Annotated in this window: 111 protein-coding genes and 9 pseudogenes (2 of these 120 cut by a window edge); 66 read left to right on the top strand and 54 right to left on the bottom strand. The window is 38.2% G+C overall.

The window, feature by feature from the left end; genetic code table 11:
• From WG932_RS17805 to WG932_RS17790, 4 genes are all read right to left on the bottom strand, one after another.
• Nucleotides 1-731: the 5' portion of a hypothetical protein gene (locus WG932_RS17805; protein ID WP_483084872.1), read on the bottom strand. The gene continues 94 nt to the left of window position 1, outside the view; 731 of the gene's 825 nt are visible here — the first part of the coding sequence; the start codon lies at nt 729-731; its stop codon lies beyond the left edge, outside the window.
• Nucleotides 732-871: 140 nt separating this feature from the next.
• Entirely contained in the window at nt 872-1,156 is a 285-nt protein-coding gene (locus WG932_RS17800; protein WP_483084871.1) for a PDZ domain-containing protein, read from the bottom strand.
• On the bottom strand, nt 1,153-1,518 hold the full coding sequence (locus WG932_RS17795; protein ID WP_483084870.1) for a hypothetical protein: 366 nt from the start codon (nt 1,516-1,518) through the stop codon (nt 1,153-1,155). Before WG932_RS17795 ends, WG932_RS17800 begins: the two co-directional genes overlap by 4 nt.
• A gap of 59 nt (nt 1,519-1,577) precedes the next feature.
• Nucleotides 1,578-2,129: a retropepsin-like aspartic protease gene (locus WG932_RS17790; RefSeq protein WP_483084869.1), complete on the bottom strand. Its 552-nt coding sequence runs from the start codon at nt 2,127-2,129 to the stop codon at nt 1,578-1,580.
• A gap of 360 nt (nt 2,130-2,489) precedes the next feature.
• On the opposite strand from WG932_RS17790, the gene WG932_RS17785 reads away from it, so the two are divergent.
• Nucleotides 2,490-2,960, top strand: a complete 471-nt coding sequence (locus WG932_RS17785; RefSeq protein WP_014019348.1) for a Fur family transcriptional regulator — start codon at nt 2,490-2,492, stop codon at nt 2,958-2,960.
• Between the two features lie 45 nt (nt 2,961-3,005).
• Here WG932_RS17785 and WG932_RS17780 read toward each other — a convergent pair.
• The 4 genes and pseudogenes from WG932_RS17780 to WG932_RS17765 all read right to left on the bottom strand — a co-directional run bounded on the left by WG932_RS17780 (nt 3,006) and on the right by WG932_RS17765 (nt 6,174).
• Nucleotides 3,006-3,447, bottom strand: a pseudogene (locus WG932_RS17780) (SRPBCC family protein).
• Between the two features lie 18 nt (nt 3,448-3,465).
• Nucleotides 3,466-4,404 carry a protease modulator HflC gene (hflC, locus tag WG932_RS17775; RefSeq protein ID WP_014019346.1) on the bottom strand — a complete coding sequence of 313 codons (939 nt, stop codon included), beginning with the start codon at nt 4,402-4,404 and terminating at the stop codon, nt 3,466-3,468.
• A 36-nt stretch (nt 4,405-4,440) separates the two neighbouring features.
• On the bottom strand, nt 4,441-5,418 hold the full coding sequence (gene hflK, locus WG932_RS17770; RefSeq protein WP_014019345.1) for an FtsH protease activity modulator HflK: 978 nt from the start codon (nt 5,416-5,418) through the stop codon (nt 4,441-4,443).
• Between the two features lie 477 nt (nt 5,419-5,895).
• Complete coding sequence (locus tag WG932_RS17765) at nt 5,896-6,174, bottom strand: hypothetical protein (protein WP_483084868.1); 279 nt, start codon at nt 6,172-6,174, stop codon at nt 5,896-5,898.
• 422 nt (nt 6,175-6,596) lie between these two features.
• On the opposite strand from WG932_RS17765, the pseudogene mfd reads away from it, so the two are divergent.
• The 3 genes and pseudogenes from mfd to WG932_RS17750 all read left to right on the top strand — a co-directional run bounded on the left by mfd (nt 6,597) and on the right by WG932_RS17750 (nt 14,440).
• Nucleotides 6,597-9,939: pseudogene (gene mfd, locus WG932_RS17760) on the top strand (transcription-repair coupling factor).
• Between the two features lie 260 nt (nt 9,940-10,199).
• Nucleotides 10,200-11,450 (top strand): gliding motility lipoprotein GldJ, encoded by a 1,251-nt coding sequence (gene gldJ / locus WG932_RS17755; protein WP_483084867.1) that lies wholly within the window; start codon nt 10,200-10,202, stop codon nt 11,448-11,450.
• Between the two features lie 200 nt (nt 11,451-11,650).
• Nucleotides 11,651-14,440, top strand: a complete 2,790-nt coding sequence (locus tag WG932_RS17750; RefSeq protein ID WP_483084866.1) for a YCF48-related protein — start codon at nt 11,651-11,653, stop codon at nt 14,438-14,440.
• Between the two features lie 125 nt (nt 14,441-14,565).
• On the opposite strand, the gene prfA is transcribed toward WG932_RS17750, so the two are convergent.
• A complete protein-coding gene (prfA, locus tag WG932_RS17745; RefSeq protein ID WP_483084865.1) occupies nt 14,566-15,642 on the bottom strand; it encodes a peptide chain release factor 1 in 1,077 nt (358 codons plus the stop codon).
• 324 nt (nt 15,643-15,966) lie between these two features.
• On the opposite strand from prfA, the gene WG932_RS17740 reads away from it, so the two are divergent.
• Nucleotides 15,967-16,539, top strand: a complete 573-nt coding sequence (locus WG932_RS17740; protein WP_483084864.1) for a Tll0287-like domain-containing protein — start codon at nt 15,967-15,969, stop codon at nt 16,537-16,539.
• A gap of 173 nt (nt 16,540-16,712) precedes the next feature.
• A complete protein-coding gene (locus WG932_RS17735) occupies nt 16,713-17,315 on the top strand; it encodes a DNA-3-methyladenine glycosylase I (protein WP_483084863.1) in 603 nt (200 codons plus the stop codon).
• 105 nt (nt 17,316-17,420) lie between these two features.
• Here WG932_RS17735 and WG932_RS17730 read toward each other — a convergent pair whose 3' ends face one another.
• Complete coding sequence (locus tag WG932_RS17730) at nt 17,421-19,589, bottom strand: TonB-dependent receptor domain-containing protein (protein WP_483084862.1); 2,169 nt, start codon at nt 19,587-19,589, stop codon at nt 17,421-17,423.
• A gap of 755 nt (nt 19,590-20,344) precedes the next feature.
• Here WG932_RS17730 and WG932_RS17725 point away from each other — a divergent pair.
• The 22 genes and pseudogenes from WG932_RS17725 (at nt 20,345) to WG932_RS17620 (ending at nt 41,140) form a co-directional block, all read left to right on the top strand.
• Nucleotides 20,345-23,413 carry a SusC/RagA family TonB-linked outer membrane protein gene (locus tag WG932_RS17725; protein WP_014019336.1) on the top strand — a complete coding sequence of 1,023 codons (3,069 nt, stop codon included), beginning with the start codon at nt 20,345-20,347 and terminating at the stop codon, nt 23,411-23,413.
• A 72-nt stretch (nt 23,414-23,485) separates the two neighbouring features.
• Nucleotides 23,486-23,716 (top strand): hypothetical protein, encoded by a 231-nt coding sequence (locus tag WG932_RS17720; RefSeq protein WP_483084861.1) that lies wholly within the window; start codon nt 23,486-23,488, stop codon nt 23,714-23,716.
• Complete coding sequence (locus tag WG932_RS17715) at nt 23,713-25,011, top strand: RagB/SusD family nutrient uptake outer membrane protein (protein ID WP_483084860.1); 1,299 nt, start codon at nt 23,713-23,715, stop codon at nt 25,009-25,011. The genes WG932_RS17720 and WG932_RS17715 overlap by 4 nt, the downstream gene beginning before the upstream one ends.
• A gap of 354 nt (nt 25,012-25,365) precedes the next feature.
• Nucleotides 25,366-26,187 carry a c-type cytochrome gene (locus WG932_RS17710; protein ID WP_483084859.1) on the top strand — a complete coding sequence of 274 codons (822 nt, stop codon included), beginning with the start codon at nt 25,366-25,368 and terminating at the stop codon, nt 26,185-26,187.
• Nucleotides 26,100-26,924 carry a PQQ-dependent sugar dehydrogenase gene (locus tag WG932_RS17705; protein ID WP_483084858.1) on the top strand — a complete coding sequence of 275 codons (825 nt, stop codon included), beginning with the start codon at nt 26,100-26,102 and terminating at the stop codon, nt 26,922-26,924. Before WG932_RS17710 ends, WG932_RS17705 begins: the two co-directional genes overlap by 88 nt.
• Nucleotide 26,925: 1 nt before the next feature.
• Nucleotides 26,926-27,357 carry a hypothetical protein gene (locus tag WG932_RS17700; protein WP_483084857.1) on the top strand — a complete coding sequence of 144 codons (432 nt, stop codon included), beginning with the start codon at nt 26,926-26,928 and terminating at the stop codon, nt 27,355-27,357.
• Nucleotides 27,358-27,383: 26 nt separating this feature from the next.
• Nucleotides 27,384-27,788: a sugar phosphate isomerase/epimerase family protein gene (locus WG932_RS17695; RefSeq protein ID WP_483084856.1), complete on the top strand. Its 405-nt coding sequence runs from the start codon at nt 27,384-27,386 to the stop codon at nt 27,786-27,788.
• A gap of 3 nt (nt 27,789-27,791) precedes the next feature.
• A complete protein-coding gene (locus tag WG932_RS17690) occupies nt 27,792-28,244 on the top strand; it encodes a PVC-type heme-binding CxxCH protein (RefSeq protein ID WP_483084855.1) in 453 nt (150 codons plus the stop codon).
• 53 nt (nt 28,245-28,297) lie between these two features.
• Nucleotides 28,298-29,059: pseudogene (locus tag WG932_RS17685) on the top strand (PVC-type heme-binding CxxCH protein); the annotation flags it as partial.
• A gap of 9 nt (nt 29,060-29,068) precedes the next feature.
• A complete protein-coding gene (locus tag WG932_RS17680) occupies nt 29,069-30,628 on the top strand; it encodes a hypothetical protein (protein ID WP_483088675.1) in 1,560 nt (519 codons plus the stop codon).
• Nucleotides 30,629-30,669: 41 nt separating this feature from the next.
• A complete protein-coding gene (locus WG932_RS17675; protein ID WP_483084854.1) occupies nt 30,670-32,136 on the top strand; it encodes a glycine--tRNA ligase in 1,467 nt (488 codons plus the stop codon).
• Between the two features lie 1,096 nt (nt 32,137-33,232).
• Nucleotides 33,233-33,580, top strand: coding sequence for a cupin domain-containing protein (locus WG932_RS17670; RefSeq protein WP_483084853.1), 348 nt, complete (start codon nt 33,233-33,235; stop codon nt 33,578-33,580).
• Between the two features lie 6 nt (nt 33,581-33,586).
• Nucleotides 33,587-33,985 (top strand): group III truncated hemoglobin, encoded by a 399-nt coding sequence (locus tag WG932_RS17665; protein WP_483084852.1) that lies wholly within the window; start codon nt 33,587-33,589, stop codon nt 33,983-33,985.
• A 437-nt stretch (nt 33,986-34,422) separates the two neighbouring features.
• A complete protein-coding gene (locus WG932_RS17660; RefSeq protein ID WP_483084851.1) occupies nt 34,423-34,728 on the top strand; it encodes a hypothetical protein in 306 nt (101 codons plus the stop codon).
• Nucleotides 34,707-35,579 carry a DUF4221 family protein gene (locus tag WG932_RS17655; RefSeq protein WP_483084850.1) on the top strand — a complete coding sequence of 291 codons (873 nt, stop codon included), beginning with the start codon at nt 34,707-34,709 and terminating at the stop codon, nt 35,577-35,579. The genes WG932_RS17660 and WG932_RS17655 overlap by 22 nt, the downstream gene beginning before the upstream one ends.
• Before the next feature lie 44 nt (nt 35,580-35,623).
• Nucleotides 35,624-36,784, top strand: a complete 1,161-nt coding sequence (locus WG932_RS17650; protein WP_483084849.1) for a DUF4221 family protein — start codon at nt 35,624-35,626, stop codon at nt 36,782-36,784.
• A 50-nt stretch (nt 36,785-36,834) separates the two neighbouring features.
• Entirely contained in the window at nt 36,835-38,001 is a 1,167-nt protein-coding gene (locus WG932_RS17645) for a DUF4221 family protein (RefSeq protein ID WP_483084848.1), read from the top strand.
• A 243-nt stretch (nt 38,002-38,244) separates the two neighbouring features.
• Nucleotides 38,245-38,436 (top strand): hypothetical protein, encoded by a 192-nt coding sequence (locus WG932_RS17640; RefSeq protein WP_483084847.1) that lies wholly within the window; start codon nt 38,245-38,247, stop codon nt 38,434-38,436.
• 72 nt (nt 38,437-38,508) lie between these two features.
• Entirely contained in the window at nt 38,509-39,276 is a 768-nt protein-coding gene (locus WG932_RS17635) for a DUF4221 family protein (RefSeq protein WP_483084846.1), read from the top strand.
• Between the two features lie 56 nt (nt 39,277-39,332).
• Complete coding sequence (locus tag WG932_RS17630; protein ID WP_483084845.1) at nt 39,333-39,668, top strand: hypothetical protein; 336 nt, start codon at nt 39,333-39,335, stop codon at nt 39,666-39,668.
• Between the two features lie 201 nt (nt 39,669-39,869).
• Entirely contained in the window at nt 39,870-40,880 is a 1,011-nt protein-coding gene (locus WG932_RS17625; RefSeq protein WP_483084844.1) for an FAD-binding protein, read from the top strand.
• Nucleotides 40,781-41,140 (top strand): D-arabinono-1,4-lactone oxidase, encoded by a 360-nt coding sequence (locus tag WG932_RS17620; RefSeq protein ID WP_483084843.1) that lies wholly within the window; start codon nt 40,781-40,783, stop codon nt 41,138-41,140. The genes WG932_RS17625 and WG932_RS17620 overlap by 100 nt, the downstream gene beginning before the upstream one ends.
• A gap of 664 nt (nt 41,141-41,804) precedes the next feature.
• On the opposite strand, the gene WG932_RS17615 is transcribed toward WG932_RS17620, so the two are convergent.
• From WG932_RS17615 to WG932_RS17590, 6 genes are all read right to left on the bottom strand, one after another.
• The gene (locus WG932_RS17615; RefSeq protein WP_483088674.1) at nt 41,805-43,079 is read right to left on the bottom strand and encodes a mercuric reductase; all 1,275 of its coding nucleotides are present in this window, start codon (nt 43,077-43,079) and stop codon (nt 41,805-41,807) included.
• A gap of 113 nt (nt 43,080-43,192) precedes the next feature.
• Nucleotides 43,193-43,474, bottom strand: a complete 282-nt coding sequence (locus WG932_RS17610) for a DUF427 domain-containing protein (protein WP_149392148.1) — start codon at nt 43,472-43,474, stop codon at nt 43,193-43,195.
• 59 nt (nt 43,475-43,533) lie between these two features.
• Complete coding sequence (locus WG932_RS17605; RefSeq protein WP_483084842.1) at nt 43,534-43,830, bottom strand: hypothetical protein; 297 nt, start codon at nt 43,828-43,830, stop codon at nt 43,534-43,536.
• 29 nt (nt 43,831-43,859) lie between these two features.
• On the bottom strand, nt 43,860-44,576 hold the full coding sequence (locus WG932_RS17600; RefSeq protein ID WP_483084841.1) for a pseudouridine synthase: 717 nt from the start codon (nt 44,574-44,576) through the stop codon (nt 43,860-43,862).
• A gap of 131 nt (nt 44,577-44,707) precedes the next feature.
• On the bottom strand, nt 44,708-45,268 hold the full coding sequence (scpB, locus tag WG932_RS17595) for an SMC-Scp complex subunit ScpB (protein ID WP_014019326.1): 561 nt from the start codon (nt 45,266-45,268) through the stop codon (nt 44,708-44,710).
• 2 nt (nt 45,269-45,270) lie between these two features.
• A complete protein-coding gene (locus WG932_RS17590) occupies nt 45,271-45,654 on the bottom strand; it encodes a TraR/DksA family transcriptional regulator (protein ID WP_014019325.1) in 384 nt (127 codons plus the stop codon).
• A 290-nt stretch (nt 45,655-45,944) separates the two neighbouring features.
• On the opposite strand from WG932_RS17590, the gene WG932_RS17585 reads away from it, so the two are divergent.
• From WG932_RS17585 to WG932_RS17420, 34 genes and pseudogenes are all read left to right on the top strand, one after another.
• Nucleotides 45,945-46,574, top strand: a complete 630-nt coding sequence (locus WG932_RS17585) for a 3-keto-disaccharide hydrolase (protein WP_014019324.1) — start codon at nt 45,945-45,947, stop codon at nt 46,572-46,574.
• Between the two features lie 168 nt (nt 46,575-46,742).
• Nucleotides 46,743-47,452 (top strand): annotated as a pseudogene (locus WG932_RS17580) (Ldh family oxidoreductase).
• Nucleotides 47,394-47,828, top strand: a complete 435-nt coding sequence (locus WG932_RS17575; RefSeq protein ID WP_483084840.1) for an Ldh family oxidoreductase — start codon at nt 47,394-47,396, stop codon at nt 47,826-47,828. The pseudogene WG932_RS17580 and the gene WG932_RS17575 overlap by 59 nt, the downstream one beginning before the upstream one ends.
• A 153-nt stretch (nt 47,829-47,981) precedes the next feature.
• On the top strand, nt 47,982-48,689 hold the full coding sequence (locus WG932_RS17570) for a ZIP family metal transporter (protein WP_483084839.1): 708 nt from the start codon (nt 47,982-47,984) through the stop codon (nt 48,687-48,689).
• A gap of 103 nt (nt 48,690-48,792) precedes the next feature.
• Nucleotides 48,793-49,689, top strand: coding sequence for a DUF6528 family protein (locus tag WG932_RS17565; protein ID WP_483084838.1), 897 nt, complete (start codon nt 48,793-48,795; stop codon nt 49,687-49,689).
• Between the two features lie 293 nt (nt 49,690-49,982).
• On the top strand, nt 49,983-50,717 hold the full coding sequence (locus WG932_RS17560) for a 2-hydroxyacid dehydrogenase (protein WP_483084837.1): 735 nt from the start codon (nt 49,983-49,985) through the stop codon (nt 50,715-50,717).
• 135 nt (nt 50,718-50,852) lie between these two features.
• The gene (locus WG932_RS17555; RefSeq protein WP_483084836.1) at nt 50,853-51,494 is read left to right on the top strand and encodes an RNA polymerase sigma factor; all 642 of its coding nucleotides are present in this window, start codon (nt 50,853-50,855) and stop codon (nt 51,492-51,494) included.
• Entirely contained in the window at nt 51,475-51,756 is a 282-nt protein-coding gene (locus WG932_RS17550; RefSeq protein WP_483084835.1) for a hypothetical protein, read from the top strand. The genes WG932_RS17555 and WG932_RS17550 overlap by 20 nt, the downstream gene beginning before the upstream one ends.
• Nucleotides 51,757-51,826: 70 nt before the next feature.
• Nucleotides 51,827-52,015 carry a hypothetical protein gene (locus WG932_RS17545; protein ID WP_483084834.1) on the top strand — a complete coding sequence of 63 codons (189 nt, stop codon included), beginning with the start codon at nt 51,827-51,829 and terminating at the stop codon, nt 52,013-52,015.
• The gene (locus tag WG932_RS17540; protein ID WP_483084833.1) at nt 52,012-52,233 is read left to right on the top strand and encodes a hypothetical protein; all 222 of its coding nucleotides are present in this window, start codon (nt 52,012-52,014) and stop codon (nt 52,231-52,233) included. The genes WG932_RS17545 and WG932_RS17540 overlap by 4 nt, the downstream gene beginning before the upstream one ends.
• Before the next feature lie 37 nt (nt 52,234-52,270).
• On the top strand, nt 52,271-53,086 hold the full coding sequence (locus WG932_RS17535) for a YHYH protein (protein ID WP_483084832.1): 816 nt from the start codon (nt 52,271-52,273) through the stop codon (nt 53,084-53,086).
• Nucleotides 53,073-53,675 (top strand): toxin-antitoxin system YwqK family antitoxin, encoded by a 603-nt coding sequence (locus WG932_RS17530; RefSeq protein ID WP_483084831.1) that lies wholly within the window; start codon nt 53,073-53,075, stop codon nt 53,673-53,675. The genes WG932_RS17535 and WG932_RS17530 overlap by 14 nt, the downstream gene beginning before the upstream one ends.
• Nucleotides 53,668-54,339, top strand: a complete 672-nt coding sequence (locus tag WG932_RS17525) for an SCO family protein (RefSeq protein WP_483084830.1) — start codon at nt 53,668-53,670, stop codon at nt 54,337-54,339. The genes WG932_RS17530 and WG932_RS17525 overlap by 8 nt, the downstream gene beginning before the upstream one ends.
• Nucleotides 54,340-54,454: 115 nt before the next feature.
• The gene (locus tag WG932_RS17520; protein ID WP_014019313.1) at nt 54,455-54,883 is read left to right on the top strand and encodes a DoxX family protein; all 429 of its coding nucleotides are present in this window, start codon (nt 54,455-54,457) and stop codon (nt 54,881-54,883) included.
• Nucleotides 54,880-55,344: a MarR family winged helix-turn-helix transcriptional regulator gene (locus WG932_RS17515; RefSeq protein ID WP_483084829.1), complete on the top strand. Its 465-nt coding sequence runs from the start codon at nt 54,880-54,882 to the stop codon at nt 55,342-55,344. The genes WG932_RS17520 and WG932_RS17515 overlap by 4 nt, the downstream gene beginning before the upstream one ends.
• 10 nt (nt 55,345-55,354) lie before the next feature.
• Nucleotides 55,355-55,987: a nitroreductase family protein gene (locus tag WG932_RS17510; protein WP_014019311.1), complete on the top strand. Its 633-nt coding sequence runs from the start codon at nt 55,355-55,357 to the stop codon at nt 55,985-55,987.
• 217 nt (nt 55,988-56,204) lie between these two features.
• Nucleotides 56,205-56,525 (top strand): hypothetical protein, encoded by a 321-nt coding sequence (locus WG932_RS17505; RefSeq protein WP_483084828.1) that lies wholly within the window; start codon nt 56,205-56,207, stop codon nt 56,523-56,525.
• Nucleotides 56,447-56,839, top strand: a complete 393-nt coding sequence (locus tag WG932_RS17500) for a GyrI-like domain-containing protein (RefSeq protein WP_483088673.1) — start codon at nt 56,447-56,449, stop codon at nt 56,837-56,839. Before WG932_RS17505 ends, WG932_RS17500 begins: the two co-directional genes overlap by 79 nt.
• Nucleotides 56,836-58,047: a hypothetical protein gene (locus WG932_RS17495; protein ID WP_483084827.1), complete on the top strand. Its 1,212-nt coding sequence runs from the start codon at nt 56,836-56,838 to the stop codon at nt 58,045-58,047. The genes WG932_RS17500 and WG932_RS17495 overlap by 4 nt, the downstream gene beginning before the upstream one ends.
• Entirely contained in the window at nt 58,041-58,439 is a 399-nt protein-coding gene (locus WG932_RS17490) for a hypothetical protein (protein ID WP_483084826.1), read from the top strand. The genes WG932_RS17495 and WG932_RS17490 overlap by 7 nt, the downstream gene beginning before the upstream one ends.
• A gap of 289 nt (nt 58,440-58,728) precedes the next feature.
• A pseudogene (locus WG932_RS17485) lies at nt 58,729-59,429 on the top strand (ferritin-like domain-containing protein).
• Nucleotides 59,430-59,453: 24 nt separating this feature from the next.
• Entirely contained in the window at nt 59,454-60,272 is an 819-nt protein-coding gene (locus WG932_RS17480) for a ferritin-like domain-containing protein (protein ID WP_483084825.1), read from the top strand.
• A 235-nt stretch (nt 60,273-60,507) separates the two neighbouring features.
• The gene (locus WG932_RS17475; protein ID WP_149392133.1) at nt 60,508-61,563 is read left to right on the top strand and encodes a prenyltransferase/squalene oxidase repeat-containing protein; all 1,056 of its coding nucleotides are present in this window, start codon (nt 60,508-60,510) and stop codon (nt 61,561-61,563) included.
• 320 nt (nt 61,564-61,883) lie between these two features.
• Nucleotides 61,884-62,480, top strand: a complete 597-nt coding sequence (locus WG932_RS17470; RefSeq protein WP_014019305.1) for an RNA polymerase sigma factor — start codon at nt 61,884-61,886, stop codon at nt 62,478-62,480.
• Between the two features lie 116 nt (nt 62,481-62,596).
• Nucleotides 62,597-62,908: a hypothetical protein gene (locus tag WG932_RS17465; RefSeq protein ID WP_483084824.1), complete on the top strand. Its 312-nt coding sequence runs from the start codon at nt 62,597-62,599 to the stop codon at nt 62,906-62,908.
• Nucleotides 62,909-62,922: 14 nt separating this feature from the next.
• Nucleotides 62,923-63,408: a FecR family protein gene (locus WG932_RS17460; protein WP_483084823.1), complete on the top strand. Its 486-nt coding sequence runs from the start codon at nt 62,923-62,925 to the stop codon at nt 63,406-63,408.
• A 29-nt stretch (nt 63,409-63,437) separates the two neighbouring features.
• A complete protein-coding gene (locus tag WG932_RS17455; RefSeq protein WP_483088672.1) occupies nt 63,438-63,584 on the top strand; it encodes a FecR domain-containing protein in 147 nt (48 codons plus the stop codon).
• Between the two features lie 200 nt (nt 63,585-63,784).
• Nucleotides 63,785-67,351, top strand: coding sequence for a TonB-dependent receptor (locus WG932_RS17450; protein WP_149392131.1), 3,567 nt, complete (start codon nt 63,785-63,787; stop codon nt 67,349-67,351).
• Nucleotides 67,352-67,377: 26 nt separating this feature from the next.
• Nucleotides 67,378-69,090, top strand: coding sequence for a RagB/SusD family nutrient uptake outer membrane protein (locus tag WG932_RS17445; protein ID WP_483084822.1), 1,713 nt, complete (start codon nt 67,378-67,380; stop codon nt 69,088-69,090).
• 160 nt (nt 69,091-69,250) lie between these two features.
• A complete protein-coding gene (locus tag WG932_RS17440) occupies nt 69,251-70,003 on the top strand; it encodes an SGNH/GDSL hydrolase family protein (protein ID WP_187770857.1) in 753 nt (250 codons plus the stop codon).
• A 12-nt stretch (nt 70,004-70,015) separates the two neighbouring features.
• Nucleotides 70,016-71,464, top strand: coding sequence for a hypothetical protein (locus WG932_RS17435; RefSeq protein ID WP_149392129.1), 1,449 nt, complete (start codon nt 70,016-70,018; stop codon nt 71,462-71,464).
• Between the two features lie 33 nt (nt 71,465-71,497).
• Nucleotides 71,498-71,701: a hypothetical protein gene (locus WG932_RS17430; RefSeq protein WP_483084821.1), complete on the top strand. Its 204-nt coding sequence runs from the start codon at nt 71,498-71,500 to the stop codon at nt 71,699-71,701.
• A 39-nt stretch (nt 71,702-71,740) separates the two neighbouring features.
• On the top strand, nt 71,741-73,798 hold the full coding sequence (locus WG932_RS17425; protein WP_483084820.1) for an alpha/beta hydrolase: 2,058 nt from the start codon (nt 71,741-71,743) through the stop codon (nt 73,796-73,798).
• A gap of 421 nt (nt 73,799-74,219) precedes the next feature.
• A complete protein-coding gene (locus tag WG932_RS17420) occupies nt 74,220-75,596 on the top strand; it encodes a sulfatase family protein (protein ID WP_149392127.1) in 1,377 nt (458 codons plus the stop codon).
• Between the two features lie 205 nt (nt 75,597-75,801).
• On the opposite strand, the gene WG932_RS17415 is transcribed toward WG932_RS17420, so the two are convergent.
• The 17 genes from WG932_RS17415 to WG932_RS17335 all read right to left on the bottom strand — a co-directional run bounded on the left by WG932_RS17415 (nt 75,802) and on the right by WG932_RS17335 (nt 89,068).
• The gene (locus tag WG932_RS17415) at nt 75,802-76,101 is read right to left on the bottom strand and encodes a hypothetical protein (protein ID WP_483084819.1); all 300 of its coding nucleotides are present in this window, start codon (nt 76,099-76,101) and stop codon (nt 75,802-75,804) included.
• Nucleotides 76,101-76,469 (bottom strand): hypothetical protein, encoded by a 369-nt coding sequence (locus WG932_RS17410; protein ID WP_483084818.1) that lies wholly within the window; start codon nt 76,467-76,469, stop codon nt 76,101-76,103. The genes WG932_RS17415 and WG932_RS17410 overlap by 1 nt, the downstream gene beginning before the upstream one ends.
• Before the next feature lie 149 nt (nt 76,470-76,618).
• Nucleotides 76,619-77,353, bottom strand: a complete 735-nt coding sequence (locus WG932_RS17405; protein WP_149392126.1) for an SDR family oxidoreductase — start codon at nt 77,351-77,353, stop codon at nt 76,619-76,621.
• 73 nt (nt 77,354-77,426) lie between these two features.
• Nucleotides 77,427-77,642 (bottom strand): hypothetical protein, encoded by a 216-nt coding sequence (locus WG932_RS17400; protein ID WP_483084817.1) that lies wholly within the window; start codon nt 77,640-77,642, stop codon nt 77,427-77,429.
• A complete protein-coding gene (locus WG932_RS17395; RefSeq protein WP_483084816.1) occupies nt 77,635-77,988 on the bottom strand; it encodes a TetR/AcrR family transcriptional regulator in 354 nt (117 codons plus the stop codon). The genes WG932_RS17400 and WG932_RS17395 overlap by 8 nt, the downstream gene beginning before the upstream one ends.
• A 410-nt stretch (nt 77,989-78,398) precedes the next feature.
• Nucleotides 78,399-79,151: a YoaK family protein gene (locus tag WG932_RS17390; RefSeq protein WP_149392125.1), complete on the bottom strand. Its 753-nt coding sequence runs from the start codon at nt 79,149-79,151 to the stop codon at nt 78,399-78,401.
• 297 nt (nt 79,152-79,448) lie between these two features.
• Nucleotides 79,449-80,450, bottom strand: a complete 1,002-nt coding sequence (locus WG932_RS17385) for an NADP-dependent oxidoreductase (RefSeq protein WP_149392124.1) — start codon at nt 80,448-80,450, stop codon at nt 79,449-79,451.
• Nucleotides 80,451-80,455: 5 nt separating this feature from the next.
• Nucleotides 80,456-81,028: a TetR/AcrR family transcriptional regulator gene (locus WG932_RS17380; protein ID WP_041934579.1), complete on the bottom strand. Its 573-nt coding sequence runs from the start codon at nt 81,026-81,028 to the stop codon at nt 80,456-80,458.
• Nucleotides 81,029-81,234: 206 nt separating this feature from the next.
• Nucleotides 81,235-81,438 carry a hypothetical protein gene (locus tag WG932_RS17375; RefSeq protein ID WP_483084815.1) on the bottom strand — a complete coding sequence of 68 codons (204 nt, stop codon included), beginning with the start codon at nt 81,436-81,438 and terminating at the stop codon, nt 81,235-81,237.
• 19 nt (nt 81,439-81,457) lie between these two features.
• Nucleotides 81,458-81,583, bottom strand: a complete 126-nt coding sequence (locus tag WG932_RS17370) for a hypothetical protein (RefSeq protein WP_483084814.1) — start codon at nt 81,581-81,583, stop codon at nt 81,458-81,460.
• Nucleotides 81,584-81,710: 127 nt separating this feature from the next.
• Nucleotides 81,711-82,796: an SGNH/GDSL hydrolase family protein gene (locus WG932_RS17365; protein WP_483084813.1), complete on the bottom strand. Its 1,086-nt coding sequence runs from the start codon at nt 82,794-82,796 to the stop codon at nt 81,711-81,713.
• A 70-nt stretch (nt 82,797-82,866) separates the two neighbouring features.
• The gene (locus tag WG932_RS17360) at nt 82,867-83,691 is read right to left on the bottom strand and encodes a DUF1919 domain-containing protein (RefSeq protein ID WP_149392122.1); all 825 of its coding nucleotides are present in this window, start codon (nt 83,689-83,691) and stop codon (nt 82,867-82,869) included.
• 626 nt (nt 83,692-84,317) lie between these two features.
• Complete coding sequence (locus WG932_RS17355; RefSeq protein ID WP_483084812.1) at nt 84,318-84,503, bottom strand: hypothetical protein; 186 nt, start codon at nt 84,501-84,503, stop codon at nt 84,318-84,320.
• 65 nt (nt 84,504-84,568) lie between these two features.
• Nucleotides 84,569-84,775, bottom strand: coding sequence for a hypothetical protein (locus WG932_RS17350; RefSeq protein ID WP_483084811.1), 207 nt, complete (start codon nt 84,773-84,775; stop codon nt 84,569-84,571).
• A 399-nt stretch (nt 84,776-85,174) separates the two neighbouring features.
• Nucleotides 85,175-86,116, bottom strand: coding sequence for a leucine-rich repeat domain-containing protein (locus tag WG932_RS17345; RefSeq protein WP_149392120.1), 942 nt, complete (start codon nt 86,114-86,116; stop codon nt 85,175-85,177).
• 31 nt (nt 86,117-86,147) lie between these two features.
• The gene (locus WG932_RS17340) at nt 86,148-87,131 is read right to left on the bottom strand and encodes an NAD(P)-dependent alcohol dehydrogenase (protein ID WP_149392119.1); all 984 of its coding nucleotides are present in this window, start codon (nt 87,129-87,131) and stop codon (nt 86,148-86,150) included.
• Between the two features lie 128 nt (nt 87,132-87,259).
• A complete protein-coding gene (locus WG932_RS17335) occupies nt 87,260-89,068 on the bottom strand; it encodes a helix-turn-helix domain-containing protein (protein WP_483084810.1) in 1,809 nt (602 codons plus the stop codon).
• A gap of 272 nt (nt 89,069-89,340) precedes the next feature.
• Here WG932_RS17335 and WG932_RS17330 point away from each other — a divergent pair, with 272 nt between their 5' ends.
• Nucleotides 89,341-90,798: a sulfatase family protein gene (locus WG932_RS17330; protein ID WP_149392117.1), complete on the top strand. Its 1,458-nt coding sequence runs from the start codon at nt 89,341-89,343 to the stop codon at nt 90,796-90,798.
• 14 nt (nt 90,799-90,812) lie between these two features.
• On the opposite strand, the gene WG932_RS17325 is transcribed toward WG932_RS17330, so the two are convergent.
• The 7 genes and pseudogenes from WG932_RS17325 to WG932_RS17295 all read right to left on the bottom strand — a co-directional run bounded on the left by WG932_RS17325 (nt 90,813) and on the right by WG932_RS17295 (nt 95,317).
• Nucleotides 90,813-91,259: a metallophosphoesterase family protein gene (locus WG932_RS17325; protein ID WP_483088671.1), complete on the bottom strand. Its 447-nt coding sequence runs from the start codon at nt 91,257-91,259 to the stop codon at nt 90,813-90,815.
• Between the two features lie 35 nt (nt 91,260-91,294).
• Nucleotides 91,295-91,540: a metallophosphoesterase family protein gene (locus WG932_RS17320; protein WP_483084809.1), complete on the bottom strand. Its 246-nt coding sequence runs from the start codon at nt 91,538-91,540 to the stop codon at nt 91,295-91,297.
• A pseudogene (gene arsB, locus WG932_RS17315) lies at nt 91,537-92,593 on the bottom strand (ACR3 family arsenite efflux transporter). The gene WG932_RS17320 and the pseudogene arsB overlap by 4 nt, the downstream one beginning before the upstream one ends.
• A gap of 142 nt (nt 92,594-92,735) precedes the next feature.
• Nucleotides 92,736-94,082: a protein-disulfide reductase DsbD family protein gene (locus WG932_RS17310; protein WP_149392114.1), complete on the bottom strand. Its 1,347-nt coding sequence runs from the start codon at nt 94,080-94,082 to the stop codon at nt 92,736-92,738.
• 5 nt (nt 94,083-94,087) lie between these two features.
• The gene (locus tag WG932_RS17305; RefSeq protein WP_483084808.1) at nt 94,088-94,270 is read right to left on the bottom strand and encodes a hypothetical protein; all 183 of its coding nucleotides are present in this window, start codon (nt 94,268-94,270) and stop codon (nt 94,088-94,090) included.
• Nucleotides 94,271-94,275: 5 nt separating this feature from the next.
• Nucleotides 94,276-94,833, bottom strand: a complete 558-nt coding sequence (locus WG932_RS17300) for an arsenate-mycothiol transferase ArsC (RefSeq protein ID WP_483084807.1) — start codon at nt 94,831-94,833, stop codon at nt 94,276-94,278.
• 152 nt (nt 94,834-94,985) lie between these two features.
• Nucleotides 94,986-95,317, bottom strand: a pseudogene (locus tag WG932_RS17295) (ArsR/SmtB family transcription factor).
• Nucleotides 95,318-95,918: 601 nt separating this feature from the next.
• Here WG932_RS17295 and WG932_RS17290 point away from each other — a divergent pair.
• Together WG932_RS17290 and WG932_RS17285 are read left to right on the top strand one after the other, a co-directional pair.
• Nucleotides 95,919-96,404, top strand: coding sequence for a hypothetical protein (locus tag WG932_RS17290; protein ID WP_483084806.1), 486 nt, complete (start codon nt 95,919-95,921; stop codon nt 96,402-96,404).
• Between the two features lies 1 nt (nt 96,405).
• Nucleotides 96,406-97,317 carry a helix-turn-helix domain-containing protein gene (locus tag WG932_RS17285; RefSeq protein ID WP_149392111.1) on the top strand — a complete coding sequence of 304 codons (912 nt, stop codon included), beginning with the start codon at nt 96,406-96,408 and terminating at the stop codon, nt 97,315-97,317.
• Between the two features lie 197 nt (nt 97,318-97,514).
• Here the strand turns inward: WG932_RS17285 and WG932_RS17280 are convergent, their stop codons facing one another.
• The 7 genes from WG932_RS17280 to WG932_RS17250 form a co-directional block, all read right to left on the bottom strand.
• The gene (locus WG932_RS17280; protein ID WP_483084805.1) at nt 97,515-99,215 is read right to left on the bottom strand and encodes a RagB/SusD family nutrient uptake outer membrane protein; all 1,701 of its coding nucleotides are present in this window, start codon (nt 99,213-99,215) and stop codon (nt 97,515-97,517) included.
• A gap of 14 nt (nt 99,216-99,229) precedes the next feature.
• On the bottom strand, nt 99,230-102,628 hold the full coding sequence (locus tag WG932_RS17275) for a SusC/RagA family TonB-linked outer membrane protein (protein WP_483084804.1): 3,399 nt from the start codon (nt 102,626-102,628) through the stop codon (nt 99,230-99,232).
• Nucleotides 102,629-102,716: 88 nt separating this feature from the next.
• On the bottom strand, nt 102,717-103,589 hold the full coding sequence (locus tag WG932_RS17270; protein ID WP_483084803.1) for a FecR family protein: 873 nt from the start codon (nt 103,587-103,589) through the stop codon (nt 102,717-102,719).
• Nucleotides 103,590-104,240: 651 nt separating this feature from the next.
• Complete coding sequence (locus WG932_RS17265) at nt 104,241-104,777, bottom strand: DUF4625 domain-containing protein (RefSeq protein ID WP_483084802.1); 537 nt, start codon at nt 104,775-104,777, stop codon at nt 104,241-104,243.
• A 16-nt stretch (nt 104,778-104,793) separates the two neighbouring features.
• On the bottom strand, nt 104,794-106,419 hold the full coding sequence (locus tag WG932_RS17260; protein WP_483084801.1) for a TonB-dependent receptor domain-containing protein: 1,626 nt from the start codon (nt 106,417-106,419) through the stop codon (nt 104,794-104,796).
• The gene (locus WG932_RS17255) at nt 106,308-107,207 is read right to left on the bottom strand and encodes a carboxypeptidase-like regulatory domain-containing protein (RefSeq protein WP_483084800.1); all 900 of its coding nucleotides are present in this window, start codon (nt 107,205-107,207) and stop codon (nt 106,308-106,310) included. Before WG932_RS17255 ends, WG932_RS17260 begins: the two co-directional genes overlap by 112 nt.
• 1 nt (nt 107,208) lies before the next feature.
• A complete protein-coding gene (locus WG932_RS17250; RefSeq protein WP_483084799.1) occupies nt 107,209-107,610 on the bottom strand; it encodes a Fur family transcriptional regulator in 402 nt (133 codons plus the stop codon).
• Between the two features lie 763 nt (nt 107,611-108,373).
• Between WG932_RS17250 and WG932_RS17245 the strand changes: the two genes are divergently transcribed.
• The gene (locus WG932_RS17245) at nt 108,374-109,129 is read left to right on the top strand and encodes an endonuclease/exonuclease/phosphatase family protein (RefSeq protein WP_483084798.1); all 756 of its coding nucleotides are present in this window, start codon (nt 108,374-108,376) and stop codon (nt 109,127-109,129) included.
• Nucleotides 109,130-109,174: 45 nt separating this feature from the next.
• Here the strand turns inward: WG932_RS17245 and WG932_RS17240 are convergent, their stop codons facing one another.
• From WG932_RS17240 to WG932_RS17210, 7 genes and pseudogenes are all read right to left on the bottom strand, one after another.
• Nucleotides 109,175-109,579 carry an ACT domain-containing protein gene (locus WG932_RS17240; RefSeq protein ID WP_483084797.1) on the bottom strand — a complete coding sequence of 135 codons (405 nt, stop codon included), beginning with the start codon at nt 109,577-109,579 and terminating at the stop codon, nt 109,175-109,177.
• A 30-nt stretch (nt 109,580-109,609) separates the two neighbouring features.
• A pseudogene (locus WG932_RS17235) lies at nt 109,610-109,936 on the bottom strand (DMT family transporter).
• 103 nt (nt 109,937-110,039) lie between these two features.
• Nucleotides 110,040-110,177: pseudogene (locus WG932_RS17230) on the bottom strand (PAS domain-containing sensor histidine kinase); the annotation flags it as partial.
• Nucleotides 110,178-110,232: 55 nt separating this feature from the next.
• Nucleotides 110,233-111,534, bottom strand: coding sequence for a PAS domain S-box protein (locus WG932_RS17225; protein WP_483084796.1), 1,302 nt, complete (start codon nt 111,532-111,534; stop codon nt 110,233-110,235).
• The gene (locus tag WG932_RS17220) at nt 111,504-112,688 is read right to left on the bottom strand and encodes a PAS domain S-box protein (RefSeq protein ID WP_483084795.1); all 1,185 of its coding nucleotides are present in this window, start codon (nt 112,686-112,688) and stop codon (nt 111,504-111,506) included. The genes WG932_RS17225 and WG932_RS17220 overlap by 31 nt, the downstream gene beginning before the upstream one ends.
• A 277-nt stretch (nt 112,689-112,965) precedes the next feature.
• Complete coding sequence (locus WG932_RS17215; protein WP_483084794.1) at nt 112,966-114,213, bottom strand: spondin domain-containing protein; 1,248 nt, start codon at nt 114,211-114,213, stop codon at nt 112,966-112,968.
• A 404-nt stretch (nt 114,214-114,617) separates the two neighbouring features.
• Nucleotides 114,618-115,343 carry the 3' portion of a sensor histidine kinase gene (locus WG932_RS17210; protein ID WP_483084793.1) on the bottom strand. Its footprint extends 747 nt past the window's final position, so 726 of the gene's 1,473 nt are visible here — the last part of the coding sequence; the start codon falls outside the window, past its right edge; the stop codon is at nt 114,618-114,620.

The following is a 115,343-nucleotide window of genomic DNA, read 5'->3' as shown; positions in this document are numbered from 1 at the left end:
TAGCCTAATAAATTGTGCAATGGTCCCGCCCATAAAACTTCCTTAGTTTTGCTTAGGTATTTGAAGTAGACCTTTTCATGGTATTCAAGATCATTAATCTTACGCTGCTTTTTTATTTTTTTTATAGAAGATTTTTGAACTTGAGCTTCCTTTAAGGTTACCAATTGAAAGTCCGAGCAAATGTTTTGAATTCTGATTTTTAGACCTTTATCGTTTAATACACCGTTTTTCAGTTTTGGGAAGGGCATTAGATCAAAAATCTCTACTTTAAGTAGTGGGTATTTTAACAATAAGTATTCATGAAGATCATCAAACTTGGAAAGTTGATGTTTGATTGGGTTTCCTAGCTCATTTATTATTTTTTGTTCTTCGGAATCGATTAACCATGAACTCCCTTCACCACTAGGAGTTTGATTGATCATGGCATTCACCAAAAATCCATTGTCTCCATGAGGAACAATACAGCCTTCAATTTTCAGCCAAAGAAAGGATTGACTGTTTAATAAAAGAGGAGTTTTAAAGTGATCACTTTTCCCTAATTGTTTGAATATACAATCTAATAAAGATACATGCTCAATGGAAAAAAAGTCATCCAGTATTTTTAAATTTAATGAATTGAGCTCAGGGCTTGCCCAAAAAATGGCCTCATTGGATTGGTGAAGAATCTCAAATCGACCATCATTTAATCTTTTAAAAGTCAGTAATTGTGATTTGAAATTATTATCAAACATCAGTTTGGTGGGGTGAAAGACTAAAAACTAGGTAAAAACTTCATTAAATTTATAAAAAAAATACGGGCTTAATACAAAAAAAATATCAAATTCATAATACTCTATATTAAATTCATTATTATACTTACATTTTAAATCGCTTACAATTGCTTCTCGAGTAAAAAGGTAACTTTATGAATTTTGTCTCTGAAATTGTCCTCAGGGTCCGCTCTTAACAGCTCCAAAGAAATTACTTTACCTTCTTCAGACCTTAGTAATTCGGTAATGTCTGAAAGTTCCCAAAACATAGCCGGTATTTTATTAATGGTAAGAATCTCATCCATTTCTCTGGCACCCTGGCGGTATGCCGGTGAATCTTCACGAACCTCGTGGATATAGTATCTTTTCTCCTCTAATGAACTTACCCGCACAATTAAGCCACTCATGTCATACTTGAAAGGGGTTTTGTACTTTCCGCTTTTTTATACAAAATTCGGTTTCTTGGATAATCAAAAATTATCTTCATATGGTTGAGTAGTTCTGACCCCAAACTTCCCATTCTTCCCGTATTTATCAGCACTTCAGAAAACTCATTTTTTTCAGGGTAGGAGGTAATGACACCTTTGAAGTTCAAACCATTGATGTTTAACTTTTTTACCCTCCCAACAAAACCTTCCAAATCGCCACCAAGAGATCTCCCTAAGCTACTCTCAAGATTGGGTTCAGGAAGAACGATGTCCTCACTGGTTTCTTGGTTGAGTAGCAAGCCATGGTTCGCTCCCGTGTCAATGAGAAGTTTGGCTTGCAAATCCGGTCCATTTGCCTGTTTTATATTTGTGGTAATATAAGGTTTGTTACCAATTAGTTCTATGGGAATTTCTCTATACCAAAATGGTTTCCATTTGAAGGCTTGACGTTTAAAAAGGTGATTAACCCATTGTCATAATCAACTTTAATGGGGTTGTTCTTAAAAAACTCATGCCCAATAACGCCATATATTGGTACACCAAGCACTTTCTCCAATTCCAGAAAATCCTCATCCAATACCAAAATTGCCTGAAAAATCCCCTCTATAGGTCCCATGTCAAAATGATTGTTTGGAGAAACGGAAGCACTTAAAACGGTTTGTCCATCTGCCCCCACCAAATTGAGCTTTCTGGTATAATGCATTTGCAATTCATCTGCTATCGATTTGCTAAAAAAGATATTTGATTTTACCCCGGTATCAAAAATGAAATTCACCGGTGGACCTCCATTAATGGATACAGGAAGGATTATGAGGCTGTTTGAATCTATAAAGGGTAACGTGATTTTCTTTTCCGCTCTTTTCATGTAAAAACCAGGGACTTGACTCTCTACAGGCAAGACCGGTAAAGACCAAATTATCAAAATGGTTAGCCACTGGATCCTATAATACATGATGGTTTATCGTTCCTTTAATATATAAAAATATTTTGATTTAAAATGATATTTTAACCTCTTAGTTATGTTTTTTGACTTTCTTGATAGTTCTTGGGAATTGAACAATAATTAAAGGGAAAGGTTTTTCTGACACTTTATTTATAAAGTTTTTTTCGGAAAAAATCTTCGCACATAAGATTAAAAAAGAAAAAGGGCTAATTCATCGAAATAGTCAGGTTCAAAAATGTAATGGAACTTAAACCTTTTTCAGTACTAATTTAGAACCATTGAAAATAACTGCTCTTTTATGGATTCAAAAGTTTTATGGTTTGAAAAATCTAAAAAATAGCTGATCTTTATCCTTTACAACAATAAATCATGGCCGAAAAGTCTATCATTGAGAAAGCGAAGAAAATTTTTGAAAATTACCTTGTTAGGCAAGGTAGCCGTAAAACCCCTGAGCGGTTTTCGGTAATCGATGAGTTATATGCTTTGCCACAGGATGAGCATATTGATGTTGAAGGTTTGTTTTTAAGAATGCGAAACAATGGTTATTCCATAAGCAGGGCAACCATTTACAATACGCTTGATTTGTTAGTGGAGTGTGGGTTGGCGGTAAAGCATCAGTTTAAAGACAAAGTGGCCTTGTATGAGCAAGCTCTTACCTACAAACATCACGACCACTATGTCTGCAATCAGTGCAGGAAAATATTGGAATTTTCTGACGAAAGGATCAACCTGATTAAAGAAGAAATGGGAAATGCTTTTTCCTCTCATATTACCAGCCATTCACTTGTACTGTATGGCGATTGTCAGATTCGAAATTGTGAAAACTTGCCGGTTCATTAACCATGCCCTGCAGAAGGTGGCTTTTTTCTAATCTTTTTGAGGAGCTTAATCTTTGGAAAAAACCTTTTTATAAATGGGTTTTCTCAATGAAAACTGAAAATACAAGACCGGATACATGAGAAAATCCAAAAGTCGGTTTGGAGTAGAAAACGTTATTTCATCAATAATTGTACTTTGGTCAACACCATTGGCAACTATCCGGTGTTTATGCCGCCATTTTTTGAGAAAGAAAGGAAGCTTTATCCCTTCATCAATGAAAAAATATTCTTTTTCATCCAAATGATCAGCTGTAATTTTACTGGTCCACACCTGCTTGAAAAAATAAAATTTAGCGCTAAGCTCACCAAGTCCCCCGGTGAAGATCCGTCAAACCGAAGCAACTTTACGGGGGAAAAGGAGGGTTTAATGCCTTAAACAAATCGGAATTAAACCCATCTTTTACTTTCAAGTAGTGCTGGCCTACCTTGGTGCTAAGGCAAATTTTCATCAATAGATATAGAGGTGATTAATTCATTTGTTTTAGGTATTTGAACAAGTCACTATCAGAAGAAATTACCAAGTTTGTTTCTTCATCTAGGGAGTTTTCAAGGGCTTCCATAGATCGAAGAAATTTGTACAGGTCGATTGATTGCCTGTTTTGATTATAGGCAGAAGCATAAATTTCAGTGGCTTCCGCGTCTGCACGACCTCTTATTTCCTCTGCTTGTCTTTGAGCTTCTGATTGAATTTGAGCCAAATCTCTTTCTTTGTCACCGAGAATTTTTCTGGCTTCTCCTTGTCCTTCTGACCTGAATTGGTCAGCAATTCTGTTTCTTTCACTTATCATTCTATCGTAAACCCTATCTCTTACTTCGTCTACGTAGTTCATTCTTTTAAAGCGGAAATCCAATATCCTTACCCCTAGATCAGAAGTTCTTTCATTGGCTTTCTGTAAGATAATGTCTTCTATTTTGTCTCTACCTACTTCTATTTCTTCAAGTATTTCAAGCTCCTCCATAAATTCCTCGGTTACTTCAGGTTCTCTGTTGGTAGACCGGACAATGTCAAGTAGGTTATGGTTGGCGATTGCATTTCTTGTTTCTCCGTCAAGAATATCATCAAGCCTTGACTGAGCCGACCTCTCATCCCTCAATCGGATGAAAAATTGAAGAGGATTGGTTATTTCCCAGCGGGCATAAGTGTCCACAAAAATATACTTTTTGTCTTTTGTGGGTACTTGATTTTTGTCGCCATCCCACTCAAGGTATCGTTTGTCAAAAAATTGTACTTTCTGAATAAACGGAACCACAATATTTACTCCCGGGCTGGTTCTTGGTTCACCTACAGGTTTGCCAAACTGAGTGACTATGGCTTGTTGGGTTTCGTCTAGTATAAAAACGCTTTGAGCGGATAAAATCACGGCGACTACAACCAATATTATATAGAATAAATTACTTTTTTTCATGCTTTGATGAGGTTAATTGTGAAAGGGGTACTTTACTTATGGTGTAGTTGCTGCAGCTTTATTAAGGTTCAGTAATGGCAGTACGTTACTTCCTTTTTCATCAGTGATGATTTTGTTGCCAATTTTTGGTAGTACTTTTTCAAGCGTCTCCAAATAAATCCTTTGTTTGGTCACTTCAGGAGATTTGATATAAGCATTGAAAATTGAGTTAAATCTCTCTGCTTCCCCTCGGGCTCCATTTACTCTTGTCAATGCATAGGCTTCAGCCAATTGTATGGTTTCTTCAGCTTCTCCTCTAGCTCTCGGAATAATCCGATTATAATCTGCTTCAGCTTGATTAATTAAGGTTTCCCTTTCCTGTTGGGCTTCATTTACTGCATTAAAGCTTGGTTTGACGGGTTCTGGAGGGTTAACATCTTGTAAAACGACTTGGTCTACCCTTATTCCATTTTCATATTCATCGCACATTTCTTGTAACAATACTTCTACGCTTGTGGCAATTTCTTGACGACCAACCGTTAGCACTTCGTTGACTGTTCGGTCTCCCACAATTTTTCTCATAGCAGACTCTGACATATCGTTCAAAGTCTTTTCTGCATTCCTTACCTTGAATAAATACTTGTAAGAATCTACTATTCGATATTGAACCACCCATTCCACATCTGTTAAATTCAGGTCTCCGGTTAGCATCATACTTTCGTCTATATAGCCGGATTTGACATATTGTGACTGTCCATTTGAACTTGAGGTCGATCGAAATCCAAATTCAAGCTTTAACTGCCTTTGAACAGGTATTTTATACATGGTTTCTACGAAGGGAATGATAAAATTTAATCCAGGTGAAACCGTACGATTGTACTCACCAAGTTGAATCACTACACCTTCTTCTTCCGGGCCTACTGTTTTAATAGCTGAAAACACCATGATAACTACTACCAATCCGAGAATGATTTTGGATAAGTATTTTTTTACCCAGTCCGGATCGATATTTATTTCAAATTGTTTTTCTGACATAAGATTACTTTTTTTGCAATTTACGATTAATTGACAGAAATACCTTCGGGAATATTTTTCATTTCTTCAATTAAATTATTTAAACGAATTTGTTGGGGAGATGTTGGAGCTCCTAAGCGATATAAAAGGAAAGAAGCCTGATTTCTGTATTTTAGGAGTTGTGTAACTATCTAGATGATAGGTGGTTAGTTTTGTGGTTAAAATTTACTATTGGATACTTCTGCTAAAATACCCAGAGGAAAAGCCCAAACAGTATTAACCATACAATGTCCATGAATTTCCAATAGATGCTAAACAATTCAAGTCTCATTTTTTCATATGGGTTTGTTAAAATTACCAGAGATTTCACTTGGTCTTTTTCGCTATTGTGCAATAATAGCAGTAAGATTAATCCGTAAATGATAGCCCCAGCAAGATGAAAAAGGTGGATGCCGCTAAGTAAATAGAGAAAACTACCCGAAGGAAGGCCGGTGAAATCTATGCCTGATGCCGCCAACTCTTGCCACCCCTTGAATTGAAAAAAGTAAAAAATATACCCAACAGTAGCGTATAACCAAGGTTGCGTTTGGTTTTTATTAGATTATTGGCCAAAAAGGAAGGAACTATATCCGCCGAAACAAAGGCACTTCCTATGATCATAAAACTACTGATAATAAATGATTTTGGAATTTGGTATTGCCCAAGAGAATTGGCTGCCGATTGAGAAAGTACAAATGCTGTTGCTAAGAATAAAAAGACTAACCCGCTGCTAATCATTGCCAAATAAATTAGCATACGGTAGGGGTGCAATTGCTCTATTTTTTTAAACCAATGGGTTTGTTCCCTTTCTTTGGATAGACCTCATGATAGGATAAACAAATGAAAAGGGGATAACGTTGGCACAAATAATTAAAAATTTAAACTTTTTTCAATGTTTATCATTTGTTAATCTATATATCCATTAAGCCCTAATGGGGTTTCAATGATATTTAATAAATTGCATCCACTTAATTTACAAATCTAAAATAGGTTAGTAGATGAAGTTAATTAATGAATGATTTAATGATAAGCTAGTTAATATAGGCATTGAGAAAAGCAGGAACGGAGATGAATATTTGCATTTTAATTGGCGTATCATTGGTTGTTTGAAGTGTGTTAATAATAATTGCCTTATGTTGAGGCATCATAAAATAGAATAGTTGGACAAGCAATCGTTTTTATCGCTTTACGAAGAGGATCCATTTGTAAGGAACCTTGCAATAGGTATTGAATCCGGAGGACAAAAGAAAATAAATGTGAAGGGGCTTTCTGGTAGCATGGACATGTTAATTGTCCATGCCATCAGTAAGCTCAATGGAGGATTTCACCTCGTCTTGGCCAATGACCGTGAAGAAGCAGCTTATTTGGCGAGTGATTGGCAGACCTTTAGCGGTGAACCAGGCTTTCATTATCCTGCCAGTTATAAAAGGCCCTATCATTATGAAGAAGTGGAGAATGCGAATGTATTGATGCGTTCAGAGATTCTCAACCGCCTTTCAGATGAAAGCTTATCCGGTAAAGTGCTAATTACTTCGCCGGAAGCGGTATATGAGAAGGTAATCAATAAAAAAAGCCTCAAGGAAAATACTTTTGCAGTAAAGGTTGGAGAAAAGGTGGACTTGGAGTTTATAGAAGAACTCTTGAGCACCTATGGTTTTGAGAAAGCTGATTTTGTTTATGAAGCCGGTCAATTTGCCGTTAGGGGTGGGATCATCGATATTTTTTCCTATGCCAGCGATATGCCATACCGCTTGGAGCTTTTCGGTAAAGAAATAGACAGCATCAGGACTTTTGACCCGGAGAGCCAATTGTCAACAGGAGCTGTGGATCAAATCAGTATATTGCCCAATATCCAGACCAAAATGGAGAAAGAAATTAGGCAATCTATCATGGATTTCTTCCCTGAAGGTACCTGTTTTTGGATCAAAGACTTCAAACATGTTACCAACACAATTAAACAACTATATGACAAAGCTTGTCAACATTACGGTGACTTAGGGGAAAATAGTTCTTTACTGATGGCGCCGGAAAAATTGTTTCTTGACGAAAGTACTTTTGAAGCACAATTAGAACCATTCACCTTGCTTTCCTTTGGTCATGTATTTGATTGGAAAGGTGTGCCGGAATATCAATTTAAGGGACAACCTCAGCCCTCGTTCAATAAGCAATTTGAACTTCTTGTACAAAACCTCAATGAAAATTCAGCCAAAGGTATTGCCAATATCATCTGTTCAGAAAGCGAGAAACAGGTAAGTCGTTTGACCAATATTTTCCATGAGTTGGACCCCGCTTTGTCGGTTCAAACATTGCCTATTAACCTGAAGGAAGGATTTGTTGATAATTCTTTGAAAATTGCCTGCTATACAGACCATCAAATCTTTGAAAGGTTTTACAGGTATAAAACCACCAAAAAAACTTCCAAGTCGAAGGCACTTACATTAAAAGAAATCAAAAGTTTGCACCCGGGAGATTTTATCGTCCATGTAGATTATGGAATTGGTCGCTTTGCCGGTTTAGAAAAGGTGGAGGTAAATGGTAAGTTGCAGGAGGCCATTCGATTGGTGTTTAGAGATGATGACTTGCTGTATGTAAATATCCATTCTTTGCACAAAATTTCTAAGTACAGCAGTCAGGAAGGCACCATGCCAATCATGTCTAAATTGGGTACACAAGAATGGGAAAATAAAAAGAAGCGAGTAAAGAGCAAAGTAAAGGATATTGCCAAAGATTTAATCAAGTTATACTCTAAAAGAAAGGCTGCTTCAGGTCATAAGTTTTCAACAGATAGTGTGCTTCAGGTGGAGTTGGAAAGCTCCTTTATTTACGAAGACACTCCCGACCAGGCTTCAGCTACTGCTGACGTAAAGCAAGACATGGAGAAGCCTTATCCTATGGATAGGCTTGTGTGTGGGGATGTAGGCTTTGGTAAAACGGAAGTAGCGGTAAGAGCAGTATTTAAAGCTGTGAATGATAGAAAGCAGGTAGCAGTATTGGTTCCCACTACTATTTTGGCCATGCAACATTACCAGACCTTTAAAGAAAGGCTGGAAAATTTCCCTGTCAACATTGATTATATCAATCGGTTCAGAACTGCCAAAGAAGTCAGAGAAATTATAGAAAAAGTGGGGAATGGTGAGATCGATATTCTAATCGGTACTCACAAAATTGTCAATAAGGCAATGAATTTTAAGGACCTTGGCTTGTTGGTCATTGATGAGGAACAAAAGTTTGGAGTCAAAGTCAAAGATCAGTTAAAACAGCTTCGAGTCAATGTGGATGTACTTACACTCACGGCTACTCCCATACCTCGGACCCTTCATTTTTCATTAATGGGTGCCAGAGATCTTTCCGTTATTGCCACACCTCCCCGAATAGGCAGCCGGTAACAACCGAAATCCATATATTTAGAGAGGATGTTATACGAGATGCGGTGGCCAATGAATTAGCCCGTGGAGGTCAAGTGTTTTTTGTACACAATAGGGTCATGGAGATTGACTCAATTGCGAATTTGATCTTGAGATTGGTGCCTGATGCAAGGGTTATAGGCGCCCATGGGCAGATGGATGGGAAAAAGCTTGAGAAGATCATGGTAGACTTTATAGAAGGAGCTTACGATGTATTGGTATCTACCAATATTATTGAGTCTGGGCTTGATATACCGAATGCAAATACCATCATTATCAATCGGGCGCATATGTTTGGGATGAGTGATTTGCATCAGATGAGAGGTAGAGTAGGAAGGAGTAATAAAAAAGCCTATTGTCTATTATTAACCCCTCCAACTTCCACCCTGACCCCAGAGACCAGAAAAAGGTTACAAGCCATGGAGGAATTTTCTGATCTTGGTGATGGATTTAAGGTAGCCATGAGGGATTTGGATATTCGTGGAGCCGGTAATTTATTAGGAGCAGAACAAAGTGGATTTATATCTGATTTGGGTTTTGAAATGTACCACAAAATACTTGATGATGCTGTTCAGGAACTCAAGCAAACGGAATTTGCATCAATTTTTGACCAAGACTTGAAAAAGGTGGTGGCACCATTGGTTCAAGATTGCGTTATAGAGACAGATATGGAGCTTCTGATTCCCGAAAGCTACGTAAGCAATATTTCAGAAAGATTGAGTTTGTACGCTAAATTGGATAATATCAAAGAGGAGGACTCCTTGAGAAGTTTAGAAAGGAGATCAAGGATAGGTTTGGTGCCATTCCTGATAGGGTTCAGGCATTGTTAGAAACAGTTGAACTCAGATGGATGGCTGTTAACCTTGGATTTGAAAAACTTTCATTGAAAAATGAACAAATGAAATGCTACTTCGTTTCTTCCAAAGAAGCCCCCTATTTTAGCTCTCCTGTATTCATGAATATTATTAAGTTTATTCAATCAAAAAGCAGGTTTTGCAAAATAAAGGAAACCAAAGATCGTTTAATCCTCATAGTAAAGGGAGTGGATACCATTGAGAAAGCCCAAAATTGGCTCTCTGAAATGACCGTAGATAAATAAATGCTAGCCATGGAGGGTGGATATATTTAATAAACAGTCAATTAGAATGGGTAATTATTAAATTTATCCTTCTTTTTTTAAATTTAGGAGGATATTTCGTGTGGAGAATAGTTGAGATTGTACAATTATTTTTGCTGTTTTTCACAGGAATTTGATATAATTGGTTTTTATCTTGTGTTTGGAGAGAAAAAGAATATTGTTATAATATATTATTGGTCATATATTAGCGTTTTATTAAGACAAAACTTAAAACTTGTCGCATGAAATTTGAGAATAAAAATTTTCATTTTAGTTTTTTTGTTGCAGTAGCTTTACTGGGGATATTGGTTTCTTCTTGTGGTCAACAAAGTTCAAGAAGAACCGCTAGTAACCCCGGAGGTGTAAGTGCATCAACAGGAGCTAAATATAGTTTTGATGAAGAAGATTCAGCATTTCAGGTATTTAGGCTTCCACGAGAGGTAATCGGACCAAGACTGGTTTTCATCCAAGGAGGAAGAGCTGTTTTGGGATCGCAGGAACAAGACATAATGGGTTTCCGTGATAATGTTGAAAGAACGGTAACAATTGCTTCCTTTTATATGGATGAAACGGAGGTTACCAATGTAGACTATAAAGAGTTTCTTTTTAATATAGCAGATAGCGTAAGTGCTGATTCTCTTAAGAAGTTAGAGCCAAACGAAAATGTATGGGCCAATGCAATGTCTTACAATGATGTTTACTCAACTTATTATTTCCGGTATCCCGGCTTTAATTTCTACCCTGTCGCAGGTGTAAGTTGGACGCAAGCCAATGCATACAGTGCTTGGAGAACCCAATATGTAAATGAGTTAGAACGAGAAAGGAATTTTGGAGGAAAGAATAAAAAGGGTGATGAAGAAGAAACTGCCGAGCTTTCTTTTGATCAATTAATAGAACGAGGCGTGGTTTTTCCAAATTATCGACTTCCTAATGAGGCAGAATGGGAATTTGCGGCTAAAGGGATGATCGGGACACAATACATGGATGAAAACCAAGAGAATGGTAGAATTTATCCTTGGGATGGAAGGGGACCAAGAAACCCATACAATATCAAAAGAAAATCAAGACAAGGTGATTTCTTGGCCAACTTTAAAAGGGGCCGAGGGGATTATGCCGGTCTGTCGGGAAGTGTCTCCAACGATGGAGAGATCATACCTACCAATGTTTATGATTTCCCTCCAAATGATTTTGGCTTGTACAATATGGCCGGTAATATGAATGAGTGGGTCCAGGATGTTTATAGGCCACTTTCATTTCAGGATTTTGATGACCTCAATCCTATAAGGAAAGATGGTACAAATGATGAAGAAGATACTTACAATACCACTTTGATTGACGATAATTTCAGGGTTTTTAAAGGTGGATCGTGGAGAGATGTCGCTTATTGGTTGGCCCCGGGTACCAGAAGATTTATGCATCAGGATTCTTCTTCCAATCATATTGGTTTTAGATGTGCCATGATTGCTGTAGGGGTAAAGACAGATAACATTTAAACTTATTTAAGTTTTAAGAAAAGGGCTTTATTGCCCTTTTTTTTATATCCCTATTTTTTGATTTTGTAATAGGAAAAAGGTCTTTCAGATAGAGGTAACATATTAAATTTCTTTTTTCTGTTATATGCTGAATTATATATTATTTTTGTAAGTATAATTTATTTAGACTTAGGCATTTATATGAAGCGGGGTTTACTTTTATGTTTTTTTACTTTTTACTTTTTCAAGTTGGATTTGGTCAAAGTTGGAGAAGAGTAGGAAGTTGGGGGAATGACTACAAATCTATTCAATGGGTTAACACCAATGTTGGTTATATAGGAGGAGAAAACATATTGTTGAAGTCTATAGATGGGGGGCTAAGCTGGATAGAGATGGAGCTCCTTGTGCGTATGGAAGTTATTGATGTCTCATTTTTTGATGATTTAAATGGGATTTTGCTTGGAGATGAAGGACTTATTTTCAGAACCACAGATGGTGGTCTTAGTTGGGCTAAACCCGATTATCCGGAAGGAGAGATGTTAAATAATGTTGTCCAGATTGATGAAAACATAATGCTCATTAGTGGTAATAACGGCACTATTTTACGCTCAACCAATGGTGGTGCTACCTGGGTTGCTGTTAATATTCCAACAGAAGCATCCGTCAATAAAATATCTTTTGTGGGCGATCTCCTCGGTTATGCGGTAACTGCTGATTCGGAAATTCTTAAAACAAATAACGCAGGCCTGACTTGGGAACTGTTTGATTCCGGGTTTGATGTGGCCTTAAACGCTGTGCATTTTACGGATGACACTACCGGATATGCTGTCGGTGATGAAGGTGCCATTATCAAAACAGAAGATGGCGCCCAAAATTGGCAATTTATTAACAGCGGTATTGATACAGACCTAAAGGATGTAATTTTTAATCCCTCTTATCCCCTGATAGGGGTAATTAGTGGCGATGGAGGAACAGTTTTGCGCACAGCCAATGGAGGGCTAACATTTATCGGTGCTATTTCAAGAACTGTAGAAAATATCGAGCGCTTATCTATTAGACCGGAAACCAATAATGTTTTGGCAGTAGCACCAAGTGGTGTTTTGATCTCTTCAAACAATACCGGCTCGAGTTGGAGTTTGAGGCTTTCCGGAACTCCTAGTGACTATAAAGGAGTAGAGTTTGTGACAGATCAAAAAGGGTATATAGTCGGAGAAAACGGTCTAATTATTACAACGACAAATGGAGGTGCTCGGTTGACAGATCGTTCCAGATCGATTTCTTTGCCGTTCAATGCGGTATACTTTGTTACCAGTACTGCCGGGTTTGTTTCTGGTAATAATGGGAATATTATTTCTACACGAAACTCCGGAGTAAACTGGACTACGCTCAATCCTGGTACAATAAAGAATGTAAATGGACTTTATTTTTTCGATTTTGATATTGGCTTTGTGGTTGGAGACAGAGGATTAATTTCAAGGACTGAAAACCAAGGGTTAAACTGGGAGGAGGTTTCTTCTGGTAATGATGATGTTAATCTTAAAGACATAGCTTTCTTTAACGAAAATGATGGATTGATCATTGGAGAAGGAGGGATGGTCTTAATTAGCTCTGATGGAGGATTCAATTGGCAAAAAGTAAGTATTGGAACCAATGTAGACTTAAACGCACTGTCAGTTTTGGATGAAAATTCTGCCATAGCCGTAAGTCAAAGTAGTGCTGTATTTAAAACTGTTGACAAAGGGTTGAATTGGGAGCAAATCCAAACAGGTTTCGATATGCCTTTGACTGATATCGAATTTCTCGATGAATCTGTAGGCTTTATTACCGGTGAAAACGGTTTGATCATACGGACCTTTGATGCGGGGGAAAATTGGGAACGATTAGAAACAGCTACTTTTCAAAATTTTACAGGTATTAGTTTTGGGGATTTGAACGTAGGGTATGCAGTTGGGGAAAATGGTTTGCTCTTCCAATATACTTGTCAGGTGCCAGACGTTATCCCTACCATTTTTGGCGAGGATAATATTTGTATAAGTCAACAAATCTATTCGGTTCAGGATTTCGGTTTAGAAGGTGTGGAATACGACTGGAGGGTTGATGGTGGAACTGTAATTCAAGGTCAAGGTACCACCAGAGTGGTGATAAGATGGGATACACCGGGTAGAAATGCCGTAATGGTTAGGGGAGCCAATAATTGTGGAAATGGAGAAACTACTGCATTGGAAGTAGTGGTTTCAGAAGAGCCTAAGGAAACCACTGTTATTCAAGGTGAGGGTGTGGTCTGTGTCAATACTTTGGAAGAATATAATGTAGATGATGTTCCGGGTACTGAATATTTTTGGGAAGCCACAGGAGGAGTAGTAAGGGAAGGACAAGGAACTTCAGTAGTTACCATTGAATGGACCAATTTAGACGAGCATATTGTTAAAGTTTCAAGCAGGAACCCTTGCGGCGAAGGGCCTACTACGGAAAAGATTGTACGCGTCATAACCGTTCCGAATCAGCCGTCTGAAATTCAAGGTGCTGTTAAGGTTGGTTTTCAAGAAGCAGATTATGAGGTGGTTGGAGAGCAGGATATTAACTATCAATGGTCAATCTCCGGAGGTGGTGAAATAATAAGTGGGCAAGGCACCTCTACCCTACGTGTCAATTGGACAAGCCCTGGGGACCATGTGGTCCAAGTGACGCCGGTAAATGCTTGCGAACAAGGGCCAAGTAGAGAACTTTCTGTTAATGTAAACCTTATCACGGCAATTGAAGAGGAATCAACCGATGTAAGGATTGAAGTGTTTCCAAGCCCTTCTTTCTCCGGCGATGTACATGTATCTTTAGAAGGTATTGCCGGATTAGATCATATTGCTGTTTACAATTCTATGGGGCTGAAAATAAAAGAGGTAGCCATCACTACCGGGCAATTTGTCTACTTTATCCCTGACCTGCCGAAGGGCTTGCATGTGTTACTTATTCGGACCAGAACCAAAGAGTATAAAAGAAAAATACTTGTACTTTAGGGATTTGATTTAGTGCAAAATAAAACCTTGACAGAAATACCTGTCAAGGTTTTGTGTTTAGAGTGCTTGAACTCAATTAAATTTTTCAATGAAGTTAAGAAAATCTCAATTTCTGGCCTAAGATCCTAATCTTCCATTCCTCCACCTTTCATTTTTTCAGCATTTTCAGCAAATCTTAAAGCACTTATAAAGTCTTCTATACTGCCTTCCATTACTTCCGGAAGGTTATAAACGGTTTTATTGATGCGGTGATCTGTCACCCTACTTTGTGGGTAATTATAGGTTCGGATTTTGTCAGACCTGTCGCCACTTCCAACCATAGACCTTCTTTGGGCTCCAACTTCCTCATTATGTTTAGCAAGTTCTATTTCATAAATCCTTGACCGCAAAACCTTAAGTGCTTTTTCAAAGTTTTTAATTTGTGATTTTTGGTCTTGACAGGTAACCACAATCCCTGAAGGTTCGTGGGTAAGCCGTACAGCTGAATAGGTGGTGTTTACAGATTGTCCGCCCGGTCCGGAGGAGCAGTAGGTGTCTTTCCTTACTTCATTCATGTCTATTTCCACATCCACTTCTTCCATTTCAGGCAAAACAGCCACTGTGGCCGCAGAAGTATGAACCCGTCCTTGGGTTTCCGTGGCAGGCACCCGCTGTACCCGATGAACACCGGATTCATATTTAAGCATTCCGTAAACATCTGCACCGGAAACCGAGCTTATGATCTCTTTATAACCTCCGGAAGTTCCGAAGGTCAAATCCAAAATGGTAAGGTTCCAGTTTTGCTTTTCGCTAAACCTTTGATACATTCTAAAAAGATCTCCTGCAAAAATGGCAGCTTCGTCTCCTCCTGTACCACTTCTAATCTCAAGAATGCAGTCTTTAGAATCATTGGGGTCTTTTGGGATTAACATTTTTCTGAGATCTTCCTCCATCTCATCTTTTTTGTTTTTCAATTCCTCCCATTCTATTTTGGCCATCTCACGGAATTCCGGATCTTTTTCCTTTTCCAAGATTGCCTTCGTGCTTTCTATATTTTCTAAGGTGAGTCTGTAACTGTCATATGCAGCAACAACTTTTTCCAAGTCTTTGTATTCCTTAGACAGCTTGGTGTAATTTCCCATGTCACTCATTACATCCGGTTGGATGATGAGTTGTGAAACTTCTTCAAATCTATCTTTTATTGCTTCAAGTTTGTCCAGCATGCTTGTTGTATTTGGAAGGCAAAATTAAGCAATAATGTTGATGATTACCCGACACAGATTTATTTTATATGTTTGTGGAACCAAAAAAGTCTCTTTATTAATTTAGATCAAGATTGAACATTGGTTTTAATGTGTATCCCACCTACTTTCAGCACTTCGGCAAAGGAGACTTGGGAGGTTGTCTTTTTTTGATTAGTCCGTATATTTAATAATAAAAAGCAATAGATAAATGATGGGCTTGAAATACAATTGGCAGATAATAGGACTTTCCCTGATAATTGGAATTAGCAGTTGCAATAATGGAAAAAAATTGACAGGTCACTCGTGGATGAGGTAAATAAAGCAAATGAGGTAAAAAAGCTAAGTGAAGCTGAAATTACAACGCATGCCATGGAGTGGGGGGAGGAGATCAGTATGGAAGCCCAAAAATCCCTAATGGGTACATTGCAGAAAGCTATACAGGAAAAAGGTCCTGAAGGAGCAGTAAGCTTTTGTAATGTAGAAGCCCTTGCCATTACCAAAGAAGTGGCAGATAAATTTAAAGTCACCATTAGAAGAGTTTCGGAAAAAAATCGAAACCCAAAGAATATTCCTAATGCAACAGAGAAAGAATTACTGGATGCTTATGCCTATAACAGTGAAAATAAAATAGAGAATCAAGCCAATATCCAAAAAATTGAGGATGGACAGGTTTTGTTATTTACCAAAGCGATCACGATACCAAATGGTCTATGCCTCAATTGTCACGGGCAACCGGGGAAAGATATCCAAGAAGGGACGGCTGAAAAGATAAAAAATCTATACCCTGATGACAAGGCGATAAATTATCAAGTAGGTGATTTAAGAGGAATGTGGAGTATTGCCTTGCCTAAGAAAGAAGTCGTAAAAGGCATTTAAATAAGTTGAAATATTTGTCAATGCTTATTTTAGTATATAATGCAATGGCTGAATATCCGGAGGTTCTAGTTTTTGATTTTTATTGATACAAATTCTTAATTGTGCGATTTCATTGGCTTGGATGCTGTGATGATCTTGGAATTGACTATATTTCTTAGAAATCCTGTAACAATATGAGCGATTACATGCACAATCAAACCCAAAAATTTCGTTGCCCTTGGTGTCTCGGGTTTGAAGATTATATCAGGTATCATGATGAAGAATGGGGAGTGCCGGTGTATAGTGATAGAACCCACTTTGAGTTTTTGGTGCTGGAAAGTGCTCAGGCCGGTTTAAGTTGGGCAACCATCTTAAAGAAAAGGAAAGGATATGCGAAAGCTTTCAAGGATTTTGATTACCAAAAGGTTGCACATTTTTCTGCGGAAGATATAAATAATTTAATTGCAGATCCAAGTATTGTTCGCAATCGGATGAAAATTGAAGCAGCAGTAACCAATGCCCGTCGCTTCATAGAAGTTCAAGAAAAATACGGAACCTTTACCGGGTTTATGTTGGATTTTGTTGATGGTAAACCCATACAAAATGCTTGGAAAAATATGCAAGAAGTTCCAGCTACAACCGATTTGTCCAATAAAGTAGCTAAAGAGCTGAAGAATTATGGCTTTAAGTTTTTAGGAAGTACTACCGTGTACGCTCATTTACAAGCCACAGGCATAGTGAATGATCACCTGGTTCAATGTTTCCGACATCAGGAAGTGAAAAGAATGGCAAAATAGTTTTATCCACTCTTTGTGTTCTCTTCCTAATGAACTTTTGCTTAAAATAAACTGAAAAGCACCATTGGTCAACATGTTAGAGATTGACCAATGGTGCTTTTGTTTTTATTCAGCACCCATAAGCTTAGACTTGCTTTGGTCTTTAGATTGTTTGATGCGATAATTTAATGTAAGGTTGATTTGTCTTTTCCGAGGGAAAATATCCCCTACTGTTTTGAAACCCGGACCTTCAAATATGTAACGATTTCTTCTTGAATTAAATACATCCAACACATTAAGAATCAATGTCCCCCTTCCTTTCATAATGTCTTTACTTGCCGATATATCCATAAAAGCCATCGCTTTTTGTACGCCTTGAGCCACTTTTCTTCTGCCTTCATAATTTCCACGTACCTGAAGATCCAAGCCGTTAGCGAAGGTGAATCTAGAGGTGAGTCTTGTAAACCAAGAGTAAGTGTCTGCCGTATAAGTGTCCAATACGTTACTGCCGTCTACTTTGGCGTAGAAAAAATTAAAGTTTGCATCTAATTTCCACCAGTCAATAGGGACGTAATCTGTAGTAAATTCAAAACCCATGGATTGCTCACCTAATAAATTTTCCGGAATAGTAGTAGAATTTCCTTCAGCATCCACACTTCTTATTCTTTCAATTTTATCCTTGGTGTCTCTATAGTAAATAGTGGAAAAAATTGAACCTTTGTCCATGTATTTGATATGGCCTAATTCGAAAGCATCAGTATATTCAGGGTTAAGATCCGGATTGCCACTGAAAAAGTTTCTCGCATCAGAAAAAGTCATAAACGGACTCAAGTCGTTATAAACAGGTCTCCTGATTCTTCTACTATAACTCATCTGAAAAGCATCGTCCTGACTGAGATTGTAGGTAAAATGAGCAGAAGGGAAGAGGTTGGCATAATCCCTTGGGTTAATTTCATTTGAGGTTACCAAGGTGGTGGTAACATCAGTGTATTCCGCACGTAGTCCCCCTTGATAAGAAAATTTCTCATGTTTATTACCCAATATGGCATAAGCTGCATGAATGTTTTCATCATAAAGGAAGATGTCATCCAAGCCGGGAAGGGCTTCAAAATCACCAGATTCCAATCTTTGACTCACGATAAAATCATTCTCCATGTTTCTGAAACTGCTTCTGAATCCGGTTTCAAAATTTCCCTCCTTACCAATAGGCTTTGAATAATCCAATTGAAAAAGCCACTGCCTGTCAAACTCATCGTTGACAGATGTTTGGTAAATAGATGCACCGGCAATTGGACTGCCGGATGGTGTAAAACCGTCTTGGGTATAAACTTGATCTGAATTTTCCCAATAATCCAAATAAGTGATGGCACCGGTTAATTCATGCCCACTTTGTTCGAAACTACGTTTATACGTTAGGTTAAATTCGGAATTAGGCTCCTTTTCATCCTCATCTTGAGTACGTAGGGTATAACTTTGTAGAGGCCCTCCTTCCATTTCATAATCGTTGTACCTAATATTGGTTAATCTTCTTGAATCACTTCGCCTCCATAGATATGAACCTGTAAGAATACTGTTTTCATTGAAGAAATAATCTAAACCGGCGCGAATATTATTATTGATTCCATTGACGGTGCCTGTGGTGGTTTGATGGGAATAAAAGGTGGTGTCATCGTTGCTTACTTCCTGATCGATGGTGCCCTCCCGAGGAGTTTTTCTGTAAGCTACTCCATAGTTGATAAACCAATTGATCTTTTTGTGCCGGTAATTAAGGTTGGCTGCGAGACCAAAGTTTTCGGGATTTCCTACAGTGCCTTCAAAAGATGCGTTAAAACCTTGTGTATTTTCCTTTTTCAATATGATGTTGATTACCCCTGCCATACCTTCAGCTTCATAACGAGCAGAAGGATTGGTGATGACTTCCACTGTTTCTATCATACTGGCAGGCAACTGTTGCAATCCACTACTTCCTTTAAAACTGACCAATCCTGAAGGTTTTCCGTCAATTAAAATTCTAACATTACTAGAACCTCTTAAGCTAACACCACCTTCAGGGTCTACCGATATTGAAGGTAGATTCATTAAAATATCGTTCGCCGTTCTACCGGCATTGGACAAGTCCTTTCCAACATTGAAAATCCTTTTATCCAAAGATAATTCCATCAGGGTTTTTTCTCCTTGTACAACCACTTCATCCAAACTTTCCGTGTCTGCGGATAAACTAATCTCACCAAGGACAAGTTTTCTGTTCTCTCTATTAATATTGATGCTATTGATCTCTGTGGCTTTATACCCCATAAATTCAACCAAAACATTGAATTCTCCTTGTGGAAGTCCAATGGAAAAGCTTCCATCTTCAGTGGTGATCCCCCATTGATTAGTTTTTTACCCTCGGTTTCTAGAGTGAAAACACTAATGGTGGCAAATCCTAATGGGTTGCCTCCATCCTCGTCAATAACTCTTCCTTGAATTTCTCCAAAATTGGAAGATTGGGAAAAAGTAGGCTGGATAGCTAAAAATGTTAGCAATAGGCATAATAGGCTAATGTTTTTCATGGGGGATATCTTGGTATTTTTAAATAGCGACAAATATAAAAAATCGAGAGGAAGGATGTTTGTTTTTTTACATGAATGTCCCATCTAATTGATAGACATTGCTTTCGAGTTGCAATGCAAGTCACATTATTCAGATATGGAGAGTCAATTCAGTAGTTTTATTGAATTTGTGGAAAAGGTAGGATTAAAATTATAACAATATTTCTTTTTCAGTTGTCCTGATATTTTTCTTGAATATTTTGAATTTAAAATAGATTATCTAGCTTTAAAATCTTTTATTTGGCACTTAAGCATATTGTCAATGTTTCATATAATTAAATTAAATGGCTTCCCTATATTTAATAGAAAAGAATTTTAGAGCCTTTATAATTTTTTATCAAAGGGATTCAGGAAAATTTAACATGATTTTTAATTAACATTAAGTTAATTGCCAATTTCAATCAAGAATATTCTTTTGACTAGTTTTGCAAATCTTAATTATCAGTAAAAATTAACCCTATGAAAAAACTTTATTATTTGTTAATCATGATATGGTGCAGTGCCATATTTACTGCACAGGCACAAACCGTAATTAAAGGTACGGTGTATGGGGCAGCAGATGAGCTTCCTGTGCCCGGCGCTGCGGTGGTGCCAAGTGGAAATACAAATCAAGGTACCATTACAGATATGGATGGAAACTTTTCACTTGAAGTGAGTGATCGTTCAGGAACCGTCACCATATCTTTTATTGGGATGCAGTCTCAAACCCTCGATTATGAAGGAAATGCAACCTTGAAGGTTTATTTGGAAGAATCTCTTTTAGATATGGATGAGGTTGTAATGATTGGTTATGGTACTTCCAGAAGAGAAAACCTAACCTCTTCAGTTTCCTCAGTATCCGGGCTTGATAAAATTAATAGTAGGCCGGTAACTAATCTAAATGACTTTTTGCAAGGTAGTGTGCCTGGTGTTACAGTTCTTCAGCAAGGTGGAGACCCATCCCAAGAAGGCTTGATAGTAATCCGTGGAATTGGATCTCTTTCCGATGAAAGACCGTTAACGGTTGTAGACGGCATGCCTTATTATGGTCCTCCAATCAATCCGAATGACATTGAATCAGTATCTATTTTGAAAGATGCTTCAGCAGCGGCTATCTATGGTGCGCAAGCTGCATCAGGAGTTATCGTTATCAAGACCAAAGAAGGAGCCTATGGCAAACCTGTCGTTACCTTTGATGTTTATTCTGGCATCCAGCAAGCAAGTAATCTTCCCACGCCATTAAATGCTCAGCAACAAGCAGATGTGTACAATTTGGCAGCAGACAATGCAGGAGCAGCACGTCAGGCAGCACATGATGCCAGCCAAAACCCTTGGGGACAGGTTACGCGCACCAACTGGATGGAAGAGATTTTTAGATCAGCATCTGTTCATAGTGCCAATGTAAATATTAGCGGTGCCAGTGAAACTGCTAATTATATGGGGTCTTTTGGATACCTTAATAAAGAAGGACTTCTTCAAGGTACAGAATTTGAAAGGTATGCATTTAGGTTGAAAACAGATTTTCACCTTTCTGATAAAGTTACCATCGGAGAAAATATCTATTTTACCCGATCCAACTCAGTGGGGACAAACTCAAGCAGTTCTTATTCAGGCAGTATAATTAGTGCTCTGTATATGCCATCTGCAGCTCCGGTTTATGATGAAAATGGTGTTTTTCATGGAGTAGTACCTTACGAATTATCTCAATTTGCCGGAACTTATGGAGATGTATACAACCCTATGGGGCTGCTATTGAGACCTACCACTAATAATCCGGTTTCAAATTTGAACTCAAATACCTATTTAAATTATGAAATTATTCCGGGTTTATCCTTCAGGAGTACTTTTAGCTATAATTTAAATATGTCCAATAGTAAACAATTTAATCCTAGAATTCCTGAATTAGGTAGGACCAATCTTCAAAATTATCTTTATCAAGGAAATTCGAATACCCAAAGGTGGATTTGGGACAACCAAGTGTCTTTTCAGAGAAGATTTGGTCTTCATGATTTGAATGTGACCGCTGTTTATTCTTCTCAATTTACTAAAAGTGAGTCTTATTTTCAGGAAGGCAGAGGCTTTAGCAGTGAGGAGCCTTTTAACCAATACATGAGCAATGCCGAAGAGTTCATGACTCCGACTACCGGTGTTTATGAAGATGCTTTGACCTCAGCAATTGGTAGGGTAATGTACAATTACGATGATAAATACTTTATTTCAGGTAGTGTAAGGAGAGACGAAACTTCACGATTGGCTATTCAAAATCAGTCAAGTGTATTCCCTGCGGTTTCAGGAGCTTGGAAAATTTCAGGTGAAGATTTTTTCAATATGCCATCTGTAAATATTTTGAAATTGAGGGCTTCATGGGGTCAAATAGGAAATATTAACTCTGTAGGCTATTACTCTTTTGATGTTCCTCTAGGTACACAAACCGTTATATTGGGACAAGATGCTTCCCTTGATTACAGGGCAGTATACGCTAACAGACAATCCAATCCTGACCTGAAATGGGAGATTTCAGAATCAACCAATATTGGATTAGATGCAGGTTTGTTTGACAATAAAATTGACCTGACCTTGGATTACTTTGTGAAAACTACGAAGGGGATGATTCTTCCCGGATTAGAAGATTTGCATCAGGGAACCACTGCAGCTGATGTGAATGGTGGAGAGGTAAGAAATTCAGGTCTGGAATTTTCAGCCGGATATTTTACTCAGGTTGGAGAATTGAATATCGCTGCAAGAGGTAATTTCAGTGTGATCAATAATGAGCTAATAAATCTTGATGGTTACAATAATAGTAATATAAATTTTATCGCCCACAGTGATGAAGTAAGAAGCACTCTTTATCCTTACAGATCAGAAGTGGGGCAGTCATTGTATTCTACATTCTTGGTTCCTTACGAAGGAATCTTCCAAAACCAAGCGGAAATTGATGCCCATGTAAAAGATGGTACATTGATTCAGCCAAATGCCCAGCCGGGAGATTTTAAGTTTACGGATGTGAATGATGATGGTAAAATTACTGACGAAGACAAGGTGTTTATGGAGAGCTACCTACCGGACTTTACCTATGGTTTCAATTTAAGCCTAGATTATAAAAGGTTTGATTTGAGTATGATCTTGCAGGGAGTTGCAGGAGTGAAAGTTTTCAATGGCTACAAATATACCGCATTAAATGCTTCTCAATCAGGATATAACCTAGACAATAGGGTGCTAGATGCTTGGACTCCTGAAAATACCGATACAGACATACCTAGGTTGTCAACCAAAGATGATAATAGAAATTTCGGTACTGCCTCAAGCTGGTATTTGGAAGAAGCTTCTTATTTAAGAATGAAAAACCTTACCATAGGTTATACACTGCCTCAACAATTGCTGCAGAAAGTTGGAAAAGACAGTAGTCTTAGGGTTTATTTCTCTACAGAGAATTTATTTACAATCACTAAATATTCGGGCATGGATCCGGAAGTTGGTGGTAAAGGGATGGACGTGGGGCGTTATCCACTGCCTAAAACATTTACAGCAGGTCTTTCTCTTACCCTTTAATACCTAACAGTGAAAAAAATGAAAAATACTTTATATAAGATATCGACATTAATCGCCCTAAGCTTAGGGGTGATGACTAGCTGCTCAGATGAGTTCACTAATCTGGAGCCACTGGGAAGTACTTCTTACGAAAACTTCTTCCAAAATGAACAGGATGCTATAACAGCAGCCAATAGTCTTTATTTTTACATGAAAGATGAGGACATGTTTTCCAGAGGTTTTTCTGGTATATCAATGCTTCGGACGATATGGTTACCGGTAGAATTAATTCTACTGCAGATAATATCAAGAACTTTAACATGACAGGAGATGAAGGATATGCTTACTGGATGTACCCGCAGAGTTACAAAATTATCCGTCGAGCCAATGACATTATTCTAAATGTTCCGGACATGGATCTGGCAACAGACCTGAAAAACAGAATTCTTGGAGAAGCATATTTTATGCGGGCTTTTCATTATTTCTGGATAGCCCATACTTATGGTGATGATGTGAGTGGCGGTGTGCCGATTGTTACAGAGGAAAATATGTTTGATGAGGCGGGAAGCTATTCTCGTCCTGTCAGCGTGGTGGAAAACTATGCGCAAATTGTAGAAGATCTAGAAAAAGCTGCTGATTTATTGCCTCTTTTTACTACTTATAGTGCTGAAGATATGGGACGGGCTCACAAAGATGCAGCTCTGGCTTATATTGCAAAAACCAACTTGTATTGGGCAGAATATGATCCTTCTCGTTATGCAGAGGTGGTTACTTACGTGGATGCAGTTACCAATTCAGGCTCAGGAAGAGCCATTTATACCACCAATACCCCTGAGGAAGATTTCAGAATGTTGCACAGTCACTTGAACAACTGGGGACCGGAATACATTTGGACAGTAGTTTCAGGTGTAAATGGTGGCTCCAAGCTTCCGGGTGTTTCTTTAGAAAACAAAGGCTGGGGTAAATACAATGGCTGGGGATATTATATGCCTACCAATGACCTGTATGAAGAATTTGAAGAAGGAGACTTCAGAAGGGAAGTTACCATTTTGAAATTTGGTGATGATTTTAAATTCTTTGGTGAAGAAAGAAAATACCAATCAGAAAATTCACTTTCCGGCTTACAATTCAACAAATACCTGTATGAATACCAGTTTGAAAATCCCATAGGTACTTATATCAATTCCAATGGGAATGATCCAACAACCATTCTGAATGTTCCTTTGTTAAGGTACAGTGAACTTTTGCTTATGAAAGCTGAAGCTTTGATCATGCAAGGTCAAAATGGTGATGCACCATTGAATATGGTAAGGGCGAGAGCCGGACTTGATTCAAAAACAGATGCCACCATGGAAGACCTCAAACATGAGCGAAGAGTAGAGTTGGCCGGGGAGTTTGCCAATAGACACTTCGACTTGGTCAGGTGGGGTGATGCTGAAGAAGCTTACAGCAAGCCGCTTTATGGAAGATTGCATACCGACAGGGCTGATCCGAATTCTGACTATGTCATAGGTGAAATTTGGCCTGCAAGGAATTTTGATGCCGACGTAATGGGTGTTTGGCCAATTCCAACAAGAGTAGTTAGCTCTTCAGGAATTGAACAAAATAAAGGTTGGTAATTATTACCCAAAAAATAGAAAGGGTGCTGTTGCAAAACAGCACCCTTTTTTATGCTATTTTATTTATAATTGAAAAAAATAGGGGCTGATTAATGTTGTTTTTTAGCCATTGATAAATAAGGTTTTTTATTTAGTAGGAATAAAGTAGATTGGCTCCATTATTATAATTGTGTAAATTGTATTTTGACAGTACCATTACTCTATGAACCCAAAAATTAACCGTTATTTTCTCCTGTTTGTACTTGTTGTATGTTGGTCATGTAAATCCGGAGATAAGCCGTTGGAGGAATTAATACCAAAGGATCAAACAAGTTTAAAGACAGGAGAAGACCTATTTCAAACCAACTGTAGCAGTTGTCATTCCTTCAAAAAAATGGTATTGGGCCTCATTTGGGTGGGATAACCAAGGAGCAGCCCTTACAGTGGTTGCGTGCTTTTATCCAAAACCCTGCCGAAATGATTGACAAGGGGGATGAAAGGGCCCGTAAAGCTTTTGAGCGGTACAAAACCTATATGCCTTCTTTTAAACATTTGGAGGAAGGTCAAATCGACAATATCATTGCCTTTATGCATCAGCATGAGGCTCCTCAAGAAAATTCAGAAGTTGTATTGGACTCGATAGGGAATCCCATCCCTGATAAAATTCCATTGTCCGATTTGATTGTGGAATTAGAGCTTATCAGTACGGTCCCTGCTTCCTCAGAAAAGAAACCTCTTACCCGAATCGCTAAAATGGATTACCATCCTGTAAGTAAAGAGATGTATATGATGGATCTTAGGGGTAAAATGTACCTTATGGAAGGGGATCAATACAAGTTATACCTAGACATGGCCAAGGAAATGCCCGAATTTATTAATGAACCGGGTTTGGCTACCGGTTTTGGTAGTTTTGCCTATCACCCTGAGTTTGGTGAAAATGGCCTATTCTATACCAATCATACCGAAAAACCACATACAAAACCTGCAGATTTTGCCTTTGGAGATAGTATTAGAAGCGATCTTCAATGGGTAGTAACCGAATGGAAAACAGAAAACCCCATGGCTGTACCTTTCCAAGCCAAAAGCAAGAGAGAGCTTTTAGAATTGATATGGCCTCTGGAATTCATGGGATGCAAGAGATTACTTTTAACCCATATGCCAAAAAAGGAGATAAAGATTATGGACTGCTGTATATAGGTATTGGAGATGGTGGTTCGGAAGGACGAGGGCATGCTTGGATATCCCATGGTGCCACTCAGGCTTGGGGATCAGTTTTTCGTATCGACCCCCAAGGAAACAACAGCGAAAACGGAAAATATGGCATACCATCAGATAATCCGTTTGTAGGCAATGATAAAGGGTGGTTGCCGGAAATTTATGCGCATGGATTTAGAAACCCGCACAGGATTTCATGGACTCAATCTGGAGAAATACTGGTTTCAAATATTGGACAAGGCCAAATAGAATCCCTCTATATGCTTCGTCCGGGAGCTGATTATGGTTGGCCTGTTAGAGAAGGAACCTTTAAATTAAAACCTGAAGAAGATTCCAATATGGTTTTCCCTTTACCTGAAAATGAAAAATCTTTTGGCTTTTCTTACCCTGTAGCCATGTATGACCATGATGAAGGCAATGCCATTTCAGGAGGTTACGAATATACCGGTACAGCAATACCGGGTCTTGAGGGGAAATACCTGTTTGGGGATATAACAAGAGGAAGACTGTTTTATGTCAATATTGCGGACCTTGAAATTGGTAAACAAGCCCAGATTTATGAATGGACTGTCGAGTACGAAGGGGTTTCTATTCCTCTTTCCAAGTTGTCAGGTAGCAGAAGGGTGGATCTTCGATTGGGCAAAGATGCCAATGGAGAAATGTATTTGTTTACCAAAGCTGACGGCAAGGTTTATAAAATGGCCGGTATAAAAAACTAGGATGAAAAAGTTCAGCAGACGCAAAACACTTTTCACAATTGGTAGCATGGCTGCATTAGGCCCTGTTTGGGCAGTGAATGAGCGCTTTGTCAAACCAAAAGTCCGGATTGGCGCTTGCGATTGGTCCATTGGGAAAGCTTCTGATCCTAGTGCATTGGCGTTTGCTAGTGAAATAGGTCTGGACGGCGTACAGGTAAGTTTAGGGAATGTAGCCAATGACATGCACCTTAGACAGAAAAGCATGCAGGAAACTTACCTGAAGGCAGCTAAAAAAAACAAAGTGAAAATTGCCGGCTTGGCCATAGGAGAACTCAACCGAGTGCCCTATAAATCAGCCCCTGAAACGGAGGCTTGGGTTTCAGATAGCATAGATGTAGCCAAAGCATTGGGCTGCAAAAATATCCTTTTGGCATTTTTTCAGCTGGAGACCTGAGAAATGATCCTGCAGGAAAGAAAGAAGTGATTCGTAGATTAAAGAAAGTAGCTCCCAAGGCAGAAACAGCCGATGTGGTGCTGGGAATTGAATCTTGGCTTTCTGCCGAAGAGCACTTGGAAATCCTTTCTGCTGTAGGCTCTTCTCATGTAAAGGTTTATTACGATTTGGCCAATGCTACCAAAATGGGTTATGATATTTTTAAAGAAATTGCCCTGCTTGGTGCGGAAAATATCTGTGAAATTCACTTTAAAGAAAATGGGCAATTACTTGGGCAAGGGAAGGTGGACTTTGAACGGGTAAAAGTGAGCTTGGACAATATAGGCTATAAAGGATGGTACATTATGGAAGGGGCCATTCCAAAAGGTATGGAAGTGTTGCCTGCCTATAGACAAAATCTAAATTTTGTTTCACAACTGATGAAATCCTAAAAAATGGTAAAGTGGTCGATCTGTTGCAGCGTTTTATTCCTGGGATTGTCTTCTTGCAATACCGGGAATCAACAGGAAGGCTCACCATTGTTATTTGTTCCGGAAGGATTGGAGGTAAGTGTATGGGCTGAAAGTCCCCTATTTTATAATCCTACCAATATGGATGTGGATGCCAAAGGTAGGGTATGGGTCACTGAAGGGGTAAACTACAGAGATTTTCGGAATGCTGATGGTCATAAGGTGCAGGATAAAGGCGATCGAGTAATGATCCTTGAGGATACTAATGGCGATGGCAAAGCAGATGCTTCGAAGGTTTTTGTTCAGGATACCTTGCTGAGAAGCCCTTTGGGGATTGCAGTGCTGGGCAATCAGGTAGTGGTTTCCTGTTCACCAAATATAATCATCTATACTGACGAAGATGGCGATGATATTCCTGATAGTAAAGAGGTTTTTTAACAGGATTTGGAGGAAAAGACCATGATCATGGGCTACATGCAGGACAGCTTGGCCCGGATGGAAAGTGGTATTTTATTACCGGAAATGCAGGGCCACATAAGGTGGAAGGAAAAGATGGCTGGACCCTTCGCTCAGGCAGCGTTTACAATGAATATACCCCTTACAGTACAGAAAATCTCCCCTCCCAGATCAGTGATGACGGTGAAATATACAATGGGGGACTGATTATCAAAATCAATCCTGATGGAACTGGAATGGAGGTAGTGTCGCATAATTTCAGAAATGCTTTTGAAGTGGCCGTAGATTCTTATGGCAATTTGTGGCAAAGTGACAATGATGATCAAACTGCCTCTTGCAGGACCACCTGGTTAATGGAGGGCAGTGATGCCGGTTATTTTAGTGCAAAAGGAGATCGAACATGGCAGGCAGACAGAAGGCCCGGGCAAACAATAGCCGAAGCCCATTGGCACCAACATGATCCCGGCGTATTGCCTGTAGGGGATGTTTATGGGGCAGGGTCACCCACAGGGATGGTGAGAATTGAAGGTGATGAACTAGGAGAGCAATATAGAGGGCTATTATTAAGTGCCGATGCAGGGAGAAATATTGTGTTTGGCTATAATCCTGAAGTAATAGGTGCCGGTTATCCCCTTCAAAATAGACAAGCCTTTGTTTCCTCAGTTGACCAGGACAATACCGGATATATCTGGCACCAGGTGGAGGAAGATACCCGAAAATGGTTCAGACCAAGCGATGTTACAGTAGGTACTGACGGTTCGTTGTTCATTGCAGACTGGTATGATCCCATTGTGGGAGGTCACCAAATGAGAGATAAGATTGGAGAAGGAAAGATTTATCGCATTGTTCCAAAAGGCAAAAAATTAACACTTCCAAAGATAGATTATACGACTACAGAAGGTCAATTGGCGGCGCTAAAGAATCCGGCGGTCCATGTACGTGCTTTTGCTATGCAAAAGTTAACAGAACAAGGGGCTGGGGTTTTGCCTGAGCTAGAAAGTATGGTTAAAAATGAGGACAATCCCTTTTTTAGAGCCAGAGCGATCTGGGTATTGGCAGCTATGGGAGCGCAAGGAATCCATTCAATTTTACCTTTAATGGAAGATGCCAACGAGGAAATAGTTTTGACCACACTCCGGGCTTTGGCTACCTATGCGCCTGATCAATTGCTTGATGAAGCGTTGAGGATGGCAAAGGAAGGTTCGCCATTGATTAGAAGAGAACTGGCCTTATTGCTAAGGGAGGAAAATTGGGGGAAAACTTCAGAAATCTATAATGAGTTAATCAAAGCATACAATGGGACAGATCCCTGGTACAGAAATGCATTGGGCATAGGAATGAAAGACAATGCAGAAGCCTATTACCAGGCCAATATCGCTGCAGTAGATCCGGTAAAATGGACTCCTCAAATCGCATCGCTGGTATGGGAGTGGCATCCTAAAGCTGCAATTCCTGCCTTGAAAGCCAGGTTGGAGAATGAGGGTTTAGGAATAGAGGAAAGAGACCTAGCTTTGGAAACCCTGGCTTTTATCTTTGAAAAAGAGGCAGTGGAGGCTGTAAAGAAAGCCGCTGAAAAGAAAGGGCCACTTCAGGAAAAAGCCCAATGGTGGCTTCAATTCAGAAAATACAATGAGTGGAGCGCTTTTCTGCAAGATTGGGAGGCTCCAATTGTTTTACCAGATGCCCAACCCAATTTGTTGGCATTAAAAGCACAATTGACAGACAGTTTAACCAACCAAGAACAAAAGCAGCTTGCCTTAGCTCAATTGGCGGAAAACCCTTCGGGTAGACTCCATCTGGCTTTAATGGCTGCAGAAGGTACATTTAAAGATTCCAATTTAGATTTTTCAGCTGTTAGTAAGTATGAAAAAAGACCATCGGCGCTTAAGGTGTTGAGGCATTATTTTAAAGAAGACAAGGCAATTGATGAGGGAGAAGTCTTATCTCTTGACAAAGACCCTATAGCAGGCAAGCTAAAAGCCATACAAAATTGTGCTGCCTGTCATAAAATCGAGTCCTCGGGTAATGAAATAGGTCCAGACCTGAGTCAAATAGGACATAAAATGGATTATCCAACCTTAGTCAACGCCATTGTTCAACCTGATGCAGCCATTGGCTTTGGTTCGGAGGCTTATTTGATTGCGCTAAAGAATGGAGCTGTACTTCTAGGTCTATTGCAATCTTCAGGGCCCGTGGTCACCGTTCTTGATTTCCAAGGGCAGCGGCATGTTTTGCCAGCAGGACTGGTGCTCACCAGAAAACAACTACCCATAAGTTTGATGCCCGGCCCTTTTGAAATGCAACTTAAGGCCCAAGATGTCGCAGATATTGCTGCTTTCCTGATGCAAAACAATACCAGTAACTGAAAAACCTTGTAGAGTATAGGTTTTTGCTTAATTTTGCGCCTATGGCAAAATCAGAACAAAAGCAGGAAAGCGGCTTGCTAAAAGATATCATTGCCCATGCCAAAGAGTATGGGTTTGTTTACCCTTCATCTGAAATTTATGATGGGCTTCAGGCCGTATATGATTACGGACCATATGGGGTAGAGTTAAAGAATAACCTAAAAAGATTATGGTGGGAATCCATGACCCGTTTAAACGGTAATATCGTTGGATTGGATGCGGCTATTTTTATGCATCCTACTACCTGGAAAGCTTCCGGCCATGTGGATAGTTTCAATGATCCAATGGTAGACAATAAAGACAGTAAAAAGCGCTATAGAGCGGATGTACTGATCGAAGAAAAAGCTGCCGGTTATGAAAACGAAGGCAACCAGGAGAAAGCCAATAGTCTTTTGGCTACCATGGGGCGTTTGTTGGAGGAAGAAGATTTTTCAGCTCTTCGCGAATTATTAATTGAAGAAGATATCAAATGCCCGGTGAGTGGAACCACAAACTGGACCGAAATAAGGCAGTTTAACCTTATGTTTTCTACTCAAGTAGGTTCTGTATCAGAGGATTCTAGTACCATTTACCTTAGACCAGAAACGGCTCAAGGGATTTTTGTAAATTTCTTGAATGTGCAGAAAACAGCCAGAATGAAAATTCCTTTTGGTATAGCACAAATAGGTAAGGCCTTCAGAAATGAAATTGTTGCCAGACAGTTTATTTTCAGAATGAGGGAATTTGAGCAAATGGAGATGCAATTCTTTGTCAGGCCTGGTACTGAACTGGAATGGTACAAGCATTGGGCAGATACACGAATGAGCTGGCACAAGGCTTTGGGTATACCTGAAGAAAAACTAAGAAGACATGACCATGAGAAGCTGGCACATTATGCCAATGCTGCTTTGGATATAGAGTACCAATTTCCTTTTGGTTTCAAAGAAGTGGAAGGGATTCACTCCCGAACAGACTTTGACTTAAAAGCGCATCAGGAGTTCAGCAAGAAAAAACAACAATATTTTGATCCAGAGGTGAATAAAAATTACATTCCTTATGTAGTAGAAACATCTATTGGCGCAGATAGGTTGTTTTTGATGACGCTTTGTAATGCTTTTAAAACGGAAGAAGTGGAAGGCAAAACCAGGTCTTACTTGGCATTGCACCCTGCTTTAGCTCCGGTAAAAGCTGCCATTTTACCATTAACTAAGAAAGATGGCCTGCCTGATAAAGGCAAAGCGATTTTTGATCAATTGAAATATGATTTCAATATCATCTACGAAGAAGCTGGCTCAATAGGTAAACGTTATACAAGACAAGATTTAATTGGGACGCCATTTTGTATAGCTGTAGATCACCAGACCTTGGAAGATGATACAGTAACCATACGTCACAGAGATACCACCGAACAGGAGCGTGTACCAATTACTGAATTAAACAGCAGGATTGCTGCGGCTTGTAGTTTCAAAAATGTATTCGAGAAAATATAAATTTCAATTTTCATAAGCATAAAAAGACCGGCCCATGAGCCGGTTTTTTTGTTGACTCCCAAACTCCCAAGAATAAAAATAAACGTTGAAAGTTGCACGCAGAGTCGCGGAGTCGCAAAGAAATAATTTATAGCCCTTTGCGTCTTAGCGAGATAAGCAGTTTAGCAATTCAACTTGAAAACAATTTTCACCAAACTATTGCAGTCATATAAGTTATATGATTCCAATTTCTGGTTTTATTTAAGTATCATTGTAGGAAGTAGCGGTGTGGGCATGCCAGAGAACGAGGCAGCGTTTGACCCTGTGGGGAGAAGTTTTCTGCTGGCTTGATTTTTCTGCGGATAAATTGCAATTTTGCCACACCCTTACCTCGCTCAACCTATTCCAAAAGGGTCCTCAATGAAGAACTTACAGAAATGGGTTCTCACTAATTTCATTCTTTTTAACAAAAAAACAGACCTGAAGGGTCTGAATAATATTAGCCGTGGGTGACAACCCACGGAATGGAAATACCTACCCTATTCCCAACACTGAAGGTGTTGAACATACTATAATGAGGGCTTGTTCAACCCACTCCGGGGTTGGAATATTGATAATACATTTGCTGTCCACGGGTTTCACCCGTGGTTATTGTGAACACGTTACCCTATGGCTTCGACTCCGCTCAGCTGCCGGCAGTTTAGTAATTCAGCAATAAAATGCCTTTTGCCGCAACTCCACATTGACAAGGGGGCAAAGTGCCTGTCTCGGCAGTGCAGGGAGAGATTACAACGGAAATGTTATTGTTTTTCAATCTGGAATTTTAAAATATTTACGTCAAAAATCCCCTGAGTCCCCTTTTTAAGGGGGAGTTCGTAATCATTAAGATTTTCGTGTGCATTTCTGAATTTAAATTGAGTCAGCGCATTTCAATTTAATACCAGCCATATAACCGCCGGCAAAAAATAAACGGAAAAAATTGAACGCATTTTAAATAGAAATTGTAATACCAATACAATAATAAAAGATAAAAACATCCCTTATTAATAAGATGAGTTTGAGTATCTTTAAAAGGTAATAATATATAAGTTAAATTTGAATTTAAAGTACATAAAAAATGGAAGTTACCTCGTTTTATGAAGCTTTACAATATGGAGATAAGATCAGTACCAAAGTTATTTTGGAATCACCATTCTCCAAAGAAATACGTATCCTCTTGAAAGAAGGCCAGGTAATGAAAGAGCATCAAACCAAGTTCCCGATAGTGGTTCAGGTCTTGGAGGGAGAGATTGACTTTGGGGCTGAAGGAGAGGTACACAATTTTAAAAGTGGAGGTATTGTGGCACTTGGAGGTAATATTCCACATGACCTGACCGCTATAAAAGACAGTGTGGTTCGCTTAAGTCTTTCAAAATCCGATCAGGCAGAACGTGTAGAGAATGTTGTCAAGGAATCAAATAAATAAAGCCTGATGAAACCAATTGAAAACCGCAAAGACATCAATGTTCTGGTGAATGCATTTTATGCGAAAATCAGAAAAGACGAAGTTTTGGGTCCCATTTTCAATGGACATATTGAGGAAGAAAGGTGGCCGGAACACCTGGAAAAGCTAACTGATTTCTGGGAAACGAATCTTTTTGGAGTGATTAAGTTCAAGGGCAACCCTACGCTTAAACATATCAATGTAGACAAGAATTTAAACCATACCGTAGAGCAAAAGCATTTTGGTATTTGGTTACAACTTTGGTTTGAAACAATAAATGAGCTATATGAAGGCGAATTGGCAGATAAAGCCAAAGAGTCCGCCAGAAGGATGGCGCATTTCCAGTTTATGGCCATGTGGAACAAAAGGCCGGTAGATGCCAAATAGGGGTGAATGAGAGATAGCAGACCTATTATTACATGCTGATTTTTAGAAAATTTACTTTAAAAATCCCCCTGTTTCCCCCTTTTAAGGGGGATTTTGTTTTTTCAGGAGGCACGAGTGCGTACCTGATTTTCCATTTCCTCAGTCCGTTTAAATGCTTCCAATTCAGCAATGAAATACCTTTTGCTGCAACTCCCCCTTGACAAGGGGGATAAAGGGGGATTTCTACAGGAATGCAGTTCTAAGCCAAAACTAGTATTGCTTTTATTTTTTAAAATTCAGAAAAAAAATAAACTATTTAATCATTTTCATTTTTAATTGTTTAGTTTTAAAGCGGTGTTTAATATTAAACATCCCATTTAGGTTAAGAACCAAAGGTTTAAATCTATGGTGTTTAACTGATTTATATACTTCCTAATAGTCGGAAATAAAATCTGGAGATGAAAAATATACTGATTTGTGTCCTCCTGCTGTGTCTTTCGGCTTCCTGCCAAGAAGTCAAAGAACTCGATCCAACACCTCGGAGATTTAACCCAAAAATGACTTTGGTTCCTACCGATACTTTAACAATTCCTATTGGGTACCGATCAGATGTATACAGTAGGTATGTCAAGGCCTGTAACATAGGTGATAGCCCATATCTAGGGGTAGTAAATGTAAATACCAATGATTTGGAATTTTATGCACTTTCTGATAAGGGGAGGATTTTAAAGTGCGCTTCCATTTGGATGGGCCTAATGCTGTAGGGCAACTTAAGGCTTTTGAGGTAATTTCTGACAGTACCCTATTTATAGCCAGTTCCTATAGAATACGGCTTTACGTAACTGACTTTGAAGGGAATCTTAAAAAGACAATAGAAACTGATGATACATCAAGGAAGGGCAAGCCTTTCGTGCAGATGTATTCTACACAAAGGCCTTTGTTGTATCATAAAAGCAGTGATGATTTTTATGTATTAACTAAAGTAGATACTGATTACAATGGCCCAGGGCAATGGTCAGGCACCATGTTTATGAAAATTGCTAACAGCGTAAACGAACCGATTCAACATGTTTTTGAGCTACCCAAGTTTTTCAACGATTTTGTTCATGGTGCTTATTTTAGCCATAGTTCGCATGTGTTGGCGGATGATCGTTACTTAGTTTTAGGTATCCCATTTTACAACAATATATTAATCTATGATTTGGAAAAAGAAGCGCTAATTGAAAGAGAGGCTGGAAGCAAGCACTTTGGAGATGCACTCCCTTGGGACAGTCCAAATATGGATGGACACGAAGAATTTTATGTCACTTCCAACTCCTACCGGGAGCTGGCGTATGATGAGGAAAATAAATTACTTTACAGGATCGCTTATCAGGGCGTGGACTATACCGGTCCGGATGGACAGCGACGAAATTGGGACAATAAACTTCCTTCAGTAATCATAATCAACAGTGACTTTGAAAAAGTAGGGGAAGTGGACCTGCCTAAAAACACTATATATACCCGAATGTATTTTATTCATAATGGTAAGCTTTACCTTTCCCTAAATCATCCCGACAATAACCCCTCTGAAGACAAGATGGTCTTTGTAGGGTTTAAGCCAGAGAAGTTATGAAATGGTATACATAGTGAGACATTGCATATTTAATTGAAACAATTATGATCAGAAGTCTTCTAATATATGTTTGGTTGCTGATATTTATAATCTCCTGCGAGGAAGCCCATGAGCTTGATCCAAAGCCTAGAGATTTTAGCGAATCATTAACCTTAGTACCGAAAGATACGCTGGTATTCTCTATTGGTGACAAATCCAATGTTTACAGCAGATACATTAAAAAGGTTGAGATAAATGGTAATGATTACCTGGGGATAGTTAATGAAAACACAAATGAATTGGAGTTTTATGCCCTTTCCAATGGGGTAGATAATTTTAAGATTCACTTTAAAACCGAAGGCCCCAATGGTATTGGAAAGTTAAAGGCTTTTGAAGTGATTTCTGACTCAACCCTTTTAGTAGGAAGTACCTATAAAATTCGATTATATGTCACGGACCTGATGGGAAACCTTGAAAAAACTTTAAAAACCAATTTTATTGAGCGAAAAGGCTTCCCCTTTGTACAGAGCTATTATACAAATACACCATTGGTGAACAATAAGAAATATGGCAATCTGTATGTATATACTGGGGTTGATACAGATTACAATGCTCCTGGAAAATGGTCAGGAACCATGTTTTTAAAAATTCCAAATATGGACGATGAATCGGCCGCGCATGTATTTGAGTTACCCTCCCACTTCTACAATTATGTCCATGGTGCCTTTTTTAGTCACAGCTCTCATCTTCTAATAGAGGATCGTTATTTGGTTTTGGCCATTCCATTTTACAACAATATTTTAATCTATGATTTGGAAAAAGAGGGGTTGATTGAAAAGGAAGCAGGAAGCAGGCACTTTGGAGATGCCCTGCCTTGGGAAAATGCCGAGAGTGGAAAGAGCGAGAGCTTTTACGTTCCTTCAAACTCCTACCGGGAACTGGCCTATGATAAAGAAAGTCGATTGCTTTACAGGATCGCTTATCAGGGCGTGGACTATACCGGTCCGGATGGACGGCGACGAAATTGGGACAATAAACTTCCTTCCGTCATCATGATCAACAGCGATTTTGAAAAAGTAGGAGAATTGGACCTGCCTAAAAACACTATATATACCCGAATGTATTTTACCCATAATGGAAAGCTTTATCTTTCCCTAAATCATCCTGACAACAACCCCTCCGAAGATAAGATGGTTTTTGTGGGGTTTAAGCCGGAGAAGTTATAAGGTGATATAAAGTAATCTAAAGCCTTTATACAGATTTAATTGAAATAATTATGATCAGAAGTCTTCTTCTTAATGTTTGGTTGCTGGTATTTATAATCTCCTGCCAAGAAGCCAATGAGCTTGATCCAATGCCTAGAGAATTTGAGCAAAAAATGACTTTAACTCCTACCGACACCATAGCCATTCCTATCGGTTACCGGTCAAATGTATACAGTAATTATATTAGGAGTTTTCGAATCAATAAGGCCCCTTATTTAGGTGTGGTAAATGAAAATACCAATGAATTAGAGTGTTATGCACTTTCTGACTTGGGGGAAAACTTTAAGGTTAGTTTTCAAGTGGAGGGGCCAAATGGAGTTGGACAAATTAAGGCTTTCGAAGTAATTTCAGATTCTACCTTACTTATTGCGGGTAATTATAGGATTCGCTTGTATGTAACTGACTTTGAAGGAAGCATTAAAAGCATCATTAAAACAGATGAAGTAGAGAGAAAGGGTAAACCTTTCGTTCAAATTTATTATACAAATCAACCCATAGTTTTCGACAGAAATAAACAGGATGCCTTCTTATTCACAAGAGTGGATTCCGATTTCAATATCCCCGGTATATGGTCAGGAACCATGTTTTTAAAAGCATCAACCATTAACGAGGGTTCAATCAACCATGTGTTTAAGTTACCTTCCCATTTTGACAAATATATTCACGGTTCCCATTTTTGCCATGGTTCCCATCTATTGATGGAGGACCGTTACCTGATTCTCAGTAGTTCTTTTTATAATAACCTATTAATCTACGACCTGAGAAAGGGTGAAATGATAGAAAGAGAAGGCGGAAGTAAGTATTTTGGTGACGTGCTTCCAATGGAAGGATCAAAATCAACTTCGGATCTACATGAAGAATTCTACACTACTTCAAATTCATATAGAGAACTTGCCTATGATGAAGAAAATAAATTGCTCTACCGTCTGGCTTATCGTGGGGTAGACTATATCGGTCCAGATGGGGAGCAGCGAAACTGGGACAATAAGTTGCCTTCAGTAATCATCATCAACAGCAACTTTGAGAAAGAAGGGGAGATTGACCTGCCGGTTAATCAAATATATAACTGGATGTATTTTACTCATGATGGTAAATTGTACCTCTCCCTTAACCATCCCGACAACAATCCTTCTGAGGATCAGATGGTCTTTGTGGGGTTTAAGCCGGAGAGGTTATGAAATGGGGTGTAATTAATTGATTTTAAGCTGTTTAAAAGGAATACTTAAAAGATTAATTAATTAAATGTCCGATTGTGTCTAATAATTACTTATAATGGGTTGTTTTGGCCTATTTATTAGGTAAAAGAACATATAAATTTAATATGTATAAATAATGTACCATTTTAAATATTAATTATTATAAAAAATGTATTAAAAACAAGCAAATGGCTGCGATGGACTGCAGCTGTAGCGTTTGGGCTGATGCTTACGCTAAATGTAATGGTTGGATTGGAGTTTGACAAGGGAGATGTTTTTCCCTCACTTACTTTAGCAAATTTGAGCAATACTGCACAGGCTCAAAGTGAAACGGGTACCCCTTGGAATTTCGACAATGGTGTACATTGTTGTGATGGATCAGGGAATTGTTTGGTTACTGATCCTAAAATCTGTTAAACACAACAATTAATTCATTTATCAAAACCCCGTAAACGTGTGAAAGCAGGTTTACGGGTTTAAAACATGATTATGACAAAGAGTATCTCTTTTTATTTATTGGTAATTTTATTTCTGATTTCCTGCCAAGAAGCCAATGACTTGGATCCATTGCCCAGAAATTTTAATGAATCATTGTCCTTGGTCGCGACTGATACACTGACATTTCAAATGGGGTATCGCTCAAACGTTTATAGTAAATACGTCAAAAAGGTTGAGATAAATGAAGGCGAATACTTGGGGGTAGTCAATGAAATGACAAACGAATTGGAGTTTTATGCCCTTTCCGATTCTTTTGAAGATTTTAAGGTTCACTTTAAAACCGATGGTCCTAACGGGGTAGGTAAGATAAAAGGTTTTGAACTGATGGCGGACTCCACATTTCTTATTGGGAGTTCTTATAGGATTCGTCTTTATGTGACAGACTTGAAAGGAAACCTTCTTAAAATTTTAAAGACAGATTTAGTAGAGCGTAAGGGAAACCCCGCTATACAGCTTTACTATACCCAACAACCCTTGCTATTTGACAGGATTCGAAATCAGACATTTGTATATGCCAGAGGGGAATCAGATTATAACCTACCTGGGAAATTGTCAGGAACCATGTTCTTAAAAATTCCAAATATGAATGATGAATCGGCCATACATATGTTCGAATTACCTTCCCAATTTAATAAATATGTTCATGGTGCTTATTTCAGTCATAGTTCGCATGTGTTGGCAGATGATCGATACTTGGTTTTTGGAATTCCTTTTTACAACAATATATTCATCTATGATTTGAAAAAGAGGAGCTTATAGAAAGGGAAGCCGGAAGCAAGCACTTTGGAGATGCACTCCCTTGGGACAGCCCAAATATGGATGGACACGAAGAATTTTATGTCACGTCCAACTCCTACCGGGAGCTGGCCTATGACGAAGAGAATAAATTACTTTACCGCCTGGCTTACCGCAAGGTAGACTATATAGGACCTGATGGACAAAGGCGTAACTGGGACAATAAACCTCCTTCAGTGATCATGCTCAATAGTGACTTTGAAAAAGTAGGGGAAGTGGACCTGCCTAAAAACACTATATATACCCGAATGTATTTTACCCATAATGGAAAGCTTTACCTTTCCCTTAACCACCCAGACAACAACCCTTCTGAGGATCAGATGGTATTTGTGGGATTTAAGCCGGAGAAGTTATGAGATATTGCTTTCAATTGATACGCTATAAATCAGTAAGGAAGGAATGCGTTTTCCCTCCTGAGGGGTATACTATTGGGGATATCGGGTATATTCAAGGTTTGCAATGATAAGGAAGGGGTTTGTTAAAACTTCAAACCCGGAAAGGAATGGAGGAATGCTGGCTTCCGATTTGTCTTGTTCCACTTAAAAATAAATGAAATTATGGAGGAAAGTGAGGAGATAGGTTCGAAGAGAAAAAACTGGGCAGGGAATTGTACTTTCAAGGCAGAGAACATTTATGAGCCTGGCACTGTAGCCGAAATTCAGGCGTTGGTTAAGCAACTGGGTCAACAAAAAGCTATGGGTTCAAAACATTGCTTCAATGATATTGCAGACAGTTCTAAAAATCAGATTTCCACAAGGCATTTAAACAAAGTCCTTGGATTGGATAAGGACAAAAAGACTTTGACGGTAGAAGCAGACGTGCGCTACGGTGATTTTAGTCAAAAATTACACGCACAAGGTTTCGCTTTGCATAACCTGGCTTCCTTGCCTCATATTACTGTGGCGGGAGCTTGTGCCACAGCTACCCACGGATCGGGTGTTGAAAATGGGAACCTGGCCACGGCGGTAACAGCCATTGAGTTGGTCATGCCCAATGGTGAGCTTAAGCAATTGGACAAATCGCATCCTGATTTTTATGCCGTGGTTGTAGGTCTTGGTGCCTTTGGCGTCATTACTAAATTAACCCTTGAGGTACAGGAAACCTTTTCCGTTCAGCAAAATGTCTTTTTAAACCTTCCACTTGAAAGTTTGGAATTGCATTTTGATGCCATAATGTCCAGTGGATACAGTGTTAGCCTGTTTACAGACTGGAGAGACAAGAAAGTAAGTGAAGTGTGGGTCAAACAAAAAGTGGATGGTGCTCCTCTCCAAATGGAGGCTGATTTTTATGGCGCAAGAGCAGCTACTAAAAACATCCACCCTTTCCTGGCTCATTCTGCTGAAAGCTGTTCAGAACAGATGGGCGTGCCCGGTCCCTGGTACGATCGATTGCCTCATTTTAAAATGGAATTTAATCCGAGTGCAGGAGACGAACTGCAATCCGAATTTTTATTCCCCAAAAAAATGCCGTGGAGGCTATCCTTGCCCTTGAAAAACTTAACGAGCAGATTGCGCCACATTTATTTATTTCTGAGATTAGGAGCATTGCTGCGGATGATTTTTGGATGAGCCCTTGTTATCACCAAGACAGTGTAGCCATCCATTTTACGTGGAAGCCACATACCAAGGAGGTAATGGAATTGCTCCCCAAAATTGAGGGAATCCTGGCTGCCTTCAATGGAAAACCCCATTGGGGAAAACTTTTCACCATGCATCCCATGGCTATACAACAGCAGTATGAAAAATACCCTGATTTTCTGGAATTAACCAAAAAGTACGACCCTGAAAGAAAATTCAAAAACCATTACCTCTCCAAAAATATTTATTGAACTAAAGAATGTTTTTTAAGAGGTAAATCCCTCATGACTCTGTCGGGACAAGCTCTACTCCCCATTGTCAAGGGGAGTTTCGGCAAAATGACTTTATTGCTGAATTATTGAAATTGTAACGGGCTGAGGAAATGTAAGATCAGGTACGCGCTCGTAAGTCCTGAAAGCACAAAATCCCCCTTTTCTTCAAAGGGGGACAAAGGGGATTCTTTCGTAAACATCCTGACTCGTCCTAAAATTTAAGTACATATTATTATTTATATACTGGTATAGGTTTACAGTATAAAATTGACCCGTCCTGAAAAAGTTTACCGTTTTAAATTTTATTCATAGGTAGTACTAACACAAATTTACAAAACCGAATCCCAAAGGGATGACAGGATTATAGATTTAAAAATCGCATCAAATTCAAAACCCCATAGGGGTGACAGTCATTACAGCCATTATAGGGTAAAATTATATCTGCAACTTATTTTATAGAATTTTTTGCTGGATTGGCTAATTTTATAATACCATCCCCACGGGATTTATGTATTTTTCAGGTACCATTTTGCTATAATCTTGGCACCCCTTTGGGGTTTCTGAAAATCTTCTTTCCCTAGCCCCCTTGAAGAGGGATTTACTATCGTAACCGCCATCAAAACAATTAGTTGTAAATGGAGATTTACTCAATTTGCATCATTAAATTATTCAAACTTTCTGCCAATGTAGGATGCGCAATAGGCAGATTTTGTATTTGATCATAAGTAACCTTACCCACCATGGCCATTTGAAGTACCGCCATCACCTCTCCTCCATCTAAACTTAAAATGGTAGCACCTAAAATCTGCTTACTCTCCGGATCGACAATAACCTTAAAAAAACCATTCGTTTCATCCGTTTCCAGCGCCCTGCCGGCATGCTTCATAAAAAATTTACCTACCTTATAGGAGATGCCTTTCTCAATTGCCTCTTTTTCATTGAGTCCTGTTCTTGCCAGCTGTGGATCGATAAAAACACAGTAAGGAAGCAGCCTGTACTTTGATGATATTTCTTTATCCCCTTCATAAATGCTCCTAAAGGCAATGTGTGCATCATTATAAGCCATATGGGTAAAAGGTGGTGATCCGGCCACATCTCCTAAGGCATAGATATTTGGAACGCTTGTTTCAAAAGTCTCATTCACCACTATATGACCCTTTTCCGTAAGTTTAACACCGATACCTTCTAGTCCTAAGCCTTTGCTGTTGGGTTTCCTTCCTGTAGCTACCAGTAAGTGGCTGCCCTCAACCATTTTTGGCCCTGTATTGTCTTCCAGATAAACTTTAAATTGCTTGTTTTCATAGTTTACCTTTGTAACAGCAGCTTCTAATATTGTTTCAATGCCCTCTTCAGTAAATATTTTTGAAACTTCCTCACAAACATCTTTGTCCTCTTTGGGTACTAGTCTTGGCGCTTTGTCTATTATGGTAACTTTACTCCCAAACCTGTTGAACATCTGCCCAAATTCAAGGCCTATATATCCTGCACCTAAGATAATCAGATGTTCAGGCGTTTCTTCGAGCTCCATAATGCTACTGCTCGTCAAGTAAGGTGTTTCTTTCAAGCCATCAATCTCCGGGACAAAAGGAGAAGACCCCGTGTTGAGGAAGATTTTTTCTCCTGAAATTTCAATAACCTCCGCCCCTTCGCGGTCAATGCTTACTTTGTTGGAGGAAAGAACGGTAGCTTTTCCTAAGATGATGTCTACGTTTTCTGCTTTTTTAAGGCCTTTTTCAGCTCCTCCCCTAAAGGTAGTGACGATGTGATCCTTTCGGGCTTTGATGACCTTTTGATCAATAGAGAAACTTTTTACATTTACACCAAAGTCTTCAGCCCTGCCCACCAGATGGGCCACTTTTGCGGAGGCCACCATAGTTTTGGTAGGTGAACAGCCATCGTTGATGCAAGTTCCTCCTATTACTCTTTTCTCAATCAGGGCTACTGTTAGCCCTTTTGCACTTATTTTTTTGCCAAAGGCATTCCTGCCTGTCCGGCACCTATGATTACAGCATCGTAATTTTTCATGGCAACCTATTCTTTGATTTCTATTCCTTTCCAGAAAGCCACGTAATCTTTGATTTCTTTGGCTGCTTCTTTAGGCTCAGGATAATGCCAAGCTGCATCGCGGTTGATGTCTTCTCCTATTCGGATGTGGTAATAGTTTGCCCTTCCTTTCCAAGGGCAATCTGAGGTAGTTTGAGAAATTTCAAAAAATTGTCTGTTGAGGGATTCATGGGGGAAATAATGATTGTTTTCCAACGATACTGTCTCATCAGATTCAGCGAGTACTTTTCCTTTCCAGATGGCTTTCATGTTTATTATCAGGTTTATATTTAATAAACCACTGCCAAAACCATGCTAGAAAAAAGCGACTATTTAGGTCGCTTTTTGTTTTTTCTTTTGTTCATAAACTTTAGGTTAATGACCTCCTTCTCTTCAAGAAAGCGGTATTTTCCTCGTGGGATGTCTTTTTTGCTTAAGCCTGCAAACGTCACCCTATCCAGAGCGATTACCTCATAGCCAAAGTGAGCAAAAATCCTTCGAACAATCCTGTTTTTTCCTGAATGAATTTCTATACCTAAAATTGTACGGTCTTTTGACAAAACCTGAAGATCATCCACCTCGGTAATTCCATCCTCAAGGGTCACTCCTTCCAATATGGCATCCACATCATTTTTTGCTATGGCCTTGTCCAGGGTTACCTGATATATTTTTTGATTTCATAGGATGGATGGGTCAATTTAGCAGATAGCTCCCCATCATTGGTGAAAAGCAAGAGTCCTGTTGTGTTTCGATCCAACCTTCCTACGGGGAAGAGCCTTTCTTCACAGGCATTATCTACGAGATGCATGACAGTTTTTCTTTCAAAAGGGTCGTCTGTGGTGGTGATAAAATCCTTTGGCTTATTCAGTAGAATATAGACCGGTTTTTCTGGGCGGATTGATTTGCCTTTATATACCACACGGTCTTTTCTAAGGACTTTGTATCCCATTTCATTTACTACTTTTCCATTGACGGAAATCTCTCCATTCTCAATAAGCTTGTCTGCATCTCTTCGAGAACAAATGCCTGCATTGGCTATGAATTTGTTGAGCCTAATTTCGTCCGCATCCGTTTGAGTAGTTTTTTGAATGGTTTTTAGGTTATAAACAGGTTGTTGCTCGTCTGTCTTATTTTTACCACCCTTAAGAGGGGAGAAAGGTTTTTTAAAAGGTTTTTTCTTCCTCTCTTTGTCTTCGACTTTGCCAAAAATAGGCTTTTGATTGCGTCCCCTTCCTTTGTATTCAGTTTTTTCTTCAGGTATTTTGTCTGTACTGTCCTTCTTTTTAGCGTAAGAGGAGCGTTTTCCTGATTCTTTTTTATCTCCCCTGGGTTTTTTGGGAGCATCTCCGGACCTGTTATTGAATTTTTTCATAAACTTGCAGCATCTCTGCTGTATTAAAATAATCTGGTGTAATGTGTTGAGCTTAAGGTAACTTCACCTTAAGTTTCAAAGCGGATGCAAATTTAATGCTATTTATTTATAAATACCTCATTCAAGAGAAATCAATCGGATTGATTTCCAATTTCATTTTCTTCCGCTTTGAAATCCTTAGGTTGTGGAAGCTCACTTAAATCATTAATTCCAAAATATTCCATAAATTTTGGGCTGGTGCCATAGAGAATGGGTCTTCCCAGTCCATCTGACTTTCCTTTTATGGCTACAAGAGACTTTTCAAGGAGTTTTTGCACAGAATAGTCACAATTAACACCTCTAATTTGCTCCATTTCTGATTTGGTGATAGGTTGTTTATAGGCAATGATTGAGAGGGTTTCCAATTGCGCATTGGAAAGTCTCTTTTGAGATTGGTGTTTTTGCAGGATGGCCACACTACTGAGGTAGGCCGGTTTGGTCAAAAACTGGTAGCCTCCTGCCAAATTTTCCAAGCTGAAAGAAAAATCATCAGAAAGGTATTTGTTGGTCAATTCTTTTAGGGCTTCTTCTAAGTGCTCCATCGGAATTTCTGTCTCAAACATTTCTGCAAGACATTTTTGAATTTCCTTGATGCCAAGAGGCTCGGGGGAACAGAATATTAATGCTTCTATATGTCTGGGTAAAAAGTCCACGTTTATTTTTTGCCTAATTTTGCTTCAATACTATGCATGGTATGTGGGACTGCCTTTAACCTTTCCTTATTGATGAGTTTTCCAGTGTCTACACAGACTCCATAAGTCCCATTTTTTATCCTCCTCAGGGCATTTTCGAGATTTATAATAAATTTTTGCTGCCTCGCAGCCAATTGACTTAGGCTTTCTCTTTCAAGCGTGTCAGCACCGTCTTCAAGTAACTTTGATGTGGAGGCTGTATTTTCCGTTCCACTGTCATTTTGTTTACTCAAAGAACGTTTCAATTGATTCAATTCTTCTTTTGCAATCGACAGTTTTTCATTAATAAGTGATTCAAATTCCTGAAGCTCTTCTCTGGAATAACTGGTTTTTTCTACCTGGCTCATAAAACATTACTTTAAAATTTCCCTAAAATACAGTGAGTATTCTGAAATCAAAAATTTTATTTTCAGGATAAAATTACATGAATTCTTTTTAAGTGAATTTAATTTTAAAAAGAAGGGATGAAAGGGATATAATTGACTTTTATATTTCATTATTTCTCATTCTGCAATCAAATTATTTTGAATAATAGGTTTGAAAATATTTTGAAAAGCGATTCACTTACTATACTTGAAATATCCCTAAGAAAGTATTAATTTGAACGCCCAAACAATACTAATCCAAATAATTTCTAATGAAAAAAATAATCGTAGTAATCATATGTGCATTTATCTCCTTAAATGTATCGGCTCAAAAAGCAGATAAAGGCTGGAAGAGCCTATTTAACGGAAAATCATTCAAAGGTTGGTCTTTTAGCGAAAACCCGGATTCATTCAGCATAGAGGATGGGGTAGTTAAGGTGGAGGGACCCAGGTCTCACATGTTCTATACCGGCAAATACAAAAAGCATGATTTTAAAAATTTTGAATTGAAAATGCAGGTAAAGACCATGCCCGGCGCTAATTCGGGAATTTTTGTTCATACTGAGTTTGAAGAAGACGGATGGCCAAGTAAAGGCTATGAAATTCAAGTCAATCAAACACAAGGTGATTGGAGGAAAACAGGTAGTGTCTACAGTTTTAAGGACGTAAAAGAAACTTTTGTTAAAGACAACGAATGGTATACCCAGCACATCATTGTCCAAGGTGATGATATCACCGTCAAAATCAATGGGGAAGTGATCAATGAGTTCAATGAAAAAACAGATAGAGGAGAAATTGGTGACAGTGGCAAGAGGTTAAGTCATGGAACAGTGGCACTTCAGGCCCACGATCCCAAAAGCGTGGTTTATTATAAAGACATCATGATCAAACCTTTGCCTTAATGCATTTAGTTTTTATATATCAGTCATAAATATTTAAAATCCGGTTGACCATTTGGTTGACCGGATTTTTTTATCGATTTTTTCAATGCTTAGTGATTCACATGAATTTTTTAAAAGGGACTAATTCATTAAAAAAATAGGGCAGGTGTTCTAATAACATATGAAGCAATGACTAATAAATATACTCTTATAAATCACCTAGCGCTAAGGGAGTTTACCGGGAAGGTTTTTATGTCACTTGACGTGCCCCCTGAAGAGGCCGTCCTTGCGGCAGATGTGCTTGCATACAGCGATGAACATGGGATTGATTCTCACGGTATAGCCCGATTAAAAACCTATTTTGATTTACTAAAAGCAGGTAGAATCAACCCTAAACCAAAGCTCAAGGTCATTCGAGAAAAACATGCAGTTGCCTCCATTGATGGAGACAATGGCCTGGGCTTGGTGGTAGGTCCTCATTCTATGGAAATGGCGATTGAAAAAACTGGTCAGCATGGGTCCGGCTCCATAGCAGTTTGCAATAGCAATCATTATGGAGCAGCCGGTTATTATCCATTGATGGCCACACGAAAGGATTATATAGGAATGTCCATGACCAATACCACCAAAGGTGTAGCCCCATTCTCTGGGAAGGAAAAATGCTTGGAACCAATCCTTTGGCAGTTGCATTCCCCTCCCTCAATGAACCGGAGGTAGTGATTGATTTTGCCAGTAGCACTGTGGCTTATGGAAAGGTGGAAATTGCACATAGGGAAGGGAGATCAATTCCTGAAAATTGGTGTCTGGATGAAAAAGGGAGGCCACCACGACTCCTAAAAAATGATCAATGGCGGTGCTTTATTGCCCCTTGGCAGTACCAAAGAGGGCTCAGGGCATAAGGGATATTGTTTGGCGGCAGCCATAGATATCCTTTCTGCAGTTTTAAGTGGAGCCAATTGGGGGCCCTTTGCCACTCCCTTTGCCATACATTCTGCTATTCCTGTAATGGAGGTGGGAAAAGGAATAGGACATTTTTTTATGGCTTGGGATATTGAAGGCTTTAGGGATATTATGGCTTTCAAAGAGAGTATGGATCATTGGATTGTTACTATGAGAAATACTGTGCCGCAAGATGGAGCAGAAAAGGTGCAGATTCCCGGAGATCCTGAGCGAAATGCCTATGCTAAGAGGGTGAAACATGGTATTCCCGTGCATCATTTGATCCTTGAAGAGTTAATGACCATGGCAAAACTTTGTAAAATTCCTTTGCCTTAATTTGCTTTTTCCTTGTTGGTCTGATGTTTTACCTTTTCAGTTTTTATAGGTGGGTAACTGAGAATCAGAACAGAGTACTTGATGTTTTCTTTTGGTAGGATGATTGCTTAATTTGTGAGATAGATTGATTGGATTAGGCTAAGTTTATAAAAGATGATACAAAAACTTATTCTTTTTTCGGGGTTTTCCGGGATTACTGTTTTTATTGGTGGACTTTTAGCCAATTATTTTAGCCACCATATCAAAGAGAAGCCCATTAAATATGAGATAATACATGCCCTGATGTCCTTTGGTGCAGGAATAATATTGTCTGCTTTGGCTTTGGTGCTTATTCCAAAAGGTATGGAAGAGCTGGAATTGCTTCCAATGGCGGCATCCTTCCTAACCGGAGCAATTTTGTTTATGGCCATTGACTGGTATTTGGCTAAAAAAGGCGGTCAAATGGCTACTTTATTGGCCATGGTGATGGACTTCGTTCCCGAATCGATTGCCTTAGGGGCTACCTTTGCCATTAATCCAAAAATGGCTACCCTTTTGGCTGTTTTTATAGGATTGCAAAATCTTCCTGAAGCCTTTAATTCCTTTAGGGATTTGGTATTGAGCGGATTTTCAGTCACCAAAACATTGGTAATATTTTCATTCTTGAGCTTTTCAGGAATAATCGGAGCTTTGATAGGTCATTTTTATTTAAGCGATTACCCTGATTTAACGGCACAATTGATGGCTTTTGCAAGTGGGGGTATCTTATATTTGTTAATTCAAGACATTATTCCTGAAAGTAAATTGAAAAATAATTACCTTTCTTCTTTGGGTGCTATATTGGGGTTTTTGGTAGGGATTATAGGGGAAAAAGTAATGTAGTTGGCCAAGCTTAATAATGGAATTAATACCACCCAATAATTCATAGATCATACATATTTAATTACTATTCCTACTAGTTATGCCTATTCTCGCTTTGAAAATCATGAAACCATTGCTCCTTCTTTTATCATTTTTATGGTTCTTTTCCTGCACAGGGAATAAGAACACAAACACTGGTCATGGCTTTTCACAGTTGATCACCTGTGGAGATGAGAAAGTGGCATTATTTGAAAAGGCAGCGGCTGATTCACTTGGGTTTGCCAAGGTTTGGGAATGGACAGCATCCATGTCAGAAGGGCTGCCTGAAAACTTTCATGATTATTTTAAAACCACAGATGATTGCAAACCAATAGGGGAAAACCAAATTTTAATTACTTCTTCTAGTGGTGGAGTGGCTTTGGTGAACAGAGCTGATAAGAAGACCGTCTTTTATGCGCATGCTCCCAATGCTCATTCAGCAGAATACCTGCCCGGCAATAAGTTGGTGGTGGCCTTGTCCACAGCAGAGAATGGAAATTCGATTAGACTTTACGACTTGGATCATTCTGATCGCATTTTGTTTACTGACAGTTTATTCTCAGGCCACGGTGTTGTATGGGATAAGGAGAATAACAGTTTGTTTGCCTTGGGGTTCGATCAGTTGCGTGAGTATAAGCTTGAAGATTGGGATAGTTCGCAGCCTCAATTAAAACAAGTTAATGAGTGGAAAATACCTGATGAAAGCGGCCATGACTTGTTTCTTACGAATGATAGAAGATTACTATTGTCCACGACCAATAGTGTGTGGCAGTTTGATATCAAAAGTTCAACATTTTCACCTTTTACACCACTTGAAGGAGTTCATCATGTGAAATCAGTGAACTTGAATACGCAAACAGGTGAGCTAATATATACCAAAGGAGAAATAAGTTGGTGGACGCATCATATTTATATGCACCTACCAAAGAAAGATACTTTGGCGCTAACAAATAGGAAAATTTACAAAGTTAGGGTCATGTAAGGGCTTACGAAGGTGTATAAGATTAAATAATCACGACTCCCAAAAAGAGAGATGTCTTATTAGAATTTTTTAATGCATGAAGATTATAAGAACGGATAAAGAGCTTGAACTCCCACTCGTTGATAGAGAACTAGTGGCAAAAGGTCATGAACTTGTACTTTTACCTGAAGGAATAAGTGAAGATCTGCTTTTGGAAGAGGTGAGGGACTGTGACCTGTTGTTGATGTGTTACACTCCGGTAAGTAAAAATCATAGAAGCTTCGACCAAGCTAAAGGCCATTATAAAATATGGGGTGGGAATAGATGCCATAGATATAACTGCAGCTAATAATAAGGGTGTTGTGGTGGTGAATGTTCCTGAATACGCAGAAGAAACTGTAGCAGAAGGTGCATTTGCCATGTTATTGGCTTTGACAAAAAAGATTCCTTCTATTCATCACCAAATGAGTGACTCTTCCTGGGTATGGCCCACACAAAGATGGCTAGGAAAGGATGTTTCAGGCAAAACCCTGGGGATAGTAGGTTGTGGCAAGATAGGTACAAGTATGGCTAGGATGGCCGGAATGGGGTTCAATGCTCAAGTAATTGGTTATGATCCTTATAAATCCAGAGATGAATTGGCAATAAAAGGAATTACTAAAGTAAATTCACTCAATACTTTATTGGAAGGAAGTGATTTTATTTCTTTGCACGCTGTGTTGACCAATGAGACGCATCATATACTTGGTAAGAAAGAATTGGCTAAGGTTAAAAAGACTGCTTTTATCATTAATACAGCCAGGGGTGCCCTGATAGATGAAGAGGAATTGTTGCAGGCATTGGAAAAGGGGCAAGTTGCAGGTGCTGCATTGGATGTGTTTAGCAGGGAGCCATTAAATCAAGAGTTTCACCCATTAAAAAGCTTTATACCATGGAAAATGTTTTGCTATTTCCTCACCTTAGTTTTTATACAGAAGAGGCCATGCTGCGCTTGGAAATGGAAACTTTGGATAGATGTCAAGAAGTCTTTGAAAATAGACCTATATTGATAAAGACCAAAGATCCGAGACTTCAACAACAAAGTCATCTAAATACTGTTTATAAAAGTGATCAGCTACTATAATGCGCTTATATTTGCTATCATAGATTTACCAAGGTATAATGATTTGTGCAGAAAATAAAGAATGACTAAGGATAGGCCCCTGTATGAAGAAGATCAGATGCTATTGGAAATGGCTGGAGGGAATGAAAAACCTCTTGATTATTTCTACAATAAGTATTCGTCTAAAGTTTATTCTACAGCCATAAGTTACACCAAAAACGAGCAGGATGCAGAAGAGGTTTTGCAAGATGTTTTTATTACACTTTTTGAAGCTGCCGGAAAATTTAAAAATGACGCCTCTGTCAGTACCTGGATTTACAGAATCACAGTGAATAAATCTTTGGATTTTCTGCGGAAGAAAAATAGCTTAAAAAGAAAAGGTGTTTTTTCGTCCATTTTCAGCAGAGATACGGGAGAAACCATTATTGAACCGGTAGATTTCGTTCATCCGGGCGTAAAACTTGAAAATGCAGAAGATGGTAAATTGCTATTTAAGGTTTTGGATGAGTTGACTGAAAATCAAAAAACAGTATTTATCCTAACCCAGATAGATGGCTTATCCCAACAGAAGGTGGCAGATATAATGGAGGTAAGTAGAAAATCTGTAGAATCACTATTGCAAAGAGCCAAAGCATCAATGCGCGAAAAGCTAGAAAAATTTTATCCTGAGCGAGGGAATTTTAAAAAAATACGTCAAAGTAAATATGGAAGCTTGGAAAAATAAAGTATTAAATAGCCTCGATGGAGTGAAAGAAGTTCGACCTCCTGAAGGAAATTTGTTGAAAATAAAAGAGAAAATTAAGGAGAGGAAAAGCAAGGAAATACACAAGCAACAAAGCCAATGGATGCCGGTGGCTGCGGTAATTGTGATGCTTTTGTGTGCCAATGTTTTCGTAGTCAGTAATTATTTCAGTTATCAAAATGACACGGAACAGGTATCCGACCTCTATAGTGATATGATCTCTGACTTTAATATTTATGAATAATGAGTAATAAGGTATACAAGATTGGATTTATCAGTCTACTGGTGCTAAACATTCTACTTACTCTTGTTATATGGAGGGGGCTAAACCTCCTTTTGAGGGAGGAGGAAATGCGAATTTTAAAAATAGGATCAGTAAAAATTTGGGGCTTACAGATGAGCAAGAAAAAATATATTTTGCTTCTGCAATGGTTCACCAACAAGAGATGTCTGCACTGCAGCAAGACCAAAGAAAATTGGTGAAAGAGTACTTCGATTTTTGAAACTACCTGAGGTGAGTGAGCAAGAAAAACAAGAGAAACTCGATGCGATAGCCAAAACCGAGTCAAGAAAAGCTGAAATTACTTTTAAGCATTTTGAGGAATTGAAGGAGCTTTGTAATGAAGAACAGCATGAGGCTTTTGGAAGTATTATTAAAAATTTGCAGCAAATTCTACTTAGAGGAGGTGGGAATAATCCTCCCCCTCCGAAGGATAGATAGTTGTCCTACGTCAATAGGAGGTAAATAATATATTGACATGGAAAGAACTGACCGAAATATAGTTTTGATATTATTGGTTTCTTTTGTTGCTTGGTCTTGCAATGCAGAAAAAGCAAGTTCTTCGGAAAAGATTACTGAACTTCCTGCTGCTTTTGAGGCTTTTGACAAGGAAAATATCACAATAATGCTTGATGGAGACGAAATCATTATTGAATCCAATGGTCTTCCAAATCATAGGTCTCCCTATTGGTCCAATACCACTAAGCGAGTAGCTACAGACCCAAGAGGAAGGGTATTGGTCACCGAAGGGGCAGAGGTAAACCATCCATTATTTGTAAATCCCACCTATACTTCATTTGGTCAAATGGCTCCGGGAAATATTGATGACTTCAATGGCGGCTATACTTTAATTGTACCTGCCGTTCCGAAAAAAGCCGCTGCACCAACCTCTACCGGGTTAGGTCCCATAGGCATTGCAGTGAGTGGATCCTTGATTTATAATGATAATGAAGGACCTAACATACCTTTAGACGATGCCGCACCATCTTTAGACTTCAATGGTGCCCATACAGGTCCTCAGAGTTACCATTATCATCTTGAACCTTTGGCCTTTTCTGATGATGATGACAATTTGATTGGGATCATATCTGATGGTTTTTTCTTATTTGGGAGAAAATGTACGGCCACAGGGACTTATCCAAACGATTTGGATGAATCCGGTGGTCACGTGTCTGCCACCAAATACAATATGAAAGCTGTGTATCATTACCATATTCAGAATGAGTTGTATTTGAATAGGTATTATATTCTATTTCCGGGAAATTATCAAGGAAGCCCAAATGCGATTCATTAAACACTATTTCTGGCTTTCTTGGCTTTTACTAGGGTTATTTGTGGCATTTTTTGGCAATAATGAAGAAGATAAACCTAAGGCCCTAAAGGGTAGGCGAGTAGCCAAAGAAATGCTGGAACTTAATCCTAATGAAGGAATTGTATATTACAAAAGAAAGCCTTTTAGTGGGGTAGGCGTAGGGGCTTATTCTAATGGGCAAACGGCAGTGGAAATCACTTACAAAAATGGAAAGAGAAATGGTTTGTTCAAGAGGTGGTTTGAAAATGGAGAGTTGAGTTTTGTGGCTTTCTATGAAGATAATAGGTTGGATGGAGTGGTTAGGTCTTGGTGGATCAATGGACATTTGCGTTCGGAGTTCAATTACAAAAAAGGCGTGGTTCATGGATCGCAAAAACAATGGTATTCCGGTGGGCAACCCTTTAAAATGATAAATATTGTAAATGGTAAAGAGGAAGGTTTACAAAGGGCTTGGAGAGCAAACGGAGAATTGTTTGTCAATTATGAAGCAAAAAACGGAAGGACTTTTGGTCTTAATCGAGCCATTTTATGTTATGAATTGGAGGGAGAAAATATTGTAACCGATGAATAAATTATTAATTATACTTATAGTAGGCTTTGCAATCGCTTGTAATACTAATAAACAGCAAAGTGAAGTAGAGGCGAGTTCGAGGTTGAAATTGCCCTATTACGAAGAATCAACATTTACACCTCGGTGGTTCACCGGAGAAGAAGAAGTGCCGGAAAACTTTCATGAAATCCCCCAATTTCAAGTTTATAACCAACTGGGGGATACGGTTACTGCTGATGTGTTTGATGATAAAATTACCATTGTAAATTTTTTCTTTACCACATGTCCGGGCATATGTCCTAAAATGATGGCCAATATGGAACTGGTTCAGGAGGAGTTGTCTGAAGATAAAGGCGTACAACTGCTTTCTTATTCCGTAACACCTGATATGGATGGTGTGCCTGAACTTCAAGCCTATGCGAAAAAAAATGGCATTAGTAGTGAAAACTGGTATTTGTTAACAGGTGAAAGGCAGGATATTTATGAATTGGGTAGAAATCAGTTTTTTGTGGAAGAAGATATGGGGATTCAAAAGAGTCCTGACGATTTTTTACATACCGAAAATATATTGCTGATAGACAATGAGCGACACATCAGGGGGATTTATAATGGGCTAAATAAAACAGCTATCAAGCAATTAATGGCCGATGCCAAGTTGCTTAGGGATGAATTGATTGTTCTTTAAAATGCTCCCTCTATCAAATCTCTGAGTTATTTTTTGGAAATATTTCAAAAGAAGAAACTTTTCAATAATATATGTCGTTTACGATATAAACTTGCAAGATATAAAAAGAAGAATCATGAATAAGCAAACCTCAACCCTACAAAATATATTTAGGCTAATCTTAGCAGCATTTATGCTGTATGCGGGGATCAGCCATTTGACCTTCAATAGGGTTGACTTTCAGGCACAGGTGCCGGACTGGGTGCCATTGAGTAAAGATTTGGTAGTGGTATTATCCGGTTATGTAGAAATAGCTTTAGCGCTTGGTTTGGCTTTCTGGAAAAGTCAGCGAGTTAATTTTGGATGGGCGTTAGCCGCTTTTTTTCTACTGATTTTCCCCGGGAATATAGCACAATACCTCGATGGTAAAGATGCATTTGGGGCCCTGAATTCTGATAGGGCAAGATTAATCCGCTTGTTTTTTCAACCGGTACTAATTGTTTGGGCATTGTGGTCTGCAGGATCTTGGGCAGATTACCGATCTAAAAAAGATAAGGACAAATGACACATTCACAGCTAGAATTAAAAAATCAAATTTGCTTTCCTTTTTATTCAGTTTCAAGACTGATAACCAAGGCATACAAACCCTTTTTGAGCAAAATAGGCCTGACCTATCCTCAATATTTGGTCATGATGGTTTTATGGGAGTCGGATGGTATGCGCATCAATGAAATAAAAGAGAAATTATTTTTGGATACCAATACCGTATCTCCTTTGCTAAAAAGAATGGAAGTCATGGGTTTAATTAACAGGACTCGGTCCAATAAAGATGAAAGGAGTGTGATTGTAACTTTAACCAACAAAGGGCTGAAATTAAAAGAATTGGCTTCTCCCATACCTGAGCAAATGCTTGAAGGTTTAGCCCATGAAGGCATTACGGTAGAAGAGATATCAAATTTGAGAAACACCTTGAATAATTGGATCAAGGTACTTTCTGAAAACAATAATGAGAATAAGATAAAATAGTAAAAGCAAAATGGAATTAATTGACAAATTGAATTGGAGATATGCTGCGAAAGCCATGAATGGTGAAAAAATTGAGCAGGAGAAGGTGGATAATATTATTGAGGCCATATCATTGGCACCTACCTCAAGTGGTTTGCAACCTTTTGAGGTTTTAGTAATAACAAACCAAGAAATTAAGGAAAAGATTAAACCCATCGCTTGGAATCAATCTGTTGTTACTGATTGCTCTCATTTGCTGGTCTTTGCGGCGTGGGATACCTATACCGAAGAACGGATCAATAAAATGTTTGACCTTACCAATGAGAAAAGGGGCTTTACCAATGAAGGTTGGGAAAACTACAGGAAACAATTGCTCGCCACCTACCCGAACAGATCGGCTGAAGAGAATTTCAACCATGCTGCCAAGCAAGCCTATATCGCTTTTTCACAAGCCATTGCCGCTGCTGCATTCGAAGGGGTAGATAGCACACCGATGGAAGGTTTTGATCCCAATGCTTTGGATGAAATTTTAGGATTGAGAGAAAAAGGACTGAGAAGTTGCGTGATTCTTCCTTTAGGATATAGAGACAGCGAAAAAGACTGGTTGGTTAATCTAAAGAAGGTAAGAAAAAGCAAAGAGGATTTAGTGACTGTACTGGATTAAATATTTTAGCCAAGTAAAAGCGTTGCATTTTATTAGTTTTGAAAAAGCCATTAAGCGTGACAAACGCTTAATGGCTTTTTTCTGAATGAAGACATGATTTTTCTGTATCATCCAAACTTTGTAATAGCAGTTTGGGTAAATTGTATTATAATTAAGCATTCCATGAATATAGTAGATTTTAGCTATTTTAGGAACCAGCAATTAAATCGTTTTACCCATGAAACAAGAGTGGAGAAAATCTGAAAAAGCCTTTTATTTACCGAAAGTCAAGCCGGAAAAAGTAACTGTTCCGGCCCTAAAGTTCATTACCATAAAAGGTGAAGGAAATCCCAATGATAGTAAGTTTGCTGAGTACATTGCTGTACTTTACTCCCTGTCCTATGCCATCAAAATGACCTTAAAAAAACCAATAAGCCTCCGGAAGGCTATCAGGATTATACCGTTTACCCACTTGAAGGAATTTGGGATATTAATGAAAAAGCCAAGGAGAATTACAATGGCCACATCAACAAAGATGATCTGGTATTTACCCTTATGATTCGCCAGCCCGATTTCCTGACAGAGTCATTCTATCAGGAAATGCTTGAGTTAACCCGTCGGAAAAAACCTCATGCATTATTAGATAAAGTAAATTTTGAATCAATCGAAGAAGGCTTATGTGTACAAATGCTTCATGTTGGAAGTTATGATCATGAAGGTGAAACTTTCTCAATAATGGAATCTTATGCTCAGGAAAATGATTTAATCAGGCTTACCAAAACACACCGTGAAATTTACCTGTCGGATTTCAGGAAGGTTCCTGAAGAAAAATTAAAAACCGTATTACGATTTCAAGTTAAGCAAAAATCTTGATATTTGCAGTAAACCTAATGATAACCGATTGCCCTATGCTTGTCCGCAAACTAGCTTGTATCTTTGCCGTTTTGTTATTTACTTTTCAATCTGCCCTACAGTCTCAGGTACTTCCTGAGCAAATAAATTTTACTCGACAAGCTTCAAAAAGGTTAATTTTTGATGAAGATCAAACCATTCCTTTGGCCGGTATTTGGCCGGAGAAAAGTGTCGGTTTTTCTGTCATGCATCCGGTAATCCACCAACTTGAGGACAGCGCAAAAGTAGCAATAACAACCGGTCAGTTAAATCTCCAGTCCACGACAAACTCGGCAACAAATATATGGTTTGGAGGCTTTAATCCGGTAGCAACCTATTCCCTTGATTTAGCTTCCTGCAAAGGAAATGGGGCGCTTGGCTTTTCATTTTTTGGTAAAGGATCAAAAGAAAAATTAACCATCAAAGTAATTTTCAATGATGAAAAACCGGAAGGTGTAAGCTTAGGGTATACGGATAAAAATGGTTTGTCAAAAGAGTCCTCCATTGCAGTTAATCTTCCCAATGATGCCACATTAAATGGTACTTTATACCTACAAATGTTAGGAAATGGTTTGGTATTTTATTTGAAAAATAAAGATTTGCCTCAGGTAATTGCACAATCTGATTTCAATCAATTAATTGATTTACGAAAAAAAGAGTATTTGCACGGCTTCCAATCTCACCTTTATACGGAACTTGATTCCGGAGAGGTGAAGTTAGATAAAGTGGTAATGGGTCTTACCACAGGGGTTGGCTTGGCAGATATTCGTGCCATTACCTATGAAGATGGATCACCTTTGCTGGATAAGGGGCGTCTTTGGTATACCATGTCCATCAGGGGTCGTGCTTTGCCTCATCATATTCAGGGGGTATTTAGTATGAATCCCTCCGTTTTTGACATTAAGTTAGAGGGGGTTATCCTTTTTGATAGGGGAGATGGTTTATTGAGAAATGAAGTGGCCTCTCATTTGATTTTTGATAGAAATGATAATTTATGGAAAGGGCTGACTACGGGTTTTAGTGCTTATGCCAACCCTGAATTGGAGAAAAAACAACTATTGGCCATTCAGAGTAATAGGGATCCGAGGTTTGGTTTTTCCATTATGGAAGCCAAAACTTTTGGAGTAGTAGGAGACATAGAGGACCCACACATTATCTATGATGAGGAAGCAAAAAGTGGAGGATGCTAACCTGTGTAAACGAGGGAGGTTACAAAGCCATCATAATGGAGGCAGAAGAATGGGACAGGGGTTATGTGAAAATCGCCGGGCCTGTGGCTCATAATTCTACAGGTACTTCTATACAAAAAATTGGAAATGAGCGCTATTGTTTTTCCGGTAGTTCAGAAAGGGAAATTTTTATTTATACCTATCCAGACTTAAAAGAAGCGGGTACATTAAAAATGGATTTGCCTCCCTGGGATCAAGCTTCCGGAACCCGCGTATGGCCTAATGTCGTTCAATTGCCGGATGGCTATCCTTTCTCCTATGTAGCTTTAATGATGGATAGGATCAATTATCCCGGGATGGTTGGGCCAAACTGGACTTATGGTGCCTTGTATCTCTATCATGGGTTTGAATAAGGTTTTGGACCTTTTCTTTAATCGATTGATTGAAATTAATTTATTTTATAAAATTATTTTTTTCTCATAAATAGCCCTTAAAACCGCCTGTTGATGGGTTTTAAGGGTTACTCATTGGTGCTTTCATTGGTTTTTTTACTGATTTTCAAAAGAAAATTCATTCCTGCTCGATCCAAGTTTTAAAGTTGCTGCGTAACTCTAGTCATATAAGTCATAGGAATCAATCCAATTTTCGGTTGACCTAAAATGATGAAAACGAAACTGAGTTATTAACCTAAACTTTAAAAAAATGAAAAAGGATTTGATTAAACCGCATGGGTTGGTGAAAAATGCCAACCGACGCAAGTTCCTTCAAAAGGGTTCATTGTCCATTGCGGCAGCAGGATTGTTTATGGTAGGATGTAATGATGATGATGACATCATGCCTCCTATGGAAAAAGAAGGGGTGATGCTAGGGTCAGGAGATGTTGGAATATTGAATTATGCCTATGCACTTGAACAACTGGAAGCAGCATTTTACGCAACTGTGATGCAAGGTGGGTATTATAATAATGCCAGTGCAGAAGAAAAGGAAATTATGGCTGATCTTGAGAAACATGAAAGGGCACATAAAGAATTTTTAAAGCCGCTTTGGGAAGTGCAGCGATTGAAGATTTGGAAGTGGACTTTAGTGCCATAAATTTTGATGATCGGATGTCTGTATTGAATGCAGCCAAAACTTTTGAAGATTTAGGTGTAGCGGCCTATAATGGTGCCGGACAGCATATTCAAGATGCCGGTTATTTACTTATAGCCGGAAAAATAGTGTCTGTAGAGGCTAGGCATGCAGCCGCCATAAGGGATTTGTTGAATCCGGGATCTGCAGATTTTGCAGGAGATGATATCATTGATGGGAATGGTTTGGAGCGTACACTTAGTTTTTCGGAGGTACTGACGGCAGCTAGCAATTATGTAACCACACCAATTGATTTCAGTCAATTGCCAAGCTAATTTAAAACCTTAACAGAAATAGACATGAACTTATTGAATTTATTAGATAAAATGTGTCCGGATACTAAAAATTCGGATGAAAAAGAAATGTTTTTCTCTAGAAGAGAAGCTTTCCACCGGTTTGGTGACATGAGTAAAAAAGTAGCTATGGCAGCCGTTCCATTGGGTATTTTGTCAGCTTTGCCAAAAGTTGCCAAAGCTGATACTGCGAGCTTGATCGAGGTATTGAATTATGCTTTGACGTTGGAACATCTGGAATACCGGTATTACCAAATGGGGATTGATGCAGGAGTCATCGATGGAGCAGATACTGCCATCTTCGAGAAAATCCGTGATCATGAGCTGGCCCACGTTAATTTTCTTACAGAAGTAGTAGGGAATGTGTTGGGTGGAGAGCCTGTAATGGAACCTGAATTTGATTTTACTGCTAGTGGAAATTTTTCTCCTTTTACTGATTATCCTACTTTTTTGGCCTTGTCACAAGCGTTTGAAGATACTGGTGTAAGGGCTTATAAAGGGCAAGCCGGAAATGTTATGGAAAATGATGTGGTGCTTACTGCCGCTTTGTCCATTCATTCTGTAGAAGCAAGACATGCCTCAATGGTGAGAAGGCTGCGTACCAAAAAGGGGCACGATACGGTCAAAGGTTGGATCACAGGGGATTCTATCGGTACATTGCCAGCGGCCACTCAGGCAATTTATGCTGGTGAGGATAATGTAATGCACGGAGGGGCAGATGTTGTTCAATTGACCGGTATTGATTCAGATGCAGTAACAGAAGGATGGGACGAGCCTCTAAATAAGGATCAGGTATTGGGCATAGCGTCCTTATTCTTGGCTTAAACAGTAAAATATTTTAGTTGGGGTTGAGTGCTTGGTGTCATCTTTGTTGGAAGATGGCACCATTTTTTTATCTAATTTTTTTAGTATTTGAAAAAAGATGGGAAATGGAGGAGAAAATTTCCTTATCGTTTAAAATATACTGAAATAGTATTCCCATGTGAGGGAAAAATTGCATACTTTGGTTTTAATTCTAATGATGTTAGAACAAAAATTTTAAATAGATAAAATTAAAAACATGAGCATTAGCCGAAGAAAAGTGTTGCAATTAATCCCTGTAGTAACAGGAGGTGTAGCAATGGGGGACTTGAAGTTTCTTGCCTTGGACAATCAAAAGAATATACTTGAAGGTGTGCGTTCATTTTTTAAGCAAACAGCTAATGAAGACGGATCTTTTAGTCCCGGCTTACCTAGGGATTATGAGGGAAATTCGGATACGAAATTTTCAGGTATCGCAGCACCTACCTATGCAGTAGTTATCCATAAAACCTTTGGCTGGGAGTTGCCTTTTGAAAAGGAAACAGTTGACTTTTTCCTTTCTTGTCAAAAAGAAGATGGGGCATTTTATGCCCCCAGTGGTGAAGGTGATATGGAAACACCCCTTGCTAAACTTTACAATACCGTTCAAAGTGTGGCTGCGCTGAAAATATTGGGAGTGAAGCCTAGATACAATCCCATGCCGGTTATTGAATATTTTTTTAAGGGTGATGATTTTCAAGAACTCCCGCTTTATACAACTAGTTTTTTTGCGCTCTTTTTTAGTGCTTGGAATGAAAATATGCCTGCTCATATTGATCGTAAAATGAGGAGTTATTTGAAAGACAATCAAACGGAAGATGGATATATAGGAAATCACGTGGCTTCGACTTTTCACGCTGCACATTATTTTCGATTAATAGGAGAAGATACTCCAATGGCAGAAGAAATGGTGGATAGGGTATTGGCGGATCAAAAAGAAGATGGCTCTTGGTCGTTAAATCCGCCTGATTGGGATGTTCACGCCGTCTTTGATGCGCTTTTTATTCTAAGGCAGGTCGGAAGTAAAGAGCGTAAAAAGGAGCTTAAAAAAGCTTATCAGAAAGCCCAAAACTGGATATTAGAGTGCCAAAATAAAGATGGAGGTTTTAGTCATTTTCCTAATAGTGGTCCTTCTGACATTGATGCGGTATATTTTCATATTGCGGGTTTGGTAGAATGTGGTTATTTAAAGCCAAAAAATGGAATAGAAAACGAAGAAATATACGGTTGGGGACATTTGATGGATCCTGATAAAACTTACAATTGCCTTCTTTAAACAAAAACAGTCCAGTATGGGGAGATGTTTTCTTTTTTGAGAGAAATAGCTTAGAACTTTTAATGAAAAGTTAGAGCGCTTTCATATGCTCAGATAATATTTTTTTCCCTTTATAGCTGGTTAATTTTTGAAAAGGAATAATTGTGAAAACCCTATTTTCATGCCATCAAGTGGTAAATGAAACCTAACTGGGATATTCTTTTTTTAACTCAGTAGTTGTTTGAAAAATAACAATTTTTTAAGGTATTGTATTTTGTTATTTGGAACTTAAAATTTTTATACACATTTTTAAGTGTTTTAAACCCTATAATCCAAATAAAATGAAATACGAACAACTGAGTTCTTATGAATTGTGGGGTTTGATTCAGTCAGCCGATCAGGAAGCTTTTGCTTATATTTTCACCACAAATTCTGATGACATATTTAAATATGGTCAAAAGTTCACAACCGACTGTGAGCTTATTGAAGATGTGATTCAAGACATTTTTGTACGGCTATGGGAACTTAAAAACACCCTTGTTATCCATTCCTCCATAAGGTTTTATTTGTTTTCTACTTTTAGAAGAGAGCTTGTAAGGAGGTTGAAAATAAACCAAAAACATCAATTGCTGGAAGATTATCACTCAAGTGTAACATGGGAAGACTCTTTTCAGGAAATTTTGATTGAAAATCAAATTACTCAAGAATCCAGTATGAGAATTTCCTCTGCATTGGACAATTTATCTACCCGTCAGAAAGAAGCGATATATTTAAAATACATGCAGGACATGTCTTATGAAGAGATTTCATCTTTGATGGGAATAAAAGTGCCGTCTCTCTATAACCTAGTTTTAAAAGGGCTTAAGTCCATGAAGCAATTTCTTACCTCTTCTGATTATACTGCCAAAGTGATATTATTGTTTGGCATATTTGTGTAGCCTCACTAGGTATTTTTTGTGTCATCATTATTTTTATAATTATTTAATAAAAAAATCATCTTTACATGATGAGATTTACCAACAGGTTTCCTCTTTAATATATAGATCGTTGGTAAATGAAGTTCTACGAAAAAATTGAAGACTTTTTAGAAGATACATCTTTTAAGCAGTGGGTGCTTAAAGAGGATGTTGCGCAGGATAAATTCTGGCAGGAATGGATTGCTTCAAATCCTTCTAAGGTTGAGTTGTTAAGACAAGCAAAAACCATATTGCTTGAATTAGAGGGCTCAACTTCAGCATGGACAAAGAAAGGGAAAGAAGACACCTTTCTTGCCATAAAAGATCGGATTAATGCTTCGGATCAGAAAAAATTCGGAACAACACCTATACTTACACGCCGGATACTGTTGGGGTTCAAAATCGGATAAGGCTTATTTTAGGCTTGACTCTAATCATCTCATTCTCATTTGCACTTTTTTATGTTTTTGTTACTGAAGAGGATAGAGAGGCCATTAGTGTTGCACCACAAGCAAGTGAATGGACAATCAAGTCCAACCCTAAAGGTCAGAAGTCTACCCTGCAGCTTGCGGATGGGAGCAATGTCGTGTTGAATGCTGAAAGTGAATTGCGTTTCAAGAGTGGCTTTGGTCAGCATCATCGTGAATTATTTCTGTCAGGTGAAGCTTTTTTTGAAGTTGCTTCTGACAGCCTTCCTTTCCGGGTTCACAGTGGTGATCTAATTACCACGGCCTTGGGAACATCTTTTAATATTAATTCTTACCAAAAAGATTGGGTTCAGGTACAATTGGCTACAGGTAAGGTGAAGGTGATAAATGTGGCCAAGGATAATGAGTCCGTAGAATTGATTCCTGGTGAAGAAGCTGTGATTGGAGAAAACAGTCAGTTGAAAAAAGAAAATTTGATTTAGAAAAAGCATTTTTTTGGAAAGATGGGGTTCTGGTATTTAATAATATGCCTTTTCAAGAGGTTGTTCGAACACTAGAACGTTGGTATGCCGCTGAAATAGAAATCAATAATTCAGCGCCAAAAAACTTAAAAATTTCTGCTGAATTTAAAAAAACACCTATCTCAAAGATGTATTAGAGAGTTTAGGTTATGCGTATAATTTCGATTTCTCAATTAAAAATAAAGCAGTTAAAATTCAATTTAAAAAAGTGAATAGCCTATGAAAAAAAGGCCAATGAATAGCAGTTCATTGGCCAATTCCAGAAAGAAGGAAAGCTCTCAGGTTACCTTCTGACTATCGTTTTAATGCCATTGATAACAGTAAAACTTTCAAATTTATGAAAAAATCATTACATGTACTTAGTATGGTGGGGAAATATTACCTATACGGCTTTTTCTTACAGCTGTTGTTTTTAAACCTAATGTACGCATCCCCTACCAAGGGGCAAAGTTCGTTGAATATCAGCGAAGTTTACTTGAGCTTAGATCTTAAAGGTGCGTCTTTAGCAGAGTCCTTTAGTAAGATCAAGAGTCAAACCGAATTTTCGTTTATTTACGATCAGGATTTGGTGAAAAATTCCAAACCGGTGGATCTTCAAGTTGAACACCAAAGTTTAGAAGAGGTTTTATTATCCCTTGCAGCAAGTCATACCCTTTCCTTTAAGCAAGTAGACAATAGAATTAGTGTTAAAATTGCCAAAAAGCATGTCAAAGTAAAAGAAATTGCCGTTGAGGTAACCGTAACTGGTAAGGTAACCGATGTCAATGGCGATCCTATCCCGGGGGCAACAGTTTACGTTCAAGGTACTTCAAAAGGAACTGCTACGGATATTGATGGGAATTATTCAATTGTCGCACCCGAAAATGCAGTTTTAGTTTTTTCATTTATAGGATTTGATAGTCAGGAGATTACAATTGGTTCGAGGAGTGTGATCGATGTGATATTAAGTGAAGGAGTGGCATCTCTACAAGAAATGGTTGTTGTTGGCTATGGAACGCAAAAGAAGGTTAATTTAACTGGCTCCGTAGATGTAATATCCAATGAAATGCTTGAAGACCGCCATGCGGCCAATGTTTCCCAATTGTTAATTGGTACCTCTCCGGGTTTAAATTTTGGATTTGATGCCAATGGTTATCAGCCGGGTGCCAAAGCTTCAATTGATATTCGAGGCATAGGATCTTTGAACGGCGGGGCTCCTTACATCTTGATCGATGGCTTTCCGGGGGATATGAACTCCTTGAACCCGGAGGATATTGCCTCTATATCTGTTTTAAAAGATGCTGCAGCATCTGCTATTTATGGGGCAAGAGCTCCATACGGAGTAGTGATGATTACAACTAAATCAGGCAAGAAGGATTCAAAATTGACAGTTAATTATTCAGGAAGTGTGAGCTTGGTTACCCCGGCGAAATTGCCTGGCACACTTGATTCTTATACATATTCTCGAGTGTTAAACGAGGCTGCCTTGAACAAAGGCACCACCCTTAAGTTTAGTGAGGAAACGATTGACAGGGTTATTGCTTACCAAAATGGGGATTACGATTTTATTAGATCTCAATTTCCGGATGGTTTCCCTGCAGAGGACGTAACCAACTGGTCTGCATTTCCTGCAGCCGGTGGCGGATGGCATGGTGGAAATGGAGATGGACATGCCAATAATGATTTTTGGGACCTTGCCACAGGATCCAATGTAGGACAATCTCATAATCTTTCTGTTCAGGGAGGTTCAGCTAAAACTTCTTATTATATGTCTGCGGGGTTTACCAATCAAGTAAGTTCTTTTACTTGGGCGGATGATTATAACAAGCGCTATAACCTTACAGCTAAAATTAAAACTTCCTTGACAGATTGGTGGGATTTGAGATTTGAAACCCGTTTAATGAAGAACAATAGGAGTTTTCCCTCTGGGGCAAGACCTGAGTCTGGTGATTCTTACAATGCGCTCCTACATATTATTTACAACACTGCACCAAAACAATCCATATATGATAGTTTTGGAAATCAAGGCCAAAGTAGTGTGAAAAGCTTTTTTGAAGCAGGAGCAAGTGATGATGAAACTACAGAGAACTGGCAAATTATAGGAACTGAGTTGAGACCCTTGAAAGGTTGGAAAATTAATGCGGATTTTGCCTATCAGTCCACGGATTTCTATGGACTGCATGATGGTCGTGAATTTGGGGAGCAAAATTGGTTAACAGGAGAACAAACAAGTTCATGGGTGGCCAGTCAAGTTAATGAATACCACCGCAGTGATTACTATTGGAGCTCTAATATTTTCTCTTCTTATGAATGGAGTTTTAATGAATCGCATAATTTTATGGCCATGGTAGGTGCGCAATATGAAACAGGGAAATATCGCTCCTTGGATGCACAGGCAAGAAACTTAATAGTTCCGGATATTATTTCAATCAATACAGCTACAGGTGATCCATCCCTTGGTGAAGGTCTTAGCCAGTGGGCAACTGAAGGGTATTTCGGAAGGCTTACTTACAATTACAAGGAAAAGTATCTTTTAGAATCAAATGTAAGGTATGATGGCACTTCTCGTTTCTTGGAAGGCAAGCGCTGGGGTTTCTTCCCTTCGTTTTCTGCTGGTTGGGTAGTGAGTAATGAGGACTTTTGGATCCAAACATCAGATTTCTTTAGCAGTTTGAAAGTTCGTGGTTCATGGGGGCAATTAGGCAACCAAAATGTTGCTGCTTATCAAGACCTTGCCTTAATTCAACTTTCTAAAAACCTTTTGAACTGGCTTCCTGGGTACAACCAAACAGGTCAGGTAGGTTACACTTTAACACCTTCCTTGGTCAGTCCGTCATTGACTTGGGAGAAGGCAGCCACTACAAATATTGGTTTAGATATGGCCTTTTTGGGGAATAGGCTGGGAGTGAATTTTGATTGGTTTGAGCGGAATACCACCGATATGATTGGCCCATCAGAAGCCTTGCCTGGAGTACTTGGAGCATCGGTTCCCCGATCAAATAATTCATCATTAAGAACAAGAGGATGGGAATTATCTGCCAAATGGAAAGAATATGTTAATTCTGATTTTAGCTACTTCCTAGGGTTTAACTTATATGATGCAAAGGCTGTTGTTACCAGTTATAATAACCCCACCGGATATTTGGGTTCTTGGTTAGTAGGACAGGAAGTGGGGGATATTTGGGGTTGGTCTTCAAGTGGGCTGTTCCAATCTCAACAGGAAATCGACAACCATGCGGACCAATCTTTTATATACAATATATGGAATACAGGAGATGTGAAATATGATGATCTCAATGGCGATGGAGTGATAAATAATGGGCAGAATACCATTGATGACCATGGAGACCTAATGCTATTGGGTAACTCAAGTGCGCATTATCAGTTTGGGATCAACCTTGGAGCCAATTATAAAGGGTTTGACTTTTCCATGTTGTGGAAGGGAACTGCCAAGCGAGACAAAGGCATGAACTATGACGATTATGCTTATTATGGTTTTAGGAGAGCAAATTGGTCACAGCCAAAATGGGATCATCTGGATTATTACCGTGATACACCGGGTACCAAATATGTTGGCTTATATGAAGGTGAAGCTAATATAAATACAGACGCATTTTACCCTCGTCCTTATGAAGACAATGCATCAAACGTGAAAAACCAAACTTATAATTCTCGCTATCTGGGAAATTTTGCTTATATCCGTTTGCAAGATGTTCAGTTTGGATATAGTTTAAGTGACAATGTGATAGGTAGATTTGGTTTAAGTAAAGTGAGGGTTTATCTCTCAGGTTCCAACCTTTTGACTTTTGATCATCTGCCGGTAGGGATGGATCCAACCTTGCCTTCCGGGGGATATCGTACTAGTACAGGGAAGGATTATCGAGCAGATAGAATATATTCTATGGGCTTGAACGTCACCTTTTAATCTCATCTTTACAAAACTTATTTACTATGAAAAACACTATAAAAATATTCTTTATATTGACACTTTTTTCAGGTTGGTCTTGTACAGATTTTCTAGACAGGCCCCCTTTGGACCAAATTGGTATAGACGATTATTGGAAATCATCCGTTGACCTAAGAAATTATACGGCAAGATTTTATGAAAGCTTACCTTATCACGAAAATAACCTCTCTACAGCAGGACGTGAAGCGGCAGCTACCAACGTTACATACAGGACGGCAAATCCCATTTTAAATGGAGAAACAACCTTATCTACAGGGTCTTGGCAGAGTGGTTTTGCTCCAGTGAGGAGTGTCAACATCTTTTTGGACAATTATGATAAGTGCGAAGATCCATACAGTTCTTGGAAACAATACTTAGGGGAAGCACAATTCTTTAAAGCCTGGATTTATTTTGATTTGGTTCAAACTTATGGTGATGTGCCTTGGTATACACATGCGCTAACTCCAGAAGATGAAGCAGAATTAACTAAACCAAAGACCTCTCGAATTGTAGTTGTAGATTCTATTTTGTCGCTATTAGATAAAGCAATTATTAATCTTGAAAAAAGAGATGAAGCTCCTTGGGGAAATAATTCAATCAATAAGGAGGCTGCATTGGCATTTAAAAGTCGAGTTGCACTGTTTGAAGGAACTTGGCAGAAATACCATAGCGAAGATGAGTTTGGTACTGCTGGTGCTGATCCTGATAAGTACTTTCAGGCTTGTGTGGATGCAGGAAATGAATTGATCAATGGGGACTATAATGTAGGTATCTACTCTACAGGAAATCCTGATCAAGATTATTATGACCTGTTTAAAACGGGAGATATGGGAGATGTTAGTGAAGTGTTGTTATACCGAGCATATAATGTAGGTGAATTTATTGGGCACAATCAAAATTATTACAATACCACAACCCCTTCAGAACTTGGTGCCACTTGGGAGTATGTAAGTTCACATTTAGGAAATGATGGACAGCTTATTGATTACCTATCAATTGCTCAAGATGTCAAAGGGAATGATTTCCTAGAAATGCTAGCCAGTGATGTTGATTTGAGGTTGCGGCAGAGTATTTGGATTCCCGGAGATGTTCAGCATTATCCATCGGATGTAGTATTTGATTTCCCTCCGATATTTGCAGGAAGTAGGGAGAATAATCCTACAGGATTTCAAGTGAAAAAATACACCAACCCTTACCAGGAATTGGGTTATGCCAATGCAAATGATGCCGGAAGGATTATTTTCAGGTATGGCGAAGTATTGCTGAATTACGCTGAAGCATTGGAAGAATTGAATGGTACAGTTGCCTATGATCAGCTGAACCAACTCCGGGCAAGAGTGGATATGCCTGAGTTTGAAGTGTTGTCTCAGGATGCTGACCCCAACAAAGTGGATTATGGATACGAAATCTCAGATGCTCTTTATGAAATAAGAAGAGAGAGAAAGGTGGAGTTGGCCTTTGAAGTATTGAGAGAGCAGGATTGGAAACGATGGGCAGCCCATGAGTTGTTTATCAATAAACGTCCTAAAGGCTATCCTTTCAGCAGTATGGAGTTTCCGGATGAATCTCCTGTAGTTGATGAAAATGGTTTGTTAGATCCTTTGCAAATTGAATTGACAAACGGTTATAATTTTTTACCGGGACGCAACTATCTAGAGAGTGTTCCACAGACAGAGCTGACCTTAAATCCGAATTTATCTCAGAATCCGGGTTGGTAAAGGTTTCTCTATAATTTTAAGCATATTTAAATCAGTTTATTTCAGAAACACGAGTTATGCAAATAAAGAAAAAAATGAGTATCCGGGAATTTATTCCCGGGTTACTCATTTAAAGTTTCGTTTTCATTTTATACACTTTTGCATCTTACTTCTGGTTTTCATGGCCGGTTGTGCTCAAAGAGAGGTCCAAGTTTTTTGTATTGGAGACTCTACTATGAGCCATTATGACTTAAAGGAAATGGAGGAGAGATATGGTGGTGCCGATTTTCCAAGAAGAGGTTGGGGCATGTTGCTGTCTTCATTTTTGAATGATAAGGCTACAGTAAAAAATCTTGCCGTAAGCGGTAGAAGTTCTAAAAGTTTTAGGGCTGAAGGCTATTGGGATAAGGTGACAGAACAAATACGGGAAGGTGATTTTGTGATTATCCAATTTGGACATAATGATGAAAAATCTGAAGATCCCAAAAGGTATACAGAGCCTTTTGGAACATTTAAGGAAAACCTAATTGAGTATGCAAAAGAAGCCGAAGCGCTTGGGGCACATGCCTTAATCGCAACACCTATCGCTCGGCGGAGGTTTGATGAAGGAAGTAAACTGGTAGATACACATGGAGATTATGTGAAAGCTTCGAGAGAGGCTGCACATGAAGCAGGTGTTCCTTTGATTGATTTAAACAAATTAACAATGGATTACTTGAGCAATCTAGGAGTTGAAAACTCTAAAGCCCTTTTCTTACATATCGAACCCGGCGAATTTGAAAAATTACCAGAAGGGATGGAAGACAATACACATTTGAGTAAAAAGGGGGCGTGTGCTGTATCTGAGATGTTTTCCGAAGGACTTGACCAATCAAAAAGCCCTTTAAAACACTACCTTTTAGACCAAAGACCTGATTGCAAGATTTTACTTTAAAGCAGATTAACTATGGAAGAAATAAAAAAAATTGTGGGTGGATTGCTTCTAGTAAGCATGGTGCTTTTTGCCCAAAATAATGAGTCTTTGGGCCAACAATTAAAAGCTGGAGCTTCAATTACTGATATTACCCCTCACCTGGGACATCCTATTGTGGGCAATTACAACTCTCCTCCTGCAACATACATTCATGATCCGCTAAGTGTAAGGACCCTTGTGCTTGATGATGGCGCAAAGGAATTGGTATTTGTGATTGTAGATAATGTTCATATTAATCGGGAGGTTTTTGATGCTGCCAAAGCAATACTAGACCGAGATTTAAATATTCCGGCAAAAGATGTAATGATGGCTTCTACACATACCCATTCAGGGATAAGCCTTAATGGGGGAGGGTTAAAAACAATCTCTCCTGAGGTAGGAGTAGCTCTTGATGAATACCAGACTTTTGCGGTCAAAAGAATGGTAGATGGAGTAAAAATTGCAAGAGAAAATAAAACGTTAGCTAAAATTGCATTTGGAAGTGTAGATGCTCCGGAGCATGTATTTAACAGAAGGTGGATCATGAAGGATTCAGTAATGAACCCTTTGGGACAGTTGGAGATTGCTAAAATGAATCCCGGACACAGCAATGACTTACTTAGGCCGGCCGGTCCGGTAGATCCTGAGGTCGCGTTCATTGCAGTAGAATCTCAGGAGGGTACCCCCATAGCTTTGTTGGCCAACTACTCATTACATTATGTAGGTGGCGTTCCTAAAGGGCATATTTCAGCTGATTATTTTGCTGCTTTTGGCAACATCATGGGTGAACTATTGGGGGCTGACGCCAATACCCCGGCTTTTGTGGGGATCATGACCAACGGTACTTCTGGAGATGTTAACAACAATGATTATTCAAGGCCAAGGCCTACTGAAGCAGTTCCTCCCTATGAAAAAATCCAGTATGTGGCCAACGATGTAGCCAATAAAGTCCATCATAAATACAAGGAGTTGGATTTTCAGTCAGAGGTTAAATTAGGGTCTGCACTTTCAGAAATGACACTAACTGTGAGAAGGGCTTCTCCCGAAATACTTAAAAATGTAGCCCTGGTTAGGGACTATAATGGTTCAGAACCTTTGTTTCATAAATTGGAAAAGACTTATGCAAAACGCGTCTTTAATATGGAATCATCCTACCCTGATTCTGTCCAGATAGTTTTGCAATCTTTTGCCATCAATGATATAGGAATTGCTTCCATCCCCTTTGAAGTTTTTGCCCAAATAGGATTGGATATCAAGGAGCAAAGTCCTTTTAAAAATACTTTCACCATAGAATTAGCCAATGGATCCTATGGTTATCTGCCAACTCCTGCTCAGCATCAACTAGGAGGCTATGAGTCATGGTTGACAACAAACAGGGTGCAAAAGGATGCCTCAGATAAAATTACAAGCGAATTAATCAAACACTTGAACCAATTAAAGTAAACCGGTTTTTGGGTTAATCCAAACGAATAATCTATGAAGCTACTGAAAGTATTAGTAATTGGCGTGCTCTTGATCCAAGTCAATCTCGGATGGTCTCAAAGTCAGGGGATAGTGCTAAATTCCGGAGTAGAAGTTATCGATAGTTATCACTATAGCAAAGCATTTTCTAGCAATAGAAACTATCGCATATTTTTACCTCCAAATTACCGCGAAAACACAGAAAAAAATATCCTGTGATCTATTTTTTATGGATGGGCTCAGCGGTATTTTGGTTCAATGGGCAAAGGCTATTCAAATTATGATTTTGGAGATGAGAACGATGGAGACAATATTGAAAAATTTGTTTCTGAAAATGATGTCATTGTTCTAAAGGTGGATGGGTTGAACCAGTTCAAGGAAGAACCTCTCAATTTAAGCCCCTACAATGTAAGTCTTGTCTCTACCTTTCGTCAATTTCCTGAATACTTCAAGGAGCTTATTGGTTACATTGACAGTCATTACCGAACAGTTCCTGACCGTACCCATAGGGCAGTATCAGGGCTCTCGATGGGAGGATTTATGACTTTTTGGCTGGCAGCAAAATTACCGGATTGGGTAAGTGCTGCAGGGAATTTTTGTGGGTCAACAGAATTCTCTGCAGGCCTTCTGGATTTTCCGGTGAGGTATGCGCATGCTGATATGTACGATAATTTTAAAACAATCAGTTTACGAATGCACAATGGGGATAGTGATCGTTTGAGGTTTTACCATGAAGACATGAACCGTTACCTATTGAATGCAGTGCCACATTATCAATTCAAGCAGTATGAAGCTTCTCATGTAACTTGTGGCATGGGGGACATGTTTATTTTTCTAAAAGATGCATTTGAATCCCCTCTTCCATTGCCTGAAAAGTGGGATTATATTGACATTTATCCCTATTTCGAGGTATGGGAATACAAAGTGGAGACTAGTAGAAACCGTTCAGGTTATACCATTTTGGAAAATGTTAATAAGGAAGGCTTCAACATAGCTGTTCGAAACTTTCTACCGGATGGTGAATTGATGCCAAGTGTAAAGGTTCAACTTACCACCGCTCCAGTTTATAAACCCCTAACAAGCTATAAAGTGACCGATACAGATGTCTTGACAGAGCAAAGTCGGGAATACTCCTTAATTAGTGATGCTAGGGGAAGCCTTCAGTTTGTACTCAATGGAAGTGAACATCAAGTTGGAATTGAAGTGGCCCCAAATGTAGCAAACCTCTCATTGACAGCAGTGGAAATTGAGGACTCAGGCTGGGCTGTAAGTGGGGAAGAAGTATCACTTTCGATGAAAGTATTGAACAAAGGATTCGGGGAGGCAAAGGGTATTAAAGCTAAAATTACTGCAATTAGTGAGGGGCTAGAAGTGCTTCAAGGAGAAGGAGATTTGGATAAACTAGCACCGTTGGAGGAGAAATTGGTAAAGGGTGTTTTTAAGGTGAAGAACAATCGAATGGGTTATGATATTGCCAAATTTAAATTAAACTTTTCTGATGAGTCCGGGCAATCATGGCAGGAGGAATTTGAGGTTTTATTCAAAGACCCTGTGGAGGAAATTACAAATTTTGTAATCGCAGATGGAAAGGAATTTACCATAGTAAAAGAAGCTGTGGATTCTGCGAGTATGATTGTTGGTGCCGGTAATGGGGATGGAATCGCTAATCCCGGTGAAACCATAGTACTCTTGGTGGAAAAAGGGGGTAAATATTTGCGTACACATGCTTATACTAACAATGATTATATCAACCAAGAAAATGTAAGTATTCGAATTGCCGATCCCTGGCAGGAATATGACCATATAGGAGGCACCGTAAAATATACCATGCCGATATTGAGCGGTCAAATTCCTGAAGGTGAGAAAATTCCTTTTTATGTCGAATATTGGACGCCGGGATCAATAAGTGGGCAACATATTATTCACAAAGGTAAAATTAATGTAACTGTGCAAGGTGAAGACAAGACAACTCCAGAGGTGCAATGGGTGCAAGTTTTGAACGATGAGCTGATAGAGGCTAGAATTTATGATGGTACTTCAGTGGATAAAGTCATGCTTACATTAACTCCTAATGAAGAAAAATCAACCTTGAAACATGTAAGCTGGGATTTGGTACCGGCTACTTTTTCCATTGAATTAAAGGATGATGGATTGGCAGGAGATGCTATAAAAGGAGATGGTGTCTATAGTGTTAGGATTTCCGGTAAGCCAACCTATTTCTATGATTTATCCTTTGAAATAAGTGACTCCTTAGGAAATCAAGGGAGGTCTGTTCGTAAAGAGCCTGTTTTCTTAAAAGAAACGCGTTGGAAGTAGATATTGAAAAAAAGAAATTATTTAGGGTGATAATTTTTTGATAAAAGGGGCCGTTGATAAAGCGGTCCCTATTTTTTTTAGTCAGTACGATAGATGTTTTTTTATAATCTTTGAGTTTTAGCTTTCTGGATAGGATAGTCGATTTATACCCTTAGTTAGAACCGGGATTCAGGATAATTGCCAATTTAAAAGCAAAAAGCGCATCAAGCCCTGTGTTTATGCAGGTTTCAAGTGATTTTGTTAACAAATTTGTTCAATTGAATTGTTATTGAGCTCCTTTGTGTTGACAAATCGATGTTATGGTTTCAGGTCTCGAATTTTTATAGTTGGTAATTTGAATCCTTGGTAATATTTTAGCACCTTTTCCGATTAAATTTCAAAATTATTTCTAAGGATAGCTTAATATTAAGTATTATCGCATATGAAAAAAAGTATTGTATTGTTAGCGCTATGTATGCTCAACACTGTTTTACTGGCGCAAAGTGAAAAACCCAATATCCTGATTATCATAACGGATCAGCAAAATGCCAAAATGATGAGTGCCGCTGGCAATAAATGGCTAGATACTCCAAATATGGATAAATTGGCCAGTAAAGGCTTAAGATTTGAAAAAGCCTATGTTACCAATCCGGTTTGTTCTCCTTCTCGATTTAGTCTATTTACCGGAGAATATCCTTCTGCAATAGATATGCGACACAATGCAAGCAAACTAGATATGGCGGCACTTCAGAAAATAATTCCCAATGCCATGGGCCATACCTTTACCAAAGCGGGGTATGAGACTTTTTATGGTGGAAAATCCCATCTTCCCGGGGGCAAAAAGGAGGTTATAACTTATGGTTTTGAAACGTTTATTTCAAAAGACGAAAGAGATGAGTTGGCTGCTGAAAGTGTTGCATTGTTATCGAACAGGGATTCAGATAAACCTTTTTTGCTTGCCTTAAATTTTATCAATCCACATGACATCTGTTATGAGGCCATTCGACAGTTTCCACCGAATAACAGACCTCCGGCAGAGGTGCCTGTTCCTTTATTGGAAGCAATTGCCATTCCTGATTCGATTAGTGAAAATGATTTTATGGCAAAATATGTACCTCCTCTTCCTGCCAATTTTGAACCTACATCTGACGAACCAAGTGCGATTTATGATTTGAAGGAATTGCATTCCTTTACAATAGATGCAAGGGAACACTGGACCGACAAGGACTGGCGGATGCACAGGTATGCCTATCATAGGCTGACAGAGAGGGTGGATGTTCAAATAGGAATGGTCCTGGATGCTTTGGAAGCTTCGCCTTTTGCAGACAATACCATCGTAATATTTACTTCAGATCATGGGGAAATGAGTGGTTCTCACAGGCTGGAGCACAAAACAGTCTTTTATGAGGAGTCGGCAAATGTTCCGTTGGTGGTATGGTACAATGGTATGGAGAATGAGCAGTCTGTAGATAGCCATAATATTATTTCTACAGGTTTAGATCTTTATCCCACTTTATGCGATTTAGCTGGTGTTTCTATGCCTGATTACCTACCGGGAATATCATTTGCACCACTTTTAAAAAATCAAAAAACAAATTATAATCCTCGCAAATATTTGTTTATGGAGAACGAATTGGGTTTTATGATAAGAGGAGATCATTTTAAGTATACACTTTATGACAATGGTGATGAAATGTTGATTGATCTTAAACAAGATCCCGGTGAAATGGTTAATTTAAGCCAAAATACTGCCTATAGGGAAAGGAAAGCGGAATTAAAAGCCCTACTTCAAGTGCATATTGAACAGGCAAATCGCTAGGAGCGTGAATTGAGTATGACTAAGCACATATATTTCTATGTACAATAAGTGTTTGATTAAGCGCCTTAGAGAGGAAGAGAAAAAATTGGTAAGCAAGGCATTAGTTTCCATCTAAGGAAAGACGGTAAGGCTAATGTTAGTTAAAATAATAAGGGCTATGTAGCGCTTTGCTCCAAATAGCCCTTACTAAAGCTTTTATGAGATACTATTTCTCAAAAATTGATCTACTTAAGCCATTATTAAATTGGATGTTGGACCAATTTACCTTAATCCATGGGGCATTTGTGACCTCTGCTTCCCAATTTGATCCTTTGTAAATTCTTTGAGTTGGAATTAATAATCCTTCTATTTCTTCATATTCCAGTTTCATGAGCAGTGGTTGGTCTACTACCCCTACTTCTGCGACAGTAAAAAGAAACTGGTCTACCAATTTCGTATCCTTATTGATGTAAATCTGATAAATATCCGTTGGCTTTTCATTGTAAGAATCAAATGAAATTTTCACTACTTCGTAGTTCTTGTCTTCAATGTTTTTTCACCCAAATATTCATAGGTTAATCCTGGATCAAGTAATTTTTGGAACATGGTAAACCAATAAAAATTGGTTGGCCTGTTAAAAGTCACCCGTTGTAGGGAAGCAGCGTCTTGGATGTAATTTCCTTTATGCCTTAGCCAATAGGCTTTGCCATCATATCCTTGTTCTATAAGCCCTTCATACTGAGGAAGTGTTCTTTCATGTTGTTCATATGCCCCATAGGAGAGTTCACCATCAAAAATATATTTTTCTGTAGATAAATCTGTTTTACCATCCGGTGTTTGGTATTTATAGGTATAGACAACATCTTTTTTCAGCCAATTTTGAATAATTCCCAACTTTTTGAACCATCTCATAAACTAACTCATGGCCTTTGTTTTCAAAGGAAGTTTTTTCTCTGAGTGTTCCTGTTCTTTACATGAGAAGAAAAGTAAACTCAATATCAATAGCGATTGTAATTTTAATTTCATTTTTTCGTTTGTTAGGGTTAAACCATTGCACCATTTGCTCCAATGACTTGACCTGAAATCCATTTAGAGTCCTCACTTGCTAAAAACAAAACAACTTTAGCGATATCATTTGGTGTGGCCAATCGATTGAAGGCATTCATGGAGCTTAATTTTTCTATAAATTCAGTAGTTTTTCCTTTTAAAAAAAGTTCTGTTTCTGTCGGCCCGGGAGCTAGAGCGTTTACTGAAATTCCACGGCCGATTTCTTTGGAAAAAACCCTTGTCATCTGTTCGACCGCAGCTTTAGTTCCTGAATACAAAGCATAGGTAGGGAACATCATTTTTACTGTGCTTGAGGATAGGTTGATGATGTTTCCATTGTCTGAAAGTTTACTTTCCGCTTCTTGCAAAGTATTGAAAACTCCTCTTACGTTGATATCAAACTGCTTGCTAAAGTCCTCCTGTGTATTGTCTTTTATTGTTTTGGAAATCATAACACCGGCATTGTTTACTAAAACATCCACTTTTCCAAAAGCGGTAATTGTTTGATCAAAAAGCTGTGTCACTTCTTCCCTTTTACTTACATCTGCTTTGATGGCCATGGCCTGGCCTCCCTTTTTAATAATTGTCTCTACAACTGAATTTGCTTCAGGCATACTGCTAGAAGAATTAACTATTACTTTGGCACCATTTTCTGCTAAAAGAAGCGCAATTTCTTTTCCTATTCCTTTCGAAGAGCCGGTTACAATAATTACTTTGTTTTCGAGTTTCATTTTTTCGGTTTTTTAAAGTTATCAGGCTTTTTGGGCGGGATTTGAACAATTTCTAATAATGAATTTAGCTAAGCTAATTAGTTCCTAAATGGTCTAAATAGAAGGAGAGTCCCAATAGATACTCCGTCAGGACACTGTCATTGTCATATAGTTTTCTAATGCCACGAACTCCTTCAAAGGCGCTTATTAAATAGATGGCAACTGCATGACTTGAAACACTTTTTTTTATAGTTTTTTCCTTTTTCCCTCTCTCAATTATACGGATGATGGCTTGTTTCCATTCATCCAATACCTTTTAACGCCAGCCGATAAGCCAGCTCTTGATTTCCAATTTCATTAATTAAATTATTGAAAGGGCAGCCATGTTTTTTATCATATAGAGAGAATAATTTTATTCGATGGAAAAAGGTGTCCCTCAATAAATCCAAAGCTTCACCGGGATTGCTTAGTGGAACAATCATCCCTTGGTGAATCCTTTCCTGAATTTTCAATTCAATAACCTTTAGACCTAATTCTTTTTTACTTTTAAAATGATGGTAAAATGCTCCTTTGGTAAGATGGGATGCCTTTACTATCCTATCGATACTGCTAGATTTAAACCCTTCTTCATAAAACAGTTCATAGGCTTTATCCAAAATCAGTTTTTTGGTTCGTTCGGATTTTAATTCCTGTAGCATGCCGTAAGTTAACGAAAAAAATACCGATTGGTTTGTTTTTTTTTAGTTGTATAAATTTCTTTTTTTATTAACCCCGAAATATGCAATAGACAATCAATTACGTGTTAAAATCGCTTCAAAATCAGCTACTTCTGCCACTTTCAATTTCACCTTTGCCATGGAATGCTAAAATCTCCAAACAACCTGAATTTCTTGCGCGTGCAACACTTCTCGTAGGTATTGGAAATACCAATACATATTCCGGATTAAATGGTTTCTACCTTTGAAATACCTATGGAATATAAACCCTCTTTGGCAAGGTTTTTCAGTCAGTAAAAGTTATTAGCCACTAGGTAGTTCAGGATCTGCCAGTGTTTGTTGAGTCAAAATTAAGCAGCCAGGCGCTTAATTTTTCTTTGCTGGTATTTTCTTTTAGTCATAATCAGTCTATACTTAAAATCATCATAAAAGAGGCCGACTAATAAAATTAAAGCTCCAATTATTAAGGTATTTAATTTAAGATCAATTTTGGAATACAGAAAACCTCCTAGTAGCCCCCCTGCGAAAAAGAACAAGATAATGGCCACCCTTAGGAGGATTGTCCTCTTTATTTTTTTTCTATTGGGGTATGATTTTTGGAAAAAAAGTTGAGACAACTCTATGCCCAGATCTGTGAATAAACCTGTGAGATGTGTAGTTCTAACTACAGTATTAGAAATTTTGGTGACAAAAGAATTCTGTAACCCCATTGCAAAAAGTAACAAACATGCAATTATATCCGGTTGGCTTATTTCTATAAAGTTACTTATTAAGGCAATGGATAATAGGATAATGCACTCAATTATTGTCGGCAAAACAAAGACATTCAATTTTTTGTTTTCTCGAAAGTTCTCAATTAAAAAACTTGAGGTAAAAGAGCCCAATAGAAAAGCGAAAATGTAAAGGAAATAGACCGTCCCCTTCCAAAATTCAAAATTTGAAAGGTCATTAATGAATAATGCAAAATGCCCCGTGACATTGGTAGTCAATTGCTTAATTGATAAAAAACCGGTTACATTGACAATGCCGGCTACAAATGATAAAAAAGTAGCAATTTGTAAATTGTGTTTGAAGGTTCTGCTCTTGCCTTGGTGCCTAAACATTGAAAAGACATTTAGATATCGATAAAGGCAATTTTAATATTACCTCTAGCGAAACAATTAAGAGATAATCAGAAGAAAATCCCGAAGTTTGATTCAGGGCATTCTTCTGATACCTAAGAAATATTAACTTAGCCTTTTCAATAAAAGTTCAGTAGCGATTTATATTTAAAAGATTGTGTCCTGTTTAATTGAAAAACACATAAAACAATAGCCGCTAGTCTAGGTGACATTGAGATTCTTTTGTAGTTGAATTTTTCATAGTAACCTAGAATTTATTGGTGGGAGCTACGTTCAATTTTAAATTTTCACCACCATTTTCCCTTTGTTCTTCCCTTCAAATAAATCTAGAAAGGCTTGCGGAATATTGTCAAATCCCTCTACGATGGTTTCTTTATATTTCAGCTTTCCCTCTTGAAGCCATGTGGCCAGTTGCTGAACACCTTCAGGATGTTTGTCTGCAAAGTCAGCCACGATAAATCCTTGCATGAGCGCACTCTTTTTAACAAGGAAAGGCTGTACACTAAGACTTTTTGGGGTTTCTGTATTATTGTAAACAGAAATAGCTCCACAAATTATGATCCTAGCAAATTTGTTGATGTTGAAGAGTACCGCATCTGAAATTTCCCCTCCGACATTGTCAAAATAAATGTCAACACCATCGGGGCAAGTGTTCTGTATGGCCTGGATCATATTTTCAGTGGTATTGTAGTTGATCCCTTCATCAAATCCGAATTCAGATTTGAGCATGTCAACTTTCTCATCTGTACCTGCTATACCAACCACTCGAAGGCCGAGGATTTTTCCAATTTGGCCAACTACGGAACCCACCGCACCTGCAGCTCCGGATACAAGAAGGGTTTCCCCATTTTTAGGTTTTCCTATTTCCTTTAATCCAAGTAAAGCAGTAAGTCCGGTCATACCAATTATTCCTAAATAGGTTGAAAGGGGAGCTTTATCAGGATCTACTTTTCTCAGATTTTCTGCTTTGGCTACCTGTGTTTCTTTCCACTGTAAGGCGCCAATTACCTTATCCCCTATGGTTAAATTCTCGCTTTTTGATTCCAAGACTTCAGCAATAATTCCCGAAGAAATTGGCTCATTTAGCTTAAAGGGTGGGACATAGGAAGGAGCATCACTCATCCTACCTCTTAAATATGGGTCCACAGAAACATATAAGGTACTTAACAATACCTCTCCTTCTTTCAATTCCGAGATTTCAACTGTTGTGAAGTCAAAATCTGTAATTGTAGGACTGCCTTTAGGCCTATTTTTTAAATTAATCGTTTTTGTAGTAGTCATGTTAATTAGATTTTAATACTGTTCCAAGCCATTTCGTAGGCTTCATTAATGTTTTCCGGTTTAATATCAAACCGTTCGTGTTGCTGTAGTAAAAAAGAAATGGGATAAATACTGAATGCATAAAGCAAATAAGGAGATACCTGTTTGATAAGACCTTCTTTCTGCCCACGTTTCCAAAGCTCCAAGAGAGGGCTTAAGTGCTTCAAGCCTTCTTTTCTACTTGGTTCATCAATCATGGGTGTATTGTCGCATTGAGATAAAAACAAAGCTTCCTCGACTTCTTTAAGTTTAAATTCGGCTATGTTCTTCCATATTTTCTCAAAGTCTCCTTCGACAGATGTGCTTTCCTTATAGTCCTTGAAAGCAAATCGGGTAAATGAACGCTTTACCTCAATGTAAACTTGATTGACCAGGTCCTGTTTGTTCTCAAAATACAAATAGATGGTGCCAGGAGATACTCCTGCCATTTTCGCAATCTTTGACATAGGCGTTGCGTGAAATCCATTGTTGTTGACAAGCTGAATTGTAGCCTTAACCAAAGACTCTCTTTTACTATTGGATTTAAGATTGCTCTTCATTTTTGCCGAATTGTATAGTAACGCAACGATAAAAAATGAATGAACGTTCATTTTTTATTGAATTTGTTTGAACCAATTATTTCATTGTTCCTTTTACTAACTAATTAGATGTTGAAAGCCTCATATTCAATGCTAATTATTCCCATGGAGATTTATTGACCTATATTGGAGAGGTTATAGATGAAAGCATCAAAAGATATACCCAATTAAGTGTATTGACTGCTTTCTAAAATGGGTAATAATCGTGAATCCTCCAAGGCGGCAGTTCTATGGCCCGCATGTGCTAAAAATTCTTTGTTTTGAGAAAATGAAATAAATTCAGAAGTTGATTGGTGTTCGACCAATAACATAGCATCCCATTTTTCTGAACTAGGACCAATAAGAAACTCCTTACATTTTCCGTAAAACACTATGCGACTTCCTGCTTTTTTAAAAGGGGAGGGTATTGTCCATATATAGTTGATAAGCTTCCTCTCCGGTTATCGGCTTAGAAGGGCTTATAAATTCCAGATTGTTGTAATCGGCCCATTCTTTAAACTTTAAAAGGTTCATCATTACGACCTTACCTTTTCCATTATAGTTTTTAAAAAACGAATACCTGCTTCCGGTGCAGCATCTAAATATTTATCCATTGCTCTCTATTGCTTAAAGTAAGTGGAATTTGAAGATATTAGTCTTCCATTCACCTTTTGTAATTTTTTATTTCCGGAAAATCTACTAGAAATCTATCAGCCATTGCTTCTGCACCTTTTTCGGTAGGATGTACTCCATCCTTGGCTAACATTCCTTCTTTCCAATTGCCCGCTCCATCAGAAACAGCTTTATCAAAATCAATGTACCTATATCCGGAAGCCCTGATATAATCATTTTTGCCTCTATTATTTCTTTTCTCAACAGAAGGGACCGTAGAAAAAATTAATGTTACATTGTTTTTAGCACAGAGGTCCTTAACCTTTTCCACATAGTTTTTCCAATTTTCATTGGCGATACTGTCCTCATCACTTTTGTCGTTCATGCCCAAACACCAAATGGCGTATTTGGGTTGTTGAATTGAAAAGGCAGCATTTATAAAATCAAAGCCGTCTTTAGATCCACCTCCCGGCAATCCATCACACAAAAATTGATTGCCTGCAGCATGGGTATAATAAGGCCACCTAGCAGGACTGGAACTATTTACATAGCTGTCTCCAAAAACAAATACATCCGAATAGTAATCTTCACATATGAATTCAAATGTGTCAACTGCTATCTGTGTGCCTGAAGAATGGATAAATGGTTGATTCATCCCAATAAAATCCGAGGAAAAGGATAAAGTATCGCTTTCGTTTATGATGGTGACTGTACTAGAACTTAAACCCCTATCAATTTTTATACTCAGGTCGTTTTTTAATTGTAGTTCATGTTTAAATGCTTTTCTGCTTGTTACATTGGTAACTCTAGTGGAAATGATGCTGTCTGGTGTGATGGTCAAATTACTTGTAAGGTACCTTCCACTACCTTTTCCAATGCTAAGGGTGTCAAACTTCTCAATTGTTCCTTTAAAGCTGATGGTGTAAAATTGTTTAATGGATGAATTTACCAATTGGTAAGTTTCACCTTCTTTTAAAGTGAAATTGCTTAGTTTTTGAGGGTGTATCTCAACTTCTGTAGGAGGAGAGATGTTCAGATGATGTTGCCTGGTTTCATTGATAATGAAACCAGAAGTGCTAATGGCTAATATTAGTATGGTTAAAAATCGGATTGGTTTATTTTTGAATTCAAGTTTCATTTTAGGATTTGTTGGTTATTCTATACAAACTCAAGATAAGTTAATATAATAATTCGTAAGTTGTTTAAAGTCAAGCTCTTTTGAGAATTTTGGGTGATATTTTCTTGAAAGTTGATCTAAGAGACTTAGCAATAAAAATGTTTATACCATCGTCTAATAAAATGAAATTTAGCACTTTATACATGAGAGTTTGATTGGGTATTCCGGTGTTTAGCCAGGTTATAAAATCGAAATATTTTTGATTAAAACCGAAATGGAAATTATTTAGGGGGTGCATTTTCTTTTTTATGTAAACACCATTGTGAATTTTTCCTGAATAAAATTTTAAGGTTTCGTCTGAATAAAAGGCAACACTATTGGGGAGCTGCATTTTATTCCAACGTTCTATATCTTCTTTATTTCGACAATTGTAGTAATCAAAATCGATCTTGTAATAAAGGTTTTCCTTATTAATATTTTTAAACCTCATTCGAAATAATCTTTGAGCGACCGTGAAATTATTGTAACGAAAAAAATGAAGTTTTGCGTATGGGGTCCTTCCAATTGGATAAGTTCTTCCGGCAATGGCTTCGCAATGACTTTCATCCAATTCGGTGACTTCATCTGCAGATTCGCTATTTAAATTTTCTATAAAATCTAAATAATCTCTTTCAATACCCATGCCTGCAGTTGGAGTATTGCAAGGTAAGCCTAAGAATTTATATACTCCCCGGCCCCAGCAATTGTCTGAGATTATGGTAAAATCATGATTCTTTATTCGTTTTAAAGAATAATACCGACCCAATGTTCTACGGCTGTAAAAAATATGTTTTAATATTTCACGAAATTTTTTAGAGTACATTGACATCCAATAACCAATAGAAAAGTGATAGATTACAAGCCTCTTTGTAATCATGCCATAAGATCAATAAGATTTACCAATTACAGTGAAATTTTATTTAAACTATAATGTAAATCCGCACCTTAAGTTAATGTTTTGTATAAGTATTACAAAAACATAATGGTAAATTTTAATAAAAAAAGGAAACATTCAAGACCAAGTATTTATGCTTCGAGGTTTCATAGTTTAAACAATATTTATTATTGTGTTTAATATGTATCTTCAATATGTTCATCTCCCCTTGTACCATGCCAAAAGAGATTATTTATACTCCCGTTGAAACTCTTGTGAATCCTCAATGGTTTGTAAAAAAATCGAAATGTTATGAAGAATTTCAATAGGGTAATGATATGAAACATAAATATTAACCTCCTAGTTAATTTGGATGCTATAGATCCTTTAGCTTGGGTTGTTGTTTCAGTTTTATATGTTGGTAGTCAAGTGTTTAACTTTCGAATTGTTACTTAAAACATTGATGATTTTATTATGCCTTCCTCAATAAAATTCTCTAAAGGAATGGAGCTATCTGAACATATTGTCTTGCCCTTGCCTTCTCAAATATTCCATTTTGATAATTTTCTTTTATAAATTATTAATGGTGCTTCTTTGGAAGAGATGTGAATAAGATTTATGGCAATTAGCTAATTGCTAACTTCAATATTGAGTTGTCTGCCCTCTTCCTTAGCTTTCTTATCCATACCCGTACCTACTGCAAGTCCAATGACCATACCTATTGGTAAGCCAATTCCCAATAATCCGATATTGTCTAGTATTGTGCCAAAAGCTATTCCAAGTGGTAGACCAAATACTACCATCCCCAAAGCCATCCATGTATTGCGATAATGGTTAATGGGTACTATTTTTAGTTGCTTTTCAATAAGCTTGACAATTTTTACCTGTTCCTTTTTGGTTTTTTCAATAAATTATCCTTGGAAGCCGAATTCAGCTGTTCAATGGATGCATTGATGGTCTCTTTAATATTATCAGGCAAGCCAATGCCATTCAATACGGTGATAAGGTTTTCAAATTGGGAGTAAATCTTTGAAAGTTTAGCATTTTCACTGATTTCAGGTCTTGATTTTGGTTGAATAATTTTCATTAGCTTTTATATATTTTGTTAAAAAGGGAAGAAAAGCAACGCATTATTTAGACCGAAATTAGTTCTAGTTTCCTTCATTTTGTAATAAATATATAGTAAAACAATTAAGTTTCCATGAATAGAAGCTTTCCTATCAATCGATTTTCCAGTTTGGTTTTATTTTCTCCCTGAGGGTCGAACAATTATTTTATTTTTCCATTTAAAATTTAAACTCGGAAATAGGCAAAAACGCTTCATGTGGTTCCGGTTTTCTCAAGTTGCTTGCATTTATTATTTTAAGCTTTTTGGATCGTATTTCTACTTAAGTTAAGGGTAGGTTATCCACCTGTTATTTATAGATGCTCATTAGGATTTATATTCCAGTTAGCAAGGGTATTTTAAACTATCAGCATTACCTGTTCATTGGTCTCCATCACAAGGGCTAGTCCTAAGTTCTTGGTGAGCTTGACTGTTAATTGTCAATATATTTTGGTTTTGGCCAACTTTTACACAGCTTAAATTTTGGTTTTTGCTGATATCAAGTAGGTTTAACCCGATGAGATTACTGACATCCAATCGGTTAAGAGAATTGCTTGAAATCCATAGTTTTTCTAAGGTATTATTGCTTGTAAGATCGATCTCTTTTAATTGATTGGCCGATAAGGTCACATATTTCAAATTTGTATTGGTGCGGAGATCTATGGTTTCTAGTTCGTTTAATTTGGCTATCAAGGTCTCTAAGGAAGTACACCCCTGCACATTCAGTAACTTTAATTTATTGTTTTCTACATTCAGGCCTTCTAAAGCCGGAAGATTGACAGAAAGACTTTCGAGCAAATTCCATGAGAGGTTTAAGGTCTTCAACTGCTTGGTATGATTTAACCCATTAATTTCAGTGAGGTTATTTAAGATGAGGTTAATGTCCTCCAATCCCTTGTTTTGGCTAATGTCCAATGTTTGAAGATAATTGGCTTCAAGGTGCAATGAAGTTAATTTTTGGTTTGCAGCTAAATTAATTTCAGTCAGTAAATTGTTGCCAGCAGATAAGTAAACCAGATCTTCAAAAGCTTCAATACCTGATAGATTCGCTATTTTCTCTTTTTCAGGCGTTCCAAGATCACTAGTTAAAACCAAAGTTTTGACATTTTTGGCATCCTCAGTTATTAGCATTTGGTTTATTAATCCGTCACTATCGATTCCCAGCTCAATTAATTTTTCTTCAAAATTCTGATCCGGGATTTCAGTAATATGCTTTTGGCTTGGTGGCATTGGAGAAATTAACCCCTCCTCTGAACATGCGGAGATAATGCCAAAGAGCCCGAATAACAATTGAGAATAGGTTGAAATTGTTTGCTTTTTCATTCTAAAGCATTTCTTGTGATGAAGGGAAAGATTAAGAAAGGGCAAAAGGCTTTAATACCACATTTCCTTTTTTTCTGCCTTTATCTACATAGGTATGGGCTTCCACCACTTGTTCTAACTTATAGGTCCGGTCAACTGGCGCTATAAAATGCCCTGCCTTAATGATGTCAATCAAAATGTTTAACAATCGCATGATTTCTTTCTTAGGTAATGAACCGGTGGCAGAGAATTTTGCTTTCTTATTACCAAATAGAGAGGTAACCATCATCTGACCAATTAAAGGCATTGCCAAAACTGGAGAGGCATAACAGCCATTTTCTTTCAGCGAAGGTTTACACTCTTCAAAAGACCTTGTACCTACAGTGTCATAGACCAAATCATAATAATTTTTATTGTGGGTAAAGTCAGTTTTGGTATAGTCAATGACTTCATCCGCCCCCAATGATCTTACCAATTCCATGTTTGCGGTACTGCAAACGGCAGTTACATGTGCCCTGTAATATTTTGCAATTTGTATGGCCGCTGTACCTAAACTTCCAGACCCTCCATTGATTAACACTTTTTGTCCGGAATGGATATTGCCAATGTTCTGCAAAAAATTTAAGGAGGTAATGCCACCATCACATATTCCTGCAGCTTCTTCAAAGCTTAATGATTTGGGCAATTTGGCGATCACACCGTCTTCGGCTATGGCTATAAATTGGGCATAAGTGCCAAAGGAATTGATGTTTTCTCCAAATACATTGTCTCCCTTTTTGAAGTTTTTCACCGCTGATCCAACAGCTTCAATCACTCCTGCAAAACCACTTCCCCATATGGGATGTTTGGGTTTGCTGAGACCTAAAAAGAGGCGCCCGATATAGGGTTTTCCAGTTCGCATCATGGAATCAGCCTTGGTGACTGAGGAGGCATGAATGCGTACAAGGACTTCATTTGCTTTTGGGTCTGGTTTAGCCACTTGATCTAATTTGAATACCTCTGGGGATCCATAACCTGTTGTGATAACTGCTTTCATCTTTTTGTTTGTTTATGTTGATTAACAAAACAAATTTCTGACAAATGAAGCAGTTTTGAGTTCCGGATTCCATTCACTTGTTCGGGTTTACAAATCCGAACAAAGTTGCCAACGAAACGGAAATACACTTATTGATTTTTAACAAACTGTTTGGGAGTGAGGCCGGTTTCTTTCTTAAAATAGGTGTTAAAAACGGTTTTAGAATTGAAACCACTTTCATAAGCAAGGCCAATAACTGTGATATGAGCTTTGGATGGGTCTTTGGCCAGACGCTTGAATTCCTTGACACGGTAGTGATTGATATAGGCATTAAAATTTTTGCCTATGCTTTCGTTGAGGAGCCAAGAAAGTTGGTTGGGGTGAATATCCAGTTCTTTAGCCAAGGAACGAAGAGATAAATCCGGGTTTAAATACAATTCTTTTTCTTCAATAAAGTAGGTTAGTTTTTCTTTAAAAGCTTTTACAGTTACATCATTTAATAAAGCTTTTTTCGGATTCTCCTGACTTCTTTCAAAGAGTGTAGGAGGGAATAATTGATGTTTTAATTCATGATACCTCGGGTCTTCTTTTAATGCATTCATCAGGGGATCTGCAAAACGGAGGATTAATAAAGGGTATTTATTTTTTTTGGCGTTAAACATCCAATCAAATGCTTGTTCAAATCGACCGGTAAATACATAGTAGAGTAAGATATAGACCTCTGCAGCAAAACCGCCTTCTTGTTTTGATATTTCATGCAATAGCTGGAAGCTAGATTTGGCCTGAGTTTCATCGCCCTTTAGCACATAGGCCAGAGCTAGATTACCAACTTTCTCTGCGGGGACTATAATTTCTGAAGGCATCTTGTTAAAATAGCCAATAACTTGATCCGCATCTCCCAGCATTACCAAGCTATTGACAATGATAGCATGTGCGGGGATATTTCTAGGGTTAGCTTCCAAGCATTTATGAAGTTTGAACATGGCATCCTGAAAACTCTCTAGCATATAATCCAGATAAGCACTGTAAAATTGGGTTTCCTGGGATAGAGGGTCAATTTTTAAGGCAATGTCAAGGTGTCTTTTTGAATCCTCCTTTTGCCCGGCCAATAAGTATAGAAAAGATAAAAACTGCTGAGATTCAACATGGTTTGGGTTGATCTCCAGGCCTTTTTTAATGGTAATGAAGGAATTTTTGAAATCGGCTTCCGTGAAAAATGAAAGATTGGCCAGCTGATAATAGGCTTCCGGCAACTGGTTGTTTATGGCCAGGGCTTTGTGAGTTAATTCTGCACATTTTCCCCATCCTTCCTCAAAAGAGATGAAACCTGTTGTGGCCAAGAAGCTATAGCTATCTGCCAATCCGGTCAAGGAATTGGGATGGTTGGGGTCTAAGCCTAAGGCTTGATTAAAGCAATCAATGGCGGTTTTGCAATCTTCAGGATTCCATTTATTTAGGTAATAGCGCCCTTTGAGATAAAGAGTATAGGCATCCAAACTTTCGGTTTGTTGGTTTACCAAACGCTCTTGTATTTCAAAGTGTCCGAAATGTTCCCGTAATTTTTCAGCAATTAAAAGGCTAACTTCATCTTGCACCGCAAATATATTGTCACTTTTTCTGTCCCAAGTTTCTGACCAGAAGTGAAAATCCTCATCCGCTTGAATTAGCTGAGCTGTAATTCGAAGGAAATTTCCTGAGAGGCGCACACTGCCTTCCAGTAGCGTTTCTACGCCTAATTCCTTGCTGATATTTCTAATTGGAATGTTTTTTCCTTTGAAATAAAATGAAGAAGTCCTTGAGGTAACCCTTAAACCATCAATTTTGGCCAAAGCATTGATAATCTCTTCCGTAATTCCATCACAAAAATATTCGTTCTCCTTATTGGAACTCATGTTAACAAATGGGAGAACGGCAATGGACTTTTGAAGGGGGGCTTTTGCTTTACTGTGTGTTGGCATGAAGGCAGAATGATTGAAGAAATATTATCGAATACTCACCTCTCTACGGTTATTAAGTTTGAAATTAATTGTTTTTAATGGATAAAACAATGTTTTTATTTGGTGAGAGGTCTAAATTTAAATAAGAGGTTTTGGTGGCTGTCAAATGTTTAATAATTTTAGCTGGCTCATTTTTCCTACCTTATGATTTTTATTTTAAGCTGGTAAATTCATAGCTTAGAATTGGAATGAAGCATTTTACTTATCAGGATGGTTTAACAAAAATGAAATTTATGTCAAAATTTGATTTTCTACCCATAAAAAAAACACCGTGGCTATTTATTGTATTGATTTTGTTTTTTATAGTAGCTTGTGATGCGACTGAAAAAAGAATAAAACCCAATATTATATTGATTTTCATTGACGATATGGGCTATGGGGATTTGTCAAGTTTTGGCAACCTTGCTGCCAAAACTCCCAATGTAGACAAGTTAGCTGCAGAAGGTATTCGTTTCGATCAGTTTTATGTAAATTCTCCCATCTGTTCCCCCTCTCGGGTGGCCATATCCACCGGTACCTATCCACAAAGGTGGAACATTACATCTTATTTGGCCTATAGAAAGGTAAATGCTGAAAGAGGCCTTGCAAATTGGCTGGATCCTGCTGCACCAATGCTTGCAAGAGATCTCAAAAAAGCCGGGTATGTTACGGGTCACTTTGGGAAATGGCACATGGGTGGGCAAAGAGATGTTGCGGAAGCCCCTGCGATTACAGACTATGGCTTTGACGAATCCTTAACCAATTTCGAAGGTATGGGAGCCAAGTTGCTGCCTTTAACGATGGATGAAACAGGGAAGGTAGGAAGGATCTGGGAAGATGCAGAAATCCTTGGAGGACCTGTTACTTGGATGCAACGATCTGAAATTACCTCCGGCTTTATTAATGCAGCCATAGATTTTATTGGAAAAGCACAAGATAAAAATAAACCGTTTTATATTAATATCTGGCCGGATGATGTTCACAGCCCGTATTGGCCCTCTTTTAAGGAATATGAATTGACCAAGGAGTCAAGCAAAAAGGATTTGTATCATGCTGTTTTGGAAGAAATGGATTTACAATTCGGTAAGCTTTTCGACTTTATAAACAACAATGAATCCTTGCGTGAAAATACTTTAATAATATTTTGCTCAGACAATGGGCCTGAACTTGGAGCAGGAACTGCCGGAGATCTAAAGGGGTATAAAACACATTTATACGAAGGAGGGATAAGGTCATCTTTAATTGTCTGGGGACCTGCTTTTATAGATGAGAATGTCAAAGGGAAGCGAAACAATACATCTGTTTTTTCTGCAATGGATTTGAAACCATCTTTACTTTCATTTGTAGGTGCAAAAGCCGCTGATAAAGCAATTTCGGATGGAGAAGACGTTTTAGAAACCGTACTGGGAAAGTCCGATTTATCTAGGCAGTCCCCTATTTATTACAGCCGGCCTCCTGATAGAAAAAATTACTATGGTTTTAAAAACCTACCTGACTTAGCTATGCGAGAAGGACCATGGAAGCTTTTATGTGATTACAATGGAGGCAGACCTGAATTGTACAATATTGTAGAAGATGAGAGTGAACATAAAAACCTTGCTGAATTTCAGCCGGAAAGAGTAAAATCAATGACTGGAAAAGTAGTCAATTGGTACCACTCGATGCCCATCTTAAAGCCCGATTCACTTTCAACTTTAAATAATAAGGAATAGTTATAGGTTTAATGTTATTTACCTTGCCGAAGGGCTAAAGAATAGGCATTGTCAAAGGCACTTTCTTCTATTGCTCGTGCTGAGGTATCTATATCATATGCCCGTCTGCGAAAACTGACTTGTAATGAATCCGGTTTCCGGAGGTTTAAAGATTGATTGAATTCAATAAGCGCATAACAAAGCCGGGTGTCTCCATCTTTAGGTTTTCCTACAGAACCTATATTGACTATGTGCTTAAATCGATCGCCTGATTTTATTATCCTATGGAATGGCTTGTGGGTATGTCCACATAGCAGTAGGTCTGCATGGTTTTGATCCATCAATTTTAAAACCTCAGATTCAGGGTAGTCTTCCACCATATAATCTGTAGTGGATCTTGGACTTCCATGCACCATTAGCCAATTACAATCCCCCCAAATATTGTGAAAGCTAAGGGACAAATGTCTGGGTAAATTAATCAAATAATCCAAATTCTCCTCAGTTAGCAATGACCTTGTTAATCCCTTGTTAGTAAATTGTTTTTCTTTTGCAGGGGGGTAAGGAAGGCTTCTTCATGATTTCCCATTATTGTAGGGATATTCCTTTCTCGGAGCTTTCTAACCACTTCGTTGGGCCATACATTATACCCTACCAAATCTCCTAGACAGTAAATAGCATCTGGATTAACTTGGTCTATATCCTTGAAAAAGGCTTCAAGCGCAGGTAGGTTGGCATGTATATCGGAGAATATAGCAATTTTCATGTGTCAGAAGGAATGGATTGGCCATAATATTTCTTTTTTAGCCAAAGGGATATTCTTACCAATAATATCAAGGCAGGAACTTCTACCAAGGGCCCAATCACTCCGGTAAAAGCCTGGCCTGAATTCAGGCCAAAAACAGCAATGGCAACTGCAATAGCAAGTTCAAAATTATTTCCCGCTGCAGTGAAGGCAATTGATGCATTCTTGTCGTAATCAGCACCGGTCGCTTTGCTAATAAAGAAGCCGATTAAAAACATTAGGGTAAAATAAATCATTAATGGGATAGCGATACGCACCACGTCCATTGGGATTTTTACAATCATCTCCCCTTTAAGTGAAAACATCACAACAATGGTAAACAATAGGGCGATCAAAGTTAAAGGAGAAATGGTTGGTATAAATTTGGTGGTGTACCAAGTTTTTCACCTTTGTACTTTATTAAAAAGTACCTACTCAACATGCCTGCCAAGAAAGGAATGCCCAGATAGATTGCCACACTTTCTGCTATAGTGGCTATGGAAATGTCTACAATGGCACCTTCAAAACCAAAGTAAGGGGTAAAACTGTAATGAAAATCCATGCATAAAAGCTGTAACCGAAAACTTGAAAAATACTGTTAAGGGCTACAAGCCCTGCACCATATTCACTACTACCTTCTGCCAAGTCATTCCATACCAAAACCATCGCAATGCACCGGGCCAGACCAATCAAGATTAAGCCTACCATGTATTCTGGATAATCCTGCAAGAATACCAAGGCTAAAACAAACATCAGTACCGGTCCTATGATCCAATTAAGTAATAGGGATACGGAGAGGATTTTTACATTTTTAAATACTTTCGGTAATAGGCTGTAATTAACCTTGGCTAAGGGAGGGTACATCATTAAAATTAAGCCAATGGCAATGGGTATATTGGTACTACCTTTACTAAAAGATTCAATAAAGGAAGCACTAGATGGGATTAGGTAACCAATACCAACGCCCAAGCCCATGGCTATAAAAATCCAGAGGGTAAGGTATTGGTCTAGAAAACTTAGTTTTTTATTGCTCATTTTGTTATTAATTTTTGACAGATTCACTATCAATTGTCTCAGTTAAGCCTGAAAATTGTTGGTATTTCAGGCTTAACTGAGATGATTTTATTTCACCCTTAGTGAGGTGGCTAGTATTTGAAGTTTTATAACTTTTTTAGCTTCAATTGAGAAACAATTGCATTTCTTCCGTCTTGGTATAATCATTTGTTTTGTAAATAACATTCCCTGTGCCATCAGTAATGAGGAAAAAAGGAAGACCTACCTTCAGCTCCGGAAATCGAGGATCATTTCGGTATTTTTCAAATTCGGGAGAAGTATCATAGACTTTATACAAAATGGCGTTTTGTAAAGCACTGTTTAAGGCTTTGTCTTCTTGTGTGTTTTTTTGAAAAGCTTTACAATTGGTGCACCAATCACCATGAAAATCTACAAAAACCAATTTTCCTGTTTCAGCAGCTTTTTGATATGCAGCTTCCTTGTTTAAGTACCAGGTGAGTTCTCCCTTTTGTTCGATATTCTCAGAAGAACTTTCTATTGCCATTTGATTTGGCGCTGTGGCTGTAGTTCCTGCCGGAAGAGTATTGGCACCAATAATAAAGAAGCCCACAACTCCGGCAAGTGTAAATAGAGAGACTTTTGTCTTTAGCTGATTGCTTTTCCCAGTTTCCTGTAGATTGAAGGCAGCCAAAAATACCAATACTGACCCAATAAATAAGTAAAACCCTACTGTATCACTTAAACCCAATCCATTGAACCCTTTAATTAGGTAACCATAGGCAAAATAGCCAATCAATAAAGCGAAAACCCATTGAACATAAAGCATCCATTTCCCGCTTTTAGGTAGGGCCAAGCCAAATACACCTAAGAGCAGTACCGGGACGCCCACCCCTAAACCGAAAAGCATCATTTTAAAAGCTGCTGTTGCAGCTAGGCCTATGGTTACTCCATCGACATTAGAAGCGATAGCTACTAAGATACTTACAACGATTGGTCCGACGCAGGCTGATGAAAGCAATCCTGCACCGGCTCCCATTAGTAAGGTACCACCAAGCCCTTCTTGTTTACTGTCCAATTGCCCACCAAAAAATGGTAAATGCAAATAATCAACGGTTGCTAAAGCCAAAATAATTAATAATAACCCGATAGAAAGATTAGCCAATGGAAGGCGTAAGATTTCATTGAAAGCTCCTCCTGTTACTGAAGCAATTAGTCCGAAAATAAAATAAATTAAGGCCAATCCAAAATAATAGGTTAGGGGGTGAGCAAATTTGCCCAGCTTGCTTTTTTTATTCCTTAAGAAACTTACAGTCAGCGGGTATACAGGGTAAACGCAAGGTAATAAACTTGCCAAAACCCCACCGAGTAATAAAAAAAGATAGGCGCCAATGCCTGTGCTTTCAGCCAATTGAGAACCAACCCAATTATTCATTTGGTCAAAGACCGACTGGGCTTGTACCCGGCTTACTACAAGGGTAAATATTAAAAGTATAGAGAATTTTTTCATCATTTATCTTATACTTTTACTTGAGACATAAGGTAAAACATTTCAGTAGCAATTTGCAGGCACCTTTCATCATACTTTGAAGCTTCCTGATCGGTATTGTCTGCAATTTTTGGATCCTCGTATGGGATGGGAACTCTCAAAGTGGCACCTGGGATAAAGGGACAATTTTTGTCCGCTTCAGAACAGGTCATGACGGCTACAAAATTTTCATTAATATTGGTAGGGTCATCATATTTTTTGAGAAGCACTCCAATTCAGCTCCCTCTGTTGCAAAAGTTACTTTATAGTGAGGATTATCTCCACCCGGGTTTTCCACAGCAAAACCCGCTCGCTGCATAGCGGCTACCGCCCTAGGGTTAAAAGCGGTGGCTTCAGTACCTCCAGAGAAAGTATTGATTCCGTCTGCTATATTGTAATAGTTGGCTGCCGTAGATGCCCATATTTGACTCATATGACTCCTTCGGCTGTTATGGGTGCAAATGAAAGTTAAATTTGCGTCCTCATTGGATTGTTTCTTGGTCTTAACAAATAAGGCAATTTTCTTCAGTTGATTTTTACGATCTTGGGGTATAGCCTCCATACCTGCTTTCACGGTTTCGATGTATTTACTTAGTTCCGGATACATGGTAATGCCTTCTCCTTTTGGTTTGCTAGTATTTTCTGTTTTGACCTCTGCAACAACATTCACTTCATTGATAGGGTCATTTGCAGCTTGATCTTTGTTTCCTTGAGAGCAACTCGATAACAATGCCATTGTTATGGAGATAGATAAGATGGTTTTTTCATTTTGATCGTTTTATTTTGGTTACACTATTGCTTATTTGCTAAAAGAATTACTCCTTAGTTTGTTTTATAAAATCCGATATTGTCTTATTGCATTATTACGATAGGGTTGGTAAAATTTTTTTAGCAACAATCTCCTTGAATCGGGTTTTTAAATTTTTCGAATGTTTGGTTAAATAAGACTTTAATTTCATTCCACTTTGTAGGGTTGATACAATAACTTACCCTAGGACCTTCTATAGTTCCCTGAATAATTCCTATGTCTTTAAGTTCTCTTAAGTGCTGACTAACTGTAGGCTGGGCTAAGCCAAGCTCTTGTACTAAGTCTCCATTGACACATGCATTGGTTTTTATTAAAAAGTGAATGATGGCTACTGCGGGTGAGCAAAAGCTTTGGCCACAAGCGCCAGGTCATTTTGCTCTTTGGTAAATAGATTTGATTTTGTTAAACCCATATTTTATAGTATTTCATTGCAATATTACGATGAGATTTTTATCCCACAAAATTTTAAGTTAAAATTTATGGTGATTTTCAGACTGTTAATCATTTTGTTTTAACATTGGAATATACCTTTAATACTTACGATTGCTTTTTACCATTCCATTAAAGTTGGTTTTAGAAAGGAGGATTTTTAAATACCCTTAAAGTGATATTTTAGATTAGCGTCAAGGGGATTGTCCATGAAATGTAAAAACAAGTAATTAGTAGCTCAAATAGACAGTTGATTAAGGCTGATAAGAGCTAGAGCCTACCAAAAAGTATACAAGAATTGAAAATCTGTGTAAAGTTAATTTTGTCCTCTGCGGTATCTTTGTATCATTAATTAAAACAGACTTCGCGAAACAAAATTGCCCGCTTATTAAAATAAAAAAGGTAAAGGAAATAAGCCTTTTAGTATAAGGAAAACTAATGGAACAACTTGTCAAATAATCAAAAGAAATCTACGAGAATAAGTTGTAGGAATTGTTAGAAAAGACAAAAAGTATAAAATGGAATTTATAAATTAGAGAAACTCTAGAACTCAATATCATGGATATTTTAAAATCAGCTATAGATTGGGCAAAAGCCGAACTTTTTCAACACCATTTTTCATCTTTTTCGGGGTGGTATTTATGGTGGCTAGTTTGAGTTTTTGGCAATTGGGGAAAACAGAAATAGCCAAAGCCTATATCATCCCCACCTTGGTGGCCGGGGCTTTATTATTAATTATTGGTCTTGGATTATTTTTTACAAATAAAGCAAGAATCACACAATTTGAATCAGCCTATAATACAGATGCCAAGGCTTTTGTTTCGGCTGAACTTGAGCGAACAGAAAATACTTTAAAAGAATATGAAAATGTAGTTTTCACTGCTGTCCCATTAATTATTGCGGCCTGTGCATTTATACTTCTTTTTGTTAGTTCACCTATTTGGCGTGCAAGCATGATTACTTCCATTGCCATGTTAGTGGTGATTTTGTTGATCGACGGCACTGCACATGCTCGGATAGACGATTACAACAAGCAGTTACAGCAAGCAGAAATAGAATTGGATAAATAAGATGCAACATTTTAAAACATTATCGGCTTATTTGGAATACTTGGAGCTTCCTCGTCCGGAGCATCCCATGCTAAGCGTTTTTTCTGCCACAGGAGAAGGGTTTTTACCGTGTCCCAAAGAGAGTTCGCCTCCTATTACCAACGATTGCTACACCATTAGTTTCAAAAAAATTGTAAAGGGTGATTTGAATTATGGGCGTACCAAATATGACTTCACCAATGGAGCTTTGTTTTTCATCGCCCCAAGGCAGGTTTTACAGTGGGATAATAGGGTTGTGTTTGAGCAAAAGGGTTTTTCGATCAACTTTCACGAAGATTTTATTAAGGGAACAGAGCTAGCTCATCAGATTAAGAAATGTGGTTTTTTTTCCTATTCGGTCAATGAGGCACTTCACCTTTCCCCTAGGGAAGAAAAGCAGATTGAAGCAATCGTGGAAAATATTGATCTGGAATATCAGAACAATCAAGATGAATTTAGCAAGGAAATCATCATTTCTCAATTGAGTACCTTATTGAAGTATGCCAATCGTTTTTACGAAAGGCAGTTTATCAATCGGAAGGCTCTTTCAAATGACCTGCTTGAGCAGTTTAATCTTGAGTTGGAAAAATATTTTGATTCGGGACAATTGCAAGAAAAGGGAATTCCCAGTATTGAACACATTGCAGAAAATCTGTCGGTTTCACAGCGGTACCTAAGTGATACGCTCAAAAAAGAAACAGGGAAGACATCAACAGAACATTTGCAATTGTACCTGATAGATGAGGCCAAGAATATCTTATTGAATCCAAACAAGACCGTTGCAGAAGTTGCCTATGATTTGGGGTTTGAATACCCTCCTTATTTTTCGAGACTTTTTAAGAAGAGAGAAGGTATAAGCCCTACCGAATTCAGGGAAAAATACAAGATGAATTAATTATCAATAAAATTTATTCCCAAAATCAGTAACTCCCAACTTTAATGGGGAATTGAGGAAGGGTTGATTTTTGTTAACCGCCTTTACAGCCTGATGAGATTAAATAGTCCACCGTACTTAATGATTGGCAAGAAAAAATAAACCCGGCATATCTTCTATAAAAAAACATGCCGGGTGTAAATGATTTTAAATTTTAATTATTCCCAACCGGGGTTTTGATTCAAACTAGGATTAATTTCAATTTCTTGTGCTGGAATAGGCCAAATAATGTGTCTATCCTGATAGCCACGAGTAAAAAGATTAGATCCGGTTACACCTTGCTCAATCACACCATCTGTAAACTGAGCCAATAAACCCCAGCGCTTAAGGTCGAAATACCGATGCCCTTCGCCGGCCAATTCAACAGCTCTTTCATGAATGATTCGCTCCCTCACTTCATCAGCTCCTGACACATTTAAAGATGGGTGCCCTGAATTCAGGCCAGGCATTCCGGAACGTTGCCGAATTTTGTTAATTTCTGTTATTGCTTTACTCGATGCATTGGTTTCATTATAAGCTTCTGCAAGCATTAATATAACATCAGCCAATCGAATCATTGGGAAATTTATAGGTGTATGTGCACGGTTAGTAAGGTCACCGTTCATATTCCCCTCAGGAACAAACTTTCGCCAAATATAGGTTTGCCATCCTCTATTGTTTCTTATTTGACCAAAATTCTCATTGACACCGGTGGCGATAACAAGTTGCATATTTCTAGGCTGGTTTGCATTCCATCCAAGCTGCCAAGAATAGGGTACCACGAGGCTTTGCATCAACCTTGGATCCCTGTTTCTATAAATTTCACCCAATTTTGCCGTGTCGGGCAAAGAAGTGAAAACTCCGGCATTATGGGAGGCTAGAAATACTGATTCCTTAACTGAATTATCGGATTCAAAACCCGGGAAATGATCTTCCCAACTAAATGGAGTACCATCTAAATTCTCATACATGTCAGCTAGCCTTGTACTTGGCATACCATTGTTCCAACATGATCCAAATGTGGACCTTGTGCCTAGATAAAATGCCAATGGCATGCCGTAGGCAAAGCCTACACCACCTTTATTTTGGATAGAAAAAATCATTTCATCACTAGAATGAGCTACAGGAGTAAACAATTCAGGGTAACTGTTATGAAGATGATACCCATAATTGTTTTTGGTGTTATACACAACGTCTTCAAGGTCTTCAATTGCCTTTTCCCATTCTTTGTTAAACAAATAGACCTTGCCTCTAAGTGCAGTAGCTGCTCCTTTTGTGGCACGTCCATAATGTTCTTGCGGATAGGATGTAGGCAGACGGTTGATTGCATCTTCAAGATCGGCAATAATAAATGCCCTAACTTCTTCCTCTGTACTTCTAGAAGCTTTAAGCTGATTAAAATCCTGATTCAAATCGACACTTTCGTCGTATAATGGTACTCCTCCAAAGAGGTTTAATAAATGAAAATAGAAGTAGGCCCTTAGAAATTTAGCCTCCCCGATCACTGTGGATTGGACATCTTCTGCAATTTCCATTTCACTAACATTTCTAATGACTGTGTTCGCTCGTTGGATACCGTCATACCCACGCCTCCATCTATTTACTACGATACTCGTTCTGTCAGTAAAATTCCCATTTATTATATTACCAAGTCCTTGTCCATCATAGCCTATTGCAATTTCGGAGACATTGTCAAACATGTTATATAAACCAAAAAGGTAAGGATCTTTCATGTCCGCATAAACACCCATTATACCTTGTAGCGCATGCTCTTCAGTTTTCCAAAAACTTCCGGCACTTACCTTATCAAATGGCTGGGTATCCATTTCGTAACACCCGCCCAAGATCAATAGCGAAAATAAAATCAATATATTTTTCATCTTCTCCTGAATTTTTAAAATGATATGTTAAGTCCTAACAATGCCTGCTTTAGCGTAGGGTACTGCGTCCCGCTAACCTCAGGGTCAAATCCCTTGTACTGCGTAAATGTTAGGTAATTCTCAAGGCTTCCATAAACCCTTAAAGTTTCAACTTTAAATTTTTGGGTTATTTCTCTAGGTATTGTATAGCCCAATTGAACATTTTTCAACCTCATATAAGCCTTGTTTTGCAACCAGAAATCGCTAGCACGTAGGTTTCTGGAATCTACATAGTTGAGTAATCTTGGATAGGTGGCATCTGTTCTTCCTTCATACCATCTACCTTCTGCGATTTCCTGATTGATTTGGTAGCCCCACCTTACACCGGTGGTGTTATAGATGTCTCTCCATACAGTATGAAGTCCTGATGTGCCTTGAAGTAAGGCAGAAAAGTCAAATCCCTTCCAATTGAAGCCAAGGTTAATACCATAAGAAACACGAGGAGCTGTTCCATGCCCCACAGTCACCCGGTCATCGTCATTGATTACACCATCTTCGTTGGTGTCTTTATACAAAAAGTCACCCAAAGTCGGGGTTCCATAGGCTGCAAATGGATTTCTCTGATTCCCAGTAGATGGATCAATAGGGGCATCTGCAATCATCTGGGTAACCATATCCAAGTCTTCCTGAGTTTGAATCAATCGATCAGTAAGCAAGATGTATTGTGTGTTGATCGCATAGCCTTCCTGAATAAGGTTGCTGCCATTGATTGTTCTTTCCTCACCTTTGTACCGGGTTACGCGGTTGTCCACGAAAGTAAAATTCCCCCCTATATTATAAGAGAATTCTCCGACTTGGTCGCGGTAATTCAAGTTGAGTTCAATACCTCGATTTTGTACCTCAGCAGCATTTTGTTTAGGAATACTGGCATTCCCTACTACTAGAGGCGCTGGTAAATCGATCAGGATGTTTTTGGTTACCTTATCGAAGGCCTCTATAGAGCCCCCAAATTTGAAATCAAACAAGTCAAAATCTAAACCAATATTTGAAATATAAGTGCTTTCCCAAGTCAAGGCTGCATTTGATAATGCAGTTTGGGCAAAGCCAACAAACAGGTTATTATTCAGAACATAATTGGCTGCATTGTAGACCGCTTGATATTCATAATTGCCCACTGCATTGTTTCCTAGTGAACCATATGATGCCCTAACTTTTAGATTAGGAAGCCAAGATGCATTAAAGAAATCTTCCTCAGAAATTCTCCATCCTGCAGAAAAAGAAGGGAAAACTCCCCATCTCCTGCTTCCTTTAGCGAATCTGGATGTTCCATCTCGCCTAATATTGGCTTCAAATAAATATTTATCGTCCCAGGATAGGTTCATTCTTCCGAAGAAGGATTGCATTGCGTATTCAGCAGCATTGCCGTTGGCAGCGGCATCTAAGGTGGCAGCATCCAATACACTCAATGCCGGATCAATTAGATCGTACTTGCTAGCTTGAAACCATGAATAGGTGTAATGTTCTTGACTAGCTCCGGCCATAAGGTTGTAAGTAAGCTTGCTCGCTACTTCACCCTCATATCGAACTACCCCATCCATGAAATAATTATTATATTTTGTGTTCCTATTTCTTACAGAAGTTCTACCTACAGCATTTCGAGAGATGGTATTGGTATAAAAATCCCATCTATTATTGAAAACAGGTTGAGAATATTCTAAATAATCGTCGAAGGTGTAATTAAAGGAACCCTCTATACTCAAACCTTTGATAGGTCTTAGTTTTCCATAAAACCTGGAATTTAGCTTATTGTGTTTAATGTCACCCCTTTGGCTGTTCAGGTTATGCAACACATTATTGGCTTGTGGGTCATCTTCTGGATTGTTTGGACCACCATAGCGGCCATCAGGAGCACGGAGAACCATGCCTGGAGTGCTTGCTCCGGCATATTGAAAAACCGAACCAATTTGATTGGTACCAATATCCGTATTCGCCACTACTCCATTTAGTTGAGTGCCTAAGGTCAGCCAAGGTTTGACCTCTGCTTCTAAATTTATTCTGGCAGTATACCTTTCATATCCGGAGCGCTCAATGATCCCCGGGTTGTCTAAATAACCAAATGATCCAAAAAATTTAACTGTTTCACTTCCGCCGGAAAACGATAAGTTGTGATTTTGTACAATGTTTTTCTGAAAAACTTCGTCTACCCATTGAGTGTTGGGGTATTTCAATGGATCACCACCTTCATTTTCACGCCATTCATTTATTTTTTCCTGAGAAAATATTGGATTTGCATTGGGGTCAGAATTCTTAAATCCTTCATTTATTAACTCCATATAGTCTGCATAATTGGAAACTGTCTCCACCACATTTGATGGCTGGGCAGAAGAGAAGAAGGTGTTGTAATTCACTTTAAACTCTCCAGCTGCTCCTTGCTTAGTAGTGATTAAAATCACCCCATTTGCCGCTCTTGACCCATAGATTGCAGCAGAAGCTGCATCCTTTAAAACGGAAATGCTTTCAACATCTTGAGGGTTAAGGTGATTCATGTTGCCAACAGCCCCATCTATAATAATTAGTGGGTTTGCATTGTTTAGTGTTCCTTGTCCCCGGACCCTTAGTGTGGCTCCGTCATTTCCAGGGCGACCACTTCCTTGATTGACATACAAACCGGCGGCTAAACCTGAAAGACCGGAAGAAAGAGAGGTAATGGGGCGGGTCTCTGTTTCTTTTCCAACATCAATTGAAGATACCGCACCTGTTAAATTTACTTTTTTCTGTGTACCGTAGCCTATTACTACGACTTCATCTAGAGAGGTGGCGTCTTCTAATAATACCACATTTATCGTCTGTTGGTTTCCAACTTCGATCCTTTGGCTATTATAACCGATAAAGGAAAAAACCAGGACTGCTCCCTCAGCTACATCAATTTGGTATTGCCCATCAATATCTGTGGCAGTTCCATTATTTGTCCCTTCCACCAATATGGTTGCTCCCGGAATAGGATCTCCTCTTTCATCGGTCACTTTACCACTGATGATTGCCATCTCATCTGAAGACTGGCCTTCACTACTGTTGAGTTTTGCAACATATATGGTGTTGTCCACTTGCTTGAATCGCAAGCGAGCTGTTAATCCTACATCCACCAAGATATCGCTTACTGACTGTAGTTGATCTTTTACAGTAATTTGAGATTTAAACTCAACTATTTCTTCCGGATAAACAAACCTGTAATCCGACCTAGCTTCAATGTCACCAAATATTTCTAGAAGCTTGCCTTCCGTCCGTTCCATCTGGATATAGGTTTTGTCTATTGGTCTAATTTGGGCGCTGATATCATGTGCCATTAATGTAGACATGAGTAGGCACTGGATCACCAGACCATACAAAATGTTTTTCGATACCATTTTTATAAGGTAAAGTAATTTTCTTTTCATAATTTTAGTTGTTTTAGGTGTATTACTTAAATCATTCAGGGTAAATAGGTTCATTTGGCGATGGAGTGTTTACCCTGTTTTTGTTTTTTCATAGGCGTTTGGTTAGTATTACTTGTTTTTCGTTTATCTCAAAGGTAAAAGCTGTAGAAAAGCTTAACCCTGTGAGCACATTTATTAGATTTTTGTTTTCAAAGGCACCTGAAATCCGCTGTTTTAAATCTAAATCAGGATCGATTTCAAATGAGACGCCATATCGGTGACCCAAGTCTTTCAATATTTTTCCAAGTGCTGTATTTTTTAAGTTAAGCTTCCCTTCCTTCCATGCAGTGATTTCTTCTATATTAAATTGTTTAACCCTAATTTCAGCAGTGTTTTTGGCATGCTTCCATACAGCCATTTGACCGGGGTTTAATTGTGTAGAATTTTGGCCTATGGCAACTTTTACTTTGCCTTCTACCAGGGCTACTTGAAAACGATCATCTTTCGTAGAAACATTAAATGCCGTACCTAATGCCTGAGTAATGCCTTCCCCGGCATTCACAAAAAAAGGTTTTAAGGAATCAGGAGCAACTTCAAAATATGCCTCACCCTTCAATGTTATACGCCGTTCCTCATGACCGTATGCTGAACTGAATTGTATGGTAGATTCTGAATTGACAATTACTCTCGTCCCATCCGGCATTGTAAGGGTTAGCTTTTCTCCTATCCCTGTGGTTCGTTCATAAATTTTTAATGCATCGGCTGTCCATTTTGCTTTATCTTGATTTTTCAACCAAGGCTGAGATAAAAAGTAGCCTGAAAAAAGAATCATAAAAAGAGTTGCAGCTATCTTCAAGCTTTTTACGGTTAATAATTTCACCGTAGGCTTTTTATTAGAATTTGGCAGCTTTACCCTTTGGTGGATTTTCACCAACAAGCCTGTGTAATCAGTAAGGTCATTTGCAAGGGGAGGTATTTTCAATTTCTTCCTCCATCAATTTACTGAACAGTCTCCTTTCATCCGGATTTTCCAGCGATTGGTACAGTTCCTGTTCTTCGGTAGGCGGACACTTTCCCCGTAAAAACTTTATTACTAATTCCTTCTTCAAAATAATATTTCTTTGTTATTAAAAACATCAAAAGGATGATTTACGTAATGGGGTCAAGTTAATTTTTGTAATTAAGTTTTAAGTTGTTTATAGACAAGTGTTTACAAGATGAATTTTTTTGAATAATTTCGCGAACACTGAAATTTTATAGAGCGGGATTGGGCTATGCTAATTATAGATTATCGGTTTTATTAGCCAAAAATTAACCGTTGCAGGTCTGGATAATAGACAAATTTTGCTGATGTTTTGAGACTGGGGCCTATAGAAAAAATGGTTTGAATGACCACGGGTTTTCCAGTCAAAACCCTAGGGGATTAGACTTCTTGAGTTTTTTGAATAATTGTTCTGTAATTGAAATCAACAATTGACCGGTAGGGGGATCCTATTACGGAATAGAGAAGTAATGAATAATAAGGCTGTATTGATGCGATACCAATAGGAGAGGTAAATAATTTGTAAGGGAAAGAGGAGAAGTGATTAAACCCTCTTTCCCCTTTAATAGTTTATATTTTGGAGGATGGATGCTATTTGTGTAATATTTTAATACTTAAGCCTTTGTGCGTTGACCAGCCCTCTTTATCCGTTAAGCTAATGTAAAAATGGTAGTCTCCTTCTTGAAATAACTCGGATGCATCACTCGAAGGGATAGTCATGGTAAGGTTTGCCTCATAAGAAGACGAGTTTTCAGGGATTTCGTAATCATTTATAAATACATATGGATTTGTAGCTGTCTTTTTGTCATCAAGGGTACAGTCATCATCTTCAGTACTGTGTGAGTGATGGTCAAAATTATTGTGAATGTCAATGCTATAGGAGCCTAAAGCAAAATTGTCGGAAAAATAGGCTTTAAAATTGAATGGTTCATCAAAGTAAATGGTAGCACAACTGGTGGGGAAAGCATCAGTCATAGAAAGGTCTATTACAGGTTTTTCGGTGTCTGTTTCGTCTGCCGAATCACAAGATATTGAGACAATTAAGACCATGGCAAACAAGCCATATTTTATCAACGGTTTCAAACTAAAGGATGTTAAATTAGGGGTAAATGAGATATATTTTTTCATGGTTTGTAGTGCTTGTTTATAGTGTTTTGGTTGAATGAAAAGGGATGTTCATATTGACTATAAAGTTTCTTCCCGGTTCCGGGACATTTATTAGTCGGTAATAACTGGTATGGTTAAAGTACTTTTTATTCAAGAGGTTCTGTACCTGAAAAGAAAGGTTGACCTTTTGTTTATAAAGATTAACTTCTCCTCCCATGCCAAGATTGAAGACTTGGTATCCATTTGTGATTACTTCGGGAGGAACGATGTTGGTTTGGGCTGAAGTGATTTTATAATCCACCGATAAGTAAGGTTTTTCTATTCGGCCCAATGTTTTTCCGTGGTATTTAAGATTTATAATGGCAGATGCAGGTGGGGAAAAGGGGAGTGTATAGCCTTCTTTTTCTCCGGACAATTGTCTGGAATAGATGTATTCGCCTATTAGGCCTAGCTGGAGCCAGTCCTGTAATTCATAGTGGGAATGAAATTCTCCTCCATATCTCAATACCTGACTTTCTGTATAGCGAAAAATTTGGTTGCCATTCCCATACAAGCGGTCATGCGCAGAGGTTGGGTTTAAGTAAATATAGTTGGAAAAATAATTGACAAACGGTGATACACCGGCTGCAAATTTTTCCGACCCAAATTCAATGCCTAAGTCCAATTGGTAAGCCATTTCAGGGGATAAATCAGGGTTACCAACTTCATAACTAAAACGATGATAATTTACACCATTGGCTGCAAGTTCTTTAGGGATAGGCATCCGGAAACTCTTGCCTATATTAACTTTATAATTCCATTTTCCGGGGTTATAATTATAGCCCAAAGACCATGTGAAATTAGAGAATGATCGATTGATTGTGGCAGCTCTTTGAAGAAAATTGTTTTCCGGATCGACCGCATCATCTATTGGAGAGGGGAACCAATCAAAATAAAAGAAGGTCTTTATTCTTCCATAATCATACCTCATTCCAGCCTGCAATTGCTTGGTTGGTGAAAGTTCATGCCGGCCAAAAACAAAACCACCAATATTTAATTGACGGTAAGCGGGGATGATAAACCCCCGTCCATTTATTTGGTTTTCTTTGTATTCACCATTGATTCCTGCGTTTAGCTGCGTTTTATCTGTCGGTTCGAAGAAAAACTTAGCATTTGCAGAATAGATGTCTTTAATGAATTTTCGTTCCAAATCCATATCAAAGTCCAGTGTATCCGGAAAAATTGCCGGCATATAGCCATGTTGTACATACTGGCTCCATTCTTCTCTATGATTTTGTTGGTATCCCAGGTCAAACTCCAATCTTGACTTTTCTTGCCATATCGTTGTGTTATTGATTATTTTAAGGTGGTTTACTTTTTGAAAAGGATATTGAACATCCCTGCTTGAGCGGTCATGAACATCGGTGTCTACATTTCTAGGTTCTAATCCATGAGCATTGGCAAAAAATCCACTTTTACTGTTCACATTGCTTAAATAAAATCGGCTTTGGATTTTGTCTTTCACTAAGCCGAAAGAAAGGTGGAAATTTTGCTCATTCCCGGCCGTGTTTCTCATATAATTGTCGTGCAATGCAGCACGGTAATTGTAAATATCAACGCTATCAGTAGGCACTCTAAAGTCCCCATAGTCGAGTAAGGTTGCAGTGAGGGAAGCAAAAAACAATCTTTTCTTCCTTCTAAAGAAACTGAAGTGCCTATAAAATCATTATTTGTCTTCCCGGAAATATCTACTGCGCCACTGATAGTATTTTTCTCCGGAAGCTTATTGTTCTTCATGTCAATAACACCACCGATGGCATCAGAACCATACATTAGAGAAGCAGGTCCCTTAATAATTTCAACATAATCTACAGCGTACTGGTCAATTTCAAGTCCATGATCTGCTCCCCATTGTTGGGCTTCATGTTTGATATTGTTTTCAACCACCACTACGCGGTTAAAACTCAACCCTCTAATTACAGGCTTTGATTGGCCTGAACCAATATCAATGGTAGAAATTCCGGGCAGTCTTTCAAGGGATTTCATTAGGCTACCACCAAGGTTTTGCTTAAGGTAATCCTCATTTACTATTTCAATGGCTAAAGATTCTTCTTTTTTACGATTTAGTGCATGGTTATCAGTGACGATGACCTCTTGAAGGCTAATTGGGGTTTTACTTAGACTGAACCGAGGAAGATTGTTTGTCGGAAGGGTAACTGTTTTAGTAAGATTTTCATACCCCAGAAATCTAATGTTAATTTCATAGGTACCTTTTTGTAAACCTGAAATTATAAACTCCCCATTATCGTTTGTAATGGTACCTTTATTTGGCTCATTTAATTTAACAAAGGCTCCTTTTAACGGTTTATTTTCTTTATCAGTAACAATGCCTTTTAATTCCTGATTAGATTGACTGAAGGCATAGCCAAATATCAAGAATAAGGTTAGCATTAGCATTAAATTTTTCTTCATTTTATTGGTTGCATTTGGCGCAAGATCCTTTGATAATGACCTCAGTGTCTGAATAGGTGTACCCGTCAGGTAAGGGGTAGGTGGGTATGGGTGTATTGTTAAGGCATTCTACTGAGTTGCAATCCTTACAATAGAAATGGGCATGCTTTTTCCTGGGTTTTAAGGTATTTCCTAAGGCATATTTGACAGGTAGATTGTCAATTACCACTTTGTGGATAATCCTCTTGGCTTCAAGCGTTTTAAATGACCTATAAAAGGTGGTTCGATCGAAATGCCCATTAAGCTGCTCTCTAATTTCATTTTCAGACAAAGCTTGCTTTGAAACCAACATCACTTCAAGAATTCCTTCTCGACAGCTTGTTCTTTTTAAATCATGAAAGCTTAAAATTTCAGCTACACCCATATATGCAATAAGGTTTCATATGCAACGTTGATGCAAAAGTAGATATAATTCCTTATAATAAAAAATAAAAAGTATCAATCCTCCTACCGGAGGCTGAGCTTGACAAAGCCATGAGTGTCTCTATTCCTAGTTTAGAATTAAGATGATTAATAAAAAGCCCTTTTCAGCCCAATTATGGCTAAAGCCGGGGGGTGGTAAAGTACTTTACAATGAATTAAAGTCTATTTCTATGGATAGGTTTTGAAAAAAATTGGACGAAAATAATGCTGCGTTATTTAATGAACACATGAAATCTTTTCTCATTTTTAGGTATAAGTTAATTATTGCTAAACTTCGGCGGTTGTGGAGCAATAGGTATATAAGTACTTATTTTTGCTTTAGTCAAATTTAATTTTTAGTGCTATGCTAAAATTCCAAATAGACTGATTTTCTTGCGATTGCAACACTTTCCGTAATCACAGGATGGGCTTCACCCCTGTACTGTCAGGGCGGAAAAACCTTATTTCATAATCAGGTTGAATATGAACCGATATTTCCAATTTTTTATCTGGATAAAGATTTAGGGGTACGGCATGACTACCAAACTTATAAAATCTAACATAGGGTGGATTCAAGAGTTAAATTGTTTATATATTTATCACTTATAAATCATTCATTATCCATGCAAAAAAAGGTCAAGACATTCCTATTTATATTTATTGGGTTTTACCTATTTTCTTTACAAATATTAATGGCTCAGGAGCATAGGCTGATATTAAAAGTTTTGAGCTATAATATCCACTATGGTATTGGAATGGATTCGCAAAAAGATATTGCAAGGATTGCTGAAGTTATTAATAGATTAAATCCAGATATCGTAGGCTTACAAGAGGTTTCAGATTCTTCTATGGTAGGGACCTTGGCAGCTTTAACAGGTATGCATGGGGTTTTTGGAGCTTCTACTGAAGTTGAACCCCCAAATTTATACCATTTATTAGGTGTAGAAGTTCCTGAAAGTCAGCTTCATTATGGGGATGGCATACTTTCAAGGAGGCCTTTTAAGTACCTTGGGAATACTTCAATCCCTAGTGCCAGTAGTAGTCGTTATGAAGCTATGGCGGTCGATATCAGTTTAGCGGAAGAAACAGGAAAGGAAACAGAAATTAGGTTTATCACCACCCACTTTGACTATTTAGAGACAGTTGGATCCATTGCAGCTCGAAAAGCTTCGGTGGGAGTAATAGAAGAAACATATGTGGATGGGGAAAAACAAATTCCTACAATATTAACTGGGGACTTAAATGCGACCCCTAAATCAGATGTTTTAGATTTATTGAAACAACGGGGGTGGGTAAATACGGATTTTGGAAAGGCTTTATATACGGTACCTTCCATTTCTCCTGTTAAGCAAATTGATTATGTTTTAGTTCGGCCGGAAAACAGGTGGAAAATCATTGATGTCAACGTTATTGAAGAAGATTTGGCCTCCGACCATCTTCCCCTATTAATGACTTTAGAACTCCTTCCTGCGGATTTTTGAATAACAAAACCATTAGATTCGCATTGAAAAAAATCAATGTAGAATTTAATTGTTACTGTTCTTCTGAGAATTTTTTAGTGTTACCATTGCTTTCTGAGCATCCTTTATTTCCACAAAGAGGTGGTCATGGTAATAGCCGGTCACCACATTGCAACTAATATTATTAGCTGTAAGTGCTTTGGAAAAAGCAGCGGTAAGACCGATAGCTTTCAAAGAAGAGTGAACGGTAAGCGTGATCCAAGAAGCCACAAAAGAATAGTTGAGGTATAATTCATCAGCTACTTTTTTATTCAAGACCAAGGTAAACCCCTCCTGCTCTTTGAACACAAATAATATTTGATCCATATCAACCTGAGGTATTTTTTGCACTGTGCAATACACATATTCCCCTTCATTGAGTCGAGGGTTCATAGTTTTTAATAGTATTTTTAAATTTTTCTCTTCCGCCATATTGAGCTGTGATTGATTATCCTATGAATCTTAATGTGAAACAGCTTTTAGCCCTATAATGGAGCCGACCAAGCTTGTAAGAAACAGGATTCTTCAAAATGTGGCAGGCTCTTTGAAAACCAAAATCCCCACCAATACTGTCCCAACTGCTCCAATTCCCGTCCAAACGGCATAGGCAGTTCCTATGGGTAAAGACTGGGTTGCCTTGATCAAAAAACTCATGCTGATAAAAAGGGCAAGGATAAATCCGGCATACCAAAGGTACATTTCATTTCCGGCACTTCCTTTGGCCTTTCCTAGACAAAAAGCAAAGGCTACTTCAAATAATCCGGCAAAAATCAATACGATCCAATTCATTTCTTTTTTTAGACAAATTTCGGAAATGATGAGTGAATTTTACTTTATTAAACTTAAAAAATCGAGATTTACCAAATCTACAAAATCCACGTTTAGTTTTGATTTAAAATTTTATGGTAAAGGTAGTTCCAAGCCCTACTTCACTTTTGGCTGTGATAATGCCGCCCATTGCTTCTACGTGTTTTTTTGTTAAAAATAACCCTATTCCCTTGGCTTCTTTGTTTTCATGGAAAGTTTTATGAAGGCCAAATAAATTTCTTCCGTGTTTTTTAGGTCAATGCCTAAACCATTGTCTTTTACCGAAAGTAGGATTCGACCAGACTTTTTTTGGATTGCAATTGAATGATAGGTTTCCTATCTGGAGATCGGTATTTTATGGCATTTCCTACAAGGTTCAGGAAAATGCTTTCCAAGAAAATACGGTTAAAGGTTATTTTTGGTGCTTGGGAAAAATCTGCAATTATTTGTGCATCTGATTCCATTATATGGCCAACCAGCATCTCTTTGGTCTTTTCCAATACTTCATTAAAGGTCAGTATTTCAATTTTTTTGGAACCCTCATGTTGAATTTTTAGTAAATCAACTAAATTATCCAAAGTGCTAATTAAATGTTTGCTGACAGTTTCAAAGTTTTCGATAATGGTGCTTTTTATTTCCTGCCCTTCGCTAGTATGATAGAATTGGAGTAGGGAATTCAAATTATTTGCAGGTGCTCTCAGATTATGAGAGGTGATGTGAGCGAAATTGGCAAGTTGAAGGTTTTGAGAAGTGAGTTTTTCAGTCAATACTTCTAGATTTTCATTTGCCTTTTTTAGTTTATTTTGATTTTCCACTAATTCGGTAATGTCAGTAGCGATACCTAAAAAGCCAAAAACTTCTCCTTGGTTATTTTTTAATGAAGTGAGCGCTAGAAGCACTGAAATATGTTTGCCGTCCTTTCTAACATAGGTCCATTCTTGAGCACCATGTTCATACTGGTTTGCAATTTCTGTAAAAATACTTAAGCCGGAAACTTTTCTACCAACCTTTCTAGAAATTTCCACGCTAGCTTTTTCCATTTCCTCTATGGTATGAAATACTTGAGGCGTTTTTTTACCTATCATCTCAGACCTAGAATATTGAAGCATTTTTTCAGCTCCCCGGTTGAAGTGATTGATTGTACCTTGATTGTCTGTGCCGATCACTGAAACCAATTCAGAGTTTAACATTGCATTTAACTCCTCATTGACACGATTTAGCTTTATTTCAGCTTTTTTTACCGAAGTGATGTCTTGAAAAATACCAAATATTCGTTTACACTGTCCTCCAATAAACTCTGCTTGTCCAATTGCTCTCACCCATACTTCATTTCCTTTTGCAGTGACCAATTCAATCTCCAAATCATAAGAATCTCCTTTTTCTATAGCATGTTTAACCGCTTGACTTATCAATTCACGACTTCTCCCTTCTTTATAAAAATTGATGGCTGTATTGACATCCGGTACAAAGTCTTCTGGGACTTCATGAATTTCACGAACCACCTTACTCCAGATTAACTTTTCTTCTTCTAAATTAAATTCCCAGGTTCCTATTCTTGAAATTTCGTTGGTCTTTTCCAAGATGGCTTCAATCCTTTTTTCTCATTCTCTTCATTTTTTATAGTTGTGATATCTTCAGTATGAATGAGTAACCCACCTACTTTATTTTCTGAAGCATACCAAGGGCGTACATCAGATTTAATCCATTTGTTGCTCCCGTCATCTCCTATTATTAGCTCTTCTTTTTTAAAAATTCTTTTTTCTGTCAAGCATCTATGATAAATCTGCTTCCGATCTTCCTCAATGTTAGGGAAAATTTTGAAATGAGATTTCCCTATTATTTCTTCACCCTTCAAGACATAATCTTTAATCCATTTTTTAGAAACGGCCATATACCGCATTTCTTGGTCTAACATGGCTATTGCATAAGGTGATTGCTGAATGAAGATGGCATTACGCTTGTTGCTTTCTTCCAGCTCTGTCTCAATTCTTGTTTGTTGTGAAACATCTCTTATGGAAGCCATTACTAAAGAATCTCCATTGGATAGGACGGGTATAAGGCTTATTTCAACATTGAAATTTTCTCCATTCTTTCTCTGTCCAAATAATTCCAACCCTTTCCCCATGGGCCTGAAATTGGATGAGCGAAAAAAAGATTTGATGTGAGATTTGTGTTTTTCCCTCAATTTTTCCGGGAGTAAAAACTCTATTTCCTGGCCAATTGCTTCATGATTAGCATACCCGAAAATATTTTCAAATTGTTGATTAACATATAGTATGGTCCCTGAACTGTTGATTATAACAATGGCATCCGGAGCAAACTCAAGAATATTTTCATGGAGATTTATTGAAGTAGGTTTCACCTCAGTAATTTTATTGATTTCAGTTTTCTGAGAGTAGTAAGCTGTGAATCCTATTAATTTATCATTTTCAACATCGGGAGTATAGCTGACGAAAAGATAATGCGATTCCTCACTTTCATTATTTATCTTAAAGGTGAATTTTTGCGGATTACCTGCTAATACCCCCATTAAATGGCGGATTTGCTCCTGATAACTTTGGCCTAATGCTTCTCTAAGGGTTAGTTTACCAATTACCTTTTCGGAGGATTTACCAAGCCATTTTAAAAATGCAGTGTTAGCAAATTGACAAACTTCATTAGTATCCCAATAGACCAATGATTCAGGTATTTGATTTGCAGCTTTAATACCTATTGCGTCTTTGGAAAATGACATAATTAAGAATCGTTTTAAATAATAATGCGATTTGTATTTGAATATACAAATAGGTTGTCACAATTGCGCAGTACAAACGGATAAAATTAAGGAAGAGTGGTTTATTAGTGGTTTCAATGTCGGGATGTAGACTGTAATTAAGATAAAAAAATAATAGTCATCATATTATTAATAAGATTGAATTCTCTAATTTCCGGTGGATTCATTCTTTTGAAATTAAAAAGCCGAAGTACCGATCGAAAGCGGATACTTCGGCTTATAAGCTAATTAAGGCTTTTTACATCGGAGAGATAGTGACCCTTACCATCTCAGTTATGGATGGAATATTATCAGAAGGATTAGCTTCCATACTAATAATACCTTCTTCATCAATACCTGTATTTGGTTCGGATTGTCTCAAAGGTTGATTATTACCTGCACCGGCGTATTCATCCTCTTCGGTTCCGGCATCATATAAATAGACATCGCCGGTAATCTCACCTGAAATGGCCATACCATTTGAAAATAACTCCAACTTATCTGTCCCTATAACCCAATCATTTGATTCTACCAACATACTTGCAAAAGATAGTTTGTCTCCTTTTTCTGCAGTGAAGGTAAAAGAATAAGCGCTTCCCGGAAGCAAGGGGCCAGGTGAAGTCATTCCAATCGGTGTATTGAAGACATTGTCAAAGCCTGAGGCATCTCCATCCTCAGCTAAACTTTCCAATGCTGCCCCTGCGGATTGTCCGTTCATAAAAATTGTGTTGTCAGTACCTATACTAAAAGCACCGGGTGCTAGAGGGGAAAAGAACCCTGTATTGTTCATTACTTCAGTATTTAAAATAGAATTATCTCCATCCTCAGCCAAGGGTTCCAAACCAATTCCTGCTATTTCATTGATTGAGAAAATTGGCATTTGATCAAGGTTATGAATGACCCAGACACCCGGGGCAAAAGGAGAAGGCAATTCGGTGTTTTCTGAAGTATTGGTAATGGAAATGGTAAACATCGTACCTCCATCATGGGCAATTTCTACTTTGATACTTTCTTGGGTTGAAGGATAATTAAAGGCATCATTAACTATGTTTACCGGGTTGTTTTCAGAAGGGCCAGAGTTCATCTCACTTTGTCTCATTGGTTGATTGGGGCCTGTTCCTGGAGCTTCATTTATTTCGGTACCCGCATCCCATAATGAAATCATGGTGCTAACATCTCCTGTGACAGGATTCCCATCTTCATCATATAATGGGATTCCATTTTCATCAGGGGAGTAAAATAAATCGTTGGATTCAACAAGCATTGTCGCAAAACTTAAACTGTGCCCAATGCCAGCATTGAAACTGAAAGTTTCACTATTTCCCGGAGTAATTAACCCGGTTGTTCCGGTATTAAAGAAATCTTTGGCTTCAAAAATATTCTCGATAGTAACAGTGAACTCACTGCTCATTGTTTCCGGCATTTCATCTTCCTTTGTGTCGCATCCATTGAGCATCACTAATGAAGCGATAATGGCTGAAAAGCTAAATAATCTTACATTTTTCATGGTAATATGTTTTTGGTTAAGAATTGATTTATTGGGCAAACCATTGGGTACCCACCTTTAGCTATATAGAAAAGGATAAGAAACCCCTTGTCTTTGGGGTTAGTTTAATGGGGCTAACCAATGGCCAAAGACCAGCCTTTAATCAGAAATATCCAATAGACCTTTTATTAAATGATTGGATCAATACCAACAGGTTGAATTTCTAGTGGAAAGCTCAATTCCTGAGAAAGCTCAGGAAATCCCTTTGCATAATCCGGCTTTAAACATTCCAGTTGGTTGTCACTTGAATAAGTGAGATGGAATATTTTAGAATAAAGGGCTTTCTCATTGTGGTAAAGGTTCTTATTTTGTTTGATCAAAATAAGTAATAGGATATCACGAAAGGATCACAAAAAAATCAATTTTTAAGAATAGACGGGGAGTTTGAAGGAAAACGAAGTACCTACATTCATCTCGCTTTCCACTTTGATGTCTAACTTATGCAATTCTAGAATCTTTTTAACAATAGCAAGACCCAATCCGGTACCTTTGTGCGTTCCATAAGCTCCTTTTTTATACCGATCAAAAATATAGGGCAACTCCTCGGAGGAAATACCAACACCGGTATCTTTTATTGTAATTTCAATGGAGGATCTGTGTTTTTTCTCTATGGAAATAAGTACTGTTCCACCTGATTGGGTGTGATTCAGGGCATTTTCTAAAAGGTTTTGAAAAACTCTTTCCATCAAAGCTATGTCTGCAAAAACCATGGTGTTGTCTTCAGCCATGTTAATCTTAAAGTTGATGGATTTGCTTTTTGCCATTAAATCAAATTTCATAACCATGTCAGAAAGCAATTCATTAATGGAAAAGGTTTCTTTTTTAGTTTCCACTTGGTGGGCTTCTAGTTTTGAAATCTCAAAAGATTTTCTACCATTTTTTACCCTTTGTGTACTGGAAAGGATGGTGTTTAAATATTTGATCTTCGTTTTTTTATCCAACTTTTCTTCGAGTAAAACCAAGGTTTCAGCGTACCCTTGAATAGAGGTAAGTGGTGTTCTGAGGTCATGGGAGATGTTGGAAATTAATTCTTTCCTAAGCTTTTCAACCGAACGAATTTCATTGATATTGTTGACGATGGTGTCTGCCAT

Source organism: Cyclobacterium sp. SOCE241, from assembly GCF_056867545.1.
Note: the sequence above shows the minus strand (reverse complement) of the source record. Positions and strands in the feature narration are given on the sequence as shown.

What these genes read in the sequence shown, in the direction of transcription:
- WG932_RS17800 (WP_483084871.1), bottom strand. Translation starts at nt 1,156, where the DNA reads ATGAGTGGCTTAATTGTGCGGGTAAGTTCATTAGAGGAGAAAAGATAC.
- WG932_RS17790 (WP_483084869.1), bottom strand. Translation starts at nt 2,129, where the DNA reads ATGTATTATAGGATCCAGTGGCTAACCATTTTGATAATTTGGTCTTTA.
- WG932_RS17785 (WP_014019348.1), top strand. Translation starts at nt 2,490, where the DNA reads ATGGCCGAAAAGTCTATCATTGAGAAAGCGAAGAAAATTTTTGAAAAT.
- hflC (WP_014019346.1), bottom strand. Translation starts at nt 4,404, where the DNA reads ATGAAAAAAAGTAATTTATTCTATATAATATTGGTTGTAGTCGCCGTG.
- hflK (WP_014019345.1), bottom strand. Translation starts at nt 5,418, where the DNA reads ATGTCAGAAAAACAATTTGAAATAAATATCGATCCGGACTGGGTAAAA.
- WG932_RS17765 (WP_483084868.1), bottom strand. Translation starts at nt 6,174, where the DNA reads ATGATTAGCAGCGGGTTAGTCTTTTTATTCTTAGCAACAGCATTTGTA.
- gldJ (WP_483084867.1), top strand. Translation starts at nt 10,200, where the DNA reads ATGAAATTTGAGAATAAAAATTTTCATTTTAGTTTTTTTGTTGCAGTA.
- WG932_RS17750 (WP_483084866.1), top strand. Translation starts at nt 11,651, where the DNA reads ATGTTTTTTTACTTTTTACTTTTTCAAGTTGGATTTGGTCAAAGTTGG.
- prfA (WP_483084865.1), bottom strand. Translation starts at nt 15,642, where the DNA reads ATGCTGGACAAACTTGAAGCAATAAAAGATAGATTTGAAGAAGTTTCA.
- WG932_RS17735 (WP_483084863.1), top strand. Translation starts at nt 16,713, where the DNA reads ATGAGCGATTACATGCACAATCAAACCCAAAAATTTCGTTGCCCTTGG.
- WG932_RS17730 (WP_483084862.1), bottom strand. Translation starts at nt 19,589, where the DNA reads ATGGGGTATAAAGCCACAGAGATCAATAGCATCAATATTAATAGAGAG.
- WG932_RS17725 (WP_014019336.1), top strand. Translation starts at nt 20,345, where the DNA reads ATGAAAAAACTTTATTATTTGTTAATCATGATATGGTGCAGTGCCATA.
- WG932_RS17720 (WP_483084861.1), top strand. Translation starts at nt 23,486, where the DNA reads ATGACTAGCTGCTCAGATGAGTTCACTAATCTGGAGCCACTGGGAAGT.
- WG932_RS17715 (WP_483084860.1), top strand. Translation starts at nt 23,713, where the DNA reads ATGACAGGAGATGAAGGATATGCTTACTGGATGTACCCGCAGAGTTAC.
- WG932_RS17705 (WP_483084858.1), top strand. Translation starts at nt 26,100, where the DNA reads ATGGCCTCTGGAATTCATGGGATGCAAGAGATTACTTTTAACCCATAT.
- WG932_RS17700 (WP_483084857.1), top strand. Translation starts at nt 26,926, where the DNA reads ATGAAAAAGTTCAGCAGACGCAAAACACTTTTCACAATTGGTAGCATG.
- WG932_RS17690 (WP_483084855.1), top strand. Translation starts at nt 27,792, where the DNA reads ATGGTAAAGTGGTCGATCTGTTGCAGCGTTTTATTCCTGGGATTGTCT.
- WG932_RS17680 (WP_483088675.1), top strand. Translation starts at nt 29,069, where the DNA reads ATGAGAGATAAGATTGGAGAAGGAAAGATTTATCGCATTGTTCCAAAA.
- WG932_RS17675 (WP_483084854.1), top strand. Translation starts at nt 30,670, where the DNA reads ATGGCAAAATCAGAACAAAAGCAGGAAAGCGGCTTGCTAAAAGATATC.
- WG932_RS17670 (WP_483084853.1), top strand. Translation starts at nt 33,233, where the DNA reads ATGGAAGTTACCTCGTTTTATGAAGCTTTACAATATGGAGATAAGATC.
- WG932_RS17665 (WP_483084852.1), top strand. Translation starts at nt 33,587, where the DNA reads ATGAAACCAATTGAAAACCGCAAAGACATCAATGTTCTGGTGAATGCA.
- WG932_RS17660 (WP_483084851.1), top strand. Translation starts at nt 34,423, where the DNA reads ATGAAAAATATACTGATTTGTGTCCTCCTGCTGTGTCTTTCGGCTTCC.
- WG932_RS17650 (WP_483084849.1), top strand. Translation starts at nt 35,624, where the DNA reads ATGATCAGAAGTCTTCTAATATATGTTTGGTTGCTGATATTTATAATC.
- WG932_RS17645 (WP_483084848.1), top strand. Translation starts at nt 36,835, where the DNA reads ATGATCAGAAGTCTTCTTCTTAATGTTTGGTTGCTGGTATTTATAATC.
- WG932_RS17640 (WP_483084847.1), top strand. Translation starts at nt 38,245, where the DNA reads ATGCTTACGCTAAATGTAATGGTTGGATTGGAGTTTGACAAGGGAGAT.
- WG932_RS17635 (WP_483084846.1), top strand. Translation starts at nt 38,509, where the DNA reads ATGACAAAGAGTATCTCTTTTTATTTATTGGTAATTTTATTTCTGATT.
- WG932_RS17630 (WP_483084845.1), top strand. Translation starts at nt 39,333, where the DNA reads ATGGATGGACACGAAGAATTTTATGTCACGTCCAACTCCTACCGGGAG.
- WG932_RS17625 (WP_483084844.1), top strand. Translation starts at nt 39,870, where the DNA reads ATGGAGGAAAGTGAGGAGATAGGTTCGAAGAGAAAAAACTGGGCAGGG.
- WG932_RS17610 (WP_149392148.1), bottom strand. Translation starts at nt 43,474, where the DNA reads ATGAAAGCCATCTGGAAAGGAAAAGTACTCGCTGAATCTGATGAGACA.
- WG932_RS17600 (WP_483084841.1), bottom strand. Translation starts at nt 44,576, where the DNA reads ATGAAAAAATTCAATAACAGGTCCGGAGATGCTCCCAAAAAACCCAGG.
- WG932_RS17590 (WP_014019325.1), bottom strand. Translation starts at nt 45,654, where the DNA reads ATGAGCCAGGTAGAAAAAACCAGTTATTCCAGAGAAGAGCTTCAGGAA.
- WG932_RS17585 (WP_014019324.1), top strand. Translation starts at nt 45,945, where the DNA reads ATGAAAAAAATAATCGTAGTAATCATATGTGCATTTATCTCCTTAAAT.
- WG932_RS17575 (WP_483084840.1), top strand. Translation starts at nt 47,394, where the DNA reads ATGATCAATGGCGGTGCTTTATTGCCCCTTGGCAGTACCAAAGAGGGC.
- WG932_RS17570 (WP_483084839.1), top strand. Translation starts at nt 47,982, where the DNA reads ATGATACAAAAACTTATTCTTTTTTCGGGGTTTTCCGGGATTACTGTT.
- WG932_RS17565 (WP_483084838.1), top strand. Translation starts at nt 48,793, where the DNA reads ATGAAACCATTGCTCCTTCTTTTATCATTTTTATGGTTCTTTTCCTGC.
- WG932_RS17555 (WP_483084836.1), top strand. Translation starts at nt 50,853, where the DNA reads ATGACTAAGGATAGGCCCCTGTATGAAGAAGATCAGATGCTATTGGAA.
- WG932_RS17550 (WP_483084835.1), top strand. Translation starts at nt 51,475, where the DNA reads ATGGAAGCTTGGAAAAATAAAGTATTAAATAGCCTCGATGGAGTGAAA.
- WG932_RS17545 (WP_483084834.1), top strand. Translation starts at nt 51,827, where the DNA reads ATGGAGGGGGCTAAACCTCCTTTTGAGGGAGGAGGAAATGCGAATTTT.
- WG932_RS17535 (WP_483084832.1), top strand. Translation starts at nt 52,271, where the DNA reads ATGGAAAGAACTGACCGAAATATAGTTTTGATATTATTGGTTTCTTTT.
- WG932_RS17530 (WP_483084831.1), top strand. Translation starts at nt 53,073, where the DNA reads ATGCGATTCATTAAACACTATTTCTGGCTTTCTTGGCTTTTACTAGGG.
- WG932_RS17525 (WP_483084830.1), top strand. Translation starts at nt 53,668, where the DNA reads ATGAATAAATTATTAATTATACTTATAGTAGGCTTTGCAATCGCTTGT.
- WG932_RS17520 (WP_014019313.1), top strand. Translation starts at nt 54,455, where the DNA reads ATGAATAAGCAAACCTCAACCCTACAAAATATATTTAGGCTAATCTTA.
- WG932_RS17515 (WP_483084829.1), top strand. Translation starts at nt 54,880, where the DNA reads ATGACACATTCACAGCTAGAATTAAAAAATCAAATTTGCTTTCCTTTT.
- WG932_RS17510 (WP_014019311.1), top strand. Translation starts at nt 55,355, where the DNA reads ATGGAATTAATTGACAAATTGAATTGGAGATATGCTGCGAAAGCCATG.
- WG932_RS17505 (WP_483084828.1), top strand. Translation starts at nt 56,205, where the DNA reads ATGAAACAAGAGTGGAGAAAATCTGAAAAAGCCTTTTATTTACCGAAA.
- WG932_RS17490 (WP_483084826.1), top strand. Translation starts at nt 58,041, where the DNA reads ATGCTAACCTGTGTAAACGAGGGAGGTTACAAAGCCATCATAATGGAG.
- WG932_RS17480 (WP_483084825.1), top strand. Translation starts at nt 59,454, where the DNA reads ATGAACTTATTGAATTTATTAGATAAAATGTGTCCGGATACTAAAAAT.
- WG932_RS17475 (WP_149392133.1), top strand. Translation starts at nt 60,508, where the DNA reads ATGAGCATTAGCCGAAGAAAAGTGTTGCAATTAATCCCTGTAGTAACA.
- WG932_RS17470 (WP_014019305.1), top strand. Translation starts at nt 61,884, where the DNA reads ATGAAATACGAACAACTGAGTTCTTATGAATTGTGGGGTTTGATTCAG.
- WG932_RS17465 (WP_483084824.1), top strand. Translation starts at nt 62,597, where the DNA reads ATGAAGTTCTACGAAAAAATTGAAGACTTTTTAGAAGATACATCTTTT.
- WG932_RS17450 (WP_149392131.1), top strand. Translation starts at nt 63,785, where the DNA reads ATGAAAAAATCATTACATGTACTTAGTATGGTGGGGAAATATTACCTA.
- WG932_RS17445 (WP_483084822.1), top strand. Translation starts at nt 67,378, where the DNA reads ATGAAAAACACTATAAAAATATTCTTTATATTGACACTTTTTTCAGGT.
- WG932_RS17440 (WP_187770857.1), top strand. Translation starts at nt 69,251, where the DNA reads ATGGCCGGTTGTGCTCAAAGAGAGGTCCAAGTTTTTTGTATTGGAGAC.
- WG932_RS17435 (WP_149392129.1), top strand. Translation starts at nt 70,016, where the DNA reads ATGGAAGAAATAAAAAAAATTGTGGGTGGATTGCTTCTAGTAAGCATG.
- WG932_RS17430 (WP_483084821.1), top strand. Translation starts at nt 71,498, where the DNA reads ATGAAGCTACTGAAAGTATTAGTAATTGGCGTGCTCTTGATCCAAGTC.
- WG932_RS17425 (WP_483084820.1), top strand. Translation starts at nt 71,741, where the DNA reads ATGGGCAAAGGCTATTCAAATTATGATTTTGGAGATGAGAACGATGGA.
- WG932_RS17420 (WP_149392127.1), top strand. Translation starts at nt 74,220, where the DNA reads ATGAAAAAAAGTATTGTATTGTTAGCGCTATGTATGCTCAACACTGTT.
- WG932_RS17405 (WP_149392126.1), bottom strand. Translation starts at nt 77,353, where the DNA reads ATGAAACTCGAAAACAAAGTAATTATTGTAACCGGCTCTTCGAAAGGA.
- WG932_RS17390 (WP_149392125.1), bottom strand. Translation starts at nt 79,151, where the DNA reads ATGTTTAGGCACCAAGGCAAGAGCAGAACCTTCAAACACAATTTACAA.
- WG932_RS17385 (WP_149392124.1), bottom strand. Translation starts at nt 80,450, where the DNA reads ATGACTACTACAAAAACGATTAATTTAAAAAATAGGCCTAAAGGCAGT.
- WG932_RS17380 (WP_041934579.1), bottom strand. Translation starts at nt 81,028, where the DNA reads ATGAAGAGCAATCTTAAATCCAATAGTAAAAGAGAGTCTTTGGTTAAG.
- WG932_RS17370 (WP_483084814.1), bottom strand. Translation starts at nt 81,583, where the DNA reads ATGATGAACCTTTTAAAGTTTAAAGAATGGGCCGATTACAACAATCTG.
- WG932_RS17365 (WP_483084813.1), bottom strand. Translation starts at nt 82,796, where the DNA reads ATGAAACTTGAATTCAAAAATAAACCAATCCGATTTTTAACCATACTA.
- WG932_RS17360 (WP_149392122.1), bottom strand. Translation starts at nt 83,691, where the DNA reads ATGATTACAAAGAGGCTTGTAATCTATCACTTTTCTATTGGTTATTGG.
- WG932_RS17355 (WP_483084812.1), bottom strand. Translation starts at nt 84,503, where the DNA reads ATGGCTTTGGGGATGGTAGTATTTGGTCTACCACTTGGAATAGCTTTT.
- WG932_RS17350 (WP_483084811.1), bottom strand. Translation starts at nt 84,775, where the DNA reads ATGAAAATTATTCAACCAAAATCAAGACCTGAAATCAGTGAAAATGCT.
- WG932_RS17345 (WP_149392120.1), bottom strand. Translation starts at nt 86,116, where the DNA reads ATGAAAAAGCAAACAATTTCAACCTATTCTCAATTGTTATTCGGGCTC.
- WG932_RS17340 (WP_149392119.1), bottom strand. Translation starts at nt 87,131, where the DNA reads ATGAAAGCAGTTATCACAACAGGTTATGGATCCCCAGAGGTATTCAAA.
- WG932_RS17335 (WP_483084810.1), bottom strand. Translation starts at nt 89,068, where the DNA reads ATGCCAACACACAGTAAAGCAAAAGCCCCCCTTCAAAAGTCCATTGCC.
- WG932_RS17330 (WP_149392117.1), top strand. Translation starts at nt 89,341, where the DNA reads ATGTCAAAATTTGATTTTCTACCCATAAAAAAAACACCGTGGCTATTT.
- WG932_RS17320 (WP_483084809.1), bottom strand. Translation starts at nt 91,540, where the DNA reads ATGAAAATTGCTATATTCTCCGATATACATGCCAACCTACCTGCGCTT.
- WG932_RS17310 (WP_149392114.1), bottom strand. Translation starts at nt 94,082, where the DNA reads ATGATGAAAAAATTCTCTATACTTTTAATATTTACCCTTGTAGTAAGC.
- WG932_RS17305 (WP_483084808.1), bottom strand. Translation starts at nt 94,270, where the DNA reads ATGACCTGTTCTGAAGCGGACAAAAATTGTCCCTTTATCCCAGGTGCC.
- WG932_RS17300 (WP_483084807.1), bottom strand. Translation starts at nt 94,833, where the DNA reads ATGGCATTGTTATCGAGTTGCTCTCAAGGAAACAAAGATCAAGCTGCA.
- WG932_RS17285 (WP_149392111.1), top strand. Translation starts at nt 96,406, where the DNA reads ATGCAACATTTTAAAACATTATCGGCTTATTTGGAATACTTGGAGCTT.
- WG932_RS17280 (WP_483084805.1), bottom strand. Translation starts at nt 99,215, where the DNA reads ATGAAAAATATATTGATTTTATTTTCGCTATTGATCTTGGGCGGGTGT.
- WG932_RS17275 (WP_483084804.1), bottom strand. Translation starts at nt 102,628, where the DNA reads ATGAAAAGAAAATTACTTTACCTTATAAAAATGGTATCGAAAAACATT.
- WG932_RS17265 (WP_483084802.1), bottom strand. Translation starts at nt 104,777, where the DNA reads ATGAAAAAATATATCTCATTTACCCCTAATTTAACATCCTTTAGTTTG.
- WG932_RS17255 (WP_483084800.1), bottom strand. Translation starts at nt 107,207, where the DNA reads ATGAAGAAAAATTTAATGCTAATGCTAACCTTATTCTTGATATTTGGC.
- WG932_RS17250 (WP_483084799.1), bottom strand. Translation starts at nt 107,610, where the DNA reads ATGGGTGTAGCTGAAATTTTAAGCTTTCATGATTTAAAAAGAACAAGC.
- WG932_RS17240 (WP_483084797.1), bottom strand. Translation starts at nt 109,579, where the DNA reads ATGGCGGAAGAGAAAAATTTAAAAATACTATTAAAAACTATGAACCCT.
- WG932_RS17220 (WP_483084795.1), bottom strand. Translation starts at nt 112,688, where the DNA reads ATGTCATTTTCCAAAGACGCAATAGGTATTAAAGCTGCAAATCAAATA.
- WG932_RS17215 (WP_483084794.1), bottom strand. Translation starts at nt 114,213, where the DNA reads ATGAAAAATGTAAGATTATTTAGCTTTTCAGCCATTATCGCTTCATTA.